The 115,343-nt window shown below is 44.4% G+C and carries 101 protein-coding genes (2 of these 101 only partly in view); 38 read left to right on the forward strand and 63 right to left on the reverse strand.

Annotation, left to right across the window (positions count from 1 at the left end):
* On the forward strand, positions 1–2,340 hold the 3' portion of the coding sequence (locus G460_RS0112460) for a DUF1549 domain-containing protein (protein WP_342667607.1). It extends 138 nt beyond the left edge of the window; 2,340 of the gene's 2,478 nt are visible here — the last part of the coding sequence; its start codon lies beyond the left edge, outside the window; the stop codon is at positions 2,338–2,340.
* Between the two features lie 3 nt (positions 2,341–2,343).
* Complete coding sequence (locus G460_RS0112465) at positions 2,344–3,774, forward strand: DUF1501 domain-containing protein (protein ID WP_026955665.1); 1,431 nt, start codon at positions 2,344–2,346, stop codon at positions 3,772–3,774.
* A gap of 29 nt (positions 3,775–3,803) precedes the next feature.
* Here G460_RS0112465 and G460_RS0112470 read toward each other — a convergent pair whose 3' ends face one another.
* Complete coding sequence (locus G460_RS0112470) at positions 3,804–6,485, reverse strand: TonB-dependent receptor (RefSeq protein ID WP_084421293.1); 2,682 nt, start codon at positions 6,483–6,485, stop codon at positions 3,804–3,806.
* 279 nt (positions 6,486–6,764) lie between these two features.
* A complete protein-coding gene (locus G460_RS0112475) occupies positions 6,765–7,601 on the reverse strand; it encodes a GLPGLI family protein (protein ID WP_026955667.1) in 837 nt (278 codons plus the stop codon).
* Between the two features lie 115 nt (positions 7,602–7,716).
* Here G460_RS0112475 and G460_RS0112480 point away from each other — a divergent pair, with 115 nt between their 5' ends.
* The 4 genes from G460_RS0112480 to G460_RS0112500 all read left to right on the forward strand — a co-directional run bounded on the left by G460_RS0112480 (position 7,717) and on the right by G460_RS0112500 (position 12,142).
* A complete protein-coding gene (locus G460_RS0112480; RefSeq protein ID WP_026955668.1) occupies positions 7,717–9,261 on the forward strand; it encodes a sensor histidine kinase in 1,545 nt (514 codons plus the stop codon).
* On the forward strand, positions 9,258–9,938 hold the full coding sequence (locus G460_RS0112485; protein WP_026955669.1) for a response regulator transcription factor: 681 nt from the start codon (positions 9,258–9,260) through the stop codon (positions 9,936–9,938). Before G460_RS0112480 ends, G460_RS0112485 begins: the two co-directional genes overlap by 4 nt.
* Before the next feature lie 686 nt (positions 9,939–10,624).
* Positions 10,625–11,710: a hypothetical protein gene (locus tag G460_RS0112495; RefSeq protein WP_026955671.1), complete on the forward strand. Its 1,086-nt coding sequence runs from the start codon at positions 10,625–10,627 to the stop codon at positions 11,708–11,710.
* A 90-nt stretch (positions 11,711–11,800) separates the two neighbouring features.
* Positions 11,801–12,142 (forward strand): hypothetical protein, encoded by a 342-nt coding sequence (locus G460_RS0112500; RefSeq protein ID WP_026955672.1) that lies wholly within the window; start codon positions 11,801–11,803, stop codon positions 12,140–12,142.
* Positions 12,143–12,472: 330 nt separating this feature from the next.
* Here the strand turns inward: G460_RS0112500 and G460_RS0112505 are convergent, their stop codons facing one another.
* Entirely contained in the window at positions 12,473–13,306 is an 834-nt protein-coding gene (locus G460_RS0112505; protein ID WP_051316034.1) for a DUF2306 domain-containing protein, read from the reverse strand.
* Between the two features lie 266 nt (positions 13,307–13,572).
* On the opposite strand from G460_RS0112505, the gene G460_RS0112510 reads away from it, so the two are divergent.
* Positions 13,573–14,457 (forward strand): ChaN family lipoprotein, encoded by an 885-nt coding sequence (locus G460_RS0112510; protein ID WP_026955674.1) that lies wholly within the window; start codon positions 13,573–13,575, stop codon positions 14,455–14,457.
* A gap of 148 nt (positions 14,458–14,605) precedes the next feature.
* Positions 14,606–15,640: a serine hydrolase domain-containing protein gene (locus tag G460_RS0112515; protein ID WP_026955675.1), complete on the forward strand. Its 1,035-nt coding sequence runs from the start codon at positions 14,606–14,608 to the stop codon at positions 15,638–15,640.
* Positions 15,641–15,721: 81 nt separating this feature from the next.
* Here the strand turns inward: G460_RS0112515 and G460_RS0112520 are convergent, their stop codons facing one another.
* The 4 genes from G460_RS0112520 to bamG form a co-directional block, all read right to left on the reverse strand.
* Complete coding sequence (locus G460_RS0112520) at positions 15,722–16,150, reverse strand: DM13 domain-containing protein (protein ID WP_026955676.1); 429 nt, start codon at positions 16,148–16,150, stop codon at positions 15,722–15,724.
* Positions 16,151–16,243: 93 nt separating this feature from the next.
* Positions 16,244–17,161, reverse strand: coding sequence for an alkaline phosphatase family protein (locus G460_RS0112525; protein WP_026955677.1), 918 nt, complete (start codon positions 17,159–17,161; stop codon positions 16,244–16,246).
* A 200-nt stretch (positions 17,162–17,361) separates the two neighbouring features.
* Positions 17,362–17,901, reverse strand: a complete 540-nt coding sequence (locus G460_RS0112530; RefSeq protein ID WP_026955678.1) for a hypothetical protein — start codon at positions 17,899–17,901, stop codon at positions 17,362–17,364.
* A 1-nt stretch (position 17,902) separates the two neighbouring features.
* Complete coding sequence (gene bamG, locus G460_RS0112535) at positions 17,903–19,126, reverse strand: BamG family beta-barrel-assembly machinery protein (protein ID WP_026955679.1); 1,224 nt, start codon at positions 19,124–19,126, stop codon at positions 17,903–17,905.
* Positions 19,127–19,364: 238 nt separating this feature from the next.
* On the opposite strand from bamG, the gene G460_RS0112545 reads away from it, so the two are divergent.
* The 4 genes from G460_RS0112545 (at position 19,365) to G460_RS0112560 (ending at position 23,581) form a co-directional block, all read left to right on the forward strand.
* Positions 19,365–20,636 (forward strand): DUF4270 family protein, encoded by a 1,272-nt coding sequence (locus tag G460_RS0112545; protein WP_026955680.1) that lies wholly within the window; start codon positions 19,365–19,367, stop codon positions 20,634–20,636.
* A 5-nt stretch (positions 20,637–20,641) separates the two neighbouring features.
* Entirely contained in the window at positions 20,642–21,631 is a 990-nt protein-coding gene (locus tag G460_RS0112550; protein WP_026955681.1) for a Kelch repeat-containing protein, read from the forward strand.
* 88 nt (positions 21,632–21,719) lie between these two features.
* On the forward strand, positions 21,720–22,847 hold the full coding sequence (locus tag G460_RS0112555) for a sensor histidine kinase (RefSeq protein WP_035464399.1): 1,128 nt from the start codon (positions 21,720–21,722) through the stop codon (positions 22,845–22,847).
* Positions 22,844–23,581 (forward strand): LytR/AlgR family response regulator transcription factor, encoded by a 738-nt coding sequence (locus G460_RS0112560; RefSeq protein ID WP_026955683.1) that lies wholly within the window; start codon positions 22,844–22,846, stop codon positions 23,579–23,581. Before G460_RS0112555 ends, G460_RS0112560 begins: the two co-directional genes overlap by 4 nt.
* A 659-nt stretch (positions 23,582–24,240) precedes the next feature.
* On the opposite strand, the gene G460_RS0112570 is transcribed toward G460_RS0112560, so the two are convergent.
* From G460_RS0112570 to G460_RS0112585, 4 genes are all read right to left on the reverse strand, one after another.
* Complete coding sequence (locus G460_RS0112570; RefSeq protein WP_026955684.1) at positions 24,241–25,239, reverse strand: SMP-30/gluconolactonase/LRE family protein; 999 nt, start codon at positions 25,237–25,239, stop codon at positions 24,241–24,243.
* A gap of 84 nt (positions 25,240–25,323) precedes the next feature.
* Positions 25,324–26,571, reverse strand: coding sequence for a sugar isomerase (locus G460_RS0112575; protein WP_026955685.1), 1,248 nt, complete (start codon positions 26,569–26,571; stop codon positions 25,324–25,326).
* A gap of 30 nt (positions 26,572–26,601) precedes the next feature.
* Positions 26,602–26,781: a hypothetical protein gene (locus G460_RS0112580; protein WP_026955686.1), complete on the reverse strand. Its 180-nt coding sequence runs from the start codon at positions 26,779–26,781 to the stop codon at positions 26,602–26,604.
* Complete coding sequence (locus G460_RS0112585; protein WP_026955687.1) at positions 26,778–28,181, reverse strand: purine-cytosine permease family protein; 1,404 nt, start codon at positions 28,179–28,181, stop codon at positions 26,778–26,780. The genes G460_RS0112580 and G460_RS0112585 overlap by 4 nt, the downstream gene beginning before the upstream one ends.
* 136 nt (positions 28,182–28,317) lie before the next feature.
* Between G460_RS0112585 and G460_RS0112590 the strand changes: the two genes are divergently transcribed.
* Genes G460_RS0112590 through G460_RS0112600 form a run of 3 tightly spaced genes read left to right on the forward strand, consistent with a single transcriptional unit; the run spans position 28,318 to position 32,855 of the window.
* Complete coding sequence (locus G460_RS0112590; protein ID WP_026955688.1) at positions 28,318–30,438, forward strand: bifunctional rhamnulose-1-phosphate aldolase/short-chain dehydrogenase; 2,121 nt, start codon at positions 28,318–28,320, stop codon at positions 30,436–30,438.
* A gap of 32 nt (positions 30,439–30,470) precedes the next feature.
* Positions 30,471–31,508 carry a GntR family transcriptional regulator gene (locus G460_RS0112595; RefSeq protein WP_084421296.1) on the forward strand — a complete coding sequence of 346 codons (1,038 nt, stop codon included), beginning with the start codon at positions 30,471–30,473 and terminating at the stop codon, positions 31,506–31,508.
* Between the two features lie 12 nt (positions 31,509–31,520).
* Entirely contained in the window at positions 31,521–32,855 is a 1,335-nt protein-coding gene (locus G460_RS0112600) for an FGGY-family carbohydrate kinase (RefSeq protein WP_026955690.1), read from the forward strand.
* A gap of 2 nt (positions 32,856–32,857) precedes the next feature.
* Here G460_RS0112600 and G460_RS0112605 read toward each other — a convergent pair whose 3' ends face one another.
* From G460_RS0112605 to G460_RS0112615, 3 genes are read right to left on the reverse strand one after another with little or no spacing between them, the layout of a single operon-like run.
* Positions 32,858–34,153: a sensor histidine kinase gene (locus tag G460_RS0112605; RefSeq protein WP_026955691.1), complete on the reverse strand. Its 1,296-nt coding sequence runs from the start codon at positions 34,151–34,153 to the stop codon at positions 32,858–32,860.
* Between the two features lie 9 nt (positions 34,154–34,162).
* Positions 34,163–34,543, reverse strand: coding sequence for a VOC family protein (locus tag G460_RS0112610; RefSeq protein ID WP_026955692.1), 381 nt, complete (start codon positions 34,541–34,543; stop codon positions 34,163–34,165).
* Positions 34,544–34,555: 12 nt separating this feature from the next.
* On the reverse strand, positions 34,556–35,545 hold the full coding sequence (locus G460_RS0112615) for an NHL repeat-containing protein (protein WP_245578729.1): 990 nt from the start codon (positions 35,543–35,545) through the stop codon (positions 34,556–34,558).
* A gap of 222 nt (positions 35,546–35,767) precedes the next feature.
* Here G460_RS0112615 and G460_RS0112620 point away from each other — a divergent pair, with 222 nt between their 5' ends.
* Positions 35,768–36,595, forward strand: coding sequence for a sugar phosphate isomerase/epimerase family protein (locus G460_RS0112620; RefSeq protein ID WP_026955694.1), 828 nt, complete (start codon positions 35,768–35,770; stop codon positions 36,593–36,595).
* A gap of 79 nt (positions 36,596–36,674) precedes the next feature.
* Here G460_RS0112620 and G460_RS0112625 read toward each other — a convergent pair whose 3' ends face one another.
* From G460_RS0112625 to G460_RS0112645, 5 genes are read right to left on the reverse strand one after another with little or no spacing between them, the layout of a single operon-like run.
* Positions 36,675–37,976: a TRAP transporter large permease gene (locus G460_RS0112625; RefSeq protein WP_026955695.1), complete on the reverse strand. Its 1,302-nt coding sequence runs from the start codon at positions 37,974–37,976 to the stop codon at positions 36,675–36,677.
* A complete protein-coding gene (locus G460_RS0112630) occupies positions 37,976–38,467 on the reverse strand; it encodes a TRAP transporter small permease (RefSeq protein WP_026955696.1) in 492 nt (163 codons plus the stop codon). The genes G460_RS0112625 and G460_RS0112630 overlap by 1 nt, the downstream gene beginning before the upstream one ends.
* Before the next feature lie 24 nt (positions 38,468–38,491).
* Positions 38,492–39,475, reverse strand: coding sequence for a TRAP transporter substrate-binding protein (locus tag G460_RS0112635; protein ID WP_026955697.1), 984 nt, complete (start codon positions 39,473–39,475; stop codon positions 38,492–38,494).
* 58 nt (positions 39,476–39,533) lie between these two features.
* Positions 39,534–40,193 carry a beta/alpha barrel domain-containing protein gene (locus G460_RS0112640; RefSeq protein ID WP_026955698.1) on the reverse strand — a complete coding sequence of 220 codons (660 nt, stop codon included), beginning with the start codon at positions 40,191–40,193 and terminating at the stop codon, positions 39,534–39,536.
* A 1-nt stretch (position 40,194) separates the two neighbouring features.
* A complete protein-coding gene (locus G460_RS0112645) occupies positions 40,195–41,190 on the reverse strand; it encodes a sugar kinase (RefSeq protein WP_026955699.1) in 996 nt (331 codons plus the stop codon).
* Between the two features lie 102 nt (positions 41,191–41,292).
* On the opposite strand from G460_RS0112645, the gene G460_RS0112650 reads away from it, so the two are divergent.
* Positions 41,293–42,939, forward strand: coding sequence for a UxaA family hydrolase (locus G460_RS0112650; RefSeq protein ID WP_026955700.1), 1,647 nt, complete (start codon positions 41,293–41,295; stop codon positions 42,937–42,939).
* Here the strand turns inward: G460_RS0112650 and G460_RS0112655 are convergent.
* The 16 genes from G460_RS0112655 to G460_RS0112730 form a co-directional block, all read right to left on the reverse strand.
* On the reverse strand, positions 42,936–43,964 hold the full coding sequence (locus G460_RS0112655) for a Gfo/Idh/MocA family protein (RefSeq protein WP_035464401.1): 1,029 nt from the start codon (positions 43,962–43,964) through the stop codon (positions 42,936–42,938). The two genes, G460_RS0112650 and G460_RS0112655, sit on opposite strands and share 4 nt — an antisense overlap.
* Before the next feature lie 5 nt (positions 43,965–43,969).
* A complete protein-coding gene (gene yiaK, locus G460_RS0112660; RefSeq protein ID WP_026955702.1) occupies positions 43,970–44,980 on the reverse strand; it encodes a 3-dehydro-L-gulonate 2-dehydrogenase in 1,011 nt (336 codons plus the stop codon).
* Between the two features lie 54 nt (positions 44,981–45,034).
* The gene (locus G460_RS0112665; RefSeq protein ID WP_026955703.1) at positions 45,035–46,366 is read right to left on the reverse strand and encodes a pectate lyase family protein; all 1,332 of its coding nucleotides are present in this window, start codon (positions 46,364–46,366) and stop codon (positions 45,035–45,037) included.
* Positions 46,367–46,369: 3 nt separating this feature from the next.
* Complete coding sequence (locus G460_RS0112670; protein ID WP_026955704.1) at positions 46,370–46,765, reverse strand: VOC family protein; 396 nt, start codon at positions 46,763–46,765, stop codon at positions 46,370–46,372.
* An 11-nt stretch (positions 46,766–46,776) separates the two neighbouring features.
* Complete coding sequence (locus G460_RS0112675) at positions 46,777–48,249, reverse strand: pectate lyase family protein (RefSeq protein WP_026955705.1); 1,473 nt, start codon at positions 48,247–48,249, stop codon at positions 46,777–46,779.
* A gap of 84 nt (positions 48,250–48,333) precedes the next feature.
* Positions 48,334–49,995 (reverse strand): DUF4957 domain-containing protein, encoded by a 1,662-nt coding sequence (locus G460_RS0112680; RefSeq protein ID WP_026955706.1) that lies wholly within the window; start codon positions 49,993–49,995, stop codon positions 48,334–48,336.
* Positions 49,996–50,022: 27 nt separating this feature from the next.
* Positions 50,023–51,837: a RagB/SusD family nutrient uptake outer membrane protein gene (locus G460_RS0112685; protein ID WP_026955707.1), complete on the reverse strand. Its 1,815-nt coding sequence runs from the start codon at positions 51,835–51,837 to the stop codon at positions 50,023–50,025.
* An 11-nt stretch (positions 51,838–51,848) separates the two neighbouring features.
* Positions 51,849–55,118, reverse strand: coding sequence for a SusC/RagA family TonB-linked outer membrane protein (locus tag G460_RS0112690; RefSeq protein ID WP_026955708.1), 3,270 nt, complete (start codon positions 55,116–55,118; stop codon positions 51,849–51,851).
* A 361-nt stretch (positions 55,119–55,479) separates the two neighbouring features.
* On the reverse strand, positions 55,480–57,363 hold the full coding sequence (locus G460_RS22675; protein ID WP_026955709.1) for a pectinesterase family protein: 1,884 nt from the start codon (positions 57,361–57,363) through the stop codon (positions 55,480–55,482).
* Between the two features lie 90 nt (positions 57,364–57,453).
* The gene (locus G460_RS0112700) at positions 57,454–58,242 is read right to left on the reverse strand and encodes a rhamnogalacturonan acetylesterase (RefSeq protein WP_026955710.1); all 789 of its coding nucleotides are present in this window, start codon (positions 58,240–58,242) and stop codon (positions 57,454–57,456) included.
* A gap of 5 nt (positions 58,243–58,247) precedes the next feature.
* Positions 58,248–58,994, reverse strand: coding sequence for a rhamnogalacturonan acetylesterase (locus tag G460_RS0112705; protein WP_026955711.1), 747 nt, complete (start codon positions 58,992–58,994; stop codon positions 58,248–58,250).
* Complete coding sequence (locus G460_RS0112710) at positions 58,991–60,667, reverse strand: glycoside hydrolase family 28 protein (protein WP_026955712.1); 1,677 nt, start codon at positions 60,665–60,667, stop codon at positions 58,991–58,993. The genes G460_RS0112705 and G460_RS0112710 overlap by 4 nt, the downstream gene beginning before the upstream one ends.
* Positions 60,668–60,978: 311 nt before the next feature.
* The gene (locus G460_RS0112715; RefSeq protein ID WP_026955713.1) at positions 60,979–62,610 is read right to left on the reverse strand and encodes a glycoside hydrolase family 43 protein; all 1,632 of its coding nucleotides are present in this window, start codon (positions 62,608–62,610) and stop codon (positions 60,979–60,981) included.
* A gap of 6 nt (positions 62,611–62,616) precedes the next feature.
* A complete protein-coding gene (locus G460_RS0112720) occupies positions 62,617–63,603 on the reverse strand; it encodes a pectinesterase family protein (RefSeq protein WP_026955714.1) in 987 nt (328 codons plus the stop codon).
* Entirely contained in the window at positions 63,600–64,820 is a 1,221-nt protein-coding gene (locus G460_RS0112725) for a glycoside hydrolase family 88/105 protein (RefSeq protein WP_026955715.1), read from the reverse strand. The genes G460_RS0112720 and G460_RS0112725 overlap by 4 nt, the downstream gene beginning before the upstream one ends.
* A gap of 15 nt (positions 64,821–64,835) precedes the next feature.
* A complete protein-coding gene (locus G460_RS0112730; protein ID WP_026955716.1) occupies positions 64,836–66,080 on the reverse strand; it encodes a DUF4861 domain-containing protein in 1,245 nt (414 codons plus the stop codon).
* A 269-nt stretch (positions 66,081–66,349) separates the two neighbouring features.
* Between G460_RS0112730 and kduI the strand changes: the two genes are divergently transcribed.
* From kduI to G460_RS0112755, 5 genes are read left to right on the forward strand one after another with little or no spacing between them, the layout of a single operon-like run.
* Positions 66,350–67,189 (forward strand): 5-dehydro-4-deoxy-D-glucuronate isomerase, encoded by an 840-nt coding sequence (gene kduI / locus G460_RS0112735; RefSeq protein ID WP_026955717.1) that lies wholly within the window; start codon positions 66,350–66,352, stop codon positions 67,187–67,189.
* 2 nt (positions 67,190–67,191) lie between these two features.
* Positions 67,192–67,980 (forward strand): gluconate 5-dehydrogenase, encoded by a 789-nt coding sequence (locus G460_RS0112740; RefSeq protein ID WP_026955718.1) that lies wholly within the window; start codon positions 67,192–67,194, stop codon positions 67,978–67,980.
* Positions 67,981–68,008: 28 nt separating this feature from the next.
* On the forward strand, positions 68,009–69,025 hold the full coding sequence (locus G460_RS0112745) for a LacI family DNA-binding transcriptional regulator (protein WP_035464403.1): 1,017 nt from the start codon (positions 68,009–68,011) through the stop codon (positions 69,023–69,025).
* A 7-nt stretch (positions 69,026–69,032) separates the two neighbouring features.
* Entirely contained in the window at positions 69,033–70,457 is a 1,425-nt protein-coding gene (uxaC, locus tag G460_RS0112750) for a glucuronate isomerase (protein WP_026955720.1), read from the forward strand.
* A 12-nt stretch (positions 70,458–70,469) separates the two neighbouring features.
* Positions 70,470–71,879 carry a tagaturonate reductase gene (locus G460_RS0112755; RefSeq protein WP_026955721.1) on the forward strand — a complete coding sequence of 470 codons (1,410 nt, stop codon included), beginning with the start codon at positions 70,470–70,472 and terminating at the stop codon, positions 71,877–71,879.
* On the opposite strand, the gene G460_RS0112760 is transcribed toward G460_RS0112755, so the two are convergent.
* The 8 genes from G460_RS0112760 to rpsT form a co-directional block, all read right to left on the reverse strand.
* Complete coding sequence (locus G460_RS0112760) at positions 71,865–72,635, reverse strand: zinc-dependent peptidase (RefSeq protein ID WP_026955722.1); 771 nt, start codon at positions 72,633–72,635, stop codon at positions 71,865–71,867. The two genes, G460_RS0112755 and G460_RS0112760, sit on opposite strands and share 15 nt — an antisense overlap.
* A 51-nt stretch (positions 72,636–72,686) precedes the next feature.
* Positions 72,687–74,252, reverse strand: a complete 1,566-nt coding sequence (rny, locus tag G460_RS0112765) for a ribonuclease Y (protein ID WP_026955723.1) — start codon at positions 74,250–74,252, stop codon at positions 72,687–72,689.
* 71 nt (positions 74,253–74,323) lie between these two features.
* Positions 74,324–74,608: a cell division protein ZapA gene (locus G460_RS0112770; protein ID WP_026955724.1), complete on the reverse strand. Its 285-nt coding sequence runs from the start codon at positions 74,606–74,608 to the stop codon at positions 74,324–74,326.
* 1 nt (position 74,609) lies between these two features.
* Positions 74,610–74,894, reverse strand: a complete 285-nt coding sequence (locus G460_RS0112775; RefSeq protein ID WP_026955725.1) for a hypothetical protein — start codon at positions 74,892–74,894, stop codon at positions 74,610–74,612.
* Between the two features lie 4 nt (positions 74,895–74,898).
* A complete protein-coding gene (gene pheT, locus G460_RS0112780) occupies positions 74,899–77,313 on the reverse strand; it encodes a phenylalanine--tRNA ligase subunit beta (RefSeq protein WP_026955726.1) in 2,415 nt (804 codons plus the stop codon).
* Between the two features lie 115 nt (positions 77,314–77,428).
* Positions 77,429–78,046, reverse strand: a complete 618-nt coding sequence (locus G460_RS0112785) for a DUF1684 domain-containing protein (RefSeq protein ID WP_026955727.1) — start codon at positions 78,044–78,046, stop codon at positions 77,429–77,431.
* A 195-nt stretch (positions 78,047–78,241) separates the two neighbouring features.
* Positions 78,242–78,937: a RadC family protein gene (gene radC, locus G460_RS0112790; protein WP_026955728.1), complete on the reverse strand. Its 696-nt coding sequence runs from the start codon at positions 78,935–78,937 to the stop codon at positions 78,242–78,244.
* Positions 78,938–79,035: 98 nt separating this feature from the next.
* On the reverse strand, positions 79,036–79,290 hold the full coding sequence (rpsT, locus tag G460_RS0112795) for a 30S ribosomal protein S20 (protein ID WP_026955729.1): 255 nt from the start codon (positions 79,288–79,290) through the stop codon (positions 79,036–79,038).
* Positions 79,291–79,501: 211 nt separating this feature from the next.
* Here rpsT and G460_RS21855 point away from each other — a divergent pair, with 211 nt between their 5' ends.
* Positions 79,502–80,422, forward strand: a complete 921-nt coding sequence (locus tag G460_RS21855) for a zinc dependent phospholipase C family protein (RefSeq protein WP_035464405.1) — start codon at positions 79,502–79,504, stop codon at positions 80,420–80,422.
* Positions 80,423–80,471: 49 nt separating this feature from the next.
* Positions 80,472–80,822 (forward strand): four helix bundle protein, encoded by a 351-nt coding sequence (locus tag G460_RS0112805; protein ID WP_035464407.1) that lies wholly within the window; start codon positions 80,472–80,474, stop codon positions 80,820–80,822.
* Positions 80,823–80,852: 30 nt separating this feature from the next.
* Here the strand turns inward: G460_RS0112805 and G460_RS0112810 are convergent, their stop codons facing one another.
* Positions 80,853–82,163 carry a pyridoxal phosphate-dependent aminotransferase gene (locus G460_RS0112810; protein ID WP_026955731.1) on the reverse strand — a complete coding sequence of 437 codons (1,311 nt, stop codon included), beginning with the start codon at positions 82,161–82,163 and terminating at the stop codon, positions 80,853–80,855.
* A gap of 215 nt (positions 82,164–82,378) precedes the next feature.
* Here G460_RS0112810 and G460_RS0112815 point away from each other — a divergent pair, with 215 nt between their 5' ends.
* Positions 82,379–83,743 (forward strand): sulfatase-like hydrolase/transferase, encoded by a 1,365-nt coding sequence (locus G460_RS0112815; protein ID WP_245578731.1) that lies wholly within the window; start codon positions 82,379–82,381, stop codon positions 83,741–83,743.
* A gap of 671 nt (positions 83,744–84,414) precedes the next feature.
* On the forward strand, positions 84,415–85,650 hold the full coding sequence (locus G460_RS0112825) for a metallophosphoesterase (protein WP_245578732.1): 1,236 nt from the start codon (positions 84,415–84,417) through the stop codon (positions 85,648–85,650).
* A gap of 533 nt (positions 85,651–86,183) precedes the next feature.
* On the opposite strand, the gene ettA is transcribed toward G460_RS0112825, so the two are convergent.
* On the reverse strand, positions 86,184–87,863 hold the full coding sequence (ettA, locus tag G460_RS0112830; RefSeq protein ID WP_026955735.1) for an energy-dependent translational throttle protein EttA: 1,680 nt from the start codon (positions 87,861–87,863) through the stop codon (positions 86,184–86,186).
* 130 nt (positions 87,864–87,993) lie between these two features.
* Here ettA and G460_RS0112835 point away from each other — a divergent pair, with 130 nt between their 5' ends.
* Positions 87,994–89,241 (forward strand): DUF349 domain-containing protein, encoded by a 1,248-nt coding sequence (locus G460_RS0112835; RefSeq protein WP_026955736.1) that lies wholly within the window; start codon positions 87,994–87,996, stop codon positions 89,239–89,241.
* Between the two features lie 77 nt (positions 89,242–89,318).
* Positions 89,319–89,540, forward strand: coding sequence for a DUF2795 domain-containing protein (locus G460_RS0112840; protein ID WP_026952747.1), 222 nt, complete (start codon positions 89,319–89,321; stop codon positions 89,538–89,540).
* Between the two features lie 108 nt (positions 89,541–89,648).
* On the opposite strand, the gene G460_RS0112845 is transcribed toward G460_RS0112840, so the two are convergent.
* The 5 genes from G460_RS0112845 to queA all read right to left on the reverse strand — a co-directional run bounded on the left by G460_RS0112845 (position 89,649) and on the right by queA (position 94,270).
* A complete protein-coding gene (locus G460_RS0112845; RefSeq protein ID WP_026955737.1) occupies positions 89,649–90,377 on the reverse strand; it encodes a LytR/AlgR family response regulator transcription factor in 729 nt (242 codons plus the stop codon).
* Complete coding sequence (locus G460_RS0112850) at positions 90,374–91,414, reverse strand: sensor histidine kinase (protein WP_035464409.1); 1,041 nt, start codon at positions 91,412–91,414, stop codon at positions 90,374–90,376. Before G460_RS0112850 ends, G460_RS0112845 begins: the two co-directional genes overlap by 4 nt.
* 29 nt (positions 91,415–91,443) lie before the next feature.
* Complete coding sequence (locus G460_RS0112855; protein WP_026955739.1) at positions 91,444–92,298, reverse strand: LiaF transmembrane domain-containing protein; 855 nt, start codon at positions 92,296–92,298, stop codon at positions 91,444–91,446.
* A gap of 117 nt (positions 92,299–92,415) precedes the next feature.
* Positions 92,416–93,111 (reverse strand): 2-C-methyl-D-erythritol 4-phosphate cytidylyltransferase, encoded by a 696-nt coding sequence (locus G460_RS0112860; RefSeq protein ID WP_026955740.1) that lies wholly within the window; start codon positions 93,109–93,111, stop codon positions 92,416–92,418.
* A 109-nt stretch (positions 93,112–93,220) separates the two neighbouring features.
* Positions 93,221–94,270: a tRNA preQ1(34) S-adenosylmethionine ribosyltransferase-isomerase QueA gene (gene queA, locus G460_RS0112865; RefSeq protein ID WP_026955741.1), complete on the reverse strand. Its 1,050-nt coding sequence runs from the start codon at positions 94,268–94,270 to the stop codon at positions 93,221–93,223.
* 123 nt (positions 94,271–94,393) lie between these two features.
* Between queA and G460_RS0112870 the strand changes: the two genes are divergently transcribed.
* Positions 94,394–95,641 (forward strand): ABC transporter permease, encoded by a 1,248-nt coding sequence (locus G460_RS0112870; protein ID WP_026955742.1) that lies wholly within the window; start codon positions 94,394–94,396, stop codon positions 95,639–95,641.
* Positions 95,642–95,726: 85 nt separating this feature from the next.
* Here the strand turns inward: G460_RS0112870 and recA are convergent, their stop codons facing one another.
* Positions 95,727–96,755 (reverse strand): recombinase RecA, encoded by a 1,029-nt coding sequence (recA, locus tag G460_RS0112875; RefSeq protein WP_026955743.1) that lies wholly within the window; start codon positions 96,753–96,755, stop codon positions 95,727–95,729.
* Positions 96,756–96,930: 175 nt separating this feature from the next.
* On the opposite strand from recA, the gene G460_RS0112880 reads away from it, so the two are divergent.
* The 9 genes from G460_RS0112880 to G460_RS0112920 all read left to right on the forward strand — a co-directional run bounded on the left by G460_RS0112880 (position 96,931) and on the right by G460_RS0112920 (position 104,063).
* Positions 96,931–97,719, forward strand: coding sequence for a DUF3108 domain-containing protein (locus G460_RS0112880; RefSeq protein ID WP_026955744.1), 789 nt, complete (start codon positions 96,931–96,933; stop codon positions 97,717–97,719).
* Positions 97,720–97,869: 150 nt separating this feature from the next.
* Positions 97,870–98,562, forward strand: coding sequence for a response regulator transcription factor (locus G460_RS0112885; RefSeq protein WP_026955745.1), 693 nt, complete (start codon positions 97,870–97,872; stop codon positions 98,560–98,562).
* Between the two features lie 3 nt (positions 98,563–98,565).
* Positions 98,566–99,651: a sensor histidine kinase gene (locus G460_RS0112890; RefSeq protein WP_026955746.1), complete on the forward strand. Its 1,086-nt coding sequence runs from the start codon at positions 98,566–98,568 to the stop codon at positions 99,649–99,651.
* Positions 99,652–99,719: 68 nt separating this feature from the next.
* A complete protein-coding gene (locus tag G460_RS0112895; RefSeq protein WP_026955747.1) occupies positions 99,720–100,430 on the forward strand; it encodes an RluA family pseudouridine synthase in 711 nt (236 codons plus the stop codon).
* A gap of 168 nt (positions 100,431–100,598) precedes the next feature.
* Positions 100,599–101,042, forward strand: coding sequence for a 50S ribosomal protein L13 (rplM, locus tag G460_RS0112900; protein ID WP_026955748.1), 444 nt, complete (start codon positions 100,599–100,601; stop codon positions 101,040–101,042).
* Between the two features lie 12 nt (positions 101,043–101,054).
* Entirely contained in the window at positions 101,055–101,441 is a 387-nt protein-coding gene (gene rpsI, locus G460_RS0112905) for a 30S ribosomal protein S9 (protein ID WP_026955749.1), read from the forward strand.
* Between the two features lie 39 nt (positions 101,442–101,480).
* Positions 101,481–102,242, forward strand: a complete 762-nt coding sequence (gene rpsB / locus G460_RS0112910) for a 30S ribosomal protein S2 (RefSeq protein ID WP_026955750.1) — start codon at positions 101,481–101,483, stop codon at positions 102,240–102,242.
* 170 nt (positions 102,243–102,412) lie between these two features.
* Entirely contained in the window at positions 102,413–103,240 is an 828-nt protein-coding gene (gene tsf / locus G460_RS0112915; protein ID WP_026955751.1) for a translation elongation factor Ts, read from the forward strand.
* A gap of 292 nt (positions 103,241–103,532) precedes the next feature.
* Positions 103,533–104,063, forward strand: coding sequence for a Riean_0653 family protein (locus tag G460_RS0112920; protein ID WP_026955752.1), 531 nt, complete (start codon positions 103,533–103,535; stop codon positions 104,061–104,063).
* A 234-nt stretch (positions 104,064–104,297) separates the two neighbouring features.
* Here the strand turns inward: G460_RS0112920 and G460_RS0112925 are convergent, their stop codons facing one another.
* From G460_RS0112925 to G460_RS0112985, 12 genes are all read right to left on the reverse strand, one after another.
* Positions 104,298–105,497, reverse strand: coding sequence for a phosphoglycerate kinase (locus tag G460_RS0112925; protein WP_026955753.1), 1,200 nt, complete (start codon positions 105,495–105,497; stop codon positions 104,298–104,300).
* Positions 105,498–105,604: 107 nt separating this feature from the next.
* Complete coding sequence (locus G460_RS0112930; protein WP_026955754.1) at positions 105,605–106,570, reverse strand: L-threonylcarbamoyladenylate synthase; 966 nt, start codon at positions 106,568–106,570, stop codon at positions 105,605–105,607.
* Complete coding sequence (locus tag G460_RS0112935) at positions 106,570–107,283, reverse strand: tetratricopeptide repeat protein (protein WP_425393935.1); 714 nt, start codon at positions 107,281–107,283, stop codon at positions 106,570–106,572. The genes G460_RS0112930 and G460_RS0112935 overlap by 1 nt, the downstream gene beginning before the upstream one ends.
* A gap of 32 nt (positions 107,284–107,315) precedes the next feature.
* Entirely contained in the window at positions 107,316–107,756 is a 441-nt protein-coding gene (locus tag G460_RS0112940) for an acyl-CoA thioesterase (protein ID WP_035464411.1), read from the reverse strand.
* Positions 107,757–107,763: 7 nt separating this feature from the next.
* Positions 107,764–108,315, reverse strand: a complete 552-nt coding sequence (locus G460_RS0112945; protein ID WP_026955757.1) for an NUDIX hydrolase — start codon at positions 108,313–108,315, stop codon at positions 107,764–107,766.
* Complete coding sequence (locus G460_RS0112950; protein ID WP_026955758.1) at positions 108,308–108,907, reverse strand: hypothetical protein; 600 nt, start codon at positions 108,905–108,907, stop codon at positions 108,308–108,310. The genes G460_RS0112945 and G460_RS0112950 overlap by 8 nt, the downstream gene beginning before the upstream one ends.
* The gene (locus G460_RS0112955) at positions 108,904–110,793 is read right to left on the reverse strand and encodes a RecQ family ATP-dependent DNA helicase (protein ID WP_342667610.1); all 1,890 of its coding nucleotides are present in this window, start codon (positions 110,791–110,793) and stop codon (positions 108,904–108,906) included. The genes G460_RS0112950 and G460_RS0112955 overlap by 4 nt, the downstream gene beginning before the upstream one ends.
* 24 nt (positions 110,794–110,817) lie before the next feature.
* The gene (locus G460_RS0112960) at positions 110,818–111,594 is read right to left on the reverse strand and encodes an enoyl-CoA hydratase/isomerase family protein (RefSeq protein ID WP_026955760.1); all 777 of its coding nucleotides are present in this window, start codon (positions 111,592–111,594) and stop codon (positions 110,818–110,820) included.
* 58 nt (positions 111,595–111,652) lie between these two features.
* Complete coding sequence (locus G460_RS0112965) at positions 111,653–113,476, reverse strand: ComEC/Rec2 family competence protein (RefSeq protein ID WP_169817514.1); 1,824 nt, start codon at positions 113,474–113,476, stop codon at positions 111,653–111,655.
* Positions 113,477–113,639: 163 nt separating this feature from the next.
* Positions 113,640–114,224, reverse strand: coding sequence for a DUF3575 domain-containing protein (locus tag G460_RS0112975; protein WP_026955762.1), 585 nt, complete (start codon positions 114,222–114,224; stop codon positions 113,640–113,642).
* 36 nt (positions 114,225–114,260) lie between these two features.
* A complete protein-coding gene (locus G460_RS0112980) occupies positions 114,261–114,695 on the reverse strand; it encodes a GNAT family N-acetyltransferase (protein ID WP_026955763.1) in 435 nt (144 codons plus the stop codon).
* Positions 114,664–115,343, reverse strand: the 3' portion of a protein-coding gene (locus tag G460_RS0112985; protein WP_026955764.1) for a PhoH family protein. It continues 310 nt past the right edge of the window; 680 of the gene's 990 nt are visible here — the last part of the coding sequence; its start codon lies off the right edge, out of view; the stop codon is at positions 114,664–114,666. The genes G460_RS0112980 and G460_RS0112985 overlap by 32 nt, the downstream gene beginning before the upstream one ends.

Raw genomic sequence — 115,343 nt, forward strand, 5'->3', positions numbered from 1 at the left:
TTTTTTGGAAGACTGCATCCGATGATTGTGCATTTTCCGATTGCCCTACTTCTTTTTGCAGCTTTTCTGGAATTACACACCTTAAACAACTACCATCAATCCATGAGAAAGGCCATCAACTTGATGGTTCATTTCGGAGCTATTGCAGTCCTAGCCTCAGTACTTTTTGGCTTGCTCTTGGCAGAAAGTGAAGGCACTTCTGGCTCTATTTTGGATCTGCACAAGTACCTTGGCATTGCAGCTGCAATCCTGAGCATTGCTCTCTTCGTCTCAGTAAGGAAAGCTGAAAAGCACCCCAATTCAATCAAAATCTACCGAGGTCTTTTATGGATCACAGCCATCGGAGTGGGATTTGCGGGACATTATGGAGCAAGTTTGACCCATGGAGAATCCTTCTTGACGGAGACTTTGCCTTTCCAAAATGCAGGAGAAGCGCCAGAATCCATCACGATCAATCTTGCATCTTTCCAAAATGAGCTTTCCTCCAATCAAGAAGTAGAGCTCGTCACCAATGTCCGGTCTATTTTTGCGCACAACTGTTACAAATGCCACTCTGGAGCCAAAATTGAAGGAGAACTAAGATTGGACGAAAAAGAATTCATTTTTGCTGGGGGTGAAAGCGGACCAATATTCCAAGCAGGAAATCCAGCCAATAGTGACTTGATTCGAAGAATTTCTCTCTCAAAAAGTCACAAAGATGTCATGCCCTCCAAGGGCAAACTTTTGTCCAAAGAGGAAATTCAAGTACTCACGATCTGGGTGGAAAAAGGCGCACCTTGGCCCGATAAGGCGGACAATTTCTCTGTTTATCGAGTGGCTGATTTGGCACCGAGAAAACCCAACCTGCCTCCTGCCAAAAATGGGCTTTCTAACCCTATAGACCGATTGGTTGATCGGTATTTTGAAGAACACGCTATCCAATGGACTGAGGACATCGATGAGCGCACTTTCTTGAGAAGGGCATATTTGGACATCATTGGTTTGGTTCCAAGCCCAGAGGAATTGGAGGAATTTGAAAACAGTCCTGAGACAAACAAAAGGGAGGTCTGGGTCGAGAAGCTCCTAAGCCAAAAAGATGATTATTCCCAACATTGGCTGACTTTCTGGAACGACGCCCTTCGCAATGACTACACAGGAACCGGGTACATCACAGGAGGAAGATTTGCCATTACAGATTGGATTTATAATTCTTTGAGAGAAAACAAACCTTACGATCTTTTTGTCAAGGAACTGCTGAACCCGACAGAAAAATCCAAAGGATTTATCGAGGGGATTCGCTGGAGAGGCACTGTCAATGCCTCTCAGCGCACCGAAATGCAAGCTGCCCAGAATGTAGGACAAGTGATTCTTGGGCTAAATTTAAAATGCGCTTCCTGCCATGACAGTTTTATATCGGACTGGAAACTCGAAGAATCCTATGCTTTTGCCAACATTTTTGCAGATTCTACTCTGGAGATCAGCCGGTGCGAAAAACCAACGGGTAAAATGGCCCAAACCAAAATTCTATGGGAAGAACTGGGCGAAATAGACAGCTTGGCCACCAAAGCCGAAAAACTTCAGCAACTAGCTGATCAGCTCGTCCAACCCAAAAACGGGCGGCTTTCCCGCACCATAGTCAATCGAATCTGGAAACAAATGATGGGAAGAGGAATCGTGGAACCAGTCGACGAAATGGATAATGAGCCCTGGAGTCAGGACTTATTAGATTGGCTGGCTTCGGACTTCACTGATAACGGCTATGACATCAAACGCTTGATCAAGCAAATCGCCACCTCGAAAATCTACCAAAGTCAATCCATTCCAGTTCCTTCATCGGATTTCCTCTTGGCTGAAGACTATCTGTTTGAAGGAATGATCAGAAGAAGGATGACAGCAGAGCAGTTCTCGGATGCAGTTTCGCTTTTGGCGGCTCCGCTATTCGATTCCACGGAAGTCAAATTCAAACCCTATGAACTCATTCCCGAGGCCTCACAAAACCGAGGCTTTGCAAGAGCATCTCTGGTAGCAAATAATGAGTTTCTTAAAGCATTAGGTCGTCCTACTCGGGAAATCGTATCCACTAGCAGGGATTCTCAGGCAAGCTTGCTGCAGGCATTAGAACTGAGTAATGGCGACAAACTGAATTCAGCGCTTCAAAAGGGAGCAGAAACTTGGATAGCTACCTATCCTGATTCTGAAAAATTAACCCGTGAGCTATTTGCCAAAGCTGTATTGCGTGAGCCAAACGCCAGGGAAATGGAAGTGGCGATGCAAACCTTTGGCGAAAAACCAGCCCCTCCGGAAGTTCAGGATTTCCTATGGGCACTATTCCTTTCACCAGAATTCCAGATGATCTATTAAGTTATGAATTACCTCAAAAGCAGACGGGATTTTCTCAAAAGAACTAGTGCAGCCGCCATGGCTACCATGGGAATGGGTGCTCCTTTGGCAGGGCTTCTGTCCTCCTGCGAAAGCAAAATGAACTCCACTGCAGACTCTGTTATTTTGCTTTTTATGGCCGGTGGGATGGCCCATACCGAAACTTTTGACCCAAAAAAACACACCCCTTTCCGCAAGGGAATGGAAGCTAAAGAAATCCTCAGCACGTTCCCTTCAATCCCGACAAAGCTGGATGGAATTCAGTTTTCGGAAGGACTGGAAAACATCGCATCCATTATGGACAAAGGCACCTTGATCAGGTCTTACCAAGCAGCTGATTTGGGGCATATTTTGCATACCAGGCATCAATATCACTTCCACACCTGTTACGAACCGCCCCAATCAGTCGTAGTGCCTCATTTGGGAAGTTGGATAGCTAAAGAAAAAGGCGCTCTGAACCCAGTCATTCCACCATTCATCAATATTGGGCAGCGCTTTTCAGTAGGAGAAGGTGAAGAATTAAAGGCCTTTCATACCGCTGGCTTTTTGGGCTCGGAATACGGCCCTTTTATGATCCCTGACCCCACTTCCGGACTGGACTCAGTGCGTCCACCTGTCGGGATGGACAGCAAGCGATTCGAATCCAGAAACCAATTATACAAAGATCTGATTGCAGCAGGGCCAATGGGAGAATTTGGCTCAGACTATCAAAAGGAATCCCTAAAGCGATCCATGGAACAAGCCTATATCCTCCTCAACTCTCCGGAAGCGAAAGCCTTTGATCTGAGTCAGGAGCCTCGGGCTAGCTACGAAAAATACAATACTGGGAAATTCGGTTTGGGATGTCTTTTGGCTAAGCGGCTAGTCGATCAAGGTGCCCGCTATATCACCGTGACCACTGAATACGAACCGTTTTTGGGTTGGGATACGCATGACAATGGACATACACGTCTCAAGGACATGAAAAAATTGATCGACGCACCTATCGCTCAACTCATTAAAGACTTGGATGAAAGCGGCAAATTGGACCGCACCATCGTGTTAGTGGCAAGTGAATTCAGTCGCGATATGTTGACCGAAGGAAGACCTGACCTGAAAGTGAAAGATCAGGTGGAAGTTCCGGATATCGTAGAGGACTTGAAAAACTTCGGAATGCACCGACATTTTACCGATGGATGCTCCATGCTGATGTTTGGCGGCGGCATCAAAAAAGGCCATGTCTTTGGAAAAACTGCTGACGAACGCCCTTGCAAAACCATTGAAGATCCGATCAAAATCGATGGAATTCACCAAACCATTTACCATGCTCTGGGAATCGCTCCGGATTTGAACTATGAGATAGAGCAAAGGCCTTTTTACACGACTCCAGATGGACATGGAAAAGTAGCTTATGGCTTACTATCATCAGAATCTTGAGCCTTCAAAGGCCAGTTTCATTCCTCAATTTAAAGGTCATATTTCACACTGAGCAAGCCATACCTCGGCTGCACCCAGTAAGAATAAGTACTGATCAGATTGTCTGAAAAACTATCTCTTCGGATAGCCTGCGTATCCAATATATTCCAAACTGATACTCTGAATTCCCACGGACTCGACTTGCCCTGATAGCTCAAAAAGGCATTCAAAAACTCAAAATCACTATGGGTATTGGCTCCTTTGTTCAGATAGGCATTGTAGGTATAGTCTGCATTCAGCTTCAATCCCTTGAAGATATCCAAGTCGATTTCCAGTTTTGGGCTGTGAGTTACAAATGTATTTTTCACATTTCTCCCCTGATACTTATTCGCATCAAAGGTGTAGCCCAAATCAATCTCCAAAATCTTGAAAACCGTGGTTGTAATCTTGAAATTATAACTCTGGGTGAAAGACTGGTTTTCGTTGGTCTCGCCGTCCAGTAAGGTATTTGTTTGATATGAATTCCATCTTCCTCCTGTTTGCAGTTTGAAGGTATTGAATCGCTTGTCGAAGGTCAGATCTCCATTCAGAGTTTCATTGATCGGATCAATATTCTGGATGGTCAAGAGTCGGTTTACACCCGCAAAATCTGTCACCGTCACCAAATCATCCTTTTTGCGCTGCCAGTTGAGATTGCCAAAAAGATTAAAAGCAGAGAAGAAATCAAAGTGATTGTAGCTTAAGGAATGATTGGAAAACAGCCCATTGTCCAGCATCCGATTTCCGGTGAAAATGGAATTGTAATCCTGAATCACCCATCCCGTGGCTAGCTTTTGGACGTCCATGAAACTCGCCGACTGATCAAATCGATAAGTCAAACTACGATTGGTTTTGATTGCCCATTTGGCATAAACTGACGGCAATAGCAGCCATTTTTCCTGCTCTCGAGACAGGTCATCCTGCATATCCTTCCAGGCATAGCGATGCAAATTCAATGTGGGACTGATGATCAAAGTTTTCCACTTGGTCTTGTAGGTCATCCCCAAATAAGTATCCTGAATCCCGAAATCTGCATCGTTTCTAAACTCATCCAATTCCGTATTTTGGTCCTCTTCTACCAAATCCACTCCGCCTAATAGCTGCTGATTCGTTGAGTTGTAGCCCAAGGTCCAGTTGAGGTGATTGGTAGGATTGAGAATATGATAATAATTGAAAGCTCCCTCGATTCGATTGCCGCGTATTTCCTGATTTTGGAGAAAGCGATAAGTCTCGGCATCTTCCACCGCCAGCATTCCCATAAATGGCCGCTGATTGGTCGTCAAATCATAAAGCGGATCTTGGTATTTGCTTTCCCAGTTGACTTCCATGGAGAATACCTGCCTTTCATTCGGGGCATGATACCATTCTCCCTTTTGCTGAAGGGAGTAAGGCCTGCGGGTCTGCCGGGTGGCGATTTGCTGATCAAATGTGCCAAAATCAGAATTCAAACCTGTTCGGGTTTCTATATCGGCGATCTTCCCAAAGAAACTGTACTTTGCGTAAGTTTCCTCTCGTGGGGTGAAGGTCAAGGAATACTTCATCAAACCCGAGGCATTTTCTACCCGATTGACGGATTCCAAAGTCTCCTGATTGTTTTCATCGCTCCGCAAATAGGTTCGCTGAGAATTGCTTCCCAATAAATTATTGGAAGAAGAGGCGATGAAAAAACCGGCATGTCTCCACTTGCGAGAGGGCGTAAAATTTACATTCAAGGCTCCCAATTTGGTTTCTAAATCCCGAGCATTGTTTCTCTGAGCCATGGGAATCCCCAAGTCATCTCCCCCGATCTCCACTCGAGATCCATTTCTGGATGCCAAACCAGAAAGTCCTCCACTGAATCGGAAATAATCCTGAAGGGTAAAAGCCAATTCACCCACATTATTCACATCTGCGATCAGATTCAGGTTTAATTTGGGAGCGTAATAAAAGGCATTGGCATGACCCAGATAGCGTTCTTTCGGTCCGCCTCCAGCAGTCAGATCTCCAAAAACCAGATTCTTCTTTCCATCCTTCAATTCGATGTTCAGGGCTAGGCTCTCATTGTTATCCAAACCTCGAATCGGAGAGACTTCATTGAAATTCTTCAGCACCTGCACCCGGTCCACTGCATTCGCAGGCAAGTTTTTAGTGGCCAGTTTGGTATCTCCATCAAAGAAATTCTTTCCATCGACCATGACTTTGTCCACCTTTTTGCCCTGCACTTTTACTTCCCCATTATCATCCACTTCGAAGCCTGGCAATTTTTCTAACACATCCTTTAGTTTCCGTTCATTTCCCGAAGTAAAAGCATCCGTCTTGTAAGTCAGCGTATCACCTTTCATGGTGATCGGCAACTCAGTCACCACTTCCACCTGATCCAAAGTAGTCTCATCCACAGCTAAAATCACCTGAATCTGTTCGTCGGAGCTCCATTCTGAAATCTCCCGCTCGAAAGGCTGAAAACCTACAAAGGAAACCCGCAACAAATAAGTAGATCCTGTAGCTAGATTGATTCGGAAGCGCCCTTCCTCATTGGAAACGGCAAATCCTCCGATCTTCTGCGTGGACTGATTGATGGCGACCACATTGGCGTAGGGAACGGGATTATCGAGTGAATCCAGCACCTGGCCGATCATGGCTTTACTTTGCCCAAAGGCAGGAAACGCCATCCACGTGAGATAGAGAATAAGAGTCGCTCGTTTTAAAAAAGACATGTTTGTGAATTGTGAAATATGAAATCTGAAAGCTGAAAAGGAAATCAGGAAGGAAGGAGTAAACTCTTCAGTTGAAATAAGCTGCGCGAAATACTATTGAAATACGTCTTCGTCTAACTATTGAAATCTGCGTTAGCTATCTTTTTGAGACATGGCTTCGCCGATATATACTTCATAAAATATCCCTTCGGCAGGTCCTTGGCACATGGTACAAGAAGCACTACTTACAGCTTACTGTTTACCAAACTTGTAATTCGAGTCATGCCCAGTTCCTAATCCCTAGTTGCCTATCCTAATCGTAAACTGATTCCCCTCACCCGGCTTGCCGGAGTAGCGCTTCATCATATCCTGCATCTGTTCGTCGGCGATGGCGCGGTATTCCTCCCGAGTCACTTCTTTGCCTTTTTTGGGAATGACTATAGCCACCGGTTCTTCTGTAGGGTTTAGGACTATTTTCTCACAGATGATCGTAGAGCCTTCATTTTGCACTTCCAAAATCAATCCCGGCAATCCCCAGTATTGATTCGGACCATGACTCACTGGGATCTGCGGCGTAAACCAAGCCACGATGCTGACCGTATCCTTGACGGTTTCCATCTCTTCCATTCCGGTAGAGAATCGCTTCGAATCCACAATCCTCGAATATTTGGCCTCCTGACAAGAATAGTTTCCGATCTGCTTGGTCTTACCTGTCAGCTCCCAATCCATCGTGTTCAGACTATCCTTGACCAAAAATTCTTTCCCCATCAAATCTTCCTCCTCTACAAATTCCTGACTAGCGACATTTTTGTATAAAAGTCTATCCTGTCCGCCTTCCATGATCCGGATTTCCATGCCTCCGCTACTCGCCGTAGCCGGACCTCCACCCAGACTGGGTGCCAGCTTCCAGTTAGACTCGGTCTGGGTAAAATCCAGAATGTATTCCTTTTCCATCTGTTTTTTGAGCTGCGCCTGAATCTCCGCCATCTGCTCCGGAGCCATTTGAGATGAGTCCATTGCTATTTTGATAGAAGAGGTAGTTTTGTAAAAGGCTCTACCTGTCAATCCCTGACCTATAGAAAAGTGGGGAAATGACAAAGAAATCAAGCCGATCAATAGAAGAAGTTTCGCTTTCATAATGCAGGTTTTGTTTGCTACAAACCAATTAAAATTTGGAATGAACTAGCGTTAAGCAGTGTTAACGAGTGTTAACCTACAATTTGAATCATCAATAAGCTCCTAATTTAGTGCTGTGCAAAAGCTACAATTCAAGCGAATAGGGATTTTGATCAGCCTTGTATTGCTGATTACCATCGGCATCCAAGCCTGGAGGATTTACACGCAGTTTCGGCTGATTCAGTCCCAGCTCAGCAGTGACATCCAGCTCAGCCTGGACAATGCCGTGGAAAACTACTTTGCGGAGCAGGCCAAATCCGACGTCATTACCCTGACAGACGATCACTTATTGAGAACAAAGAAATCCGACACGATCCAATTCACGACGCGAGTTCAGCGGATCACGGTGGACTCTCTCGAAAGCATGGAAGACATGGACAGTTTTTTTGAGCGGGTAGGAAACAGCGAACTGCTCAAGCATCTGGACGAAAGTGGCTCCGGAAAATTGGACTCTCTCATCTGGAATAGGGCTACCACAGATTCTTCGCAGTCAATTATCACGATAGATTCCTTGGGCAACTTTGGCAAAGACACCAAAAATGGCTTGAATTTCTTCTTCGGTAGATCCTTTGCTGACAGTCTCAGCAATCTGGAATCCCTTACCAACAAAATCATCATTTCCATCACTCGAGACTCTTTGGATTTTGACAAAATCAATGCGCTCCTACAGACCGAACTGCGCCGAAGAAGTATCGAAATCAACTACCGACTGATCCATCTGGACCCAAAAAACAAAGCGGCCTCTGATTCGATAGCGACTGATGACCTTCCTTTTTTGGTGACATCCAGATCTACCTTTCTCCCTCGGGGACAGACATTGGAACTCTACTTTGAAAACAGCGCCCGTACGATACTCAAGCGGGGTGCGGTAGAGCTGGTGACTTCCATACTCTTGCTTCTGGCCATCATTGGGGCTTTCTATTACCTCTATCAGACGATCAAAAACCAAAAAGAAATCGCCGAAATCAAGCAGGATCTGATCTCCAATATCACTCACGAGTTCAAAACTCCGATCGCCACTACCCTGTCGGCCATCGAAGGCATCGAGCAGTTTAATCCGGAAAATGATGCGGAGAAAACCAAGCGCTACCTGGGTATCTCCAAATCTCAGATGCTCAAACTCAATCAGATGGTCGAGAAAATGCTCGAAACGGCTACGTTAAACTCCGATCAGATGGCTTTGAAAAAGGAACCCATCGAGCCGGAACCGCTTTTGCGCCAGCTCACTGTCAAATTCCAGACTTTGGCTCCCGAGAAAAAAATAGAACTCATTCTGCCATCTCATTGCAAGCCTATCGTGGCTGATGCTTTTCACTTCGAAAATGCCCTGTCCAACCTGCTGGACAATGCCATCAAATATGGCGGAGACCAGATTCACATCTGTTTGGATCAGAATGGGCACAATAAAATACGCGTGAGGGACAATGGAGGGAATATCAGCCCAGAACAAAAAAACAGAGTTTTTGAGCAGTTTTATCGGATCCCCAAAGGAGATGTGCATGATGTGAAAGGCTTTGGGATCGGGCTGTATTATGTCAAGACAATCCTGGAAAAACACGGAGGGAAAATCGATTTGGAGCTTGGAAAAGGCTTCACCACCTTTAGCACCTATTGGCCATGAGCAAAATCAAGGTATTATTAGCGGAAGACGAACTTGCCCTCGGCATGATCATCCAAGAAAGTCTGGAAAGCCGGGATTTCCAGGTTACTCTTTGCGGAGATGGACAGCAGACCTGGGAGGCCTATCAAATCAAAAAACCAGATGTACTGGTGCTGGATGTGATGATGCCCAAAAAAGACGGCTTCGGCCTCGCCACCGAAATCCGGAAGATTGACCCCTATACGCCGATTATTTTCCTGACTTCCAAAAGCCAAACCGAGGATGTGGTCAAGGGCTTTGGATTGGGAGCCAATGACTATGTGCGCAAGCCCTTCAGCATGGAGGAACTGATCGTTCGGATCAAAGCCCAACTGGATAGACTTCGTGTCCGACAAAGCCAAAGTGACTGGATCGCATTAGGAAAGTATGAATTTCATCCGACCAAACAACTACTCAAAATCGAGCAGGAAGAAACCCCACTTACCGCACGGGAATCTCAGCTTTTACAGCTTTTGGCCGAGCATGCCAATGAGATCACAGACCGTACTTTGATCCTGACACAGATTTGGGGTTCGGATGACTTTTTCAATGCGAGAAGCATGGATGTCTTTATCACCAAGCTCCGCAAAAAACTCCATCTAGACTCCAATATTCAGATTTTGAACGTGCGAGGCTTTGGGTATAAGTTGGTCTGCTAGTGTAAGTGAATAGGGAGGATGCTGAGGTTTTGTAAGTGATAATTAGAAGAGATTGGAGAATTAGAGATTAAGAGATCTGAGATCAGAGATTTAGGAGCTTTGTCATTGCGAGCCTGCCTGTCAGCAGACAGAGAGGAACGACGAAGCAACCTCATTCGATTTTCTCAACAGAGACGCAGAGAACGCAGAGGTTGCTCAGAGATTAATTCCCTAACAGGAACAAATGGTTCAAGCCTCCAGACTTGGACCCAAAATTTGGCAGTCTGAGAAGGCTACACGCAACCAATCCCCCCTTGGAAGAGGGGTAGAGCTTGTCCCGAAGAATTACGGGAGGGATGTTTTTAACTAGAGATCAGAGATTAAGAGATTAGAGAAAAGCTTGGTTTGGAAGGAAAATCTCAAATTCCCAATTTCAAATCAAAATTGCTTTTCACCCCTTTATTTTTTCAAAAAACCCAAAAATACCCAGTACAGGGTATAAAAAATCCAAACCAAAAGCCTTTTCTTCGGCCAATGATTTTCAAATGCAGCCAGCTCGGATTTTTTGGAGAGTCAGGTCGGAATTAAATCCGAAAACCAATGTTTTGTTCTGGATATTAAAACTAGCATAAACTGTACATACACAACCGATTCTGGGGAATATGTTCAATAAAATGCATAAATAAACAAGTTGGCAATAATATAAAATGACAGAAGAACTTAAAAAATACGAATCCACAATTAAGAAGAAACACAGTTTCAACTGGACTCCAAAATTTGAAGAAGAATTTCGAACAGAATTAAATAAAAAGGTATTTGTACCAATTGTCATTAAAACCTTTGAAAAGTTAGGATGGGATCTAGTTTTTCAGGACGAAACCTCAGCAGAAGCTAAACGAAAAGGAGATTGGAAAAGCTGGACTGAGAAAATCTCTGTGGCTTACGAATATGGAAAGGTAAAAGTTAAAAGTGTTTCACTTGGAAATGAAATGTGGGACAATGGAAGAAATTCAAAAAGAGTTCGTCTATTCAAATACGCTTTTCAACAAACAGAGAAAGAACTTGACAAAGAAGCCTTAGCAGAATTAGAGAAAGAAGTTGAACGCACAAATAACTGGGATGATTATGAAATCCCAGAAAGTTTACCCAAACCGAAAGAAAGAAAGGAACCAAAAGCTTGGATTACGATTTTGGGTGGATTGGTTACAGCTCTTTTACTTGGATATGTTGTTGCTTTTCTTTCAATAAAAGGAATTTACATAATTGGACTTTTTGAAGTAGGTGTCGCGCTTGCAATTGGATTTACATTGAAATATTTGATTAAGGTAAGCAACTACACCAATTACGATATTCTAAACTATTTACTTATCGGAATGATCGTGCTCGTTTATGTTTCTAACCAATATTTTCAATACCAAATTATATTAAGCGAGAATAACTACGAGCCGATTGGATTCTTTGAATTTATAAAACTTCGACTTGAAGCTGGCTTAACAATCAAGTCTCTAAATACTGGATGGATAGGATTAGTTATAAGCTGGATTTTTCAACTCGGAATAACCTACTCAATTGGAATATTGCAATTAGTTTCAAAATTAACTTCATATCAATTGGAAAGGGTTCCAATGGAAGTGGTAGATTTTGCTTTCTACCATTTTGTCAAGGAGAAAACTGAGAATCAAGTACGTTCCGAGCTTTCTAAAATGGGCTGGACGGAAGAGCAAGATCAAAATGAAGTATTCGAATCAATTGGTGCACTGCAAGGAGCGACTGAATTGAATAGAATGGAATAAAAATACTACTGGCAACATAGTTATAGTGCATATCCAGCGGAATCCGCACCATACACAAACCATTGGCATTAATAAAAAATTGAAACAAACATGGAATTAATATTGAAAGTTATAATGTACTTGGTACAAAAGATTAGAAATGAAGAATATAATTATTTGTCGGCTCCCGATGAAGTCTTATCTTGGATAAAAGTTGACAGAATAATGAAATTAGGTCATGCATTACCGTCTGTCGTACTAGCACTTTTACTTGCAATAAAAGTGCTCCCCATGCTCTCAGTTTCATACGCAGAACAACTAGAACAAAATGGGCCAATTATTCCTATTACTGTTATTTGCTTTTTAATACCAATTTTAATATTTAACGGTATGATTATTGAATTTGTACTTGAAAAATCAAATTCTGAGTACAAAAAGTTAAAGAATAACTAATACCAATCGAATAGACGGCCGTGAGCTATTAGCCCTATTAGCTGTAGTTTTCAACTACACCCTAAAATCTAGATTTCCCCTTCTATGCGTAGTTTGTAACTACGCTTTCCTATTTTCAAGGATTTGCATTCCTTAATCTTCCCTCGTTTTGGCGATGCTCTATCTTCACGATTGACATCAAACTGGCCAAAACTTGAAATCATCCAAACCATTTTTTCCGTGCTAAAGCATGGGGCTAATTAGGAGTCTACACGGAGATGTTTTTGAATAGGAATGGGTTTGAACCCATTCCAATAAAACCAATCCTATCCTCTACGCCTTTTCGTTTTTCTACCTCCCCAAAACCACATCCAGGATCGCAGGACCCCAATATTCTTTGGTGAAGAAATAGGTAGCCACGAGTAGAAATAGATTGGCAGAAGCCAGAAAAACAATCGCTATGAATTTGGCAAAGCCGGATTTTAGCACCTTATACCTTCCTATAAAGATCTCCGCCACCAGCAAATTGGGCAGGTAAAAAAAGAAGTCCATAAAGTAATCAAAGGCTCCGGTGAAATCGGAATTGTGCCCCAATCGATCTGTCACCATAAACCAAAAGCCATAGTCCATTCGATAGAGCCAGGAGCCAATCGCCAGGGCAAAGAGCCTTATGGCCCAGGCCCGATGTTGCTCCATCTTTCCCGATCTGGCAAAATAGATGGTAGCCACTGCCGCCACAAAAGTCAGAACCCCATAGCCTGCAAACCCAATATCCATGATCAAGCCGCCGATGGTTCCCTTCGCAAAAATAAAGACCAGCCCACCCAAAGCTGCTGCGATCGAGGCAGCTACGTAGATTCGCCCTATGATTCGATGGAGCAAGGGGTATTTGACCCGAACTGATTTCACCAATTGAATACAGCCCAGAATCAGAATAATGCCCCCAGCTGCAAAGTGAAGCCCAATTCCCAGCGTGGCAGACCTGGTTTTTTCATCATAAATATCCGGAAGTACCTCATTCCATTGGCTCGTATTCCCTTGGATCAAGGCAATAAAATAAAAGGCCAAAATATAGGCACCGAATAAAACGGCACTTCCCCAGACGATGATCACCAATAAAAGGCCCGCAAAACGCATCGTCCTGTCGAGGCTATTTTGCTGTACCGGAATGGATACTTCTTTCATAAGAATATTTAAAAAGCCTTTAAGTTAAGTACAAATGGCTTAAGTCTCCAGACTTCGCTCCAAAATGAGGCTGGCCCAGACTGGACACTTACGCTACTCTAGATACTATACTGCCGCAGTCTGCTTGCTTCGACGAAGTTCTGTTCCCGTCTTATTTCGAGAAACCAATTTTTAAATCAGATCCCCTATCTAGAAAGCCATCCCAAACATTTTGCCCTATCTTGAGGCTCCAAACTAAGACTTCATCCACCCAAACAATACTCACTATGAAAAAGCTTCTATTCACTTTTTCTATCTGTCTATTCATAGCCACTATCACTTTGGCACAAAACAAACCTGCCTACCAGCTTTTTGACAATCGCGGCAAGCAGGCAGATTATGATAAAATGATTCGGGATCTCGCCAAAAGCGACATGGTCTTTTTCGGTGAGTACCACACCAATCCGATTTCCCACTGGCTCCAACTGGAGATGTGCCACAGTTTCTATGAAATCAAAGGGCAAGACCTGTATCTGGGAGCGGAAATGTTTGAAAACGGCAACCAACTCGTGATCGACGAATACTTGCAAGACCTCTATCCGGAAGACAAAATGCTCCCAGAGATCACCCAGCTTTGGTCCAATTACCAAACAGACTACAAACCGCTTTTGGATTTTGCAAAGGATAAAAACCTGAGATTTATCGCCACCAATATTCCGCGCAGGTATGCTTCCCTCATCCATAAAAAGGGCATAGAATCCCTTCAACTACTGAGCCCAGAGGCACGAGCTATGATCGGACCGGATTTGGAAAAATACTTTGATCCCACTGTCAAAGCTTATGCGGAAATGGGAAAAGCGATGGGTGATCATATCCCACCCAATATGCTCAACATCCAGACTGCCCAAGCCGCCAAGGATGCTACGATGGCGCACTTTTCCATCGAATCCTTTCAGCCCGGCAACTTGCTGTTCCATTTCCAAGGCTCCTATCACTCCAATTATTCCCAAGGAATCATCTGGTGGATCAATCAGATTCGTCCAGGCTTCACGATCAAATCCATCACCACTCTGACAGAAAAAGAATGGAAAGAACTAAGCAAGGAAGACCGAGAAAGCATCGCTGACTATATCATCGTGGTCGCAGATCGCATGACTCAGACAAAGCGCTAATGTACCGCCAAGAGTCGAGCACCAGAGTAGTCGGCAAAATTATAGTATTTTCAACTTCTTGAATTACTTACAGTTGATCGGTTCGAAAGGCTTCAGGACTAGTAGCCCCACCGGAAATGGCTGTTTCGCTTCACCTAACCCAAGATAAATGACGAAGAAAAATAAAACGCTACTCATCAGGATCACGCTGCTAGTCGGAACTGCCATTTCTCTCTATTTCGTGCCCTGGCTCTTGGTAAAAGCATGGATTCTACCTCTCCCAGACAGCGTTCAGGAGCAAGCAGATCAGGCCATTGCTCATGGATTTGATGGAGTGATAGTCTATGTAGATCAAGGTGGTCAGTCTCCTCAGTTTGTTGCTTCTGGATGGCATAATCGTGAGACGAAGATCCCTACCAGACCAGATGCCCTTTTCAAAATTGCCAGCATCAGCAAGCTATACGATGCTGTAGCAGTCACCAAATTGGTCAAGGATGGGCGACTTTCTTTGGACAAGACCCTTGCGGAATACTTACCCGAACTGAAAGGCAGAATCGAAAATGCAGATCAAATCACCTTAAGGCTGATGATTCAGCACCGAAGCGGCATTCCCAATTTCACAGACGCTCCGAATTTTTGGGCTGAACCGACACAGACTTATGAAGAGAGCCTTGCCTTGATTCTGGACCAGCCGGCCAATTTTGAACCGGGAGAAGACTATCAATATTGCAACACCAATTATCTGCTGATCAATAAAATCATGGATGATGCGCTGGGCTACGACAATTTTCAATTCATCCAAGAAGAAATCCTTAATCCATTAAACCTCAAGCACACCTATGGCTCGCTCAAAGAAGTGAATCTGGATGATGTCATGAGTGGCTATCATGTGGGACATCCGCATGATTTGAAAGCTGACGAGCATGGGATGCTCGCCACGGCGGAAGACGTAGGCACTTTTGTGAGAGCTCTAAATGATGGGTCAGTCTTCGCAGCCGGCGAACAGGAAATCTACGAATCCATCTATGAATATGAGCATGGAGGATGGGTGCCGGGATATCAGAGTTTTGCCAAATACCACAAAGACCTCGATGCCGTCACGGTGGAATTTTACAGCACTACTGATTCCAAACTATACAATTGGAACCTGTCAGAAATCATCAATACTAGAATCGTGAAAATTTTAAAAAAGAAAAGGGAATAAAGGGTAGCGATAATTCTGCTGAGAAGGCAATTGAAGGCCTTATTCCCCCTTTGTGCGCTAGACAGTTTCTATAAAGGCTTCTTACTTTTCAACTTTTGCATAGCCAAAATTGACCGAGAACTCCACGCACCAGATCAGGACATAGGAATACTTATCCAAATCAAGCTCTTCCGGTAGATCATAGTCAAAATCCCCTTTGATTCCTTGAAGCTCTCCCAGGGAAACGAATTCGGAAGCCTTGGTATCAGTCGCCATGTACACTTCCAATAGAGGACCATTGTCCGTCATGAAATCAGAAAATGTCAATAGTCCCTCTTCCAAATCCGCACTGGCCTTGCCTGAGGTAGGATGGGCATCCGAAACAAAATCTCCCATATAGAGTGTCATCCCATCGCTGGGATTGTCCATCTGATCCATTGGATCAGGAATTATCGGGTCCTCAGATTCATCCATGCAGGCAACAAACAGCAATGGAAACACCAACAACATGAGTAAAATTCTAGCTTTCATGATCACTTAAATTTTGGTCCTAGCAACATCAAGTTACTGATTTTAAACTGGAATGCGAATCCAAAAACCCACTAACTCTCTGAATTCTAGCCTCTAGTTGACCTTAAAAACCCCTTCAGGCACTTTCCCAATCCAAGATTCATAAGGGATTTCCAGTCCAAAAATGCGGGATACTACCAGGGCGGTGTTGGTATTGGAGTTGGGAGATGCAAGCTTTTTCCCCTGCTCAACCTGAGGCCCGCGTATCATCCAAGGCACTTCCATTTCAGCTACAGAGGTACCGCCATGGCCCGTTCCTACACCTCCATGATCTGTAAAAAGAAGGATATGCGCATCTTCATAGAGATCTTCTGATTTGAGTTGCGAGACAAATTCACCAAGCTCCAGATCCAGTTGCTCGATGGCAGAAATGTATTCCTGCGACAGCCATTCATAGGAATGCCCCGCATGATCCACATGCACGGTATACAAGAAAACCAAGCTTGGACTATTCCGATTGACTTTCAAAAAGTCGAATGCCGCCTGATAATTTGCTGAAAAGCCATCTTCCTCCTCAAACTTCACCTCATCCAAGTATTTCTGATTGATCGGCTTGATCAGATTTGCCCAGTTGTAATAATAAGCTGTTTTTGCATGCGGCATTTGATCCTTGAGCACTTTGAAAATAGAAGGAAAATACCCGTCTTCGTCCACTTCCTGAGGATCTAAGGGATGCTGTTCTTTTTCCCAGGCATTGTTAAAAACTCCATGCTGCTCGGGGCCAGCTCCGGTCAAATGACTGGTCCAATTGGGCATAGTCACCGACGGCATCACCGTGCGGGTAGTGAGAGAAATCACCCCATCGGCAAACAAACTATCCATATGGGGATGCTTTGCCTGCAAATATCCTTCTGTCCCAAAGCCATCAATGCCTATCATGATCACGCGCTGATTAGCTGGCGTGGAATCAATGCAACTCTGATAGATAAGGACTACCAAGAGCAAGATCAGTGGAAACAAAAATTTTTTCATGGCTTGCTAGTATAATTTTCTTGAGAAGAAATTTATTTTCCGCTAAGGTAAAATAATTTCTCAGCTAGCAAAGCACCTCTAGGTTACCTTTTCATTACACCAAAGTCATTTTTTGAAGGGTAAAAAGAAGGGGGCAGGAGCAAGAAGCTCCGATTTGGTGTTAAATAAATCAATTACCCCCATTCTCAACCATGAAATCTTCAGAACAAATCATCGGTTGCACTAGGCCCTGCCATGGGCATTGGAACTCGATTGGTTTGTTTTTTCTTTTTCCGGCTCACGAGCCGCTGCCAGATCTTATATTGCTTTTCGGAAAACAACAACTGCAACCTAGCGTCCAGCTTGCGCTCCACACCCCGAATATCCTGAGTCACGGGATCTAGAGAGATCTTCAGCAAGTCCACCTGCGCTAGTGCTGCCTCAAAATCCATCGCATCGTCGATTTTATCTATTGCCTGATCATAGGCCACGAAATTTCGCTGAATGAATTCCTGATGGCCCCGCTCCAAGTCTGAGATCTCGGTCTCATAGGCATCGATAGAAAAGTCCAAAATCTTTGCTGCAGCCTTATCTTCTCCCACTTTGAGTTTTTTGGCAATGGCAGCTGAGTCAAAGTGAATTACTTGAAGCAATTTTTCCATTCGCAGGATCGGAGACTGAGTACTCGACTGGGCAAAGCCCGCCTGGCAACACAGAAATACTCCGACTGTAGCAATCACATAAAGGGAATAGGTACGCATATCAATCAAAACTAAAGCGCTGGAACCAGCGGTCAGAAAGGGTGAAATTCAAGGTGATAGTATGAAGGCTTTCTTTGGAAAGAGCATCGCTATAGCCGGTGGTCTTGTACTGATATCCCAGAGTAACCCGACTGCTGGCATTCAGTGGCACTCCTAATCCCCCTCCGATACTGTAGATAGGAATTTTGGCACCATCCAAAGCCAGCGAGCCTGTCTGATAGCTCAATCCAAAGGAGTAATTGATTCTTTTCAAAAACTCCGAGCTGAAATAGTCGGGCATGTATTCGGCTCCAAAGCTATACACCTGATTGTCCACCGACTGTGTAACATCCGGAGAAGCCAAAGCATAGAGATAATCTCCCGCAATCACCCATGATTTGGTGTGCAGAGCCAGCCCACCGCGTATACTTGGGCCCAGTTCGTAGGTATCAGATGTCTCATCCGACTCGTAGAGCAGGTCTTGATCGATGTAGGTATAGACAATATCTGAGGTATTGCCCTTGATTTTGGAATTGATGTTCCCGGTAGCCCCGAACACCATGGCATAATCATCCTTTCGCAAAAACATATATTGGAACCCTAGATCTGCTCCTACCCCGGAAAAGGAAGTCTGACCTTTGGACACATAACCTGCTTCATTGACATTGAGATAAGTCGCCTCTTCGGTATTGTTTCCAAAGAGATAATAGGGTCTGACCCCAATCGAAAACCGGTTGCCCAACTGAGTGGAGAGGTTCATATAGGCCTTATTGAGATTTCCCCAACCTTTGAATACTCGGGTATACTGCTCCGAAAGCCCTTCGAAATACACTCTATCCGAGAAGCTGTAATCTTTGGTCGTCAAAGGAGTCAAGCCAAGAGATACCGAGAAATGCTTGGAGGGCTTAAACCAAAAACTGAAGTAATTGAGATTGGAGAAATTGTTGGCTAGCTGATCACCTGAGGTTTCCACCACCTGATAATTGTAGCTGGCATCCACATCTACCATAAAGGTATATCCTGTCTGAATACCCGTTTGGGAGGCAGGATTGACCGTATTGAGAAAATAAGGAGAGCGAACTCCTGCTCCCGTGCCTCCGAGCCTTCCTGCCATACCGAAGTTATCATAGGCAGGCAATCCCAATCCATAGGTAGAATAGAGTGATCCATGACCTCTCTGTGCCCATACTTCCCAGGAACCCAAGCAAGCAAAACAGAACAGCAAAGAAACTACTGCTTTATTCATGTCTGATTTTTTGCCTGCAAACTAGCCTGAGCAAAAGCCACTTGACGGTTTTTTGGAGCAAGAGGGGATTTTTCCAGACCAAATGGAAAAGAACCCCTAGCAATCTCAAAATGGAGTTTTTGGACCAGCCTTCAATTTCATCGATAAAATCCACCCATTGCTCTACAAAAACAACCGAAATCTCTAAAAGTCAGCATGCTCCATTTCCCGGCTCCTAGTTTTGAAATCAAAAAAAATAATGAGGCACACAGGCTGGTTCTGCTTTCTGGTTTTGATCCTGAGCTCTTGCTTCGAAAATGAATACCTGGACGATCTTCCCATCTCGGAGATAGAGGTACCATTTGACATCAAGAAAGTAGAGAAAACTGATATTACCTTTTCCACCTTTTTGGAAGACTCCATTCCTACCAGTGGCAAAGAAACCTTTCTATTGGGCAATTATTCCGATCCATACAGGGGACATGTGGTGGCGGAGCCTTACTTCGAGTTTGAGCTCAATACACTTAATACCAGCTTTGAGGAGTATCACGCATTTGATTCCTTGGTATTCTCGATCAAACTGTCCGACTATCACTATGATACTGCTGCGGTATTTCCGCTCTCAGTCTACGAAATCACAGAATCCATCGAGTACATCGATGACAAAGACTATATCTATAACTATGAAACTTTCAATCGTGGCAGAGAACCTCTTGTCACTGCTGAGAAAAGACTCTATCCCTCAGACAGCACCCTGACCATCACTCTCCCTTATGACTTTGGCAATAATCTTTGGCTCCAGTCCAAAGGAAGCAGCTCCATTATGACCACGACGGAGGACTTCAGGGACGCTCTGAAAGGGCTCTCACTCGTAGCAGAAGGCACGAGCCCTTTGATCACATTTACCAAGGACAGCTACCTGACTTTCTATTATCACAATGATGATGACATGGAGCCCGGAGCACTGGAATATCAGATTCCTATCGGAGATCTCTCGATGGGTTTTACACACATGGAGGTAAATCTGGACCAAACTCCCTTCTCAGGATTAGGCTCTTATGAAATCCTCCCTGCTTCCGAAAGTCAAAATCTCGCCATATCCGATGAACTGAGCGGGGCATCTATCCGGATAGAAATCGGAAACGTCAAAGACATCGCAGAGGTGGACTATGAATATCATATTTCGGAAGCCAATCTATTTATCCCCATCAAAAAGGGAACCTACAGCAGTGTGTTCAACCCCTTAGCTCAAAAAGTAGATGTCTACGTCCTGTCTGCCAATAAGAAAATCAAAAGCTATCTGACCACTGCCTCTCTGGCAAGTTGGGATGAGGTATTTCAGGAGGCTACTTACTACAAGATCCCCATCATTGATTTTGTCGAGGACATGATTTTGGACAGCGAGACTGGCGAAGGCTTAGTCTTGGACATCTATCCTGAATCCTCCCTGACAACCGGCTATCTGGTGGCCGGCGAAAATTCCGAACGCTATCGCACCAGACTCGAAATCACAATTATCCCATTAAACTAATGATTATGAAAAAAGTAAACCAACACTTCTCCGTTTGGCACTTATTACTCCTGCTCCTGCCTTTTTGGGCATGTACAACTGATGAAGAAGATGACTCTGAAGGCAACTGGGTCAGACGATCCTACTTCGAAGGAAGCAACCGGTCCGATGCCAGCTCTTTCACGATAGGCACACGGATGTTTGTCGTCGGCGGATACACGGGTGATGACTATGACAACGAGCTATGGGAATATGACTCTGACAGCGATTATTGGATCAAAAGAGCCGATTTCCCAGGGACCCCACGCAGCAATGCCGTCGCCTTTAGCATTGGGAACAAGGGCTACTATGGCACCGGATATGATGGCAGAAATCGCCTGAAAGACTTCTGGGAATACGATCAAAACTCAGACACTTGGACGCAGATTGCCGATTTTGGCGGCACAGCCAGACATACAGCGATCGGTTTTGCTGTAGCCGGAGCGGGCTATGTCGGTACAGGCTTTGACGGCAGCGAGCAAAAGGATTTTTACAAATACGACCCAGCTACAGACACCTGGGAGACCATCGTCAGCATGGGAGGCTCCAAAAGATCTGGTGCTTTTGTATTCGTCATCGATGATACAGCCTACATCGGCGGAGGGATCAACAACGGCATCTACCAGTTTGACTTCTGGGCGCTGGACGGAACCACTGGTACATGGACTCAAAAAACAGACTTGGACGAGGAGGATGACTACACGCTGGCTAGGACAGAGGCTACAGCATTCTCCATAGGTGCCTACGGCTATATCGCTACAGGTTCCAATGGCTCCCTCGTCTCCAATGTATGGGAATACATCCCAGCTACCGACGAATGGAATGACAAGACAGATTTTGAAGGAACCTTAAGAACTGGCGCAACAGCATTTTCTGATGGCAACAGAGCCTTTGTGCTACTGGGACGTAGTTCAAGTGTGAGATTTGACGACATCTGGGAGTTCCAGCCTTTTGTGACCTACGATGACGAGGACTAATCTCCAAACCTATAATAAACCTTAAATGTAAGACGCTGATTGTAAGCCTTTGCCTACAATTAGCGTCTTTTGTGGCAAAATCAAATCCATGAAGGATCGGGCTGTACTCAAAAAGATCATACATCTGGCGATCGTAGGAATTCTGCTTTCCTCGACCTATCCTTTCTTTGCGAGACCGGAGATGAGCAATGAGCAGATCATCAAAATGCTGCTCTACAATGTAAACCTGATCGCCATGTATTGGGTCAATACGGCTGTACTCATCCCTAAATTTGTCCATGCTGGCAAATACAACAAGTATATCCTCAGCATTTTGGGTCTGTTGATATTCTCTATGATCTTACTATCGATCATCAACCGGGTATTTCCAGACCTCCCTCCGGGCATGCGCCCCCAGTTTAACCCCGAAATGGGAAATGGCAACTTCCCAAGAATAAACCCTGAAAACGGACAGGAATTCAGACCAAGGAGATTTGATGAATCCTTTGGCTTCAAAACATTCATTCCACGCTTTTTTCTACTTCCCTTTATTTTCCAATTTCTCGTCATGCTGGGAGCAGGAACCTCCTTTGAGTTGATTTCGCTATTTGACAAAGAGCGAAAACGAAATGACGACATGGAAAAACAGAAGGCAATCGGAGAGTTGAATTTCCTCAAAAACCAGCTCAACCCGCACTTCCTCCTCAATGCTCTCAACAACATCTACAGCCTAGCCCGCAAAAAATCGGATGACACCACTCAGGCAGTACTTCTGCTCTCGGATTTGCTGCGCTATGTGCTCTACGAAACCAAAAAAACCAAAACTCCCATCCGGCAAGAGATCGAGTTTATCAAAAACTACATTCAGCTCGAAAAACTGAAATTTACCGACGAGGATGCTCCCAATATCAACTTATCCATCTCAGTCAAAAACATGGAATATCCCATCGAGCCTCTCTTGCTGATGACTCTGATCGAAAACTCCTTCAAGCATGGCGTTTCTTACCTAAATCCCTCTTTTATCTTGGTTTCGCTGGAAGAAAATGACAAAGAAATCCGTTTTTCGGTAGTCAATAGCATGGCTAAAAAGTCCGAAAACAAAACCAAAAACACCCAAAAAGGACTCGGGATCCAGACCTTGGAAAAACAACTTGAACTGATCTATCCAGGAAAACACAGCTTCCATCAGACTGTGGAAAATAATGTCTTCAAAACCTTCTTAACGATCAAAAAATGAAATATCGGTGCATAGTAATCGACGATGAAACACTCGCCATAGATGTGTTGGAGGACTTCATCAGCAAATTCCCAATTTTGGAACTAGTAGGTAAATTCAGCTCTCCACTGAAAGCCACCCCCCTACTGATGAGCCAGCAGGTAGATCTGATTTTCTTGGACATCAATATGCCCGACATCAATGGCATGGCATTCTTTGAAAACTTACCCGCCAAGCCTCAAGTGATCTTCACGACTGCTTACAGCGACTTCGCTGTCAAGGGATTTGAAATGAACGCCGTGGACTACCTTCTTAAACCGATCAGCTTTGAGCGATTCTTTATGGCCATCAATAAACTGGGACAAAAATCCGGAGCTAACGCAATCAGTACTAGCCCACTTACGACCACGATACCTCACGAGGGAAGTGATTACATTTTTGTCAAAGCGGAATACGCCAATATCAAAATCAAACTCGCAGACATCCTTTTGCTGGAAGGATACAAGGACTACGTCAAAATCCACCTGCTCAATGAGACCAAACCAATCCTCACACTGAATAGTGTCAAGCACTACGAGTCGACATTGTTTTCCAAAGGATTTGTAAGAATACACAAACGCTACATCGTGTCGATAGACAAGATCGAAAACATCAGTAGAAATCGGGTCAAACTCAAAGGAATAGAGGAATTCATTATGATCGGGGAGAGCTATCGGGACTTTTTCATGGAGCTGGTAGTCAATCATCATACCTGAGAAAAGCAGTTTTGACACGAGGAGTATTTCATTCAAACTAAAAACTTACTGTTCGTGTAAAAAAGCCAACCTCCTCTCGGGACTACCGTTCGGAGAGATAAGCTTGAAAAGCGAATTTGGTTAATTACATTTTCAAGTCAGAGGAAATGCAGGAATAGAGAATTTCTTTTCCTGCTCCTCTGCACCATCTCCCACCCTCCGATTTATCACATAAAAAGAAGGAAGAAACCTGTGGATTCCTTCCCTAGTTGGTGATTTCAAAATCAGCTTTTTCCTTTTGGCGCCAAGTGAGGATCAAAGAAGAGTGAGTAGGATTGATCCAGCTTGCTATCCCTTTTATTTAATGGAGGATAAACTATGAAAGTCGCGATCTTCCACGGTCCTCTCGTGATACCTGCTCAGATTCACATTGGGTAAAGTCGCACATCTTGGTCAGTCCAAAAATTATGTCAGATCTCTAAACTGAAAAGAGCAAATACGACTCGGAATTCAATCCTCGGCTTGGGAGCATTCTCTATCTTTGATCCTATACTCGGCTAGATAAAGTTGCCTAAATTTCACTCTAAAACCAATCTTTTCACCGCATATTTCCCAACAAGTTTTGCACAGCAATCACCTGTAAAAGAACATTTTATCAACAGTATAGAATCGAAAAAAAATCACTTAAGCTTTAGCCTCAAAAGTAAAGAATCCGCAGTCATATAAAGGTATTGTTCATCGCTATCGAAAGCGCAATTTGCCGTTGCCTGCCCTGTCAAAATCGTACCTAGATGTCTGCCTTCAGCATCGATGATCAGAATCCCTCCAGGCCCTGAAGCAAACAAGACTCCAGAAGAATGCACTTTCAAACCATCAGGCAAACCTTTTCTTGTCTCACTTTGCAAATCGGTCACGTCGAGAAGAACTTGCCCTGAAAGCACCTCTCCCGCATCATCCAGTTCAAATGCAAAATATCGGGCACGCTCAGCATCGGACTGAGCGACATAAAGCCGCCTTTGGTCTGGACTCAATGCAATTCCATTCGGGCGGCTTAAGGTATCCACCAGCAAATTCAGCCTTCCATCTACATCCAAGCGATAAACTCCCTGATAATCCAGTTCCTTTTCATCCCATGGATCAAGTCCGTAGGGTGGATCGGTAAAAAAAAGCTGGCCTTGAGAATTGAACACCAAATCATTGGGACTATTGAAGCGATTTCCTTCAAAGCCTGTAGCCAATGCTTCGAATGAGGAACTAGGTGAATCCAAAGGAGCAAGCATTCTGGCAATTTGCCGCTCTCCGTGCTGACACAAAATCAAGTTACCAGAAATATCCAAAGCCAACCCATTAGAACCAGGCTCTCTTTTGTCTGCTCTATCCCCTAAGTATCCTGAGGGATTCAAGTAAAGCGTAAGGCTATCTTGCTCAGACCATTTCCAGATCTGATTGGAAGGTACATCAGAAAAAATCAAAGCCTGCTCAGACTCTAACCATAACGGTCCTTCACTCCAGTCAAACCCGGAGGCGAGGACCTCTATTTGGGCGTCTTTCGGTATCAAGGCATTGATGGCTGAATCGAGTCGCTCGACTGCTCCGATAGTTAAGACTTCATCCTTTGTAGATTGGGGTCCCGAACATGAAGCCAACACAAATAGAAACGGAAAAATAGAATTTCTCATATCAGATAGACTAGACATACAGGAAGTTAACCCATTCGATGGAGAAGTCCGAATCCCATGCTTTCCTCTAACTCACACTAAGGATCATAAGCCACTCGCATGCGAGTCTTTTCCTCGCTGCGCAATCAATTTTTCTCGAATTTTCTCTTTTCTATAGTAAGTCAATGGATCTGACTCTCCTCCACTTTGGATGCGAGACTCCTTGACAAGCGCTCGGACATCTGTCAAAAACGCCTCCTGCAACAGTTCCTGTGCACCCACCACATCTCCCTGTAGCTGACATTGGGATAGCTTTTCCCTATCTACCAAAAGCGCCTTGGCATAAGCCTGAGCAATAGCCTCCAGTGCCTGTATCAAATCCTCTATCGGATCTTTCGTATTGTGACTCGCATCGATCATCCAAGAGATGGACTCCCAAGCCTGAGCTCCGTCTTGCGCCCCTCCGATCAATTCGCAAAAGATCAAAAACAACTGATAGGGCTTGATGCTCCCAGTACTCAGGTCATCATCGCCATATTTACTGTCATTGAAATGAAACCCGGCCAACATATCCTGATGCATCAGAGTCGCGACGATTTGCTCGATATTGGTATTGGGAAGATGATGCCCGAGATCCACTAGCACTTTGGCTCGCTCGCCAAGCTGCCTGCACAAAAAGGATGAAGTGCCCCAATCCGGAATCACCGTATGGTAAAAATTGGGTTCGTAGGGCTTGTACTCCAACAAAAGCTTCCAATCCTCAGGCATCCCAGAATATATGGCCTGCAAACTCTCCCCTGTCCACTGCAGTGCCTTGCGAATATGCGCTTGACCCGGAAAATTACTTCCATCAGCCAACCAAACTGTCAAACCCTTGCTCCCCAGCTTCTCTCCTATTTCGATGACCTGAAGATTGTGCTCCACAGCTTGATTTCTGATCGCAGAGTCAGCATTGCTCAAAGACCCCATTTTGTATGAAAGCGACTGTCCATAATCCTGAAAAGTATTGCTATTCATCGCATCAAAACTGACATCCAGATCTGCAGCTTTTTGTCGGATGGCGGCTACATCCTGAGGGATATCCCAGGGAATATGAAGAGAGACGGCATTGGTCTTTTTGGTCAGCCTGGCCAAGAGTCCGATATCATCCAGTTTTTCTTCCAGATTGCGAGGCTCCCCACCGATAGAAAAGCGTCCAAAACGGGTTCCTCCTGCGCCCAATGCCCAGCTAGGCACAGCGATCTGAAACTGAGAAACCTGTAAAATAAGTTCCGATATATTTTTGCCTTTGCTAGCTAGCTGCTCAGCAAGCAGGTCTAAGGACTTTTGATGTAAATGATCGTGATTGCTCAAACTATAATTACTTAAAATGAAAGCTACTACTTAATTTTCACTGGTTTTGGAATTGACCCAAAAGGGGGCCGTACACATCCAGGCCACCATCCCTATTCCCATCCATAGTTTCATCGACTCAAGGTCCATTTCTCCAAAAAACAGAAGCAAAGGAGGTAGAATAGACATCACCAAACCCAGTATCGAGATAAGTTTCAAAATATTTTTCATGACACAAGAGGTTTAGATACCGGATATTTCATTTTTGAAAGCGCTATGAAGATCGCCACAGCCACAAACCAACCCGGCAATCCCAGAAAGAAAATCTCTACTCCGTAAATCAGATTTAATCCGAGACAGAAAGCCAGTGTCAACACCCAGCTAAGCAATGCAGGTAGGCTAAAGTCTGAACCTGAATTCAATGCTGCTTCTGAGCGGAATCCCATTCTTTTGGAAAGGTAAAAATCCGCAAAAATCACTGCTCCCATCGGCATCAGGAGCAAGCCATATAATGCCACAAAATCCAGCAGTTTCATGACCAAAGCCGGAAAACACGCAGCTATACTTGTTATTCCTCCCACGATAGCAGTGATTTTCCAAGTAGGTACTTTTGGGAAAATTCCCTGCAAGGCAAGGCCCGCACGATAGATCGTCGGATTGGCAGTGGTCCATCCCGCCACTACGACGCATATTGCTCCTGCTATCCCCAGCGTCTGATAGGCGATAGGTCCTGGCGCAAACTCCTGAGAACCTGAGTTGGCTTGCAAAAACACCGCATAGAGAATCCCAGAAGCGATCCATGCCACAAAATGCCCCAAATAAAGCCCTGCAAATACTGCAAAGCCCGAAGTCCAAGATTTGGCATAACGTAAAATCGTCAAATCTGACATCCCGATATGCATGGCCATATTGCAAAACCAAGCAAAAAAGATCACATGCCAGATCGAAAACCGAGTCATCCCAGGCAGCGGAACGCCATTCCAGATGACCTCCTGAGCTATGGCAAATAGGCCTTCACCAGACCCTACTCCCAGCTGAGACAGACCTACTATTCCCGCTGCGAAAAAGATCAGGATCATCCAAGGCGACATCACATTGGCAAACTTGGACACCTTATCATAGCCTTGAATAGCTACCAAGGTGATCACTCCTCCCATCAAAACCACTGTCACGATCCATCCGGGCGTTCGCGGAAACCAATCCGACAAGGTGGGCATCTCGAGATCAAACGGAATCCCCACAGCTGTAGCCGATACCGCAATCATCGAACCCGCCAAAAAACAAAACATCAATGCGTTGACCAGATTGTACCATCGAACTACTTTTTTACCAGCGATCCGCTCCAGTTGATAATAAAGTGTCAGGCGCTTTTTGACAGCGATAGGAGCCGTGATCAGTCCCCAGCTCAATACTGCCAGAAGATTACCTATCAGAAGCCCCAGCAATAAATCTCCTGCTGCGACCCCATGAGCTACAAAAAGTGGCCCTATGACAAATTCAGTACCCGCTGCGTGCTCCCCTGCATACATCCCCAAAAAACCCCGACTTCCTTTCAGTTCTGAATCCGGCACGGGAGTTCGCTCATACTCCTCCTTCGCAGCTATTTTCTTGATTTTGAATATTTCCATCATGCTAGCTTACAAGATGTCTTGGATATCCTGTCAAACTATCCTGTACTGTCTCAACAAAAAGCCGTATTTTCAAGACAGCACAGGACAGCAAACGGGTAGATTAAGTACAAATTCGTAAGATCTAAAAAACCAAAATATGACGATGACAACCCAGAAATTCAAACATGTCTCCTACCTCTGGGACGAACAAGTTGCGAATCAATTAGAAGGAAATGAAGTAGATCTTTTAATCTATCGATCCAATATATTGGGTTCCGATTTGAGAATCACGAACTACGGTGGTGGCAACACCTCCTGCAAAACTTTTGAAAAAGACCCGCTAACTGGCAAAGAAGTAGAAATCATGTGGGTCAAAGGTTCCGGTGGAGATATCGGCACCCTGACCAAATCTGGCTTGGCAGGTCTATATGTAGACAAGCTCCGCGCGCTGGAGTCAGTTTATCGAGGTCTGGATTTTGAAGACGAAATGGTCGAACTTTTCAACCATTGCATTTATGACTTGAAGTCCAAAGCGCCGTCTATTGATACACCGCTCCATTCATTTCTGCCATTCAAGCACATCGACCACCTTCACCCTGATGCAGCCATTGCCATTGCCGCTTCGAAAGACGGGGAGAAAATCACCCAAGATCTTTGGAACGGGAGTATTGCTTGGATTCCATGGCAAAAACCAGGATTTGACCTAGGACTACAGCTTAGAAATGCGCTTAACGCCAACCCGGGAATTCGGGGAATTATGCTGGGAGGACATGGACTTTTCACTTGGGGAGACACTGCTTACGAATGCTATGTCAATAGTCTGGAAGTGATCGAGACCGCATCTCAATACCTGGAAGACCACTATGGCAAAACCAGGCCGGTCTTTGGAGGAGAAAAAGTACAGTCTCTAGCTCCGGAGGACAGAAAATCTCAGGCGGCAACTATCGCTCCTATCCTGAGAGGACTTGCTTCTTCAGAAAAATTGATGGTAGGTACGTTCAGCGACTCAGATACCGTTTTGCAGTTTATCAACAGTCATGATTTAGGCAAACTAGCCCCCATGGGAACCAGTTGCCCGGACCATTTCCTCAGAACGAAGATCTCTCCCTTGGTTTTGGACCTTGCAGCAGATGTAGATCTCTCCGATAGCGAATCCATCAAAAACTCTCTCAAGCAGGCTTTTGCTGACTACCGGGACATGTATGCTTCCTATTACGAAAATCACAAGCATCCCAATAGTCCAGCCATGAGAGACCCCAATCCTGTCATCATCTTGTGGCCAGGAGTGGGACTATTCAGCTATGCCAAAGACAAACAGACCAGCCGCGTAGCAAGTGAATTTTACATCAATGCCATCAATGTCATGCGGGGTGCTGAAGCAGTATCCGAGTATGTATCACTTCCACTTCAGGAAGCTTTCAATATTGAATATTGGCTATTGGAAGAAGCCAAGCTACAGAGAATGCCAAAAGAAAAGCCACTTTCACGCAAGATCGCTCTGATCACAGGTAGCGCTGGCGGCATTGGCAAAGGAATCGCAGAAAAATTTGTCAACGAAGGCGCCTGTGTCGTACTGACTGACATCGATCAAGAAAGACTGGATGGGGCTCTGGCTGACTTTCAGATGAAATACGGCAAAGACATCGTCCATGGAGTACTACTGGATGTGACCGATACCGACAGCCTTTCCAAAGCCATCAAGTCCACTTGCCTCAAATATGGCGGGATAGATATCGTGGTCAACAACGCCGGAATCAGTATCTCAAGAAAATTTGAAGAGCACACCGATCAAGATTGGGACAAACTAAACAACATCTTGGTCATGGGGCAATTCCATGTCTCCAAAGCAGGAGTAGACTTGATGAAAAAACAAGGAACCGGTGGAGACATCGTCAATGTGGTCAGTAAAAATGCACTGGTAGCCGGACCTAAAAATGTCGCCTACGGCACTACCAAAGCAGCTCAACTCCACATGTCCAGACTGATGGCCGCCGAGCTAGCGGAAGACAAGATCAAGGTGAATGTGGTCAATCCAGACGCTGTCATCGAAAGCTCCAACATCTGGGAAGGTGGCTGGGCCGAAAACAGAGCCAAAGCCTACGGAATCGAGGTCAAAGACCTTCCTCAATACTATGCCAATCGGACACTACTCAAAGAGAGTGTCAAAGTAGAAGACATTGCCAATGCGGCATTTGCCTTTGTCGGAGGCCTGCTCTCCAAATCCACCGGAAACATGCTCAATGTAGACGGAGGATTGGCGGCAGCATTTCCGAGATAATATCCAAGAGTAGCAATTAACCCAAAATAACCATGCTTTTAGATAGGTCAGAAATGATACACGTTGATTCCCGTACGCCCAAATATCTCCAAGTAGTCAATCTGATATTGGAGGAAATTGAAAAAGGGGAATTGAAGGTCGGGGACCGCATCCCGTCCATCAATGAGACGAGCTTTGATCTCCTTCTTTCTCGCGATACAGTCGAGAAAGCCTACAATGAACTGCGAGATCGGGGCATCATCACCTCTGTAAGAGGAAAAGGATTCTATGTGGCCTCAGCTATCATGGCTTCCCGATCCAAGGTGCTTTTGCTTTTCAACAAGCTCAGCTCTTACAAAAAGATCATTTACTACTCCATCGTCGAAAGCCTGGGAGAAAAAGCTACTGTGGATCTACAGATCCACCATTACAACAAAAATCTCTTTGAGGACTTCCTCGAAAGAAAACTGGGCAAGTACAACTATTACGTACTTGCCCCTCATTTCTTTGATCAAGACGGCCACCCGGAGACGGCTTACGACCTCATCAAAAAAATCCCTAAAGACAAACTGCTGATCATCGACCGCGCGGTCAAGGGCCATGAAAATGAGTTTCCCGGTATCTATCAGGATTTCAGCAAAGACATATTTGAAGCTCTGGAATCCGGTATCTCTCATCTCAAGAAATACGAACGCCTGATCCTTGTCTTTCCCAAAGGAGGAATGTATCCGGTGGAGATCATCGATGGATTTAAGAAATTTTGCTTTTTCCATGATTTCAAAAACCTGGTCATCGACGGAATGGATGATGAAGAACCCGTAGAAACAGGAGAATGCTACATCGTGCTTTCTGAATCGGATCTGGTCAGCGTGGTCAAAAAGACCAGAGAACAAGGCTTCAATCTAGGCGAACAAATCGGCTTGATTTCATACAATGACACACCTCTTAAGGAAATTTTAGCGGATGGGATCACTACCATCTCGACAGATTTCACTCACATGGGGAGATCCATTGCAGAGCAGATTTTGGGTACCGAAGACAGGATTCCTATCAAAAACCCATTTAAGCTGACCATCCGAAAATCTCTCTAAAAGCCGAATCAAATGCCCAAAACTCCAGTCACTGCTGTTTTTGACATTGGGAAAACCAACAAAAAGTTTTTTCTTTTCGACGAATCTCTTCAAGAAGTCTGGCACACGTATACCAGACTAGAGCCCATCCCGGATGAGGATGGATTTCCAGCAGAACCTGTCCTTCCGATGAGGGACTGGATGATCAGCACACTGAAAGAGGCTTTGAAGTCGGAAGAATACGAAATCAAAAAATTAAATTTTTCCGGACACGGAGCATCATTCGTTCATGTGGATGAGCAGGGAGAGCCCGTCACCCCTTTGTACGATTACCTGAAGCCATTTCCAGAAGATTTGCTTAGCAAATTTTATCAGGAAAATGGAGGCAAGATGGATTTTTGCAAGCAGACTTCCTCTCCTCCTCTGGCCATGCTCAATTCTGGTTTGCAGATTTATTTCATCAAGCATCAGAAGCCGGACTTATTCAAAAAAATCAAATACAGCCTTCATCTCCCCCAATACCTCAGTATGCTTTTTACCGGGCAGATGGTATCAGATTACACCAGCATCGGCTGTCATACAGCATTGTGGGATTTTGAAAAAATGGACTACCATGATTGGGTGAAAAATGAGTCCATAGAAGCTTTGCTTCCTCCTATTCTTCCCGGCAATTCACTTCTTCAGACCAAGGCGGAGTTTGGAAGCATCCCTTGTGGGATCGGTGTTCACGACTCATCCGGGGCACTTCTCCCCTATTTGAGTCAGGAAAAAACTCCCTTTGCCTTGCTTTCTACAGGAACTTGGGCGATCAGTATCAATCCTTGGAACAAGTCAAAACTCACCAAAAAGCAATTGAAAAGCGATTGCTTGCAGTTTCTGAGCATCCAAGGACAACCGATCAAAATTTCCCGCCTATTCATCGGGGAAGAGCACAAATACCAGATCGAGCAAATGTACGCCCACTGGGACCTTCCTCAAGGGACTTACAAAAAAATGAAGTTTGACGAGCATAGTTTTGAAAAAGCCAGAGCATGCCCTGAGAAAAAAATTGCTTTCCGCTATCTCAATCCGGAAGATTTCGGAATCGAAAAAGGTGGAGGAGCAAGTTTGGACAGTTTCACGGATTTTGAAGAAGCCTACTACTGTTTTATCCATGAATTGACGGAATTGCAGGTAGCTTCGCTAAGACTAGTTTTGGACGACACCGAAGTCCGCAAACTCTATGTGGATGGAGGCTTCAATGCCAATGATATTTTCCTGGAAATGCTTCGACGAAAGCTTCCCCAAATGGAAATCATCCCGAGTGACTTCCCCAACGGCTCTGCTTTGGGTGCGGCCATGCTGGTCAATTCCGACTTCGGCAATTGATATCAGGCTAGTTTTTTCTCCAAAAAGAAAATAATCTTTCCGGCTCCACCAGTACGGAAGCCCAACTTCATTCCGAGCTTGTCTGCGATTTTCTTGCATAGCGGCAAGCCTATACCTGTACCTTTCTCCCGATTGGTACCATACGAGGCTTTGATCTTAAACTCGAAAATACGTGCGGCAAAGTCATCTGGAATTTCGGGACCATCATTGATCACCTCCCAGCAGATCCACTCCTCACTCCTGACAAAGTCAACACTTATCTGACTTCCCTCCGGTGAAAATTTAATGGCATTATCTAGAAGATTCTTGAGAATGATTTTTACCTCATTGACTTCCAGATCGACTTTAGTCCCTCTCTCGTTGAATCGCGAAATGATTTGCTGTCCCTTTTGACCGGCCTGTACCTGCATGGTTCGAACCATTTCCTCATTGATCTCTACCGGATCGATCAGCTGAAAATCAACTTTGCCATGATCGAGCTCGTTCATGACCCAATGAAGCGTATTGTTCAGCACATTGTTTAGGTGATAGCTTTGTTGCTTCAGCTCCTGAAAGACCGTCTGCAAATCCTCTTTTTCCATCATACCCAGGCTATGGAGCTCCACCGTGGAGTTGAGTGTCGCTATGGGATTTTTCAAGTCATGCGATAGCAAAGCTATCAGCTGGTTTTTCTTTTCATTCAGAGCACTCAGTTCTTTATTGGCAGCTTCATTTTCCTCCATTACCTGAGTGAGAAAAGTGTTTTGCCTCCGATACCCAAAAATCCAGAATTGGATACCCAAAAAGATAAAAAGACAGCACCAGATCAACGTAATCACATGGTCCCAAAACAACACTTCATCACTGCTGTAGTTAGAGGGAATTTGGATCATTCCACTCGTATCCATATAGATCATCGTACACATATAGAGCAATACAAACACCAGCCAGGCGATTTTCAGCACTCCCCGAAAAAGCACAGCAATCGCCGCCACCAGCATAAATACCGTATATACTGTCGGTCCATTAAACCCATCATTGTAGTAAAAATTCAGCGTGATCAACCCCAGAGTCAGAAACACGATCAAGCTTAAAATCAATTGATAGCGCCGAGATCGTTTCATCCACCAATAGGAAAGAAAATACAATCCAGAATAGCCAAACTTGAACCCGGCGATCATCCAGCTCAAGCCCATTGCGACGTCTGACAATCCTAAGAAAATCAACAAAACGCCAGAAAGCAGTGCAAAAATCCGGGACACTCGCTCTTGTAGCAGCTCCTGGGACACCAAAGACTTCTCTTGAAAAAACTGCGCCATTAGCTTTGATTAAGATCTCGAATGGATCGCTATTCGATTACCTTCCGAATCCAGAAAAACTCCCATGTAGCCGATATCTTCCGCAATCAACCTTTTGGGAATCTGCACCTTTCCTCCAGCACCCTCTACTTTTGCCAGCTCCACAGCACAGTCTTCTGATGAGAAATAGATTAAAGCGCCTGCATGTCCGCTAGTCTCATAAAACTCTTGATGATAAACCAAACTTCCTCCAGCTCCTTTTCCATTTTCCTCCCAGGGAAACCAAGCCATTTGAAAATCCCCCATCACCTGAAGGCTTAGCTTGCAGTCAAAAACTTCTTCATAAAAATCAATCGCCCTTGACATATCCTTGACAGGAATCTCAAACCAACCTACTGTTACATTTTTCATAACCTGTGACTTTTATACTCTTGTTAATTTGATCGGATATGTTTTCCCTGCATTCCATTGACACACGTAGATATTTTCATCCTGATCGATGCAGACATCGTGACAATGCTTGAAAACGGGATCACTCTGCACCATCAGCTGTAGTTCTCCATTGCGATACTCCGGCGCCGTACCTCCAGGATTGGACACGACCTGATTGGATTGATCCAAAATCGTGACAAAACCGGAATTATCCGTCTGATTGAGGTATTTCAACCTTGACCAGCAAACACCAGAGTAGAGATTATCTCCATGAATCACCGGTCTGCAGACAAAAGCTCCCGGCAGAAAAATCGTCTCCATATACGCTCCATCCATACTGAACCTTTTGAAAGAGTTATGCCCTCTCGAAGTGCAAATCAACGTAGGAGCCGCTCCACCTCGCTGGTCCACAGCTATACCATGTGCTGTACTAAACTCTGCATCTCCATTACCACTTCCCCCAAATTTCCGAATGAAATTACCCTCTGAATCATACTGTAAGAAAAACTGAGAGCCATAACCATCAGCGATATACAGATCTCCATTGGGTGCTACAGCTGTCTCTGTCGGAGTCCATCTCATTTTTTCATCATAGATCCCATTCACCACCGGTGACTCGATCTCTGCTATGACTACTCCCGAAAGGGTAGTTTTGACTACTCGGCCACCATTGTCCACGATCCAGAGATACTCAGCATCGCCCTCATCTACGAGAGTGAGGCCATGAGCAGATTGGAGTCCTAGCGTCCATGTCTCCAATAGTTTACCGGACTGATCGTAGATGATCACATTGTTTTGCGGCTCGTCTGTCAGTAAAATCATCCGCCCCTTTCTATCCATCACCATTTCATGGCAATTGACCACAGGTACTTTAGTCGGGTCTAGGTTCCCCCATTTGGTATCTACTTGATAGGTAAAATCACCATGGCCTAGGACTTTATTTTTCAGTTCAAAAAGAGAAAAGTCATGTTTTACACTCATAGCAAGGCCAATTAAGGAGGAATTTTGGATAAATTTTCTTCTGGAATTCATGAATTCAAATGGTAATTCTGAGAATCGTTCTGTTTAAGAAATGGAAAATAGAAATAAAACTACAGCTAACCTCCCCACTCTCGCCAGAAATCTTACTTCAGCGGAAAATATTTGTATCACAAGGCCTTAGAAAAAAAATCACTAGATTCAATTTTCCCAAAAAACCTATCTATGAAAATCAAACACATCTTCATCCTCGCCCTAATGACTATTCCCATGTCCAGTTTTGGGCAGGAGATCGCTTTGCAGCTCTATTCTTTGAGAAATGAAATGCCCGAAAATCCAGAGAAATATCATCAAATGGTTTCCTCTTGGGACATTCATGCTCTTGAAGGCGGAGGTGGATACGGCTTGAGCAAATCGGAATATGCCAATCTCTTAGTTAAAAATGACCTGCGAGTAATTGGAGTCGGAGCAGACTACAACCAACTCACCAAAACTATCGCTCCGATCGTCGCTGAAGCCAAAAAATATGGGGCCAAATATGTGACTTGCTATTGGATCGCTCATCCCGACGGACCTATTTCACTTGATGAGATCAAAGTAGCCACTGCGCTGTTCAATGAAGTAGGGAAAGAATTTCAGGAACATGGATTGACATTTTTGTACCATCCTCATGGCTATGAATTCACCCCGATGAAAAAAGGGGTGGTTCTGGACTACATGCTGGAGAATGCGGAAAATTTCGGGTTCAACCTAGACGTCTACTGGATCAAAATGGGTGGTGGAGATCCATTGAAAATCATGAAAAAGCATAAAGGAAAATTTCCTTTGCTTCACCTAAAAGACCGTAGAATCGGCACCGCTGATACCCAAGACGGTCATGGTGATGTAGAAGACAATGTCGTATTGGGCACAGGCGATGTCGGGATAGCGGCTATCATCAAGGAAGCTCAAAAACAAGGGACAAAGTATCTGGTCATTGAGGATGAAAGTAGTCGGTCGGTGGAACAGATCCCTCTTTCGGTCGCTTTCATCAAACAACAATTAGAAAAGTAAGCTATCAACCATCTCAACAAAAAGGCCTCCAGAAATTCACTTTCTGGAGGCCTTTTTGTTGATTTCCCAAACCAAACAATCAATCTATGACTCCAAATAGTCTTGGCAACCAAAGTGAAATCTCTGGAAAAACCATAATCAAAATCAGACCGACGATCATCGCCAAGAAGAGGGGCAGCAATGGCTTAAGCACTTGCTGAATGGATATTTTAGCTATCCCTACCCCAATAAAGAGTACGGAGCCTACCGGAGGAGTACATAAGCCTATACACAGGTTGAGTACCATCATAATTCCAAAATGCACAGGATCTACTCCGAGTGAAGTCACCACAGGCAAGAAAATCGGAGTAAAAATCAATACAGCCGGTGTCATGTCCATGAATATCCCGACAAAAAGAAGTAGGAGATTGATCATGATCAAAATGACGAAAATATTATCGCTAAGCGAAAGGAGAAAATTGGAAATCCCCTGAGGAATCTCCTCTACCGACATCACCCAAGACATGGCCATCGAGGTAGCAATCAAAAGCATCACCACCGCGGTGGTCTCGGCAGACTTGAGTAGGACAGCAGGAAGATCTTTCCAGCTGATCTCCTTGTAAAATAGTGACAAAATCAAACTATACACTACCGCAATTGCAGAAGCTTCAGTCGCTGTAAATACACCGCCTACGATTCCCCCAATCACTACTACGAGAAGAAATAAACTTGGAATCGCATTATAGAATGTCTTAGCTAGCAAGCTCAATGAAGAAGATTCGCCCGCTGGAAGTTTTTTGATCTTCACCATGATCGCCGCTGTCACCATCAAAAGCAAGCCTATCAAGAGTCCCGGAAGATATCCTGCTACAAATAAAGCCGCTACAGACACTCCTCCAGAGGCCAGAGAATACACAATCAGCACATTGGATGGAGGAATAATCAATCCAGTCGTCGACGAAGTGATATTTACGGCAGCTCCCAATTCTTTTGGATAGCCTTCTTTTTCCATTCTTTTCCCCAGAATCCCACCCATCGAGGAGGCAGCTGCCACAGCGGAACCTGCAATAGCTCCCATCAACATAGCAGCAATGATATTCACATGAAGTAATCCTCCGGGCAGTCGACCGGTCATAGCTTTAGCAAATTCGATCAATCGATTGGCTATACCACCCCTGTTCATCAGTTCGCCTGCCAAAATAAAAAACGGAATAGCCAAAAGGGAAAAGCTATCCAGCCCTGTCCCCATTCGCTGGGCAATGGTAGTGATAGCTGGCAAAGACTGCACTGTCACCATCAAGGTCAGCATACTAGACAGTCCCAAACTCCAGGCTACAGGAACACCAATACCCAAAAAAAACAAAAACGAAATAACGAGAATCAGTACACTTACGAGTTCCATTAGGCTTGAATTTTAAGAGAGTGAGACAATTGCTTAATGGAATAAGCTTGATAATAAAGAACCAAAAGGCCACTAAACGGGATGATACCATAGACAAATGCCAAAGGAATCTGCAGCGTGGCAGATTTTTGGGAAAGTATAAATGTGATATAGACCAGATTGGATCCGCCGATCACCATCACTCCGATTGCAAAAACCAAAATGCAGCAATTGATCAGGATCATCATCTTTGTTCTGGCCTTCTCTTTCATTTTCGTCAAAAGAATATCGATGGCAATGTGCTCGTTTTTTCCCGCCACATAGGCTGCTCCCAGCATTCCCAGCCACACCAGCATGTACCTAGCCAATTCATCTGTAAAAGAACTCGGGTTTTTAAAAACGTATCGGGACACCACTTGCCAGGTCACATTGAGTACCATGAGTCCCATCAATGCTACCAAGAGATGGGCTATAAATTGGTCCAGTTTTGATTTGATTTTTAGAGAAAACATGAGGTTATTTTTGGGATTTCAGGGTCATTGGATTTCACGGATGGATTGGACGATGGCATAGATTTCAGGCTGGGCTACTTTCAGTTCCTCATAGACACCCTCCACGGCCTTCCGGAAAGGCTCCTTATCCGGACGGGTGATCGTCACTCCAGCAGCCTCTAGCTCACGCATGGACTCAGCAGTTGATTCTGCCCATAGGATAGATTCATAAGCTGCAGATTCATCAGCTGCTTCTTGCACCCACCCTTGCTCTTCTGGACTGAGACTTTCCCAGACTTTGGTACTGATGATCACCACATCCGGGATGGAAGTGTGCTCATCCAGGCTATAAAATTTGCAAACTTCGTAATGTTTGGAAGTATAGAGACTGGGAGGATTATTCTCTGCAGCATCTACAATCCCTTGCTGGAGCGCCGTGTACAATTCCCCGTAAGAAACGGGAGTAGGCGAGCTTCCCATTGACCGCACCATATTGGCAGCGGTAGGACTCTCCATCACCCGCACTTTGAGACCTGCAAGATCTGCTGGCGTCTCGACTGGTTTGTCTTTGGTATAAAAACTCCGCTTACCTGCATCATAATAACACAAGCCTCTGAGCCAAAACTTCTCTCCATCGAGTAATAGCTGCTTGCCGATAGGTCCATTTAGCACTTTCTTTTGATGCTCATCATCTCTGAAAAGATAGGGCATCCCAAAAACCTGCATCGTCGGAGCAAAGCCTTCCAGCGCTGCGGCAGAGACTTTGGTCATCCCCAGACTACCTATCTGAAGTAATTCCACCAATTCTCTTTCAGAACCTAGCTGCTGATTGGGATATACTTTGACCTTGATTTTGCCTCCCGACTTTTCCTCAATTTTCTCACCCATAAAAAGCATCGCTTCATGGACGGGATGATTGACTACTTGGGCATGACCCAGTTTGATGATTTTGACATTGAGATTATCCGAGCAGGAACTCAAGACCAAAAGGACCAAACACAAAAACAAACTACTGATTGAAAATTTCATGGGTTTATTGGCTGCAACTTGTATCAAACAATATTAACTATTCTTCTCTTGCTCTTTCTCAGAATCTACGGAATCGGTTTAAACTTTCCCTTGCCACATAGATTTTATTCTCCAATTCTTCAAACTTCCCCCCTTCGATCAGATCCGCTGCAAAAAGCTGAGATCCCATCCCGACACAGTGTACTCCTGCTTTGGCCCAAGTGGCCAGGTTGCTTTCCTCTGTGGTGACACCGCCTGTAGGCATGATTTTGAGATCCGGGATGACAGAGCGCACCGCTTTGATAAATTCCGCACCCAATACATTGGCTGGGAAAGCTTTGATCAATCCAATTCCGGATTTATAAGCCCGATACGCTTCCGATACTGTTCCTATGCCAGGAATCCAGGTGATATCATGCTGTGATGTATAAGAAGCCAAGTCCTCATCCCAAATAGGCGACACCAAAAAATCAGCTCCCATCTCGTAAAACTGCTTCGCATCAGCTGTGGTGAAAATCGTCCCTATCCCAAGATAAAAACCTTCCCAATCCCGTGCTGCTTCTCTTAGCTGAGCAAATACCTCGGCAGAATGAGTTCCTCTATTGGTAAACTCAAAAACCTGCAAACCAGCTTTTCGACAGCTTTTCATTACGTGAAGGGCCGTATCTGCATCCGAATGATTGTAAACAGGGATAATACCCGAGTCCTTCATCTGCAGAACAATCTTTTCTCTCATCATCTTATCTTAATAGTCTTCCTACATTTTTATTTTCTACCAGTGCCAAGACTTCCTCCACACTCACCTCATTGGCATCGCCTGGAATACTGTGTTTCAAGACAGACGCAGCCGTTGCAAAATCAAGCCCTTTTTCTTCCCCAAACTCCTCTAAACCATATATCAGACCTGCAATAAAGGCGTCTCCTCCTCCGATTCTATCCACGAGCTGATCCATTTGAAACACCTTCGTTTTGTAGGAGACATCCGGGGTAAGCAAAATTCCTGACAACTCATTTTGATCCGCAGAGATAGAATTGCGCTCAGTTGTAGTGATGTATTTCAATGCAGGGAATTTATGAAAGGCTTCTTCACAGGACTTTTCAAAAGTATCCTCTTGGATCCCTGCACAGTTTTCCAAGTCGGTCTGTCCTGCCACTATCAGTTGGGAATAAGAAATCAATTCTGGCATCACCTCCACTGGGCTGACGCCATATTGCCAAAGGTTGCGACGATAGTTGATATCAGCACTCACTTTGACTCCATGTTTTTTTGCTGCTTCTAGTGCTTTTCTGGTCAATTGAAGCGCGTTTTCGGAAATAGCAGGAGTAATTCCAGTCCAGTGAAACCAATCCATTCCATCCATGATTTCATCCCAATCAAAGTCCTCTGCGGAAATTTGTGAAAAGACCGAATCACTACGATCGTAGATGATCCTGGAGGCTCGCTGCATCGCTCCTACTTCCAAAAAGTACAAACCCAAGCGCCCCTCTTTCCGGGGAATGTATTGGGTTCCGACACGAGAAGCCCTCAGATATTTCAATACTGACTCACCAAAATCATGCTTGGGCAGTGCTGTGACATGCTCTACTTCACAGCCCCATTGGGACAATGAGATGGCGACATTGGCCTCTGCTCCACCGTAAACTGCCGAGAAATCTGATGCTTGCGAAAATCTATGCCTACCAGCTACTGTGAGCCTCATCATAATTTCGCCAAGTGTAACAATTTTTAAAGACATCCTTCTATTTTTGTCGATTAATAAAATTTAAAAGGACTTTTCCTTTTGTTTGATAAATTTATATTTTGCGCAATCGATTGCGCAATATAATCAATAAATCGAATGAACCATAAAACTTTAAAAATTCACCCAAACGATAATGTGCTGGTAGCGCTGTCCGACCTGAAGGCAGGCGAAACCATCACATACGGTGAACTTTCCATTACCCTGAAGACAGACGTATCGGCCAAACACAAATTTGCAATCTATGACTTTCAAACAGGCGAACTCATCTACATGTATGGGGGAATCGTCGGAAAAGCAACAGAGCCAATTAGTGCCGGTCAAGCTTTGACAACAGCCAATGTGACTCACGAAGCTGAAAATTTCGGTAAAAAATCAGGAGACTATCAGTGGACAGCCCCTGACATTTCCCGCTTTGAGGGACGTACTTTTCGAGGATATCATAGAAAAGACGGCCAGGTAGGCACCAAAAATCACTGGCTGGTCATCCCGATGGTATTCTGCGAAAACAGAAATGTCAACACCATCAAAGAAGCATTTTTGGAGGAATTGGGTTTTGCTAAGCCTAGTCCCTACAAACAGCTGGTGCAGGAAATGAAAAACCTCTACCAGTCCGGAAAAAAAGAATCTATTGAAGGACTCACTTTCAGCAGCACCTACGAAGTAGCAGACCAGCGCCTTTTTGAAAACATCGATGGGATCAAGTTTCTAACGCACCAAGGAGGTTGTGGCGGAATTCGCCAAGACTCCGAAGCGCTCTGCGCACTTTTGGCGGGATACATCAACAACCCCAACACTGCTGGAGCTACTATCCTTAGCCTTGGGTGTCAAAATGCTCAAGTGAATGACCTGCAGGAGAAATTAAAGAAAATCGCTCCCAATTACGACAGACCTTTGGTCATTTTGGAACAACAGAAAGAAGGAACCGAACAGGCTCTCTTGACTAAAGCGATTAAGGAAACTTTCTTGGGAATGGCAGAAGCCAATATGACCCAGCGGGAAGAAGCTCCATTGTCCAAGCTATCAGTAGGTCTGGAATGCGGCGGATCAGATGGTTTTTCCGGTATCTCAGCCAACCCATCCGTGGGTTATGCTGCCGACCTTTTGGTTGCCTTGGGTGGAAAAGCGATTCTTTCCGAATTTCCCGAACTTTGCGGTGTAGAGCAGGAACTGATCAACAGATGTGTCAATGACGCCACTGCTGAAAAATTTTCCCACTTGATGAGAACCTATGCATCTGCAGCGGAAGCAGTTGGGTCTGGGTTTGATATGAACCCATCTCCGGGCAATATCAAAGATGGACTCATCACAGATGCCATGAAGTCTTCTGGAGCAGCCAAAAAAGGCGGAACATCGCCAGTTTCTGATGTTTTGGACTATGGCGAATACCTAGCCAAACCAGGCCTTACGCTCTTGTGCACTCCTGGAAATGATGTAGAAAGTACTACGGCCATGGCAGGATCCGGTGCCAATGTCATCCTTTTCACCACTGGTCTAGGTACTCCTACCGGAAACCCAATCACCCCAGTGATCAAGATTTCCAGCAATCACCGTTTGGCTGAAAGAATGCCTGACATCATCGATGTCAATGCGGGACCTGTGATCTCAGGAGACAAATCAATCCAGGAAATGGGAGAAGAAATTCTTGAAAAAATCATTCGGGTAGCCAGCGGTGAGGAATCCACCAAAGCCGTCCTACTCGACCAAGATGACTTTATCCCTTGGAAAAGAGGAGTTTCCCTCTAATCTTCAAAAGGAAATCGAACCAGCTTGTTTTGCTGAGAAGATAAATAGACAGCCCGGATCAACTCGACTGATTTCCGGGCTGTTTTTCCATCTACAACAGGCATTTCTTTGGTACCAAGAGCATTTAGAAAATGTCTCCACTGTGCGAGGTGAAGCTGAAAACCAATAGCGTTAGGATCAGAAGATCCACTGCCCAAAACTACCTCCTGATGAGTTTCTGTGGATGTTTGTCCTTTGATATTCCAAGCGACTAGTTTGCCTGCTTCCAAAATAGCACTACCCTGCGTCCCATAAATCTCAATCTTCTCGGGATAACCCGGAAATAGAGACGTAGCAGAAGTGAGGTTTCCGATAGCCCCATTCTTGAATGTTACCAGGGCTGATCCGAGGTCTTCTGCTTCGATATCATGGTAGCTAGTGAGGGTTTTCGCGTAGACGGATTCTACATCACCCATCAGGTCTAGCAGCAGATCAAGCGTATGAATACCTTGATTGATAAATGCCCCTCCACCGTCTGCTTTGATATTTCCTTTGTATTTGCTGGAGGCGTAGTAAGACTCCGTTCGATACCAATTGACATAGGCATTCCCCATCAGCAATCGACCAAAAACGCCATCATCCACTGCCTTTTTCAACTTTTGATAGTCTTCAGCAAATCTGTTTTGGAAGATCACTGCTAGCTGAACTCCTCTTTTCTCTGCCTCGAGAATCAACTCATCTGATCTACCTAGCGTAATTTCCAAAGGCTTTTCTATCATGACGTGCTTGCCCTTGTGAATAGCACGAAGGCTAGGCTCCAGATGCATTCCGCTAGGTGTGCAAACACAAACGATGTCCAGGTCAGGGATTTCCAAAAACTCATCCAAATCCGAAAAAACTGGCTCAATGAATCTAGTACGTGCCGCTTCAGCACTTTCTGGATTGGGATTGAAAAGCCCTACTACTTTCGCATCTTCGAGTTCTGCGATGGCTTGCACATGTTTGATTGCGATGGCTCCTGTGCCTATGATTCCGATTCCTTTCATGATTTTCAGCGAATAGTTTGAAGTAAATTTTCCCAGGTTTTTTGGGAAACAGGCACTCCGTTTTTCAAATTATTGATTCTGGTCTCTAAAGTTTTCTGTCCCGGATAGGTGACACGCTTCCCTTCAAATACTGCCGCACCAAGATAATCTTTCAATATAGCCTCTATCCTGGCATCCATCTCCGAAGCTAACCCTAGGGCCTGAGGATCCAAGGCTATAAAGACTTGCGAAAGGCTAGTTTCTACAGGTTCCTTCCCGATCTCATGAGTACTTTTGCCTCCCGAAAGCAGCGTTCCCAGCAAATCCAGCATCAGTGAAAGCCCTGCTCCTTTCCAAAGACCTGCCGGCAATGCCAAATTATTTTCCAATACCGTTCCAGGCTCTTTGGTCATTTGTCCTCTCTGATCAAATCCAACAGGAAAATCAGCCTCCTTTCCTTGCGCTGCCAATAAACTTAATTTCCCATAAGCAAACTGGGACATGGCCATATCCAATACAATAGGTTTCGTGGGGTGAGGAATCCCAATGACTAGGGGATTATTCCCCAATTTGGGCTCCTTGCTACCCCAAGCCGGCATATTGGGTGTGGTGTTGGTAAAGCAAATCCCTATCTTCCCCTGAGCAATAGCTTGCCAAGCATAGCTTCCACCCCTCATCCAATGATTGGTATGAGCGAGCCCCACCATCCCGACTCCTACTGAAGAAGCCAGAGAAATTGCCCGATCCATACAAAAATTAGCGTTGAGATTACCAGGTCCTTGATTACCATCCCATCGCTCAAAGACTACACTTTGTGAAAGCAATGTTGGTTTGGCATCAGGCCGCACCACTCCTCGATGGATGTAGTCCAAAAATCTACCAAAGCGCTCAATTCCATGGGATCGCACACCATCCAAGTCTGTTTCTGCAAAAAGTCTGGCACATAACTCTGCTCTTTCCTCATCAAACCCATGCTGCATCAATGCATCCTGAAGCTTGTTTTTCAGGTCAATGTACGGAACTAACAAATCAGCCATTAAAATTCGAGTGATGAGCTTTCAAGTTAATTCCCAGCTTGGAATTAAGCAATCTTACAAGATTTGCTTTGACACCAGGCTATTCAAATAAACCTCCACATTGGTATAGTCCAGATCGAGGTTAAATTGATGGCTATCAGCAGCGGAATTTGGATCCAATTCATTTTTAACCTCCCAATCATCCGGCATTCCGTCTAGATCTGAATCTTGCGGTGCTGGCATTGATTTTAACTTGGGCCATCCACCTACCTGTGCCTGAGAATCTATGATTCCATTAGCTCCAAAGGTTTCTTTTCCAGTCCTCACTTCTTCCAATATCCGTAAGTCAATTTCATCCCGACTCTTGCTTGCTCCGGCTTCTTTTAAAACCAATTGTAAAGCATCATTGGCACTAAAAGTCTGGACCTGCACAACTTCCAGTGCCTGATGTAGCAGCTCAAAATCTCCATCTCCCTTCGGATGGACACCTTGGGAATTATCCTTTGTCTGTACAGCATTTCCCTCCATGACATTTCCTGCCACATAGAATTTACCAAATGGACTATAAGGCTGTACAAATCGAATGTTTTTGGCCCCGGTAGCAGGCCCAGGTTTGTAATAATTATTTACCAAATTATAATTCCCCTCCTCACCGGCATAGGCGCTATTTCCTTTCCAATTGTAAACGACATTGTTTCTAAAATCAGCCAATTCCTTTTCAGGCATTTTGTGATAGCGAGCACCATTGAACCTGGGGTTCCGACTGTTGTGATCAGAAAGGAGATTGTATAAAAAAGAAGCTCCCATTCCTCCCCAGATCCCTCCATAGCCATGTTCGCCTTTTTCGTGAACAGACTTATTGAGGCTTTCTGAAAGGATACAATATTGAAGTGTGAAATTTTCATTGTCATAAAAGGAACCACATTCGTCAGTGGCCCAGCTGAGCGAACAGTGATCAATGATGACATTTTTGGTGTGGATCGCACTCATGGCATCATCCTGCGCCTTTCGCTCATCCCCCATCCTGCTTCGGATATAGCGAACGATTACATTGTTTGCCTTGATTTTCAAAGGGAAGTTTTTCAGTGTGATTCCACCTCCTGGAGCTGACTGACCAGCGATCGTCAGGTCACCATGATTGACATCCAAAGAGGACTCCAACTCTATAGTGCCTGACACTGCAAAAGTGATGATCCTTGCCTCCTTCTTTTGAATGGCATCTCTCAAACTTCCTGGTCCATCGTCCTTAAGATTGGTCACGACAATGACCCGTCCTCCCCGGCCTCCTTTGGTATATTTCCCAAACCCTTCTGCGCCTGGAAAAGCCAATGATTGCCCTTCTTCTCCCTGTGCAAATGTCAAAGAAGCCAATAGGAACAAGCCTAAGAAAATCAATCCCTTTCTCATCGTTTATCCCTGATCTTTAAGCATAGGATTAGTCCTTTTGCATAGCTGAATACAAACTCCCCAAGGATCCCGCAGCATTACCAAATGTGATCCATCGGGCAGGACATCATCACTTATTTCTTCAGCACCAGCTTCACACAGGCGCTTTTTGTCCGATGCTGGATCTATCGAGACAAAAGCCAAATGAACCGCCAATGGATGCAGCTTGGAAAACTCCAATGTTTCTCCTTTAGGATTGGAGTAGAGCTCTAGCATTACATTACCGCTATCATCTGCCAAAAATGTCATATAAGGCGCTTGGGCCATTTTCATTTTCACCTGCATCCCCAAATGCTGCTCGTACCAGAGGGCCATGGCTTTGGGATTGGATACGTTGATTGCAAAATGTTCAATTTTCATTTTTATAAAGTTTACTTCAGTGGAAAGTCTTTGATCAAACTATTCAAATAGACTTCAAGATAGGTATAAGGAGTCCCAGGTTTGACTTCCTTTCCATCACTGGCGGATTCATGATCCAGTCCATTGGCTTTTTCCCACTCATCAGGCATTCCATCCAAGTCGGAATCCAAAATAGCTTGCCCAGCACGCAAACTCGGCCAACCTCCCACGTCGGATTGAGAATCTATGATTCCATTAGTACTTCCCAAAGACCCTTCAAAATCAAAGGTGTTGGATCGTACATTCGCAATTATTCTTTCATCCACAGAGTCTCTTGACAGATTGTTGCCAGCCTGATCTAGCACCCATTCTAGAGCTTCCTCGGCACTGTGAGTTTTTACATTCTCATATATTTCATGCGGGACATCGAGCCGCATAGCAGCTAGTTCGTCCGAACTGACAGTACCGTAGCTTCCATGAAATTGGTTGATCACCCCATGCTGCCAATTATCCGCCAGCACATTCGGGTTGCCCTCGACGACATTGCCTTCGATATAAAACTTCCCCCAAATGCCAAACACTTCGGCACCTTCCACTTTATTTTTATCAATGGAAATGATCCTGTTCCTCTTACTACCGCCCGGACTCGCTGGCCCAGGTTTGTAATAATTGTTGACCAAATTGACATTCATGGCTTCACCGCCATAGGTACTGTTACTTGCCCAATTGTAGATGACATTGTTTCGCATGTCCACTTTATCCGTCAGAGCAAATGCTTTGCCCGCTGCCTCACCCAATCGGGGGTTTCTGCTATCATGATGGGCCAACAAATTGTGATGAAAAGTCGCATTTTTACCACCCCAAATCCCTCCATAGCCATGAGATCCTTTTTCATGCACGGATGTCTTGAGGCTTTCAGACACGACACTACACTGGAGTGTAAAATCCTCATTGCCGTAGAATGTAGCGCACTCATCCGTAGACCAGCTAATCGAGCAATGATCTATGATGATATTTTTTTGAAATCTGGCCTCTAAAGCGTCTGCTTGCTGAGCAGCCTCATCCCCAAGACGGAAACGCAAGTACCGAACGATCACGTTGCTGGCGCTGATCACCACAGGAAAGTCCCGAATCGTAATCCCGTCACCCGGGGCACTTTGTCCTGCAATAGTCAAATCACCATGAATGATATTCAGTCTTGATTTGAGCTGGATCGTCCCTCCCGTAACAAAAACGATTGTTCTTTTTCCAGCTTGATTGATAGCATAGCGCAAGGTACCGACCTGCCCATCATCCTCCAGACTCGTCACATAGAAGACTTTCCCTCCCCTACCTCCGGAGGTAAACTGACCAAAACCTTCCGCTCCCGGAAATGCATATTCAGGCCCATCATAGGGAGGAATCTCCACGACAGGATCTTCCTGATCAGCATCCTCGACTTCTGTGTTCGTTTGGCAAGACCAAAAGGTGCAGAGCAATAAAACCAGCAAATAGTTTTTCATCATACGCTTTGATTCACTGTCAGAAGGGACAATAAAAAGGTGTGGAAATTCCACACCTCTTTTTAGATAAACAATAAACCCGATTCATTAAAGTTTTGCTCTCCATCGTGGATCTCCGCTGTCATATTTCCCAGCGAATCCATTGTCCTGAAAGTTGAAATTATAAGCGTCTGGATTGACCCAGAGTGTAGCCTGACCACCTGCGTAATTCCCAAGAGGGAAGCCAGGAATAGGATCTGAGTTGAATGAAAAATCAGAAGTACTGTAGACATTGACAATATCGAAAACTGTCTCTGCCAAACCTTCCATCCCTCGGATCGAAAGGTCATCAGACATGGCCTCATCCCATCCATGACCAAATATGCTGTTACGGATCTTGATTCCTTGAGCTACATTGTTGTTGCCGTCGCCCCCTCTGTATCTGAAGATTCTATTTCCAGAGGTGATGAAATTAGCAAACGTACAGGATTCGATCGTGATAGACTGAGAGTTGTTTCTGGAAGTGACGCCATTTTGAATTCGACTGAAAGTCGAGTTTTCGAAGGTGATATGATTGACATGTGCAGTCATCTCATCATCGCTTGGGTTTGTATCTGTGGTCAAAAGACCATAGCCCCCGATGCTGTCCACCTGAGTATTTCTCACCGTGTATTGGTCGATTGCTACTGTTCCGCGGATCCTGATGATACCTCTGAAGGTAGTCAAGACACAATTGTCAAACAGCAACTCACCTACATTGACTCCATCCGTATTCGGATTGAACACATAGTCTCCACTATAATCTTCCCCTCTGATTTCCAAATCCACAAATCTGATGAAATCGATCTGAGATCCTTCTGCAATATTCCAGTTGCCTGTAGTCACCAATCTGGCCTTTTGCTCTCCGAAGCCATATGCAGCCTGAATCGTGATGGACTTGTCCAGATCTTCCTCTGGAAGATCATAGGTCATCCCTCTTTTTACCAGAATAGTTGCTCCCGGATGTGCCGCTGCAACCGCATCAGCCACAGCAGATGAACTTTCATTTTCTCGAATATCGATGACATTTGGATCAGTAGGATCTATGTCTGCTACTCGGGTAGTGTAAGGCACCCAACCTCTGAGTACTTCATCACTGTAAATGGCGATTTGGTAGTCAGTCTCAGGCTCTAGCCCAGTCACGATCACTTCCCCAGCCAATGCCTGCTCTGCAGAGACCGGCTGCTCCTCCATCAATGGAGTGGTCAGCCTAAGGTCATCCCCAGCAAACACTTTGGTTCCGGTCACCTGAGCTCCTGCCAGTACCCAACTCACGCGTGCAGCTACATCTGTCACATCATAAACCGCCGGTTCATTGATAATACTTGGGAATCGCTGCGTCCGCACATTGCCCAGATCGGAGGCCTTACTATCATAGGTAGCGTCCGTTGCACGAGCCGTGGCACGCACTTGGTACAGCTGATTCCAAAACAAGTCTTCTCCTACCAGCTCACGATTGATCCGCACATAACTGGTGTCTGATTCGATCAGATAGTCTACCGTATTGAAGGTATCCCGGCTGACTTCCACAGTATAGGAAACGGCTTGCTTTAGGTTGCCCATATTAACAATGATCTCATTGGCTTCTGAAAAAAGCTCTTCATTCAACACCGGTCTAAACAAGCGGGTCTGCTCAAATACTTCTTCATCTTCCTGGCAAGCAGTGAAGGAAAAAACTCCAACAATTGCCAAAAACAAGAGAGAATTAAATTTCAATTGTATGTTTTTCATTTTGATTTCTTTTTTGGCTAAAGGGAATTAGAATCCATATCCGTCATTGGTCAGCGTGCCTTGACTATTGGCTATGGCGCTGGCCGGAATCGGGAAAATATACCTTACCACACCTGGATTTGGTCCGTCGATGTAGTTTGCCCAATCTTTGGTGATCCACTCCGAATAGGTAAGAGTCTCATCGTGCATACTCAATAGGAAAGGAACCTGATTCCACGTATCATCCGGTGGAGCGACTACTTTGGTATTTGGATTAAGGATGACAAAGTCTCCATTGTCTGCTATTTTCCAATACATGTAGTCAGGGAGTGTTCCTGTACCATAGAAAGCATCATCAGCCATCTTTTTCAATCCCTCCACGGTCTCATCCATTTTTTCGGAATAATTACCCCATCGAATCAATTCGTATTTACGGATCATCTCTCCGCCAAATTCCCATGCTCGCTCATCGACGATAGCTTGGAAAAAGTCTTCTTTACTTCCCGATACCTCACTCACGTAGCCGTCTACTTTTTCGGACCAAAGCGAAGAATTGAAGGCTCTTCTTCTGACACGCTTCAGTTGCTCCTGCGCTTCTGCCGTCGGGCCGTTCAATTCATTTTCGGCCTCAGCATACATCAGCAATACATCCGCATAGCGCATCATCGGCCAGTTGATACCAGTACCTTTCGCAGATGAAGCTCCTGGAGGATTTTCCAAGAAATGACGGCTCCATTTGCCCTGCGCGATATTCGTTCTGTTGTTGATAAATTCCTTTTCGAAGCTCGTATTGATCTTGTACAAAGCACAAGTCACATCTCTTCTTACATCCAGCGTATCGAAAGAGAAATAATAGGTCGGCGGAATAGCCATGTAATTATTTCCTGAGCCGAAACTATGTGCAGCCGTAGGCCCGCCTTCCACGGTGATCCCGATATTCCAGGCTACATCTCCATTGCCCAAAGCAAAAGGTACTTCAAACAAAACCTCTGAATTTACCGGAGAGATGAATTTGTTTTGATTCAAGAAAACCTGACGATAATCTGTCGGCAACTCACGGTCCTTCAGTGCAATCAGCTTTGCTGAGTAATCTTTGGCAATCTGATAGTACTCAAGGTAATCTGATGCTCTGCTTTGGCTCAGGTCAGGATTGACATAGTAGCCTCCGCGCTGAAGTGCTAGTCTGGCTATCATCCCTAGCGTATATTCCCGAGTCACTTGCTCAATACCGTATGGAGTTTCGTCTGCCCACATCATCCCTTCTTCCACTTCGATCATATCTTGGATCACTCCAGAGAGGATCACATTGCGATCTTCTTTTGGCAGGTTGAAATCAGCCCCGGCCACCGGAGCTTCATTGACATAGGGTACGTCTCCAAAGTAAAAAGCCAAGATGGAGTACCAGTAAGCTTTCAAGGTCACCGCTTCTCCGAGTAGATGACTCATCGTTCTGGCTTCTACCGGATCTTCGGATTCCAATTTTCCACTGGCTCTAAGTCCTTCGATGGAGATATTGGCATCTCGAATGGCTCGGTAGGCATAGGTCCAAACGATCTCCAAATCCCGGTTGCTCTCGAGTGCATTGAGATCCCAGATCTGATATCTGTCGCCGGTACTGGTCCAACCGCTTTGATGCTCGATATCGGTATTCCCTGCCATATTATTGGAAAGTCGGGACCGGAAGGCATCTTGTCCAAAATGAGAGTAGACAGCATTGACACCTTTCCGGGCATCGTCTACATTGGAATAAATATAATTGGAGTCAAAAGTGGAGATAGACTCCGGCTCCAGAAAATCACTGCAGGACATGACCAATACGGAAGCTGCAGCTAGTGCGAATTGATTGAATTTTATAGCTTTCATTTGATTTATCCTTAGAATGTCACATTAAGTCCAACAGTATATGAGCGGGATCTCGGGAAGGAGGAATAATCCACCCCCGGAGTCAACGCTGCATAAGCACTGCTTCGAGTCGTACTTACTTCAGGATCATAGCCTGAGTAATCTGTCCAAATGGCCAGGTTGTTTCCCGTACCATAGATTCTCAACTGAGACAACCCAATTTTGGAAATCAGCTCTGTCGGGAAGGAGTAGCCTAAGGTCAGGACATTCAATCGGATAAAAGATCCATCCTCGATCGCCCAGTCTGACACCACCGCTCCTGCTATCCCGAAGCTGTTGTGAGACCACATGGTTTTACCTTCGTTCATCTCACCTAATTGTCCTAGGTCAGTGACTACCTCCCCTGGAGTACCGGTATAGCTACCATCCACATCGATATAGGTGAATCGATTATCGGAATGCATCGTAGTCAGCAAGTTGCCATAGGTCACTCTTCGGAATTGATTGTATTGGATTTTGCCAGTGTTGTACACTTGGTTTCCGAATTGATAATTGAAGAAAACAGAAGCGTCAAATCCTTTCCATCTCGCATTCAGGCCAAATCCACCCTGGTTTTTAGGGAGAGCATTCCCAATCACCTGACGGTCATCTGCATTGATTTCTCCATCTCCATTCAGGTCTTTTAGCTTCATATAGCCTGGACGGATATTCGTATTACCGACAGCAGCGCCGGAGTTTGGCACACCTTCTTTAAGCTCATATGTATCAGAGATGGCATTGTAAGATTGAAAATCATCCACTGAATAAAACCCATCGGACACATAGCCAAACATATCCCCAAGTTTGCCTCCTACACGGAGGTAAAAGTCATTGATATTGTTCAAATCTGTACTAGCCCAGTTGGACTGAAAAAAGCGCTCATCTGTCCCGTCCAGCTCCTCAATTTTGGATACGTTGATGCCTGTATTGAAATTCAGTGAAAGGGAGAAGTCTTGATTATCTACCAAATAGCCAGTGATACCGAGTTCTATCCCTTTGTTGGAGGTACTACCGATATTATCCCACTGAGTAGTAAATCCTGTATTGGCAGGAATTGCTGACTGCAAAAGCAGATCTCGCGTCGTATTGTAATAAGCATCAAAGCTACCGACGATTTTGGCCCTAAACATGGTGAAGTCCAAGCCGATATTTCGGTTGATGGTAGTCTCCCATACCAGATTAGGATTGTAAAGAACTGAACTGGATGGAGTGTAGTATGCATTGTCTACGTTGCCAAAACCTGGCCCTCTATTAGTCGATCCCTGAAACAAGAATTGTGTAGCCGTAGCATCGATTCTATCATTTCCAGTCTCACCGATACTTGCTCTCAGTTTCAACTCGTCAAATACGGAAGAGGTAGACATAAAACCTTCTTCTGAAATCTTCCATCCTACTGCCAAGGCCGGGAATACACCTACTCTATTTTCTTCAGAAAATCTAGAGGAAGCATCCGATCGGATCGTAGCGGTGATCAAATAGCGATCTTTAAACTGATAATTAGCTCTACCAAAAAGAGAGAAACGATTCACATCTGTATTCTGGGAGGTTTCGAAACGATCCACTCTGCCAAAGGTCATATTGGCAAAAAGCTCCTCAGGGGTGATAGAAAGTCTAAAATCTTCCGCACGGATCATTTGATAATCTCCTCCTGTCGAATATACCTCTTGCCCCACCAAGAAATCCAAGGCATGATTTTTACCCAACCCTTCTACTTTGTAAGTCAAGCTATTGAGCCATCTATATGAATCCGAATTTCTATTGGTCTTCACTCCTAGTGGCAAGCTTCCCCCATTGTTGAATGACTCACCGGTCAATGGCCCGTAGTAGCGCAACTCTTCTCTGAATGTCTGGGAAGTATTGAAAGTAGTCTTGAAATCCAACCCTTTGATGATATTCCAAGTTAGGCCCGCATTGAAGACATAGTCATTGTCTGTTCTTTTTCTCCAATCTTGCTCTGCCAGCTCCACAGGGCTCACCAGACTTAAAAGGAAAGACTGGAAGTCATCTTCAGAATTCACCTGAGTCAGATCGATGTCCAGCTCATCCGCAATACCATTGGTAGGTCTAGTTTGCACCGCATCTTTGATATTGATCTGGGCGCTTCCGGATGTACCTGCTCCGTCTACTACTGTTTTGGTGATTCTGGCTCCCGCTTCGAAAGTCAACTTATTTCCCAATTGCTGATTGAGCTTGAAGTTGATCACATTTCTTTGATAGCCGGAATTGAGCATTAAGCCCTCATCTGTATTATTGGTCAAGCTGAGCATGACTTTGGTCTTATCCGTACCTCCGGAAAGCGACAAGTTGTGATATTGAGACAGCTTTGGCTCGCCGAATAATTCATCTTGCCAGTCCGTTCCCGGTTTTTGCTTGTAAAGCTCCAGGTCATCATAGACTCCATAGAATTTTTCGAAGTTTCTCACATCCGCATCTGATCTGAGTTTGGCATATTCATAATTTGCCATCACATACTCATAAGGATCTAAGACGTCATAGCGTCTGTTTTTGGGAAGCGTTTTGTATTGGAAAAAGTTATTATATGAGACTGAAACTTTTCCTGCAGTAGGAGTCTTGGTGGTCACCACGATCACTCCATTGGAAGCCTGAGCTCCATAGATGGCGGTAGCTGCAGCATCTTTGAGTACTGAGATACTCTCGATATCACTCGGAGGAATATCACGGATACTACTGACGATAAATCCATCCACTACATAAAGCGGCGAATTATCCTGCGTAATGGATCCTCCTCCGCGCACTCGGATGACTACTTCTGCATCTGGAGAACCATCCGTGGTCAGGACATTGACACCGGGAAGTCGACCTGTAATCGCCTGAGCGGTGCTCGCTACGGGTATTTTTGCCAAATCTTTGCCAGACATGGACGCTACTGAACCTGTGAGATCGGTTCTTTTGACTGTACCATAGCCAAAATCCACAACCTCGACCGTCTCCAGCTGCCCAATATCCAGTTTCAATTCCACATCGATATTGGTTTTACCATCCACAGGAATCTCCTGTGTGATCATACCGATCATCGAAAACACCAATGTGCCACTGCCATCGGTAAGATTGATCGTGTAGGAGCCATCGATATCTGTCACAGTACCGATGGTGGTACCTTTGAGCAAGACGTAAGCACCGGGAAGCGCTTCGCCTTCTTCACTTGTCACCACTCCCGTCACTTTCTGTGCTTGGGCGTATCCCGATTGCACCGAAAAAGACACAAAGAGCAGTAATCCCAAAATGAGTTTGGTAAGATTCATTTCAAATTAGTTGGGTTATTGTTAAGAGATAGAATTAAGATTTTGCTTATAGAAAACACTATAACAGAGGCACTCTCCCTGGTCTAGGAAGTAGAAAAAAATACCGATACAGCATAGGAATATAAAGGCATTGTAAATTTTGGGTTGTTTGTTAATCGACTGCAATCAAAAAATATTTGAGCAATCGATTGCATTATAGGAATTTTAAAATTTAATGGAAAACGATTGACTAGAAAAATTTACAATTCAAAACAAAACCTTAATTTTTGAATCTATACACAATTATATTAGGCGTAATTAACTAATTAAAAGTAAAAAGCCCGTTTGAACGCTTAGATAAGGATTCCTAAAAACCTGTATTCTATAAAGTTTTATTTAAAAACTCAGCAATCAATTGCACAGTCTCCTCAAACCATACATCATACAGCCAAAACGGATGAGGGCTATCAGGAAAAGTCTTGATTTGGGTATACTGATTAGCCTTTTTCAATTCTTCTATCAACTCATCTCTACCAGCATGAAATCTCGGATATTGACTATTGATAAATAGCATAGGTTTTAATTGGGGATCTTCCACATAGAGTGGAGATGCTTCATCCCAAATCTCAGGTATTTGCTCATAATTTCCTCCCAGCCACTCAGAGGCCACCTGCCCTTCGGCAGATTCGGGATGGTGAAAAGCCAAAACCCCATCCATGTTTACAATAGCCTTCACTTCTGAGTTTTGGGACAAGGCTGTCCGTCCTTCATAAGTTGCCGTATGAGTCAGTCCTACCAGGCTGGCCAACTGTGCTCCGGCCGAACTTCCGGATATCGCTACTTTATCAGGATCTATGCGAAATTGATCCCGCTGACTTTTGACCCATCGGATCGCCTCCTTCACATCATGCACAGCAGCTGGATATTGAGCTTCCGGCGAGAGTCTATATTCTACTGTAATAGTCACAAAACCCATTTCAGCCAAAGCCACTGCCATCGGCTCCTGCAGTACTTTATCGCCAGACTTCCAACCCCCTCCATGAATCATCATCAAAGAGGTAAAATCCTTCCCTTCTTTTGGCACAAAGACATCAAGTTTTAGCTCCCGATTCCCGACTTTTTTATAAACCAGATCCCGATGTGCAATTACATTTTCACTTGGAAATGGATAAACAGGCTGAATATCAGGAAAACTCTTTCTATCCTTTTGCCAAGCACTTTCTAAGTTGAAAGAAGAGTCTTTTTCATAGCCATACCAGCGATCTCCAAATTCATTGCTTGGGCTATTGCCACCTTCAAAGATCTCGTAAAGCGTATAGTTATTCAGTTCTTTTTCTTCCAATACTTTGGCCCAAGCCACTCTTTCATCGGTAGATCCACCCGGACCAAAGCTCCCATACTCGGCGAATAGGACCGTATGCTCTGCATTTTCTCTCCCCCAGTTATGCCAGCCTTCTGGACGGATGTGAGAACCCATTTCAGTATTGATAAAAACCGTCTTGGCAAAATCCCTCCAGGGCCTCCCCAAATAGACTTCGCTCACTTCCGGTTCGGCTGTGAGCCTGCAATTTTGGAACACATAGCCATACTCAACCCAGGCCGGAGTAGAGGCGGCGGTGATATAGGAATTGGCTTTGGAGTGAATGGTGCAGTTTTGAAAAAGAGCCGTTGCGGAGCCAAAAATAAAATCAGTAGTACCTTCTATGTAGCAGTTTTTGTATAGCTGTCGGGAGTTTTCACCCGAGGCAAAAATGGTGTCTTGATTTCCTAAAAAGCGGCAATTCTCAAAAACAAGCCGATCACCTTCGGCATGCAAGGCAACTGCCTGTCCCACAGGACCAGCAGTATTTTCGAATGTAAGATCTCTGAAAGTCAATGAATTTCCCAAAACCTTGACCGTATAGGTTTCGAAAGTCCCCATATTGTCTTTGGCAGCAAAATCATCGTAAGTGATAATGGTTTTTTTAGCTCCCTCCCCCTGAAAAGTCACTCCGGTCAAAGTGCCGTCAATCAGGATCTTTTCTTTGTAAATCCCCACCTTGATAAATACTGTTATCGATTTGGGCAAATAAACCCGGATAGCTTTTACCGCTTCCGAAATGGTTCTGAAATGTCCCGATCCATCTTGTGCAACTACGAGATCATGCTCGATCTTCCCTTTTAGCTTTTCAGCATCCAGTGGTTTGATCTCTAATGGTGACACCTGTGAAAAAGAAGCCGTAACTGCTAAAACCAAAATCATCAGATTAAAAAATAAGATTTTCATAAAGCTGAACTTCATTTCACATGCGGTTACTTTTCAAACATCCCATTTCTTGGCTCTAAACTCTTGGTTCTTGGATCTTGGTTCTAGGAACTACTTCAATTCCTTCATCCCCTCCAACACTAATTTAGCCACAGCTTTAGCTCCTTCTGGCTGAAAGTGAGTATTGTCTTTACTGCCATCCGGATAATTCGGAAAAACTCCCGCTTCGAAATTCATAAAGTAATGCGAAGTCACATATTCTTGCCCTTTGGCCGTAAAATGATCCATGGAAAGCTGAGTCAAATCAATCATCATCGCATCCAGCTCTGTGGCTACCTCCACAGCCGCTTCATAGTATTCCCCATGCACGTTGCCCAGTTTTCCATCCTTCCATGGATAGTTTCTGTTCACTGGGGTTAGGACGATGGGAACCCCGCCTTTTTCTCTGGTTTGAGTCACAAAAAGCCGAATGTATTCCTTGTAACCTTCGGTAGTCACATAGCGCTCAGTCTTTTCTTTGGCGGCATCATTGTGACCAAACTGTATCAAAACCAGATCTCCTGGCTGCATCTCCCAATAGACCGCTGACCATCTTCCTTCTTCGAAAAAAGTTCTGGTACTCCGGCCACCTCTGGCTCTATCATCCACCAAAACTGAATCAGTATGGATCAAAGACTTAAGTTCAGCCAAAGAGCTAGAATCAAACAATTCCTGAAATACCTGCCCCCAACCCATAACCGGATAGCGCTTATTCATATAATCTTCTCCTTCATAAGTGGAGTAATCGGCTACGGTGGAATCTCCGATCAGATAGATCTTGGTAACTTTCTCAGGTGAGTAAAAAGCAGAGCATAGCACCACCAGTACAATTGCAACTAAAAAAAACCAATTGTTTTTCATGTGGATCAATGTTTCAAATACGCTACTAATTCAGGAAGCTCTCGCTTCAGTTCTTCCACTGCTAGATCAGCCACTTTGAAAGCACCTGTGGGACTGAGGTGGGTATTATCCTCCACTCCTTTTGGGAATCGTTCATAGTCTCCTGGCTTGTAGTGCAGAAATAGTTCTTTGGATTTTTCTACTCCAAATTGCTCCAATAAGTCAACCGTTTTGGAATGCAAGTCAAACAAAGGCACGTCCAATTCATCAGCCACTTCTCTCACCACCTCCGAGTACCTTCCATGTGTATCAGTCAGAACTCCATTTTCATCAAAACTCCTTCTGGAAATCGGCGTGGCCAAAACAGGGTTCGCCTTTTTTGATCTGACCTCTTCAACAAACCGTATCAAATTGTCCCTGTAAGTCGAATCGGCAAAAGCATAGCGATCTTCGGAATTGATCTTTTGATCATTGTGACCAAACTCGATGATTACATAGTCACCTGCTTTCAATCTTTCCATGACCACATCCCATCGTCCTTCAGCACGGAAGCTTTTCGTACTCCGACCATTCATGGCATGATTTTCAAACCGAATTCCTTCCTTGAAATAAAGCGGAAAAACCTGTCCCCAGCCTTTCTCTGGATTGCTTCCGGCATAGGGCTTATCAGCCATGGTAGAATCTCCCACCATGTAAAAAGCCACATCCTTTTCCTGATGAATACTCATCCACAGCCATAGAAAAAGAAAAATTGAACTCCCTAGAATTTTCATTTTTGATTGACTTTCACTTCTGACTCCAAGCTCTTATTGATGGATAATTGAGACTCATCCGCGAGTCCTTTTCCACTCAAATTGACATTCTTTGATCTTCCTAGCACTTTGACTGCCGGGCTTTCTCCCTTTTCAAAATCAAAATCTGAAACGGTAATATTTTGACTGTTGTAGATCGTCAAAGCAGCATCTTCATTGCCCAACACCTTCACGTTGATCAGTTCCAGTCCATCTGCATCGATCGCCGTGATTCCTTTCTTGGCTTCCAAAACGGCATTTTCCAATCGAATATTTTCCAGCTTCATCTCCGGCAAACCCATAAATAAAGCCGAAACTCCCGAACCCGTCACAGTGATATTTTTCATCCAGATATTTCTGAAAGCAGGCGTTTCTTCTGTCACCGGCAGGAGGTTTTCCTCAGGAGCTTCATCTGCATCAGACTGATCATCTTCCAGCACCGGACTATTGCCGGTATAAAACAAATTGAAGCCGATCGCCTCTGTCGGAATGTTGACCATATCGATGTCGGAGATCCAGATATTCTCGACTACTCCTCCTCGACCTCTCGTACTTTTGAATCTCAAACCGATGTCTGTTCCGATGAAAGTACAGGCACTCACATGGATATTTCTGACACCGCTGGACATCTCACTGCCCACCGTAAAACCACCATGTCCATGATAGACGACGTTGTTTTTGATCACTACATTTTCGGTAGGGATAGCCCGATCTCGACCGTCTTTGTCCTTGCCAGACTTGATACAGATCGCATCATCCCCCACATCAAAGACATTGTTGTAAATCAAGGCATTCTTGCAAGACTCCAAGTCCAGTCCATCCCCGTTTTGAGAATACCAAGGATTGCGAACATTTAGGTTTCTAATGATCAGGTCCTCAGACATCAGTGGATGAATATTCCAGGCCGGAGAATTTTGAAAAGTGGGCCCATCCAATAGAATCCGCTTGCTTTCCCGGATACTGACCATGACAGGACGAAGAAAATCTTTCATTTTCTCCAATTCTTGACGATCTGTGATATCAGGAACATTGAAACTGGAGCTGGAATTATGTCCAAGAAGATACGATTCTGACGGAAACCAATTGCTTCCTTCCACGATACCTCCTGAATTGACCTGCTTTTTCCACTGACTATCCGTCATTTTACTTTTTTTCACCGCTCTCCAAACTTCACCGCTTCCATCGATAGTTCCCTTTCCAGTGATGGCAATATTCTCCACCTGATAGGCATTGATGGGAGAAAGACAGCGAACCGTATTCAAGCCTTCGAAACTAATCTCTACCAGCGGATAATCTTCCTTATCCTTGCTAAAAATAATCAATGCTCCATCTTCTACATGAAGGTTTACATTACTTAGAAGAGTAATAGGACCAGTGTACCATACGCCGCGAGGCACGATCACTTTCCCTCCGCCCTGTGCATTCACCGCTTCAATGGCTTGCTTGAAAGCCTCGGTATTCTTAGTCAATCCATCTCCTATAGCACCATACTCCTTGATGCTTTTGGAAAAATCCGGAAAGGAAGTCTCCTTGACTTTCGGCATGTCAAATTCCACTCCCTGATACACTTGCTCCAAGGTCAACTGGGCAAAAGCCGGAACAGTCATGACGACCATCCAAAGAGCAAAAACCAATTTCAAATTGCGTAGTCTCATATTTCGGGTATTCTTTATTGTTGCTATTTATTTTATCTGATTATCCAGAATGAAGCAATTAGGTAAAGCTTATAACTGGATAGTGCTTGAAATCGTCCTCAGTCAACGGACCACAGTCCACAGCAGGTTCTATTGAACTTCAATCCCTTTTTTCTTTCTCGAATGATAAGAAATCGGATTTCCATAATGTTTTATCACCCCACCTCAACTTCTAACTTCCTAAGATCCCACTTCCCAACTTCTCACATCGTATCTCGTATTTCCAACTTCGCTCTTCGTAATTCTCACTTCGTACTTCGTATTTCGAAATCCTACTTCTCAAATCTAAACCAATCCACATCGGCAAATCCACTGTCATTGGTTTGAGTATCTCTCACTGCGAAAAGACCAACTTTGGCACCGATCCACTTACCCGGAACCGCAGTAAATTCCTGCTCAATCTCAGTAAATTTCTTTCCGTCAGTTGAATAAGAGAAGGTACAAATACCTCCTTTTTTCACCTGTACACGCAGCTGGATTTCATTTCCTTCCAGCTTGGCGATTGGACTTTTGCTCTCTGCCTTTCCATGCTCGGCATCTAGACAATCCACATAGTTGAGAACGAGTCCACTCTCGGTACTTTCCAGAGCCAAATAGGCATAACTCATCCCCATCACGATCAGCCCCACTTGTTCATTTTTCAGTTTGGCATTGGGAGTGAATTTCAGAGAAGTGGTAGTGACAAATTCCTCAGCCGGAAACTTCTGAAGCAATAAATTAGGAGCATCCCAGAGGTTTTTGGAGTTATCTGGAAGTTTGGCAGTGAAGAGTCTTAGTTTTCCTTGAGCAGGATTGGCAAAAGCCCAAGTAGCCTCAGGATTTGCCTGCCACTGCCATTGGAGTCCGATATCATTTCCGTCAAATTCATCCGAATCCAAAGGAGTAGCGACTTCTGTTGTAGCACTCACTTTTGGCTTTCTATAGCTCAAAACTGGCTGCCCGGTCCCGTCTCCATCTGGATCTTCCCCCATAGTTGGCCAGTCATTTTCCCAAGTCATCGGCTGCAAATGGGTGATACGCCCATAAGCTTCCACATCCTGAAAATGAACAAACCAATCTTCACCTAGGTCTGTATCTATCCAGGCACCTTGATGCGGACCATTGATAGGTGTTTCGCCTTGAGCCAAAGAGATGTGCTCCTCATAGGGCCCATATGGATTTTTGGAGCGTAAAATCAACTGCCATCCAGTAGAGACTCCACCAGCCGGCGCAAAAATATAATAGTACCCATTTCGCTTATAGAACTTCGTCCCTTCCACTGTCGGATGAGCCTCATGCCCATCAAACACCATTTTACCAGAGCCAATTGTCTTAGTTCCTTCCCAGTTCATCGGCTTGACCACCAAGACACTTTTGATTCCAGCCCGGCTGCCGGCGTAGGCATGAGAGAGATAGGCATTGCCATCCTCATCCCATAGCGGACAGGGATCTATCAGGCCTTTTCCAGCCTCTACCAAGACCGGCTCTTCCCAATTCCCTAATGGATCCTTGGTTTTGACCATGTAAATCCCAAAATCCGGATCCCCCCAGTAGATGTAGTATTCCCCCTCATGAAATCGGATGGCCGGAGCCCAAACTCCATTGCCATGCTGAGGCGTAGAAAAATGATCCAAAGGCACTTGTCTAGGCAAGGCATAATTGACCAAAGTCCAATTGACCAGGTCTTTGGAATGCAAAATCGGAAGTCCAGGAGATACATTGAAGCTGGAGGCTGTCATGTAAAAATCCTCTCCCACTCTGACCACATCCGGATCTGAATAATCAGCATGTAAGATGGGATTGATGTAGGTACCATCCCCCTGATCAGCGACCCAGACCTGGGAGACAGACTTATTTTGCTGCGCAAAACTCAATCCCACACTACTTAAAAAGATAAAAACACTTAGTACTATTCGAAAACTCACTTTTTATTATTTACTATGTTTTTGGATGATTTCTAAGGGATTCCAGTTGTCTTCTCCTCCCAATACTTTTTCCATGGTGAAACTCTCCGCTTCCTGCTCCGAAAGCTGATGAGACCAAGTCACTCGTTTGTCAGGATTAGCTCCTTGACCTGAAGACTCATATTCGGCATAAAAGCTCGTTTGCTCCGCATTCGGCTTATTCCAGTTGTGCCAGCCTTCAGGACGGATATGCTCCCCCATCTCTGTATGGATGAAAACCGTCTGGGCATGATCTCGCCATGGCCGGCCTAGATAAACGGAGTTTTCCGGAGAATCACCAGTCAGCTTACAGTTCCAAAAGACAAATCCAAATTCAGTTTCGGGATTTGTGGAAGCAGCCGTCACATAGCCACTCGGAGCTTTGGAGAAAATTTCACAGTTTTCAAAAAAAGCCGTGGACCAGCCGAAAATAAAGTCAACCGTCCCTTCGATGTAGCAGTCTTTGTAATATTGCCTACTGCGATCTCCGTGCGGATACAATGTGTCCTGACTTCCCAAAAATCTACAGTTCTCAAACACGACTTTGTCTCCATCTACTCGAACAGCAACTGCCTGTCCCACTGGACCTGAGGAGTTTTCAAAAGTGATATTTTTCGCAAAAAAACCATCCCCGAAAACAAAAAAACTAGATGATCCCGTCGTCCCCATTTCCTCTCCAAACTTGTTTTTCTTTTGGGCAAAATCATCAAAAGTCACCAAGGTGGTTTTGGGATTTTCTCCTATCAAAGACACATTGGTCTTGGAGGCAGACAGGACTAATTTTTCCTTATAAACTCCCGGTTTGAGGAGAATGATCGTTTCATTTTTTCGAAAATCAGGAACAGCATCAAATGCTTTCTGAATCGTCTCATAATCTCCAGAGCCATCAGCAGCCACCACAAAATCAGCGGTCTGAGCCCGAGCAATGAAAACGGCAAATACGCCAACCCATATCGTCAAAAAGACTTTTTTCATGGCAGATCCAATTGCTCGTATTGCAGGGAAGCAAGTATAAAAGGACCTACACCTTTTGGGTCATTCACTCGAATGACTTCCCCGATATAATATTCATAGGAGCCATCTCGATAGGGATTTCCTCCCAAGCCAGCTACTCCACAGATTTGTGTCAAGCTCAGACTTCCATCCACTTCCTCCTTGACAAATTCCTGGAGCATTCCCTCATAGGCTTTGACTCCATTTTCCTTGTCTTTTTCAGACAGATAGCCCTTTTGATAGCCTTTCAAGAGAAAATAAGTAAACATCGCTGAAGCAGATGCCTCCAGATAATTCCCTTCACGGGTTCCCTGATCCACCACCTGATACCAGACTCCCTCCGGACTTTGGTATCGAGCTATTCCATCTGCCAGCTTTTGAGCGATAGCGATGATAGCGGGGCGCTGAGGATGATTTTCTGGGAGAAAATCCAACACATCGACTAATGCCATGGAGTACCAACCGATACTTCTTCCCCAATAATTGGTAGAAAGCCCGGTCTCGGGATCAGCCCATTTTTGCTCCTTGCTCTCATCATAAGCATGGTGATAAAGTCCAGTCTCTTCGCTGTACCCATATTTATCCATAGTCAGGATCTGATTGGCTACATCGTCAAATAGTGCCGGCTCATCAAAAGTGGCCGCATATTGCGCCAAGAAAGGTGAGCCCATGTATAGCCCATCTAGCCACATCTGATGAGGATACACTTTCTTGTGCCAAAAACCACCTTCTGAATTTCGGGGATGCTCACGCATTTGATCCCGCAATTCTTCTATAGCTAATCGGTAATTTTCTTTTCCTGTTTTCTCGTATAGATTGATCAGGAATTTCCCTCCATTGACTCGGTCTATGTTGTAATCCGACTTTTTGTAGGTTAAAATATTTCCGGTCGAATCCACCATGAAGTCCGCAAAGCGCTCCGTGTAGTCAAAAAACTGAGAATCTCCGTAAGCTTTGGTCACAGCTTGCATCGAACTCATAATGAGGCCGTGGGTATATTCCCATTTGGGTTTTTCATTGAAATCGATCGTCCAACCTTCTGGATTTCGGGCTATTTCTGATTCAGCCATCCAGACCGATAGCTTTTTCTCAGGTACAATTTCCTCTTGAGTCTCGATTGACTTTTCTGTTGAACAGGATACAGACAATGCCATCAATCCGATCAACACTGCTTTAAATGTGATTGTGTTAGTTTTCATGATAAAAATCTAGGATCAATAGCTAAGCTGCAGCGGATGAGACAATTTTAAGATCTCCTGATCGAGATAGGCTTTGAATTCCTCCTGACTAGTGATACCGTCAAGTTCTTGCTCCCAAGCCGCCAAAATGTAATAACTCAGTTGCTTCTTTTCTCCTGACAACACCACCACGTGAGACAAGTCATCTTCCGTAATTTGCTCCACTTGCGCAGTTGGGTAGATGACGGCTATTCCGAGTTTGTCTTCAGCCAAACTTTGCTTGCCATAAGTAGCGAGGTAGCCATAGGCCAAATCAGCCCCACTTTTGATCAATTCTGCCTTGGCATCTTTGATCAGACCGGTAGCAAAATTGGCAATGGCGGCAGAAGAGGTCAGATCGATCCTCGAGAGCCTAGTTCCAGCATGAATGGAAATCTCAGACTGAATATCCGTTTTGCCACCAGGCAGATTCCATCCGTAGTATTGCGTCAAAATAGAAGAGTAAATCGAGCCATTATTGGTGATTTCGGCATAGAGACTATCCGTCTCATCCACTCTTCGTGCTTTTCCATTTTCCCAAGTAGCGATACTACCCAGTCCTAAAGTTTCCCCAACTTTCAGAACATCCATGCCCCAGTCAGCGGGCTCATGATAGGAATCAAATCCATCTTGCCCTACCCCTTGCAAAACTGGGGTATGCACTTTTTTCCCAAAAACATCGATTCCATTTCTCCAGTCCAGGTAAAATCTATACCCTACCAGATCAGACTCCCAGCCTGGACCTTCGTATCGGATAAACCACGAATGATCCGTATGCTCAGCTGGAACTTGGAGAGATTGTACATTTTCGAAATGACCTCCTATGTATTCCCTGTTCTCGAAATATCCCCCAAACTTATGGGACAATTCCGCTTGGGTTCTTTTAGGAAATGATTGAAAAGATTGCTGATTGCTGACAACGAACTCCAGATTTTGATTTGCGTCAATTTGAGGAAGCAGAATCAAAAGACCTTGATCAGGCCCAGCTTCATTCCATTGACTTGGGAGTTCTTGACCGGCCAAAGTCACAGTGAAAGCATGAGACTCGGCCCCAAACTTCTGACTGACAATACTTTTAGGAAGCAGCAACACCTCATCAGTTCTGGAAAATTCCAGAGGATTACTTACTTTTAACGACCAAGTTATAGGCTCGCTCTGGGCAATCAGGTCAGATTTTGAAAAAAAACAGAGCAAGTTGAGCACTACCAACAGACCTGCCTTAGGATTGTTTTTTGTTTTCATGGGTTCATTGTTTTGATAAATCACACTCACCAAATCAAAAATAAGAATGAGAGATCGAGGGCAATTTGAACAACCGTTTGCACAAAAAAAAATTTTCTAGAATAAAATTACAAATCACGCCTAAAAACCTTATCAAATAGCGATAAATAGAAGTATGATAAAATATTATCTTTCATTTTTGGAATAAATAAAACAATCACACTGTCTTATTTTTGCTTATTTCCATAAAAAATATTTTATATTGCGCAACCGATTACACGAAACTTGACATGACCCTGAACTTACAGACACGGTATTCCGTCCACCCTAACGATTTCAAAAAATACGACACCTCCGAGATCCGCGATCATTTCCTGATCGAGGATTTATTTGTTTCCAACCAGATCACGGGAGTTTACACACTCGAAGATAGGCTGATCGTCGGAGGGATCCACCCCGTTTCCGAGCCACTCCAGCTGGAGACAGCGGATCAACTCAAGGCGGAGTACTTTTTGGAAAGAAGAGAACTAGGAATCATCAATGTAGGCGACACATGCACAGTAAGCGCGGATGGTGAGACATACGAATTGCAGCACAAGGAAGCTCTCTATATCGGCAGAGGTGTCAAAGAGGTGACCTTTCACCCAAGTAAATCCGGCAAAGCCTATCTTTACTTTAATTCTGCGCCGGCCCATACCAGCTATCCGACCAAGAAAGTGACACAGGAAAATGCTGAAGTGGTCACTTTAGGATCCCTAGAAAACTCCAATCACCGCACGATATACAAGCTTCTGGTCAACTCGGTAGTAGAAACTTGCCAACTACAAATGGGCATGACTCTATTAAAGACAGGATCTGTCTGGAACACGATGCCCAGTCACACCCATGACAGAAGAATGGAAGCTTATTTCTATTTTGACATCGAAGAAAGTAATCCAGTAGCCCACTTCATGGGACAACCCGATCAAACCAGGGTAGTCTGGATGAAGAAGCATCAGGCGATCATTTCGCCACCTTGGTCAATTCATAGCGGAGCCGGGACATCCAATTACACCTTTATCTGGGGGATGGCTGGAGAAAATCTGGACTACGGAGACATGGATGGTGTATCACCATCAGAAATGAGATAAGCATGAAACCAAACTTTGATCTATCAGGAAAAGTGGCCTTGGTCACCGGGGCCACACATGGTCTGGGTATGGCTATGGCCAAAGCTCTCGCCAGTCAAGGCGCTATCTTAGCCATCAATGGACACACTCCCTCCAAAATGGAGAAAGCTGTCGAAGAATACCAGAAGGCAGGGATCATCGCACATCCATACCTCTTCAATGTCACTGACAAAATCGCAGTCGATCAGGCAATCTCAAAAATCGAGACTGAACTTGGCCCGATTGCTATTTTGGTCAATAATGCCGGAATGATCCAAAGAACGCCAGCTTTGGAGATGAATCCGGATGACTTCAGAAATATCGTCGACATTGATTTGGTATCGCCGTTTATCGTCGCACAGCGGGTCGCGAAGACAATGGTCCGCCTGCAACAAGGCGGAAAAATCATCAACATTTGCTCAATGATGAGCGAGTTGGGACGAAATACTGTCAGCGCATACGCAGCAGCCAAAGGTGGACTTAAGATGCTCACCAGAAACTTGGCTACTGAATGGGCTAAGTACAATATTCAGGTCAATGGTATTGGTCCCGGATATTTCGCTACAGACCAGACAGCCCCGATACGGGTAGATGGCCATCCTTTCAATGAGTTTATCATCAACCGGACCCCGGCCGCCAGATGGGGAAATCCGGAAGACCTAGGAGGGGCCGTCGTATTTTTGGCCAGTGAAGCCAGTGATTTTGTCAACGGGCAAATCCTCTATGTGGATGGAGGAATTCTCGCAACAATAGGAAAACCGGCAGGAGAATAAACCTGCAATTAATAGACCCAATCTGTCCATGAAAAATGAAAAGTCCACCATCCATGATATTGCTGCCAAGCTCAATATCACGGCCAGTACCGTATCCCGGGCCCTCAATAACCATCCCAGGATATCGGACGAAACCAAAAGAAAAGTATTAAAGGTAGCCAAGCAAATCAACTACCAACCCAACCATATCGCTTCTGCTCTCAGAAGTGGAAAAAGCCGCCTCATCGGGGTTTTGGTTCCGACAGCCAACAGAAGCTTTTTCTCCTCGGTCATCCGGGGTATTGAAGATTTGGCAAATTCATTCAATTATCAGATCATCATTTCCCAGTCTTATGATGAATTTGAAAGAGAAGTCAACAACGTCGAAGCTTTTCTCAATGCACGGGTAGATGGCATCATTGCCTCCATCGGCAAGACCACGGAAAATTTTGACCACTTTCAAAAAGTACTGCAAAAAGGAATCCCCTTGGTGCTGTTTGATAGGATTTCGAATGAATTAGATGTGAGCCAAGTAGTCTTGGATGATCATCTAGGAGCCTACCTTTCTGTAGACCACCTGATCAAAAATGGCTGCAAAAAAATCGTGCTTTTCACGAGCTCTCAGCGAATCAATATTTACAAAGAAAGAAAGAGAGGCTACGAAGACGCACTGGCTGACCATCAGCTAGACATCGACCCAGACCTGATATTCTATAGCAATATGCAACTGGAAGACGGGAGAAGAATCGCCACTGAACTACTGGAAAAAGGTGTGGAATTTGACGGCATCTTCTCCGCCTCAGACTATGCCATCATGGGTGCGATGCAAGTCCTCAAAGAAAATGGCATCCAAATCCCCCAGCAGGTAAAATTGGCTGGGTTTGGTAATGAACCTTTCACTTCATTCACTGAGCCGGCTATCACGACTGTTGATCAGAAAAGTATTCCTATGGGAAAAATCACAGCCGAGACTTTCTTTGACCTATTGAATAAAGAGACCAGTAGCGAACTGGCCAAAAAAACCATACTCAAACCAGAACTGATCATTCGAGGATCTTCCAACTAATTCGGACATGATTTTAGACACGCTCCAGACCACTGACTTCATGACAGAGGACTTCCTAATTCGGTCGGATTTTGCCAAAACACTCTATCATGACTACGCCAAAGGTCAACCTATAATCGATTATCATTGCCATCTTTCCCCAAAAGATATTGCAGAAAATCGCCAGTTTGAAGACCTGACGGCAGCATGGCTAGAAGGCGATCACTACAAGTGGCGGGCTATGCGTACGCTTGGAATTTCTGAAAAATTCATCACGGGCAACAAGTCCTCTGATGAGAAATTTCAAAAATGGGCCGGTACAGTGCCTTATACCATGAGAAACCCTCTGTATCACTGGACTCATCTGGAGCTCAAGCGATATTTTGGCATCCATGAGCTTCTGGACGATCAGTCAGGCAAAGCCATCTACAAAAACGCAAGTGAACAATTGCAAAGCCCTGAGTTTTCGACCCAAGGTCTTTTGGGAAAAATGAATGTAGAGATCGTCTGTACCACAGATGACCCTACGGACTCACTGGAGCATCATCGGGCACTAGCCAAATCAGATGCTTCTCTCAGCATGTACCCGGCTTTCCGCCCGGACAAAGCCTATGCAGTAGAAAATCCTCAAACCTATGTAGCCTATCTTCAAAAGCTGGGTGCGACCTCGGATATTTTCATCAATTCTTACGAAAACCTTCTTGCCGCACTCAGCAATAGAATAGATTTCTTTCACAAGATGGGCGGAAGACTATCTGACCATGGCCTGGAAAAGCTCTATTTCTTTAATAATGAAAAGTATTCCATCGATGGTCTATTCCAGAGTGTTTTAGCTGGCAAGACACTTTCTCAAGAAGAAATTGAGTTTTTCAAATTCAAAACCCTTCAAGCCTTGGCAAAAATGTATCATGCCAAAGGATGGACCCAGCAATATCATTTGGGAGCATTGCGAAATACCAACTCACGTATGATGCGGATTTTGGGACCAGACACAGGATTTGATTCCATCGGTGATTTTGACCAGGCTTCTAATCTGGCCGCTTTTCTCAATTCACTCGACGAAAGCGACCAGCTGGCAAAAACTATCCTTTACAATCTCAATCCTCGGGACAACGAAGTCTTTGCGACCATGACGGGCAATTTCAACGATGGATCCGTTAAAGGAAAAATCCAATTTGGCTCCGGCTGGTGGTTTTTGGATCAAAAAGACGGAATGGAAAAGCAGATCAATGCCCTTTCTAATATGGGCATGCTCAGTTGCTTTGTAGGGATGTTGACCGACTCGAGAAGCTTCCTTTCATTTCCTCGACATGAATATTTCCGCAGGACACTCTGCAATCTCATCGGACAGGACGTCGCCAATGGAGAACTCCCTGCTGATGAAAAATGGCTCGGTAAAATCGTCTCAGACATCTGTTATTCCAACTCAAAAGAGTTTTTTCAGTTTCCTTAAATTTCTCTCGCTATGAAATCCCTAACAAAGCCCGAAATAAACGCCAGTACCCATCCAGTGAAAATCCTTCAATTTGGTGAAGGAAACTTCCTGCGTGGATTTGTAGACTACATGGTCGATGTAGCCAACGAAAAAATAGATTTCAACTCCAATGTGCAGCTCGTCCAGCCGATACCTCAGGGGCTAAAAAATCTCTTGGACAAGCAAGACAGTCTCTACCATGTATTGCTTCAGGGCTTAAAAAATGGAAAATCTTACGAGGAAACCAGACTGATCACCTGTTTGGAAGGAATCAACAATCCATACGATTCCTATGAGGACTACTTGGCATTGGGAGAAAATCCTGAGCTCCGCTTTATTATCTCCAATACCACTGAAGCAGGAATTCAATTTGATCCGGAAGACAAAAACCCCGGAATCCTGCCCAAAACATTTCCTGGAAAGCTGAGCGCACTCTTGTATCATCGCTTTGTCCATTTCGAAGGAGACCCTAGCAAAGGATTGATTCTAATCCCCTGTGAACTGATCGACAAAAACGGAGAAAATCTCAAAAAGTGCATCTTGAATTACGCTTCCCTCTGGGAGCTTCCAACTCATTTTTCAGAATGGATTGAGCAGCATTGTATATTCTGCAATACACTGGTCGACCGCATCGTACCTGGATTTCCTCGTGACACCATAGCAGAAATTCAGAAAAACTTGGGCTACGAGGACAATCTTGTCGTGATGGCTGAGCCATTTCATCTTTGGGTCATCGAAGGGCCAGCAGAAGTTGAGAAAGAATTCCCTCTGCATAAAGCTGGCTTGGATGTCAAGTTTGTGACCAACCAAACTCCTTATCGTACCCGAAAAGTACGAATTCTGAATGGCGCGCACACTTCCTTAGTTCCTTACGCATATCTTCAAGGACTGCGTACAGTTAGAGAATCTGTTGAGCATCCGGAAGTCGGCGCATGGCTTCGTGAATTGATTTTCGAAGAGATCGTCCCTACCCTAGACATGGATCAGACGGAATTGAAAGCTTTCGCAGATGCCGTTTTAGAACGATTTGCCAATCCATTCATCGTCCATGAATTGAAATCCATCGCACTCAATAGCATTTCCAAATTCAAAGTTCGCGTGCTACCAAGTTTGCTGGCATACCATGAGCAAAAGAATAAATGGCCAGAAAAATTGATTACGGCATTTGCCGCAACGATATTGTTTTACAAAGGAAAAGTAGCAGGGGAAGCAATGCCTCTGAATGATGACCAGGAGATCTTGGAGTTTTTTGCCCAGGCATGGAATGACCGCGAGAATCTCGTCACTACAGTGCTGCAAAACACCAGCCTTTGGGGACAAGACCTCAGCCAGCAAAAAGGCCTAGCGTCTGTTTTGGAACAAGCTCTCCTCCAACTCGAAGGTGTTTTAAGTCCTTCCTGAGCCAAGCGTAATCGGATCTTGACGAAGTAGCTGTACCATAATCTGGTATAGCTCCTCTTTTTTAGCTTTGAACTCCACTGGCCTTTCAAAAAAATTCTCGATTACCACTGCGAAAAACTCGTCAGCATCCACAGCTCCTCTTTCCCGAAAAAAATCATCTCTACCACTTCGAATCAGTTCTTTTTCTCGCAGGGAATGAGTCATAAAGTCACTCCATACGCTGGGATGAAAAAAATTGCTTTCTCTATTGTATTGAATTCTATTTTCCAACTTGAGAGCATGTGCAATCTCATGAATGCCGAGATTCACTCCATCTCGATGATCAGCCATCCCCTCCACAAAACATGGCCAGGACAACACTATAATCCCAAATCGGGGATTGACTTCACCCCGATGATATGATTTAGAAATCGTAGAATAATAGGTATCTGGGTAGATCAGTATTTTTTTAAAATGACTCAAAAACACCTTCCAAAACCCAAAGGTCACCTGGACAATCGTCGCTCCAATGAGCACTTTCATTTCAGTACTGACTTGCTTCAACCCGCCCCTTGAGATAAATTTCTTACGGGTAAGTACCATCTCAAGCTTTCTCCTGAATTCTCCTTGATGTCTCGGATTGAGATTGGAATAGTAGGGAAAGTGCCTTTCTAAAAGCTGCAGATCCGCAGCAGTCAAGCGATAATGAAACACCAGATCATAGACACCTCTCAAGGCATCTCCAAACAGCTGTAAATAGTGTGGACCAAAAAACATAAAAAAGGGCAAACAGAATTTTCTGCTTGCCCTAAAATAAAGTGTTAATTCTTATCTGGCATAATTCACAGCTCTCATTTCTCTGATTACTGTGATTTTAATTTGACCTGGATATTGCATTTCTTTCTCGATCTTCTGAGAGATATCAAATGAAAGCTGACTTGCGGTCTGATCATTGACATTCTCAGCATCTACCAAGACCCGAAGCTCTCTACCAGCCTGCATCGCAAAGCATTTGTTGACACCATCAAAACTCAACGCCAACTCTTCCAATTCCTTCAGACGCTTGATATAGCTATCCATGATCTCACGTCTGGCACCTGGTCTGGATCCTGAGATCGCATCAGAAGCCTGGACAATCGGCGATATCATAGAAGTCATTTCGATCTCATCGTGGTGAGCTCCGATTGCATTGCATACCTCCGGATTCTCTTTGTAGCGCTTAGCCAGCTCCATCCCCAAGATAGCGTGAGGCAATTCCTGTTCTTCTGGCCATACCTTCCCGATATCATGAAGCAAACCTGCTCGTTTCGCCAACTTCGCATTTAGACCCATTTCAGCAGCCATGGTAGCCGATAGCTTAGCCACTTCTCTGGAGTGCTGAAGGAGATTCTGTCCATAGGAGGATCGGAATCTCATTCTTCCGACCATTTTGATCAGCTCAGGATGCAATCCGTGAACTCCCAAATCGATACAAGTTCTCTCTCCTATCTCGACGATTTCCTCTTCGATATTCTTCTCCGTCTTGGCCACTACCTCTTCGATACGTGCCGGGTGTATTCTTCCATCCTGAACCAATCGATGCAGGGACAATCTGGCAATCTCTCTTCTTACAGGATCAAATCCTGAAATGATAATAGCTTCTGGAGTATCATCCACGACGATCTCTACACCTGTAGCTGCTTCCAAAGCACGGATATTCCGCCCTTCACGACCGATGATCTTCCCTTTGATATCATCACTGTCAATATTGAAAATCGACACACAGTTTTCCACTGCATGCTCAGTTGCAGTACGCTGAATCGTGTCCAATACGATCTTTTTAGCCTGCTTGGTAGCTGATAGTTTGGCTTCGTCCAGGATATCTTTGATCTGGGAAGAGGCTTTGGTCTGCGCTTCTTCTGTGAGCATGCTGATCAACTGATCTCTTGCTTCCTCTCTGGTCAGAGCGGCGATTTTTTCCAAATCGGCAATTCGCTGATTCGTAATCTTGTCTAGCTCATCCTTTTTGACCTGCACAGAATGCAGCTGCGCATTGAGGTTTTCTTTTTTGGAATCGAGCTCAGCCTCTTTTCTTTTGACCTGCTCCAATTCTTTGGCTACTTGCTGCTCACGTTGCTTGACTTTGTTCTCATTGGTGATGATGATGTTCTTTTTATGAGACATCTCTTCATCAAAGTCAGATTTGATCTTCAGGTATTTTTCTTTGGCCTCTAGGATTTTGTCTTTTTTCAGAGACTCTGCAGATATCTCTGCCTCACGCAATAGGGACTTGGCTTTTTCTCTAGCCTCATCTTCTAGTTGCTTATGTTTATTTTTGATAAAAACGCCCGCAAGCGCCGCTCCTGCCCCTAAGCCAACCAGGCCCGCCAGGACAATATATAGTATGTCTCCCATAGGTTTTTTTGGATATATAATTCACCTGCGGGAATTCTAAAAAGCTCGGAAAATCAGCGAGGATTCAATTTTTATACAACTTTGGAAAGTAGGGAGTTGATATGAGCTAAACTACTACGGAAATGCTCAGAGTCCTCAGCGGATACTTCATTGGTCTCCAGGGACTCGACCATGCAGTCAAATGCAACCATCGCCAAAAGGTCCTGATTATCATCCAAACCAAACTCTGTCTTGTACTTTCTCAACTTCTCATTGATCAACTTGCCCGCATGGCGGATTTTGGCTTCATCCTCCGTCTTGACTCGCATGGGATATTCTCTATCTCCTATTTTGACTCGTATGGCAAGTGTCTCCATATCACTCAGATAAGTAGGTGATCAATTGATCTATCTCTTGTATATAATTATTGATTAATTCACTCATTTCGGCCGAATCCTCAGAATTCACCGGTCGGTTGTCCACAATGTTACTAATTTTAATCTGTTTTTTAAAATGATCGATTTCCTGCTCTTTCTGCTCCAGAGTGCCCGTAGCGTTCGCTAATTGCTGTCTGAGCTGACTGTTTTCTTCTGATAAAAGTTGAAGCTTCTGACTGGCTTGTTGAGCCAGCCGCTCCAGTTTCTGCAGTTCCTCGTGAATCATAATCTTAAGTTCGAATGACAGCACCTACCTCATTTTGGAAGGCCTGAATCAATTTACTCATTGTTTTGTCAATTACCTTGTCCGTCAGGGTATTTTCCTGGTCCTGCAAGAAAAAGCTCAAAGCATAGGCTTTCTTCCCGGATTCAATTTTATCGCCTTGATAGACATCAAATACACCAATTCGCTGCAAGAGTTTTCCGCCGGCTTTTAGTGCCACTGTCTTCACCTGATCGTAGGATGTGCTTTTGTCTATTACCAGAGACAAATCTCTTCGGACTTCCGGAAATTTCGAAATCTCCTGATAACGCTTCAATCCTCCTGCTTTTTTGCAAATAAGATCCCAGTCCAGCTCGGCAAACCAAACATCCTGACGCACTTCGGCTAGCTTGAGCAGAGGCTCGTCCACCAGACCTATGATACCCAGGACTTTTTGCCCTAGCATCAACTGCAAGCCATAGGCAAATGGTGCCTTCTCAATCATGGAAACTTCGGAAACCTGGATCCCCAACTTCTCCAAAATCCGCTCTACAGTCGAGTATAGATCCGCAAAGCCAAATGGCTTGCTTGGCTCCAACCAGCTCTCAGCAGAACGCTGTCCACTGTGGAAAATTGCCAATCGACGACCTTCCTGATAGCCTGTTTCAGGTTTTTGATAAATGGTACCAAATTCAAACAGCTTCAAGTCAGTCTGACGCCTGTTGATATTACGAGCCAACACTTCCAAGCCAGAAAACAACAAGGTCTGGCGCATCACGCCGAGGTCTTCGCTCAGTTTGTTGTAGATTTCTACATTCAAAGCCGGATCGAGATAGCCTGACTTTTCAGAATAGGATGGCTTGGTCAAGCTATTGGTGATGATCTCACTATAACCCTGGCCTGATAGGATTTCTGAAAGCCTGTATTGAAGTTTGTTCAGGTCCTTGGCCGGATGCTCCGCCAAGTAATCGGTGTCCAGATTTTCAGAAAGCTCCACTTGATGGAATCCATGGATTCTCAAAACCTCCTCAATGATATCTGCCTCACGTGTGACATCCACGCGGTAAGGCTTCACGATTGCTTTGAAACCAGACGCTGTCTCATCCACAACTCGGATTTCCAGAGATTCCAAGATGGATTTCACTTCGCTCGGCTCAATTGTTTTTCCAATCAGGCGGTTGATATGACCATACTCTACCTCAATCTCAAAGTCGGCAATCGGCTGAGGATACAAGTCGATGATCTCTGAGCTCACTTTCCCACCTGCGATTTCCTGAAGCAATTTCACCGCCTGCTTCAAAGCATAGACAGGCATATTGGGATCAGTTCCTCTCTCAAATCGGAAAGAAGCATCTGTCTTCAATCCATGAAACTGAGCACCTTTTCGGATCACATCCGGAGAAAAATAAGCAGACTCCAAAAAGATGGAAGTCGTTTCGTCAGAAACTCCAGAACCGATTCCTCCGAAGATACCTGCAATACACATTCCGCCTTTGGAATCGCAGATCATCAGTTCCTCGCCGGAAAGCTTACGCTCTTTCTCATCCAAAGTCACAAACTTGGTATCCTTTGGAAGTTTTTTAACGATGACTTTTCCTTCGGAGATTTTATCCGCATCAAAAGCATGAAGTGGCTGCCCCAAATCATGCAAGATGAAATTGGTAATGTCTACTACATTATTGATAGGCTCCAGATCCAAGGCTTTCAAGAAATCCTGAAGCCATTGAGGGGACGGGGCAACCTTCAAGTCGCTGATTACGATTCCAGCATATCTTGGACAGTCTGCCGAATTTTCTACCTCTACAGTGATCTGAGGGCCATTTGCTTCAATCGCAATTTCTGGCTCGGCGTCGATGTTCAGATCTTTCAATAGCAAAGCTTTCAGATCTCTAGCCACTCCGATATGGGATGCGGCATCTGCTCTATTGGGAGTCAATCCGATCTCCAACACCTGATCCTGAGCCACAGGAATCAATTCAGAAGCCGGAGTACCATTCGGGAAATCCGTATCCAAAACCATAATTCCTGCATGACTGCTACCGAGCCCTAATTCGTCCTCGGCACAGATCATCCCAGCAGAAACTTGCCCACGTATTTTTGCTTTCTTGATGGTGAAAGGGTCTCCTTCAGAAGGGTAAAGTGTAGCTCCTACTGTCGCTACCAATACTTTTTGTCCTTGAGCCACATTAGGCGCACCACACACAATCTGTGATGGCTCTTCAGCTCCAATATCCACCGTAGTCAGGCTGAGCTTGTCGGCATCAGGATGTTTGACACATGTCAGTACCTCCCCGATCACAATTCCTTCCAGCCCACCAAGAATAGATATGTACTCTTCTATCCCTTCTACTTCTAGCCCGGACTGAGTCAGCAAGGCTGCGATCTGCTCGGAATCTTCTTGAAGAGGGATATATTTTTTTAATCGATTGATTGAAATTTTCATAGACTTCTTGGGTTTGGCCAAAAACCATATTGGCCAGATAAACAAAAGGGGTTCGAAAACCCCATTTTACCTCAAAATGCTTACAAATTTAACAGATTTGGCACAGCCTTACAGGCTATTTATCGTAATTTTTCTCTCCTGCGGCTATAGAAATGTTCAAAACATTCTCTCTCGGCGGCAGGGGGCATGCATAGTCGGGATTATACGCACAGTAGGGATTGTAAGCCAGATTAAAATCAATGGTAATAGACGACTTGCCATCTTGCCTCGCATTGATATAGCGACCACCTCCATAAGTCTCCCTTCCACTGGTCTCATCTGCAAAAGCCAAAAAGAAATTGCGCTTATCCACCTCATCGACAGACTGAAGCAATAGGAGCCGGTTGGTTTTCCCATTCAGCTCAAACTCCGCCCAAGAATGCTCCGTATAGCGCTCGACGCTTCCATCAGTCATCGGTACCTCCCTGATTTTCTTGGACTCATCTTCTACCAGTCTCGCCTTGACTTTGTAAGTCGGGTCGATTGGATAAAAATCAAGCTCTTTAAACTCTTTCTTTTGCGCATCCGAAAGTGGAGAATCGATATTGTATCGGATAAACTTATACTGCCTTTCCCGCTCTGCTTCTATTTTTTCCTGATATACCTCTGGACTATCTGCACTAGTCAACATATAAGCGACAGCGGCAAAAACCACCAAAGAAACCAGAATAAGTAAGATGTGATTTGTCTTCATGAATGAATTTGGATGCTCTTCCCGCCCCATGAAACAGGAGATTGATTCAAATTATTTCCAAAAATACAATCAATCCGCAAACTGCCCGATTATTTGGGAAAAACTCTACCCCTCTCCAATTCAATCTTGACTCCTGATTTTTAAATCTTGATCCTTGGTTCTTAACTCTCGGCTCTTGACTCTTGGCTCATAGTTCTACAGAATCCCTTCGTCCGCAAAACTGAAATAACCCGAATCTGCAAAAATCACATGATCCAGCACTGGCAAATCCATCGCTCTCCCCACCTCCACGAGACTTTTGGTCAGTCTTCTGTCCTGGTCAGAAGGCGTCAAAGAACCACTGGGATGGTTGTGCACGAGAATCATGGACTGTGCCAAATGCTCCAGCGCCACTTTGAAGACGATCTTTGCATCGACTACAGTGCCCGATGTACCTCCCTGAGAGATGAGATGTTTTTTCATCACCTGATTGGTCCGCGTGAGGAGTAAAATATAAAAATGCTCCACCCGCTCATCGTACAGCTCCGGCTTCATCAGCTCATAGACATCCTGAGAACTGGTGATTTTCGCCTTTTTTTGAGGCTCGACTTCTTTTCTTCTTCTCCCAAGCTCCAGAGCAGATACAATGCTGATGGCTTTGGCCTCGCCAATTCCTTTGAATTTTTTCAAGTCCTGAATACTCATCTTGGCCAAAAGTGATAAATCGTGTCCCACCGAAGCCAAGATATGCTTGCTAAGATCCACTGCACTCAGGGACGGTGTTCCTGATCCGATGAGAATAGCGATAAGCTCAGCATCCGAGAGCACCGACTTTCCTTTGAGCAGGAGCTTTTCACGGGGACGGTCTTCTTCAGCCAATTGACTGATTTTGAGAGAGGAATAATTTTCCATAGGTCTGCCATTAAAAAATACTTCCCTCAATTTATTGAGCTTTGGGCATAAAAAAAACCCCGTAGAACGGGGTTTTTACTGAAATCTTGTTTCAGGGATTAACCAAGTGCGTTGACAAACTTAGCCAATCTTGATTTTTTGTTATTAGCGTTGTTTTTGTGAATCACATTTTTCTTCGCCAATTTATCCAACATAGCAGATACTTTCTTGTACAATTCTGTCGCTTCTACTTTATCAGTAGTAGCTTTCAGTCTTTTGATGAAAGTTCTAGTAGTCTTGGCTTGATATCTGTTTCTCAAACGCTTCGCTTCGTTTGCACGAATTCTCTTAAGAGCTGATTTGTGATTTGCCATATCTTGATTTTAATAAAGTTCTTTACGTTCCCCTATTCCGAATTGGAGTGCAAAGTTATTGTAAATAATTAATACTGCCAAAGGAATTAAAAACATTCCGTTGTCAACAGGGATTTTTTGGAAAGCAAAATTTTAGATTTACTCCACCCAGAAGGCAAAGATACTGCGAATACAGGCTTTATTGGCAATTTTATTCTGATTAAATTTAAAAATGAAGATTTTTGTCCTTTCGGTTTTTTATATAGCATTTTTCATTTTTCAGCCATTTTTCTGGGGATTCTATGCTCATTCCCTGATCAATCGGCTCGCTGTCTTTGCCTTACCACCCGAATTAATTTCATTTTACAAACCTCATATACAATATATTACTGAGAAAGCAGTCAACCCCGACCGGCGGAGGTATGCAGTCATCGGAGAAGCCGAAAAACACTACATAGACCTCGATCATTACTCGGATTCACTCCCGGTTTATTGGAATGAGGCGGTCGAAAAATATGGAGAAGACAGTCTCCGAGCCAATGGAATTGGACCTTGGGCGGCCTATTTTACTTTTCTCAATCTGACGAAAGCCATGCAGGAGAAAAATCAAACTGCAATTCTCAGACTTTCGGCAGATCTTGGGCATTACCTCGCAGATCTGAATGTTCCGCTCCACACCACCAAAAATTACAACGGCCAACTGACAGGTCAGGAAGGCATCCATGGTTTCTGGGAAAGCAGAATTCCAGAAATTCAAGCCACCGACTATTCTCTTTGGATAGGAAAAGCTGAATATGTAGACAAACCACAGCAGGCGATTTGGGAAGCAGTTTACCACGCCCATCACCAGGTGGATTCGGTTTTATTGATCGAAAGAACACTTTCCGAAGAGTTTCCCCCAGATCAAAAATTCAGTTTCGAAGAGCGAAATCGACTGACTGTGCGAGTCTATTCCAGAGAATTTTCCGAAGCCTACGCCATCAAGCTGGACGGAATGATCGAGCGGCAGATGAAGCGCAGCATCAAACTAATCGCCGACTTCTGGTACACCGCTTGGATCAATGCAGGGCAACCGGACCTGAAGGGTTTAGAGGCAATGGGAATGGAGGAAGAAGCCTTGGAGGAAGGGAATTTGAAAGTGAGAGATCATTGAAAAAGCTGAAATCTTAAAATCTAAATAGTGAAACATAAATCCCAGTCTAATGGATCGAGATCTGAAATCTAGAACCAAATTATTTGCTTTGGCAATCATCAAACTTGTCTCTGACCTCCCTAAAAACACGGTAGGTTATGAACTTGGAAAACAAGTTTTAAGATCCGGAACTTCAATTGGTGCCAATTATCGCTCCTCTCAAAGAGGACGATCAAGAGCTGAATTTATTTCCAAACTCTCAATAGTACAGGAAGAAGCTGATGAAACAGTCTTTTGGCTAGAATTAATCAAAGAGAGTCAAATATCTGAAGAAGGACTGATTTCCACTCTTATCAAGGAAGCAAATGAGTTAACCGCAATTTTTACTCCCATGGTCATCAATGCCAAAAAGAACACTTAACTGATCACTCTTTTTTTCAGATTTCAAAATTTAGCTTTCAGATTTTAGGTACCGCTTAATCGCCTCTCCAAGCCTCCTAAAAGTATCCTTAAACACCTCCTCTTTTTCCTCCAACAATGTCACTCGGAAACCTCTCAAGTCTGAGCAGAAGGAGGAAATCGGAACGACGCAGATTCGCTCAGCTACCAGCAAATAATAAACAAATCGCTTGTCCAGTGGCATCGTCGGGTCAGCAGTCCATGCCTCCACCAAAGCTTGCAAGCGAGGGTCATCGACTTCCAACTTTTGCGCGGAATGTAATACCCCCTCATCAAATACAATGGTATTATAAAACGCCCCTTGGGTAGGATTGAATTTGATCCCAGGAATATCACCCAAAATCTCGGTCATCCATTCGCTTCGTTTGCCAATAGCCTCATTGGCTTCTGCGCGATAGGCATGATAGGCGGGATGAGACATAATCCTCGGAATGGCCAGCTGAGGCAAAATCGTGGAGCAAACCTCAATCATCTTCGCATTTTCCAAAGTCTGACAAAGCTTCGAAAACTCCGTGGATGACTCTCTATTATAAAACTCCATCCAGCCACAGCGTGCTCCTGGCCAAGGAAACTCCTTGGAAATCCCCTTCAAAGAAATAGCAGGCCTATCTCCCAAAACCTCCGCAAGGGCCACTGCTTTGATCCCATTATAGGTGATGTTTTGATAGATCTCATCGACAATCAAAAGCAAATTAAATTCTTCCGCAATCTTGACAAACCCTTCCAAAACCTCTCGCGGATAAACCATCCCAGTCGGATTATCAGGATTGATGATCAGGATCCCGACGATCGATGGATTATATCGCACCTTGAGATAGAGGTCTTCCATATCGGGAAGCCATTGATTGTCCGGATCGAGTTTGTAGGTAATCGGCGCGGTATTGGCATGAGCTGCCTCTGCCGAACTGTGAGTAGAATAGGCCGGAGAGGGACCGATTATACGGGCTGTGGGCACCAAAAACTGATACAATTTGGCAATTGCATCGCCCAAACCATTAAAGAAAAGAATATCCTCAGCGGTGATCTGATTTCCTCCCAAACTATTATTGAGCTCGGCCAGATACTTCCTTGTTTCCAAAACTCCTTTGGAGTCGGCATAGCCGTAGGTTTTGTCGTCTTTGAGCAAATCAGCGATGATTTCCTTCATCCAAGCAGGTACTTTATTGTTCTTTTGGATAGGGTCTCCGATATTTTCCCAAGTCATGGGATAGCCCAAAGCTTCGATTTGGCGGGCTTTTTTTACGATTCCTCGGATTTCGTAGGAAAGCTCCTCCGCTCCGGGTCTAAGCAGCAACTGTCGCATAGGTTTGGAAGGTTTGCAAAAATCAAGGTACAAAGAAAGGAAAAAGCAAATGAAAATATGCCTCTCGGGATTTTTTCAAAAAGTTTAACCGCAAAATTGCTCACTTCAACAATGCTTTCTTTTTTTGTAAGCTTTTACACCCAAATTTCTTCTCCATCCACACTCCTATGACTCAACGAAATCTCGTCCTCATTTTTGCCTTACTTACAATTTTTTTGAATCCTAAAATTAGCTTTGGTCAGAATTCACCCGAAAAACCACATTACAACTTAGTCCTCATCGTAGCCGATGATCTGGGATATGGAGATCTAGGATACACTGGAAGCACCCAGATCAAAACTCCCAATATTGACAGACTGGCAAAAACTGGAATTGAATTTACCCAGGGCTATGTATCTTCAGCTGTGTGCAGCCCATCTCGGGCAGGCCTGATCACAGGAGTCAATCAGGTGGAATTTGGGCATGATAATAACCTTGCAGAAAACCAACCCGGCTTTGATCCTGAATATCTCGGAATGCCTCTTTCGCAGAAAACTCTCCCAGACCTCCTCAAGCCTCATGGCTATGTCAGTGGACTGATCGGCAAATGGCATTTGGGAAAAGAGCCCCAGTTCCATCCTTTGAAAAGGGGTTTCGATGAATTCTGGGGCTATACCGGCGGAGGCCATGACTATTTCGAAGCGCTACCCGACGGCAAAGGATACAAGGAACCGATCGAAAGCAATTTCAAAACTCCTGCTCCACTCACCTACATCACGGACGATGTGGGAAATGAAAGTGTGGATTTTATCCGAAGACATCGCGACGACCCCTTCTTTCTTTTTGCCTCCTTCAATGCGCCACATACACCTATGCAAGCCTTGGAGGAAGACTTAGCTCTGTATCAAAATATTCCTGACAAAAAGCGTAGAACCTATGCTGCGATGATCCATCGCCTTGATATCAATGTGGAAAAAATCTTGGCGGCATTGGATGAAAATGGAGTTCGGGAAAACACGCTAGTTGTATTCATCAGTGACAATGGAGGCCCGACAGACAGCAATGCCTCGATCAATGCACCCTATCGTGGACAAAAAGGCATTTTGTTGGAAGGCGGAATCCACGTTCCATTTATCTTTAATTTTCCTGCAAAATATCCATCAGGACTCGTCTCCGAGCAAACCGTTTCTTCTCTTGATATTGTCCCGACTTTCCTAAGCCTTGCGAGCGAAGGAACCGCTTCTATGGATGAATTTTCTGGAATTGACTTGACTCCGTTCCTGACAGGAACCCAAGTAACAGCTAAGACCAGAGAGATCAAATGGAAATTCACCATCAGCAGAGCCATTCGTGAAGGGGACTGGAAACTTGTCAGTGTTCCGGATCGCTTGCCGATGCTCTACAATCTTTCGACAGATCCGTCCGAACTCAACAATGTAGCACTGGAAAATGTAGAAATCACCCAGCGTCTGATGAAAAAACTGGGAGATTGGGAAGTAAGCCTTCCCCACCCTATGTTTTTGGAAGGAGCTCAGTGGAGAAAAAGACAGCTCAGTCTCTATGACTTCACCTATCAATTGACTCAACCACGGACAAACTAATCAAGCAATGCCTCCTTATGAAATAGGAATTACTCTATTTTCTATAAGCCGAATATGACTATTTGCAACTAGACTATCATGACCCTATTTCTGTTCTAATGTAGCGAAGAATGGTCCACAGACAACAGCCAACGATCCACTGCTGGTAGACGTGAGCTTCATTCCTCTTTTACAATAGCAGATTTAAAAAAGCGGATATAATTAAGACCTTACTCATGTGGGTCCGCCTTTCCGCAGGTAAGCGAAATAGAATCAGCTCTGTCAGTCGGAATCTGATACTGTAGTCTGTGGTCTATCGACTGTTCCACCAAGCAAATCTGAAAAATACCCTCACGAATTTTCTTTCTTCTGTTCATTTCTATGAAAAACAATCCCTATTATTTGGCCTACAGCTAAAAAAAACATGGACACTATGGTTGGATTCGGATGATTTTTCCCTTCTGGCACCCAACCAACCTTCCAAAGAGAAATCCCAGCCGTGACCAAACTGACAACCAGCAAAACTCCATGCATTATGATCACTCCTTTTCTCATCTTTACAAGATAGAAAGAAGATTAGACTAATCTTCTAGGATAACCCAGATATTTAATATCCAGAAAATGAGAGCTCAAAACTTGCTATTCATCCTCTCGTTACGGTTATTTATTGCCTTCAAATTTAAATTCCGACTGTGGTCCCTATCCTTATTCGCATCCTGATATTCCTGGCTTTTGTATTTCTGATCGACTGGTATTCATTCCAGGCTTTCAAAACAATCTTCCCGGGACAGCCTTGGATCAGACTTACATATTGGCTCATTTCGATAGCCATTTATCTCTTCGTAGCCTATGCTTTCCTGACATTTGATCGAGGTGCTCTCAGCCCAAACTTCGGTCGGATGGTCTCTCTGTTGATACTTTCTCTGGTACCCAAATTGATCATTCTTGTCTTTTTATTTGGTGAAGACATGATCAGATTTCTCACGGGAGTTTTTAAGACTGTCAGCGGAAATCGTCAAGGGGATTTCCTAGCGGATCGTCGGAAATTCATCAGCCAAACAGCCTTGGTGATCGCTTCTATCCCTTTTTTGGGTATTCTCCACGGAGTCCTGATTGGTAAATACCGCTACCGGGTTGTCAAGCATACGCTGGAGTTTGATGACTTGCCAGAGGAATTTGACGGCTTTCGGATCACACAGATTTCGGACATTCACTCGGGAAGCTTTGATGACAAAAAGAAGCTGGAGTACGGCGTGGACCTGATCAACCAACAGGAATCGGACGTCATTCTTTTTACTGGTGACTTGGTCAATAATCACGCAGGTGAGATGGAGCCTTGGGTCGACACTTTCAAAAAACTTAAAGCCCCCATGGGCAAATATTCCATTCTTGGCAACCATGACTATGGTGACTATATGGACTGGCCTAGCCGGGAAGCCAAAGCAGCAAACATGACCCGTCTGTTTGAAATTCAGGAAGAATTGGGATTCCAGCTGCTTCGAAATGAAAGCACTCCCCTCACAAAAGGAAATGCTAGCATCGATCTGATCGGAGTAGAAAACTGGGGCAAAGGCTTTGCACAGCACGGTGACTTGAGAAAAGCAACCGAAAAATTAGGCAACAATGGCTTCAAAATCCTGATGAGTCATGATCCTTCTCACTTTGACGAAGAGGTGAAAAAGTTTTCACAGTTTATCCATCTGACACTGAGCGGACATACACATGGGATGCAGTTTGGGATCGAGATCCCAGGCTTTATTAAGTGGAGTCCTGCTTCCCTTCGCTATCCCAAATGGGCGGGATTGTACGAGGAACTGGGAAGATATCTTCACGTAAACCGTGGCTTTGGATTTTTGGCCTTCCCCGGAAGAGTTGGTATTTGGCCGGAGATTACTGTGCTGGAGCTGAAGAGGAAGTCAGAGGTCTAAAATTGAAAGCCTGAAAGCTGCAATCACAATTCAGGACACAGGAATCGGGAAATGTCTTCTCAACTTGAGATTTTTTTTACTCAATAAATTCTACAATAAGCCCCTAATCCCTATTTAGCAGCCCTATCAGCAACAATTATGGTTGGCACAACTTGTGAATTAGCGGAATAGAATCCGTTATAAACTTTAAACTACCACACCATGAACAATTTCTTTAAAACACTCATCGCAGGCTATGGCGCTTACAAATTGGGCGGAGGATGCCTTGGAACCGTCTTGGTATTTGTCCTGCTATTCGTTCTTTTGGGTCAGTGTAGTTAATTGACTCCTATATGTATACTAGATATTGTTGAATTCCATTTCGGAACGAGCATTTCTTTAGATTAATACCCCCAAAATTATCGGAAATAATCCAGATAGGATTTTTAATCAGTTTTTTTGAAAAGGACACAGCTCTGATCAAGCTTTGAAACTGAATTTTTCAAGATAAAACCTTTGAGGTCTTGAAGACCTCAAAGGTTAAACCTCAAAGCTTACTTCAAATTCTTATATCTGATTCGAGAAGGAGCCTGATCACCCAGACGCTTCTTCTTGTTCTCTTCGTAGTCGGAGAAGTTTCCTTCAAACCAATACACTTGAGAATCTCCTTCGAATGCTAAAATATGGGTACAGATTCTATCCAGGAACCAACGGTCGTGGGAGATAATCACCGCACAGCCGCCGAAGTTTTCCAAAGCTTCCTCCAATGCACGAAGTGTATTTACATCCAAATCGTTGGTAGGCTCATCCAATAGCAACAAGTTACCGCCCTCTTTCAGGGTCAAGGCCAAATGAACCCGATTTCTTTCCCCTCCGGAAAGCACTCCTACTTTTTTCTCCTGATCTGATCCAGCAAAATTGAATTTGGAAACATAGGCTCTGGAGTTCACTTCCTTATTGCCCAGCTTCATCAGTTCATTCCCCTCAGATATTGTCTGGTAAACCGTCTTATTTGGATCCAAGGTATCATGTTCCTGATCCACATAGGCCAGTTTTACAGTTTCACCTACTTCAAAATTACCGGAATCTGCTTTTTCCTGTCCTGTGATCAGTTTGAACAAGGTAGTTTTACCAGCACCGTTTGGACCGATGATCCCCACGATACCACCTTGTGGCAACGCAAAACTAAGGTCGTCAAACAACAACTTGTCTCCATAGGCCTTGGATACATTGTTGGCTTCGATCACTTTCGCTCCTAGCCTTGGTCCTGGCGGAATAAACAATTCCAACTTCGCTTCTTTCTCTCTTGCTTCTTCTCCGACCAGTTTGTCATAGGCATTGAGACGGGCCTTCCCTTTGGATTGACGAGCTTTTGGAGACATTCTGATCCACTCTAGTTCTCGCTCCAAGGTCTTCTGACGCTTAGATTCAGTTTTTTCTTCCTGCTTCAAGCGCTGCTGCTTTTGATCCAACCAAGAAGAATAATTTCCTTTCCAAGGAATCCCTTCTCCACGATCGAGTTCCAAGATCCAGCCGGCCACATTATCCAAGAAATATCTATCGTGAGTCACAGCGATGACAGTTCCTTTGTAATGCTGCAGGTGTTGCTCTAGCCAATGAACAGACTCAGCATCCAAGTGGTTGGTAGGCTCATCCAATAGCAATACATCCGGCTCTTGAAGCAATAGTCGGCAAAGTGCCACTCTTCTCTTTTCACCCCCCGAAAGATTCTCCACGATAGCATCACTTGGAGGAAGTCTCAGGGCGTCCATCGCCTTATCCAGCATCACGTCCAGTTCCCAAGCATTGGCAGCATCAAGTTTTTCCTGCACTTCTCCCTGACGCTCGATGAGTTTATTCATCGCATCTGGATCTTCCATCAGTGCCGGATCCATAAATTTCTCATTGATCTCTTCAAACTCCTTCAGAAGATTCACCGTATCAGCCACTGCTTCTTCTACTACTTCCTTCACAGTCTTGGCGGAATCTAGCTTCGGCTCCTGCTCGAGCATCCCAACTGTATAGCCCGGAGAAAAGACTACTTCTCCGAGAAACTCTTTGTCCATTCCTGCAATTATTCTCAGGAGAGAAGACTTACCGGAACCGTTGAGACCGAGGACGCCGATTTTGGCACCATAAAAAAATGAGAGGTAGATATCTTTGAGGACTTTTTTCTGTGGCGGATAGACTTTGGAGACTCCGGCCATGGAAAAGATGATTTTTTCTGCGCTCATGCGTTGAATTTTTCTTGAAACTTTGCGTTAAAGAGCAAAGATGCAAAAAAAGCCCTTTCTTAGGATAAGTGCTTTTGAATTAATTAATTTGCGGAAAATTGAAAACAGCCACCTAACCTACTGTAGAGCAATGGAGCATCCGTATGGATACATTAAAGACGACAAAGTTTATTTAAAAGGATTTCTGGGAAAAGCAGATAGGGAAATCGGTGAAGTGAAAGAGGACGAGGCGTCGACTATCGCATATTTTGAAGGAAGATTTGAGCAGATCAAAGAAAAAGTAGAGAAGCTAAAAAATGACATCGAGGAAAACCAAAACAAGGGTTCTTTCTTGATGAAGCTGATCCACTTGCGCGATTCACTCTACGAAACTGACGCTTTGGGTGATTTTGTACCCCTGATTGAGTCCCTCAATGAGCAAGAAAGCTTTCTCAACGAAATCATACAGGCCAACCGCAGCAAAAATCTAGAGGTCAAAAAAGCCCTCATTTTGGAAGCGGAAGAGAAAAAAGACGATACCGACTGGAGAGAGACTACTGAGTTTTATAAAGAGCTCAAGCTCCGATGGATCAAAACTGGCCCTGTGGACAAGGAACTACACGAGGAGATCGAGGAGCAGTTCAATACTCCGATCCAGCATTTCTTCGAAAACAGAAGACACTTCTACGAAGGACTGGCCCTTCAGGCTGAAGAAAACATCAAAGTTTACGAGGCCCTAGTTGTGCAGGCACGTGAAGCACATGATCTGCCAGATGCCAAAATGGCTTTTGATATCAGTAAGAAAATTCAGAAAGAATGGAAAGCCGCAGGCAAAGTCCCTGCTGAGAAAAGGCAACCACTTTGGGATGAATTCTCCAAGCTGAACAATAGAATCTTTTCCCGCTACAAGCGTACGCTCAACCCGGGACCGCAGATGCACCCGCGTGAGGTAATGAGAAAAGTGGAAACTCTTACCGAGGAGGTGAAGAAGCTTTCTTCTCAGCCGACCAGTCCTGAACTGATCCAAAGAGCCAAAGACATCCAGCAAGAATGGAGAAAACTCCCTCCACGCAAGCCCAAAGATGCCAACCTCTTGGCCCGATCCTTCCAGTTTTTCTCAGACATCATTTTCGAAAAAGCTTTCCTTGACAAATTGGTGCATGGAAAATATGCCGATTTTGACGAGAAACCAGAGCAGGAACAAATTCAGATCAAATCCGCTTTATTGAAAGACTTACTTCATAGAGATCAAACTGAGTATGAGACAGCTCAAGGAAATTCTGACAATTTCCAGACGAGAAGCAGTGATTTTGAAATCATGATGAAGAAAAAACTATTCGGGCTGAAAAGAAAAGTTGACGTAAAAAATTATATTTTGAAGCAACTTTCTTTTAAATAAATCAGTACACGATTACATATTTAAAAAAAAAGATAATTTTGCAACCTTAAAATCCGGAACACCTTAAAATAAACACTATGTACTGGACACTTGAACTAGCTTCCTACCTTGAGGACGCTCCCTGGCCAGCCACCAAGGATGAGTTGATCGATTACGCCATCCGATCTGGTGCGCCACTAGAAGTAGTGGAAAACCTCCAAGAACTGGAGGACGACGGAGAGCCCTATGAAACTATCGAAGAGATCTGGCCGGACTATCCGACAAAAGACGACTTCTTTTTCAACGAGGACGAATATTAAATACCAAACCCCGTCCCGATAGCTATCGGGACGGGGTTTTTCTTTTTTAGGGACACCATCCTTCTTTCCCGAGTGATTGAATCTTCAGATGCGAATCACCCTCATCTGTCAAAGCCCCAATACTTGCCGCAGTCGTGCATAGCCGGTCTTACTCACCGGCAGCTTTTCTCCGTTTTTCAGATACACCAAATAAGAGTCTTTTTCATAAGGCTCGATGCGTGTGATCCCATTCAGATTTAGGATATAGGAGCGGTGAATTCTCGCAAAGCGATCCGGAGCCAACGCTTGCTCGAGTGACTTCATCGTCATCTTCTTCAAGTATTTGCCCGACTCCATGTGGATAGCGATGTAATCATCTTGAGCTTCGAAATACAGCACATCTTTGACTGCAAGGATTTTGATCTCATGATTGATCCTCACAACTAGGCGATTGCTTTTCTCGGCTAGCTCCTGCAGCTCTGCATTGGACTGATGCTGCTCTTTATCAAAGCCCTCTAAAAACCGCTCTACAGCCTGTCTAAAACGCTCAGACGAAAAGGGCTTGAGCAAGTAATCCACTGCCTTGGCATCGAACGCTTTCAGCGCATAGGCATCGAAGGCAGTCGTGAAGATCACTGCTGGAGGATCATCCAATAGCTCCAGTAGCTCAAAGCCTGTGATCTTAGGCATCTGCACATCCAGAAAAATCAGGTCTGGCTGGTGCTTTTGGATGGCCTTCATTGCCTGAAATCCATCTTGGCAAATTTCTACCACTTCGATTTGAGAGAAATCTTGCAAGTACTCCTGGACGATCCCAGCGGCCAGCGGTTCATCATCTATGATTATTGTTCTGATCATTTCAATTGAGGGATTTTGACCTGCACCAAAAACACATCTCCATGAATATCTTTTTTCAGCAGGTCCATTCTTCCAAAAAGCAAATAGAGCCTTCTTTCTACAGAGCTTAAACCAAAGCCCGTCCCTTCTGCTGCGGGAGATTCGGGATCAAATGGATTTTCCACCCACAGGACCAAGTAATGCTGTTCTTTGTAGGCCTTGAGAACGATCTTCACGGCTCCAGTGACTCCATAAAGACCGTGTTTGATGGCATTCTCCAAGAGTGGCTGAATCAAAAGCTGAGGTAAAAGCATGGAGTTGACTCCTTCTTCCAATTCAAATTCTACCTGCAAGCGATGTCCAAATCTCACCTTTTCGATTTCTAGGTACATTCTGAGATAGTTCATCTCCTCTTCCAGCCTGATCCAAGCTTGGAGATCTTTCCGGATCGTTCCTCTCAGAAAATCGGATAACTGCAATACCATCTCCCTTGCTTTTTGAGGCTGTGAAACCACCAGGGCACTGATTGAATTGAGACTATTAAACAAGAAATGCGGCTGCAGCTGCTGCCGCAGTTGATAGAGCTCTGCCTCTTTGGAAAGTTCTATCATGTGGAGCTCTCTCTTTTGGCTTTCCTCCTGCTGTTCTAGCTTTGACACGACGATCGCCAACAAAGTCACCATCACAAAGACCACCGCCAGCAAAGCCCAGCGAAGTATTAAGCTTTCTCTCAGCAAAAGAACATAGGCCTCATCTTCCATCCAAAACCAATGGAGCCCGTAGCGATGAACCATCACTCCCACCCAGCTGAGAAGCACCGGAAGTAGCAGCAAAAGCCAAGTATTGGCACCTTTGGGGATGAAAGAACTGAAAATTCGATCCAATACAAACACTCCTCCCATAAAGACCATTGAGAAAAATGTAGCGTCCAGAAGACTTTTGGTCCAACCCATCCCGAAACTTCTCAAAACCCCAGCAGTAAGAAGGAGCCAGATCAACCCGGCTCCTTGAATGACCCAATAGGCTTTGGATGGAGTAGAAAATACTTTTGAAAACAAAATCTTGGGTTTAAGCGAATGGAAGTTCGTTAAAATGATTTGATTTCCAAACCACCAAAGAGGATCGTACCACGCAGGACCAAAACCTTATCCGAGTCCACTTCCGATTGACGATAGATACGCTTGTCTTCTACTCCAGCGGCAATGTTCGTAACCTCGGTGCGCACATCCCAATGAGGAGGCACGATCAATTTCATCCCGCCAAAGATCACATCTACCTGCATCACCACCATCCCAGAGAGTTCAGTCTGCGTCAGATCCAGATCTATCCCGCCCATAAAGGCCGTCAACTTACCTCCTTGGAAATTCTTGGACAGGACCCGCTTATTGACGCCGCTCAGAATTGCATCTATATTGACTGTGTCAGCATAGGAGATACCGGAGGTACCTCCTCCAAAATTCGTCTTTGGACCACCATAGAATCCAGATTTAGTTTGTGATTCACTTTCGTCTTCCACCTTGGCATCTTCCACTGTGGAAGAAGAAAAGCTAGAGCCCGACTGGAATGACTGCTTGCGCATCTTCTCCCGGACATTGTCTATCACTCTTTTCTCTTTTTGCTTTTGGGTGATCAGGTATACTCCTAGTAGTATCAAACCTACCGGAAACACAAACCGCTCGATCCCAAAGTCAAAGTTAAATTCTCTTTCGGCCAAAAAGTACAGTCCAAACCCCAGCATTATTGTTCCAAAAAAAGATTTGAACTGATGCTTGATCAGTACAATAAGACCGATAGCTACCAGCACCATCGGCCAGGACAATATCCATCCCGGGAAGAATATCCCGAGTTTTTTGAGCAAAAGAAGAAGCCCTATTCCTAGAATGATAAATCCAAAAACAATACCGCCGTCATTGCTGGATTTTTGATTGGAGTAATTTGTCATAGCCTTGTCGATTAAATGATGCTCTAAAGTAGACACAAGGCCTATTTCATAAAATCAACCAAAGACCAAGAGTGCAAAAAGTCGGTGAACCCGCACAAATAGTCGGTAAAAATCCCTTTATTTTTTCACCGACTCAGATTCTTGCAGGGATAGTAGGTAGGCTGCATAGTCCATATCCTCGGGAGTTGTGATTTTGATGTTTTCAGCATTGCCTGGAATCAGGGAAACCTGCCAGCCCTGATGCTCATAGACTGTCGCATCGTCTGTAAACTGCGGAATCTCCGTCACCTGAAATGCCTTACGGATTTTTTCCAACTGAAACGTTTGTGGCGTCTGAACCAAGCGGAAATACTGCCGCTCCTGGTAGAAGGATTTGCCATCATCAGTCAATTTGCGAATCGAATCTTTCAAAGCGACTACGGCGATCCCACTACCTGTCTCTGCTGCCTGTTCAAAACTCTTCGTAATGACTTCTTTTTTGACAAAAGGCCTGACACCATCATGGATCGCCACCAACCCGCGATCAAATGGCACTGCATTGAGACCATTTCTCACAGACTGAAACCTGGAGTTGCCTCCAGCCACGACTACATGAGGAACCTGAAAATCATACTCCTCGAGCAACTCACCCCAGGATGAAAAATCTGCTTCCGGAATCACCAAGATCAAATCCATCTCTGGATCTACTCCCCAAAAAACTTCGAGCGTCCGCATCAATATCGGCTTTCCCCCGATGGGAAGGTACTGTTTGGAAATGGGAGCTCCCATCCTTGTTCCTCTTCCTCCTGCTACTAGTACCGCAGCTTTTCTCATAGCTCTATTTTTTAGCAAAAGTACCCGCTTGGATCCATTCGCATATTATCCTTGAATTATTAAAAAATGAAAATACAAAAAAAGCTCCCATTGGGAGCTTTTCGAATGATCAAAGGATCAACATGGCATCTCCATAGGAGAAGAACCTATATTTTTCCTTGATGGCTTCTTTATAGGCCTTCATGATCAAGTCGTAACCGCCAAACGCCGCTGCAGTCATCAGCAGTGTGGACTCCGGCAAGTGGAAGTTGGTGATCAGTGAATTGGCAATCTTAAACTCATAAGGAGGAATGATAAACTTATCAGTCCAGCCATTGGAAGCCTTCAGTCTACCATTGGCAGTCACCGAAGATTCAATGGTCTTAAGAGATGTCGTGCCCACGGCTACTACTCGCTTCTTATTTTCAAGAGCCGAATTGACCAATTCTACTGTTGGCTCAGGAATATCATAGTTTTCCGAATCCATCTTGTGCTTAGTCAGGTCTTCTACATCTACCTGACGGAAAGTACCCAAACCTACATGCAAAGTAATCGGAGTCACTTCCACACCTTGAAGTTCTAGTCTTTTCAACAAATGAGGAGTAAAGTGTAGCCCGGCTGTTGGTGCAGCTACTGCCCCTACATTCTTGGCAAAAACTGTTTGATAACGGTCTCTATCTTCTGGCTCGATCTTTCTCTCGATAATTTCTTTCAGCAAAGGAGTCTCTCCCAAGCTGTCGATAGTCTTGTGGAATTCTTCCTCTGTCCCATCAAATAGGAATCGGATCGTTCTTCCTCTGGAAGTTGTATTGTCGATCACTTCTGCGACTAAGTCAGAGTCTCCGAAATACAATTTATTACCTACCCTGATCTTACGGGCCGGATCTACCAGCACATCCCAAAGTCTCAATTCCGGGTTGAGCTCACGAAGCAGGAATACCTCGATCTCAGCACCGGTCTTTTCTTTGTTGCCATACAATCTGGCAGGAAACACCTTGGTGTCATTGGACACAAAGACGTCACCTTCACCGAAATATTCGATAATATCCTTGAAAGTCCGGTGTTCGATTTCTCCGGTCTTTCGGTGAACCACCATCAGACGGGATTCGTCTCGATTTTCGGTTGGATAAAGGGCAACAAGTTTCTTTGGAACGTCAAATTTGAAATCTGATAATTTCATAGGGAAGCTTTAGATGTCTGAGCTATTTGATTGATTTAGAATTACTCTAAAAATTGCAAAGATAATAACATAATGTCCAAAATCCGCTAACTTGTTGAATTGTTTTAACCAAAATTGAAAAGCATGCTCTTTTTCCAACTGACATGGGAAAGTTTCCGCTTCGCCGCCAATGCCCTCAGTTCAAACCTGACGAGGACGATTTTATCCCTTCTGGGGGTTACAGTGGGTATTTTCGCCATTATCGCCGTCTTTACTTTGGTTGATTCTCTGGAAAACAATATCAAATCTTCATTTTCTTTTCTTGGAACCAATGTGATGCGGGTAGATCGATTTCCTTTCGCATCTGGACCACAGGACTATCCCTGGTGGAAATATTACCAGCGCCCGACTGCTACCATGGCCGAATATAAATTTATGCAGCAGCATCTTGAATCTGCTGAAGCAGTCACTATATCCGCTTCTGCTATGACCACTGTGCAAGCCGGTAGCAACGCCTATCAAGGCATGCAGCTGACTGGAGTAGCATATACTTATCAAGATGTCTACGAAGTGGCTCTGGAAGAAGGAAGGTTTTTTACGGAATTGGAAATCAATGCTGCCAGGAATCTGGCCATAGTCGGCCGAAAGATTGCCAACACTCTATATCCTAATCAACCTATCATCGGCAAAGAGATTAAAATCAAAGGTCTGAAATTCATCGTCGTCGGCGTCTTTGAAGAAGAAGGAGAAGGACTTTTTGAGATGCCTTCCAAAGATGAAGCCTGTCTAATCACCTATGGAGCATTTAACAAGCTTTTCAACACAGGACGCTACGGCATTGAGCCCACCATCGCCGCCAAAGGCAAGGAAGAAGACATCGGACTGGTAGCCCTTGAAAATGAAATGATGGGACTCATGCGAGCCAAAAGAGGTCTAAAGCCAACGGAATTGGATAATTTCTCGCTGAACAAAACTGAGTTTATCCAAAATGCCATCGGATCCATATTTGACGTGATCTCTGCTGCTGGATGGGTGATCGGAGGATTCTCCATCCTAGTAGGCGGCTTTGGCATTGCCAATATCATGTTTGTGTCAGTGCGGGAACGAACCAACATCATCGGAATCCAAAAGTCTTTGGGTGCCAAAAACTATTTTATCCTTTTCCAATTCCTCTTCGAATCAGTCTTTTTGAGTCTTATCGGAGGCGGCACAGGGATTATTTTGGTTTACCTACTCAGCTTTATCAATCTCGGCAGTCTGGACTTAGTCCTTTCATTTAAAAACATCATTTTAGGACTGGGCGTATCCTCCATCATCGGTGTGGTCTCGGGGATAGTACCTGCCACCTTGGCAGCGCGAATGGACCCGGTAGAAGCTATCCGAACAGTATAAAAACTGGAATCCCCCCAATTTCAAGCCATAAAAAAGGAATGCCGATGATCGGCATTCCTTTTTTATGGCTGAAATATCGAAGCGATCAATCTTCCGCTTCGCTACCCGGCTCAGTCGGCAGCAATCCGGAGGCCGCCTTGATTTTGGTCTCCAGCTCATCCATTAGCTCTGGATTGTCAAGCAATAGATTTTTCACAGCGTCACGACCTTGACCGAGTTTCTCTCCATTGTAAGAGAACCAAGAGCCTGCTTTTTTGATGATGTCAAACTCCACCCCCAGGTCGATCACCTCACCGACTTTGGAAATCCCTTGACCGTACATGATGTCAAACTCCACCACTTTGAAGGGAGGAGCTACTTTATTTTTCACTACTTTGACACGGGTTCTATTCCCTAGAATATTGTCAGCACTTTCTTTGATCTGACCGATACGACGGATATCCAAGCGGACGGAAGCGTAGAATTTCAGCGCATTACCACCGGTCGTAGTCTCTGGATTACCAAACATCACCCCGATTTTTTCACGAAGCTGGTTGATAAAAATACAGGCACAACCAGTCTTATTGATCGCTCCAGTCAGCTTTCGCAAAGCTTGGGACATCAATCGAGCCTGCAAGCCCATTTTGCTTTCTCCCATTTCGCCTTCCAACTCACCTTTTGGCACCAATGCCGCCACGGAGTCAATGACGATGATATCAATCGCTCCAGATCTGATCAAATGCTCGGCGATTTCCAATGCTTGCTCACCATTGTCAGGCTGAGAGATCAACAAGTTTTCTGTATCGATACCCAGTTTTTCGGCATATACCTTGTCAAAGGCATGCTCTGCATCGATGAAAGCAGCCAGGCCTCCTGACTTTTGAGCTTCCGCTATACAGTGCATGGTCAAGGTCGTTTTACCGGAAGATTCCGGGCCGTAGATCTCTATCACCCTTCCTCTCGGAATACCTCCCACACCCAATGCCATGTCCAAGCCAAGGGAACCTGTAGAAATGGCAGGCACATCCTGAACGGTATTGTCACTGAGTTTCATGACAGTGCCTTTGCCGTAGGTTTTTTCCAACTTGTCTATCGTCAGCTGGAGTGCTTTTAGTTTTTCTGCGTTATTGCTCATATATCGTCAAAAATTAAATTTTCTGAATGAAGTTAAAGATTCTAAAGTCTAGTATCAATAGATTAAGTTTGTTGCTTTCGAGCGGCAAATTCGTATTTTTAGTCACTATTCGGCACGTTTTTTCGTATATACTCTGAAAATACTTGGTTTTTGTCAGGTATTGTCAATTAATCTTATGAATAGCCCAAAACTACTCACAATCCTTCTTTTCTTTTCGATACTCAGCCCTGTTTTCTCACAAAATCCAGGGACCGAGCCATATACTTTTGGGGAGGAGTTAAACTTTGAGGTGAGCTATGGCTGGTTTAATCTCGCTGATGCCAAAATGCAGATCGGCAAAAAACCGCAAGAGCATGATGAGCGACCTCATTACAAAATCGATGTCTATGGCAAAACCAAAGGAGCAGCGACTATTTTCGGAAAAGTCAACGACAACTGGGGCACTTACCTGGACATGGAATCTAAGCTTCCCTCACAGTCCTACCGACATATCGAAGAGGGCAACTATCGCAAACATGAATTGGTCCATTTTGACCAGCGGGAAAACAAAGCTTTGATGCAGCTTTTTGACAAGGAGAACAAAAACTTGAAGGAAGAGAAAGAGTTTGACCTCCCAGGGCAGGTACAGGATATAGTCAGTGGCTTTTATTACCTCCGTACGCTGGACCTCCGCAATCTGGAAGAAGGAGAGCAGATAATTATCCGAGGCTTTTTTGACAAAGAAATATATAACATAAAGTTAATCTACGAGGGTTCCGAAAAGCTGGAAACCGAACTGGGAGAAAAAGACACCTACATCTTTTCCCCTCAGATTCCCAAAAACAAACTTTTCCGGGGGGAGTTTCCGGTCAAAGTATGGGTCACAAAGGATCAGAATAAAATCCCCGTAAAAATCAAAGCCAATCTCTTCCTGGGCTCACTCAATCTGGACATCAAATCCGCCAAAGGTTTGCGTTATAATTGAGAAATAGTGTGGTAATATTTTCTTAACATTAGCCTAGGAAATTTAATTTTTCGATACATTCTAGACCGTTTTAGGCGTGGAGCCTCTTGAATATTTGGTAGTGATCCTCAAATATTCACTAATTTTAACTCAACTATTAAGAAAAACTCCATGGGAGACAAACAGAAAATCAAGGTACTGGTTGTAGACGACGAGCCGGATATTGTCGAGATCCTCAAATACAACCTTCAGAAAGAAGGCTATGAAGTAGCCACCGCAGAAGACGGAATCAAGGCTGTCAAAACTGCCGCCAAGTTTCAGCCGGATGTGATTTTGCTGGATATCATGATGCCGCAGCAGGATGGCGTGGAGACCTGTCTTCAGATCCGCCAGATTCCCGAGCTGAAAAACACCTTTATCATATTCCTCACTGCGAGAATGGAGGAATATTCTGAAGTGGCAGCCTTTGACGTGGGCGCAGATGATTACATCACCAAGCCGATCAAGCCACGGGCCCTGATGAGCAGAATTGCCGCATTGTTTAGAAGAGAATCCAAAAAGGAACAGGAGCAATCTCAGATCAAGATCCGCGACCTGGTCATCGATAGAGGTAGCTATACCATCGAGCAGTCCGGAAAAACCATCACTCTCCCAAAGAAGGAATTTGAATTATTGTATTTCCTTGCCAAAAACCCTAATATGGTATTCAGTAGAGATGAGCTTCTTCAGAATATCTGGGGTTCGGATGTATTTGTACTCGCCAGAACAGTCGATGTGCATATCCGAAAAGTCCGGGAAAAAATCGGAGATGACTACATCACTACTGTCAAAGGTGTAGGCTATAAATTCGATTTGGGTTCCTAAAAGATGCTTTCGACCTCCAGAGGTATTTCATTGGTATTGGCTATCGCCATCTCAGGATTGGTGGCTGCCTTCTTGTCCCTGATGGATGATGCAACTCCACTGCTGATCGTCACGGCAGGTGGTTTGGCTTTGGCGGCAGCCTACTTATTGATCAATATTACCCTGGAATTCTTGGTATTCAGAGAGATTGGCAACATCTATTCACTGCTCGAAAAAATCCAGAAAAAAGACCTCTCTGAGGTTTCTAATAAATCTTCCAAATCATCGATTTCGCCTCTGCGCAAAATCAACTCAGTGATCAACTCCTACGCTATCGCCCGGCAAAAGGAGATCGACACGCTTCAGAAGAATGCGGAGTTCAGAAGAGAGTTTATCGCGGATATCTCCCACGAGCTCAAAACGCCGATTTTTGCGACACAAGGCTATATCCACACGCTTTTGGATGGGGCGATGGATGACAAGCAAGTTCGAATGAAATTCTTGAAGCGGGCCGCCAAAAGCTTGGACTCGCTGGACATCTTGGTACAGGATCTTCTGACTCTCAACCAAATGGAGAGCGGAGTGATCAAGTTTGTTTTTTCTGACTTTGACCTGAAAGAAATCATCGATGAAGTCATCGAAGAACTGGAGCACAAAGCTTCCAAGCGCAAGGTCACGATCAACTTCAAATACGATCTCGAAAAAAACTACATCACCCACGCCGACCGGCAAAAAATCTATCGGGTCTGTCAAAACCTGATTTTCAATGCTGTCAAGTACAATCATGATGAGGGAGAAGTCAAAATCACACTCAAATCCCACAAAAATCACATTCAAGTAGACATCAAGGACGACGGCCAGGGCATTCCTCCTGAAGATCTCAAGCGGATCTTTGAGCGATTCTATCGTGTGGAAAAAAGCCGAAACAAAAAAGACGGCGGCACGGGTCTGGGTCTAGCGATTGTGAAACACATCCTGGAAGGACACAAAAGTAAAATCTCTGTCAGCTCCACCGTGGGAAAAGGATCGATTTTTAGTTTTTCATTGCCTTTAGTGAAATCTACAAGTCATGAAGAAACTCCAAAACCAGAGACATCTACATTGAAATAAGTCAAGGATTTTTTTCGCTCCAAAATTTCACCTAATTTTGCAGCCTCTTTGAAGAGGCAGGAGAATCCATGAAGAAAGTAGATTTTCAGAAACTAGTACTGTTTGAAAACGAGGATTACCTGGTGATCAACAAGCCGCCCTACCTATCGAGCTTAGACGATAGACATGAGGCGCAGAACATCCTGGACCTTGCAAAGGATCATACAGCAGATGCCCAGCTGTGTCATCGCTTGGACAAGGAAACATCCGGATGTCTGGTGATCGCCAAGAATCCAGAGGCCTACCGGCACTTGGCCATCCAGTTTGAAAACAGGAAAGTCAGCAAAGTCTATCATGCCGTCGTCGAGGGGATCAAGGAATACGATCAATTGATGGTGGACCGCAATCTCATCGCATCGGCCAAAGGAGTCGCCAAAGTCAGCAAAGATGGCAAGCCCGCTCAGACGATCTTCCATACACTAAAGACCTACCGAGCACATTCTTTGATCCAGTGCCAGCCGATCACCGGCAGACTGCATCAGATCAGAGTTCACTTAGCCTACTTGCAGTCTCCTATCTGTGGAGACGAACTTTACGGTGGCAGACCTTTGTACCTTTCTTCTCTCAAGCGCCGCTTCAACCTGAAGAAGGACACGGAGGAGTTACCGATTATGCAGCGAGTTTCATTGCATGCGTTTACGATTGGATTTGAGGGATTGGACGGAAAAGCGATTACCGTCAACGCTCCCTACCCGAAAGACTTTCAGGTACTGGTACAGCAGCTGGAAAAAACCAACTGATAATCAGACCCGAAAAGCAGCAAGAAATTTGGTGTTTTGAGGCTAAACCTATGGAAATTAGGGAGTAGTCTTGAAAATATTTTGCATAGAAAATAAAATACTTCTATCTTTGTGTCCCTTTTTGGGGGTCGAATATATTTAACAAGCTAAAAATTAAACAGTTACACAGTGGATACTTTAAGCTATAAGACCGTATCGGCTAACAACTCGACTGTAGAAAAGCAATGGGTGATTGTGGATGCCCAAGCAGCAGTATTGGGTAGACTAGCCAGTGAGGTAGCGAAAATCTTAAGGGGGAAAAACAAGCCAAGCTATACCCCTCACGTAGATTGTGGTGACAACGTCATCGTAATCAACGCAGACAAAGTCAGATTGACTGGTGACAAGTGGGACTCTAAAGTATATGTGCGTCACACAGGTTATCCAGGAGGACAGCGGATCACTACTCCGAAATTGTTGAAGCAGAAGTCTTCTTCAATCTTGGTAGAGAAAGCTGTAAGAGGCATGTTGCCTAAAAACAGATTGGGAGCAAAGTTGTACGGCAACCTGTACGTATATGAAGGATCTGAGCATCCTCATGAAGCGCAGCAGCCAAAATCCATCACTCTTTAATCGACTTAATTCATGGAAATGATCAACAAAATCGGTAGAAGAAAAACCTCTGTAGCCAGAATCTACATGGCTCCAGGTAAAGGTGAAATCACCGTAAACAATCAAGCACTAGACGTATACTTCCCTTTTGATCTTCATCAGATCGTAGTGAAGCAGCCCTTGACTCTAGTAGGTCAAGATGGAAACTACGACATCCAGATCAATGTAGACGGTGGTGGCATCAAAGGACAAGCTGAGGCAGCCCGTATGGCTATCTCCAGAGCTTTGTGCGAATTTGACGAAGAGCACAGAGGTCCATTGAAGAAAGAAGGATTCTTGACTCGTGACCCTAGAATGGTCGAGCGTAAGAAGCCAGGACGTAGAAAAGCAAGAAGAAGATTCCAGTTCTCCAAGCGTTAATTGGTTATTTTCTCTCAACAATAGAAAACAAACAGATTCATGTCAAAAATCGAATACAAAGACTTACTGGATGCTGGTGTTCACTTTGGACACTTGACGAGAAAGTGGGATCCCAGAATGGCTCCATATATCTTCATGGAGAAGAACGGAATCCATATTATCGACCTTAACAAAACGCTTGCCTGCCTCGAAGAAGCATCCGCAGCAGTGAAGCAAATCGTACGCTCCGGCAAAAAAGTAATGTTTGTTGCTACCAAAAAACAGGCGAAAGACCTAGTAGCAGCAGAAGCTCAGCGTCTCAACATGCCTTACGTAACCGAAAGATGGTTGGGTGGTATGCTGACTAACTTTGCCACGATCCGCAAATCCTTGAAGAAAATGTCTGGCCTTGATAAGATGATGAAGGAAGACTCTTTCAAGAACATGGCAAAGAAAGAGCGATTGATGATCTCCCGTCAAAAAGACAAAATGGAAACTGTATTGGGCGGTATCGCTGACCTAAGCAGACTTCCTGCGGCTCTTTTCATCGTAGACATCAAAAGAGAACACATTGCAATTGCCGAAGCACAAAAGCTTGGTATCCCTGTTTTCGCATTGGTAGATACAAACTCCAACCCAAATGAGGTGGACTTCCCTGTACCAGCCAATGACGATGCATTCAAATCAGTCAACCTGTTGGTGAAAGCTTTCGGAGCAGCTATCGAAGAAGGTCTTTCTGAGCGTAAGAAAGACAAAGAAGAAGCTAAACTTTCTGAAGAGGAAGAAGCTAAAAAAGCTGTGGACGCCGAAACAAAAGAGTAATCTCCACACCTGATTTTGAAATATTAAAAAATTGAACATCCGGCTCCGGTCGATGTTCAATTTTTTGTTTTTGCCTGATCTTCCGATCGCAAAACACTCCGCCGGGCAGTTTCGTCTGGCCCATTTCTTAAGAATATAACAATCGTTTAATCTATAAACAGATCCTAACCATGGCAATTACTGCACAAGAAGTAAACAAACTGAGACAAATGACCGGTGCCGGTATGATGGACTGCAAAAAAGCCTTGACCGAAGCAGAAGGTGACTTCGACAAAGCTGTAGACATCCTCAGAAAAAAAGGTCAAAAAGTATCCGCTTCCAGAGCTGACAGAGAGACTAAAGAAGGTGTTGTGGTGACAAGCGTATCCGAAAACGGAGCAAAAGGAACTATCCTTTCTCTGACTTGCGAGACTGACTTCGTAGCTAAAAACGAAGAGTTTGGCGCTTTTGCTACTACACTTTTGAACTTGGCAGTGGAAAAAGGAGCTTCTTCTGTAGAGGAAATTCTTGCACTTCCATTCGAAAACATCACCGTAGCTGAGAAAATCGTAGAAATGACCGGTAAAATCGGTGAGAAAATCGAAATCTCTCATTACGAGGTAGTAACTGCTGAGGCTGTAGTTCCTTACATCCACTCCAATGGCAAATTGGGTGTATTGGTAGGATTGACCAATACCGGAGGAGATGTAGAAGAAGCTGGAAAAGACGTAGCTATGCAAATCGCTGCGATGAACCCAGTCGCTTTGGACAAAGACGGTGTAGACGCTTCTACTGTAGAAAGAGAAATCGAAGTAGGCAAAGAACAAGCAAGAGCTGAAGGCAAGCCTGAAGAAATGCTTGAAAAAATCGCAATGGGTAAATTGAACAAGTTCTACAAAGAGAACACCCTATTGAGCCAGCAATTCGTAAAAGACAGCAGCAAGACTATCGCTCAGTACCTTGACGGAGTAAACAAAGGTATGACTGTCTCTGCATTCAAAAGAATCTCTATCGGATAATTCTTTCCGATCCAACTAAATTTATAAAGGCTGACTTTTTAAAGAGTCAGCCTTTTATTTTTGACTTTTCAAGGTTTCATTTCGGCTAGAGGAAATGAAAACCCTAGAATATTTCGCATATAGCCATCTCCAAAAAGGCTACTATCCGTAACTAAAGAAACTTGCTTGCCAGGGATATTGAATTGATATTCGGTACACACATTAAAGTTCAAATATGCCCATTGGGGAGCGTTATTTATGATTTTGATATTTTGCTTTTTGAATCTATTTTAGGTATAATTTTTCAACAATCATGAAGCGTATTCTTTCTATTTTTCTGATTTTCACAGTATGTACTGCCTGTGACCTGAATTCGCTTTGGAAAGACATCAAGCCAAAATCTGAATTGGAGAAACTTCCACCGATTACTCAGACCGGAGAAAACACATTTGGTTGTTTGACCAATGGGAAAGCAATGGTAGCCAATAACTCGTTATATGTTACAGCAATATATCAGGGTGGGATTTTGCAAATCGGAGGTCAAATGGATAAATCGGATACTTCTCAAAGTGTAAGAATTTTGGTTTTAGACCCTATTGTGGTAGGCGAAACTTATGACTTGAAAAATGAAGTTACAGGGGGGAAAGCAAAGTTTTTAAGATACAAAGATGTGCACGAGTGCCGATATGAGGCTGAACACATATTTGAAGGAAAAATCACCTACTCAAAAATAGACAGAACCAATTTCGTGGTTTCCGGGACATTTGAGTTTTCTGCCTCCAATGAAACTTGCGACACAGTCAGAGTGGCTGATGGCCGTTTTGATATTCAGTACACACCTTAAAGTTCAAACAAGAAAAACATCATTTTCACCCAGATTACTATAAAGGCTCACTGTACAGGTCTGAATGTTAAAAAAAACCTTCTAGAGCAATCTGGAAGGGTTTTTCTTTGGCAAGGCAAAAGAAAAAGGTCACTGAAAACAGTGACCTTTATTGTTTAAAATTTCTCTAACATAAACTGAAGAGCATTTCCTTAATTTGCTCTCATGTCTATCGTCTAAAGTCTTGTGTCTTACTTACGGCTCCAATGCCGCCACACCTGGAAGCACCTTGCCCTCCATATGCTCTAGCAAAGCACCACCACCGGTAGAGACGAAGGAAACTTCCTCACCAAAGCCAAACTTATTGACTGCCGCTGCAGAATCTCCTCCACCAATCAAAGAGTAAGCCCCGCCTTTGGTAGCTTCTACCACCGCTTCAGCGATTGCCTTGGTTCCTTTGTCAAAAGAACTCATCTCAAATACTCCCATCGGACCATTCCATAGAATAGTCTTGGAGTTTAAGATCGTCTCAGCAAACAGCTCTCTTGTCTTTGGTCCGATATCCAATCCCATCCAGCCATCAGGGATTTCTCCTCTATTAGCTAGGCCCTGCTCTGCGTCGTTGGCAAAGGCAGTGGAAATCACGGTATCCAAAGGCAAAATCAAGTTTACACCTTTTGCTTTGGCCTTTTCCATCAGTTCCAATACAAAGTCTACTTTATCTGCTTCCAGCAAAGAATCTCCAATCGTACCTCCTTGAGCTTTGGCAAATGTATAAGACATCCCACCACCGATGATGAGGTTGTCTACTTTGTCAAGCAATCGCTCGATGATCAAGATTTTGTCAGAAATTTTGGCGCCACCCATGATAGCAGTATAAGGTCTAGCCGGATCTCCCAATACTTTATCTGCATTTTTCAACTCTGAAAGCATCAAATAGCCACAGACTTTATCATTAAAAAACTGTGCAATCACCGCCGTAGAAGCATGTGCTCTATGTGCAGTACCAAAGGCATCATTGACATAGATATCTCCCAATTTGGAAAGTTTTTCGGCAAATGCCTCATCCCCTTTTTCTTCTTCTTTGTAGAAACGAAGGTTTTCCAAAAGCAAAACTTCACCCGCCTTAAGACCTTCTGCCAAGCTCACTGCCTCACTTCCGATGCAGTCTGGAGCAAATTTGACAGATCTGTCAAGTGCCTTCTCCAATTCTACAATGATATGCTTAAGGGAGAATTTATCTTCAGGGCCGCTTTTTGGTCGACCCAGGTGGGACATCAAAATCACCGATCCACCATCGGACAAGATTTTGTTGATCGTAGGTAAGGCAGCCTGGATTCTCGTGTCATCAGTCACATGAAACTGATCATCCAAGGGAACGTTGAAATCCACTCGGATTAGGGCTTTTTTCCCTTCAAAACTGAGGTTATCTACATTTTTGATTCTAGGATTCATAAAATAGGATTGTATGGGTAATCAAAATTTGAACAAAATAGGCCTGAATTTATCAAAGTTTCGGGCAAAAAGCGATTTTATCGAATGATCAATTTGTAAAGATCAGCTTAGCCTTGGGCTGCAGCTCTTTTCAATCGGTCATTCATCGCCGGACCTAAGCCATGCTCTGGCATCCATTCAGCCACTATCAGCTCTACTTCTGCCTCATCTAGCCGTCTCATTGATGCAAAAAGTCCAGCAGCAGCCTCTTTCAAATCTCCAGAAAGACTTAATTGGATCTGAAGATCCTGAGAAACTTGATTAAAATTCTCTATCAGGCTGAGCACTCCTATCTTTTTACCTGCTTCCAGGAAGGAAGGCACCAACTCCTGCAGTTTTCCAACATAGAATGGTTTACGTGGTGCATAGTGGCTCTCCAACAGTCCTGGAGCACTGGGATTGCTACTGCTATGAGTTTTTACCTTCACGGCACCTACCATAGCTTCTAAGGCATGCAACTCCAAACCTCCAAGTCTGTAGACAACGATTTCATCTCCTTCCACGCCTAAGATGGTACTCTCCAATCCAACCTGACAGGAACCCCCATCCAAAATGTACGGGATTTTCTGACCCAGTTGCTTCTGCACATGATCAGCCCGGGTAGGACTGATATAGCCGAAAGGATTGGCGCTAGGTGCCGCTAGAGGGAAGTCCAATTGTTGGAGCAAAGACAATGTCAGAGAATGTGACGGAATCCTGACTGCCACCCGATCCAAGCCAGAAGTCACCAAGTCAGGAATAATCGCCTTTTTAGGCAAAAGCAAAGTCAAAGGCCCTGGCCAAAACACATCTGCAAGAGTCTTTAACTGATCAGGGATGTACTCGACCCATTGTGCCACTTTCTCCAATGAATCGGTATGGATGATCAAAGGATCAAAGGACGGTCTATTTTTAGCTTCAAAAATCGCAGCCACTGCCATGGGATCAAGTGCATTGGCAGCAAGCCCATACACCGTCTCTGTAGGAATACCTACCAGTCCTCCAGACTCTAGCAGAGCTTTAGCTTTGGCAATATCTTGACCGATTTCAGCCATTAGTCACAAAATTCCTCAATCCAGGATTTGGCTTCTGTATACCCTAATGAAAGCGCCATTTTCAAATCTGCGCAGCCAGCTTCTTTTTCCTGCTCGCCAAGTGCACTCATTCTGGTGACACCCAAGAGATAATAGGCTGCCGCATTTCTATTGTCTAGGTTGACGGCATTTGTCAGTGACTCCATAGCACCAAGTGGGTCATTGTTCCCTACTTGTGCTTTGCCCTTATTGAAGTGCACCAAAGCCTGATTAGGGTTCACTTGAAGAGCCATATCAAAATCCAAAATAGCGTCTTCATATGCCTCTATCCCTAAAAGTGCCAAACCTCTATTGTAATAGATGTCTGTTTGAGCCGGGTCCAAACCATTTGCCATGTTGTAATCTGAAACAGCTTCCTTAAAATTCCCCAATTCCAAATTTGAGTTACCTCTATTAAACCAAGGCTTGTAGCTAGATGAGTCTGCTTCTATGGCCCGAGTAAATACCGGAATCGCTGCCTCATATTGGGACTGTTGAAACAAAGCTACGCCTTTGGCATTAAGCGCAGAGGCATTGCTGGGGTTTTGCTCCAGAGCACGGTCAAAATAGACAATGGCTTCATTCCAAGCCTGAGCATCCATTTTTTCAATACCTGCAGTCATCAATTCCTCCTCACTGGGACTACACGAAAACAATACCACGGCGATTACTGCCAAACTCAATAAATTTCTCACTTGCTAGCTAATTTTGGGGCAAAGATAGGAATTCAGGCCTGCTTTTCGGACTGATTCAGCAATTTCGCTCTGTAATTTTCCGGAACAGACACGGGTTTCATCGTCTTCATATCGACAGCTACCATTGTGCTCAGGCATTTGGCAAAGACCAGATCCTTTTCAGTCTCAGAGCTTCCTACCAGGTATTGCTCCAAGACAAACGAAGACGTACCGATTTTGACACAGCGCACCAAAGCATTGACTTGATCTTGGAGATGAATGGGCCTGAAGTAATCCATTTCCACTCGGGCAACTACCGCCCCAAATTTCATAACATCCCACTGACAGGCACGATGTAAAAAATCAGCTCTGGAATGCTCAAAGTAATTGAAATAGATCCCATTATTCACATGCAGATATCCATCGATATCTGAGAAGCGAATCTGTATTGGGGTACTAAAAGGGAAGGATTCTTTAGAAATAGACTGCTCCATTTCGGCCTTAGAGTAAAATTTCAGATTTTGAAGTCTTCTCCAGCATCCGGAGAATGGACGGATTGTAACCAATCATATCCACGACGGAGTCAAAAGTAAACCAAGCCAATGAAATGCTTTCATTGCTCATCACAAGCTGATCAGAAAGCTCCGCTTCCATTAGAAATCTGACATCATAATGAAAGTGCTCCGGCACATGAGGACGCTCTGGGATGATGTGCTTATCCAAATCAAAAATACTGGACTCGACCAAGCGGATATTTGTCAACCCACTCTCCTCCTCGGCTTCCTTTAGAGCTACTTCGACTAGATTTTCCTCTCCGTCCGCATGCCCTCCTAGCTGCAGCCATCGACCCAGCTTCTTGTGCAAAGTCAAAAGCGTATGAGTCCGGTCAGGGTTTACAATCCAAGAGGATGCAGTAAAATGTCCTGCTAATCTTTCTCTTCGAAAAGCCAAAGGATCATCGGTGAGGTTGATGAAATCCTGTACAAATCCCGCCTCCTCTTCGTAAGGAGTCCGGTATTTTTCTAGCTGGTTTTTGAGTATAAGTCTATCCATCGGCTGATTTAAATAAGTGATCGATCAGTTGATCAAAAGGCAACGCATCCTGAAACAACCGATCCGAATAGACCGTTGCCAGGAATTTGATATAGCTGGGCTGATTGTCAATCGTAATTTTCTCGAGACTGATATTTCCGTACAACTGGGAAATCAACTCATTTTCGGCAGTCTTCTGAAGCGGAGGTTTAAAATAAAACTTCTCCGTTGCTTTCACTTGCTGGTTGACTTCTTCCAACTTGCGATCCAAACTGACCTGTCGATACCCCAAATCTAAAACTCGCTCTGAAAATGCCAAGAAAAGAGCAGAAAAAGATCCTTTGGTGAATGGTTCATCGTAGGAAACTGCAAATCCATTGGCATAGGGTGACTGAAAGAGGTGAACCTCAGGCCTGTTGGCTATCTGAGTCCTTTTCAAATGGAAGTTTCGGTAAATCAGCTCCAACGTTTCTCTGCCCGTATCAGAGGCTATCCAAGACTTAGACTCTGCCAGTTCCTCTTCTTTGAAAGTGAAATTTTCCTTATGATTTATGGGAGTCTGCTCAGATCCTCTAAAGACTTTTTTCAGCAAATCATCCAAAAAACTGCTCATCTTTTTTCAATATTAAATTTTCCCCCGACATCTCTTGTCAAGAGACCTTCATCGAGCATTTCCCTCAGGAGTTTAAGAAAAAAGTCAGCATCACTAACTTTCATTTTTTCCATCAACTTCTCTAAAACTAACCCAGCTTCCTGTTTCAAAGTTTCCAACACTGCTGATTTGAGTCGAGAAGATTCTTTGGTTGGATCCTTTTTCTGAGCCACACACCAGTCACACACGCCACATTGCTTATCGGTGTGCTCTCCAAAATACTCCTGAATAAACTGCGTCCTACACAATACCTTCTGCCGCGTGTACGTGACCATTTCATTGGCCTTGCTCTTGGTCAATTCTCTTCTCAGTTCAATCCTTTTAAAATTCAATGGAAGCTTCCCTGCATCATATCTCGATGTCAAAAATGTGATTTGGGGCTTGTCTTTTCGCTCCTCGTAATCCATCACTTCCAGTTTGGCGAGTAGCTGCAAGCTTTTGATCACCTTCGCTTCGCTAGTCTCCAGGTTTTTGGCCAATTTGGATTCATTGATTTTTAGATATTCGGAGAAAAGGTTTCCCCCATAGGTCCTCAATAGCAACTTCACCAATGGATCTAAGGCCGCATGAGAAATCTGAACCTCATAGAGTTGTTGTGGTGAAACCAAAATGTGAAGTTTGGAAGGGCTGAAAAAACTCTCACTGATCCCTATGAACCCTTCTTCTTCCAATACTTTCAGCGCATAAAAAGTCTCCAAAACCCCCAAATTGTAGGTTTCGGCAAACGAGCTCCACTCAAAATCAAAGCTGCTGAGCATATTACTACCCACTGCGATCCGGAAATAATTGGCCAGACACTGGTATACTTTTTTGACAAAATCCAGGGGCGGATAGACCAGATCAGCCCGCTTCAGCAGGAGCTCCATATCTTCTTCATTGCTCAGGATCACTGCAAAGGACTTTTTCCCATCTCTACCTGCCCGACCTGCTTCTTGATAGTAGTTCTCCAGATTTTCGGGCAAATCTGAATGAATCACCACCCGCACATCCGGCTTGTCTATTCCCATTCCGAAAGCATTGGTACTCACCATCACCCGGAACTGATTTTTCATCCAAGCTTCCTGCTGCTGATTTCGCAGATCCATTTTCATACCTGCATGATAGGCTCCCGCCTTGACCCCCAACTGATTGAGTGCTTTGGCTATCTGATGCGTCGCTTGCCGATTCCTCACATACCAGATCGCAGTTCCATCTACACGACTCAGAATTTCCTTTCCTTTTTCAAGCTTATTTTCGGCCAGCCTCACACTAAAGCTCAGATTTTCTCTGGCAAAACTCTGCCTGAAAACAGCCGGAGATTTCATCTCTAGCCTTTCCAAAATCTCCTGCTCGACCTGGGGCGTCGCTGTAGCAGTCAAAGCAAGCACTTTCACCTCTGGCTGAAAAACACGAATAGCCGAAATCTCCAAATAGGACGGCCGGAAATCATGTCCCCACTGCGAGATACAATGAGCCTCGTCAACGGCGATCAAATTCACATTCATCTGCTTGAATCGCTCCAGAAAGAGCTCGGACTTCAGCCGTTCTGGCGAAACATAGAGAAACTTGTAATCCCCATGGACGCAATTGTCCAAAGTGCGATCGATCTCCTTGTAACTCATCCCAGAGAAAACCGCCGCGGCCAGCACACCTTTACTTCTCAACTGATCCACCTGATCCTTCATCAGAGCGATCAGCGGACTGACCACAATACAAATCCCTTCCTTGACCAATCCTGGCACTTGATAGCAGAGGGATTTTCCCCCACCAGTTGGCATCAAGGCAAGTGTATCCTTACCCTCCACTACTGCCTGGATTACCTGCTCTTGGACTGGACGAAATTCTTCCCATCCAAATACTTGGTTCAATATAGATTTGGGACTAGGCTGCACTTACCAGGTGGGCTTTGATTTGCTTAAAAAAGAAGCAATGCCATGCTTGCAGTCTTCATGAGACCTTGCCTGAGTATTGACTTCAGCAGCTAGCCGTAATGCCTGAATTCTAGAATTTTGATGGATGCTACGAAATAATTTCTTGGTTTCCCCCATCGAAAATCCTGAGTTTTCAGAGATCAATTTGTCACAAAAATCCAAAACGGTTTTTTCCAAAAAATCAGAGTGAGCCACGGCAGTGATCAATCCCAGAGAGGCTGCTTTGGTGGAAGTGATCAGCTCACCCGAGAGCAACAGTTCTTGGGCTGGAGCAGTCCCGATTTGCTCTTGTAGATATACAGACACCAAAGCAGGAACAAAACCAATCTTCACCTCAGTAAATCCAAATAAAGCCTCAGGAACAGAAAATGCAAAGTCACACACCGTCACCAGACCACAGCCACCCGCCAAGGCATGTCCCTGCACTTCGGCTATAATTACTTTGGGGAAATTATAAATCAGTTCAAACAGCTCCATCAGGCTTTTGCTATCTGCAAGATTCTGCGCAGGGGTGAATTCCTGCAACTGCTGGATATAAGCCAGATCTGCCCCAGCACAAAAAGCCTTGCCTTCTGCTTTGATCCGAACCACCTTGACTTCATCTTCCTTTTCCATAGCCCGCAGGCTTTGCTTCAGCTCCTCCACTAGTTTCGGACTGAGGGCATTCCTTTTTTCAGGACGATTCAATCGCACAGTCCCTATTCTGTTGTCAATTTCTGTAAGTACCAGTTGGCTCATGACGTTTTTACTTCGGTGAATTAAGTTAGTCGGAGAAAAAGGGATTGCCAAATTAGGCTTAAAAAAGAATTTTTGACGTGACATCCGTGGAGATGGATCGACCAAACTCAGATTTACCCCAAGAGTCCTCCTCCCAAAGTGAGATATTGACCTTTACCCTATTCCAAAACCTCAACTGATCCCCATCTAAAACTATACCGACCTCTGGAAAAACAACCACTTGGTCAGAGCCAGAAAAACTCATCAATGCCTCCGCATTCGTTCCCCAGGCTCTACGGATCCGATGTGGCTCGACTTTGTACGACCATTCATCAGGTTGGATGCCGGCATTCCATGATTTGAGACCTGATCCATCCCAATAATCTATTGCAAACCCCTGTTGCCCTTGATAGACGATCAACTCAGGACGGACACTCTGCCTCACTCTGTAGAGATCTACAACAACAAAAATCACGAATACAATCGCTCCACTATAGATTAGTATTCTTTTTGACACATAATCCCAGGCTGCCCAAATCAATAAAAAAAACCAAACCACAATCATCAAGACGGGCTGGATACCTATCCCTGTCACCTGCCCAAAAGGCAAATTTCTTAGCAATTCCAAGCACCAGAGTTCTAGCTGAAGTAGAAGACTCACCCCCACTCCGAGTAAATCTCCTACCCAAGGAATCCATCCAAAAATCAAGAGCGGAATGCCCAAATTCATCACACAAAAAGTCAGCGGAATAGCGATCAAATTCCCAATCAAAAACCAAGTAGGAAAGCTGTGAAAATAATAGAGCGTAAGTGGAAAAGTGACCAATTGAGCAGCTAAAGATACCGCAAGCAGCTGCCAGACATATTCGGAAACTTTATTGGGAGGCAACCACCATCGTACGATCAATGGCTGAATCAAGACGATTCCTGCTACCGCCAGATAAGAAAGCTGAAAACCCACCTCAAAAATCACGTCTGGGTCCAATAAGATCATGAGCATTGCAGAAAAGGCCAAAATATTAAAAACAGGAGGTTTTCTCCCTTTCATCTGCCCCAGAGTGATCAATGAAAACATAACAGAAGCCCGTGCCACCGAAGGGCTAAAGCCCGTCAATGCTGCAAAAACCCAAATACAACCTACTATCCCGAGATGATAATAGTTTTTTGCTTTTCCTTTGAGGCGAAGCGGCTTCACCAAAAACAGCAACACCGCAACCAATATCCCCACATGCAATCCTGAAACAGCCAAGATATGCATTACACCCGCTTCGGAAAATGCAGCTTTGGTATCCCTATCCAAAAAATCCTTTTGCCCCAAAAGTAAAGCCAAAGCTACCTGCTGCGCTCTAGAGTGATGGACTTTGTTCCTGACCAGCTCAATCAAACTATGTCTCAAATCTGCAAACCAATCCTTTTGCTCAGTAGAAGTCACAACCTGAAAGCCAGACTTTGAAAACTGTTGAAAATCGATTCCTTTTTTCTCCAGATATTTTCTGTAATCAAACTCATCGGGATTTTGCGGAGCTGGAACAGGAGGAGGCTTTTGATGCACCACCAGGACATCACCTTGCCTAATGCCCTTCTCCGACTGGTGGTAGAAAAGCACCTTCCCTCCAACCTCTCTCCATTGTCCATCATGAAAAGTAGCCAAAACCTCCAAAAGATTTTGATTGGAATTTTCTTTGGCCACATCCTCCTGCAATGCCACTGCTAAAAAAGGTCCTTCCACCGAATCAGAGGGCTGGCGATGAGCGGAATGGATACTTTGACACAAGATGCCCAGTAAAACCAACTGAAAATAGGCGGCAATAGCGACAAATCCCCTTCCCATTTTGCGAATACTCAATAGCGACATCCCCGACCAACACAGAGCCAACAAAATGGAGATAAGTATTATTGACAAGTGTAGCCGACTCCCAATGGCCAGACCTAGAAGGAGAAACGGCAAGTATCTTAAAAATGGAAAATCAGCAAACCTCATCTTCAAAAAAATTGAAAGTGAATTTAAGAAATTGCTGGCAAAAAAATAGCCCCAAAACGGGGCTAAACTATTCTCTTATAAAACTTTAGAACCTATATCCTAAACTAAAACCAGCATTGACTTCTATCCTGGCAAACCTGTCTGCTACTTCATCGCTGAAGCCTCTGGTCACACTTGCATATGGACCAAATGCGAAATGATCGGAAATCTCCCATTTGTATCCTGCTCCTGCGCCAAACATGAACGCATTCATATTGGTGGTAGTCACCCCTCCATCGACAGTTTCTTCAAACTCCCCAAAACGTAACTTCGCCAATGGATAGATGTAAAATCGACCTCTTGGTAGCTGATCAGTATTATTTCCTCCAAAATAGAAGTTCATCGAAACCTGAGCTGAGTTAGTTTTATATTTCTTCCCTTTATTTTCATTGTTGAACCCAAACCTGTCATTGAGTAGAAGCTGCAAGTCCAAAGAATGGTCACTGGAAAGAAATCTTTCATAGCCAATCTCAATAGATCCCAAAGCAATCAGATTAAAGAAGTTTACTTTCACTTCATTGCTAAAATCTCCGACATACCCATTTCCGGTACTACTTGAGATGACTTCCTGGGATTGGGCGTTTGTCACGACTGCACCCATTAGCAACATGGCAAATAATAGTTTTTTCATAGTTTAAAATTCTAGTTGGTCAAAAATACTCAAAACTTAGGCCAGTTCCATTCTATAATGCTGGATATTACACTCTTCAAATTGATCCCCAACTTTTTTGAAACCGAATTTCTCATACAAAGGGACAGCAAGAATCTGAGAGTTGAGGTATTTCATTTTTCCTTTGGCATCAGGATGAACCATAATATCTCTTAAGACCGCAGTGAGTAAAGCTTGCCCTACTCCTTTCCCCCTTGCTTCGGAAAGAACTGCAAATCTTTCCAGTTTTATCCCCTCTGAAGTAAATCTCCAACGGGCTGCCCCCACAGGTTTTCCTTGTGCAGAAGCTAGAAAATGAAAAGATTCATCTTCAAACTGATCATACTCTTTGTCAGCAGGAACATTCTGCTCTTCTACAAAAACCTTTGAGCGAATACTGAAGACAATGTCTTTTGCAGACTTACCTAGTGCCTTTTCTACTAGCAGACTCATACTTCTGTTGCTCTTTTTCTTCCTGATTCTTTTCGTATGCTTCGATAATTGCTTTCACCAATTTGTGCCGGATCACGTCCTTCCCACTTAAATTGACGATACCGATCCCTTTGACATCTTTCAAAATTCTCAAGGCTTCAGAAAGCCCGGATTTTTGTCTGACAGGAAGGTCTACCTGCGTCTGATCCCCAGTGATGATCACCTTAGAATTGGGCCCCATTCGCGTCAAAAACATCTTGATCTGCTCCGAGGTAGTATTTTGAGCTTCATCCAGCAGCACGAAGGCATCATGGAGAGTCCGTCCTCTCATATAGGCTAGAGGAGCTATCTCTATGACTCTTGTTTCTTGATAATACTTCAGCTTTTCCGGCGGCACCATATCCTGAAGTGCATCATAGATCGGACGCAAATACGGATCGAGTTTTTCCTGCAAGTCGCCAGGCAAAAAACCCAAGTTTTCTCCTGCTTCTACGGCCGGTCTTGTAATGATGATTCGCTTGACTTCGCGATTTTTCAATGCACGCACCGCCAATGCTACTGCGATATAGGTCTTCCCGGTACCAGCTGGCCCAAGGGCAAAAACCAAATCATTCTTCATCGCAGCCTCTACCAGCTTACGCTGATTTGGAGACTTTGGCTTGATGACCA

Origin of the sequence: Algoriphagus vanfongensis DSM 17529 (assembly GCF_000429465.1) — a bacterium.
In the GTDB taxonomy this organism is placed as follows: Bacteria; Bacteroidota; Bacteroidia; order Cytophagales; family Cyclobacteriaceae; genus Algoriphagus; species Algoriphagus vanfongensis.

Excerpts from the sequence above, each read along its gene's own strand:
- G460_RS0112465 (WP_026955665.1), top strand. The coding sequence starts at position 2,344 with ATGAATTACCTCAAAAGCAGACGGGATTTTCTCAAAAGAACTAGTGCA.
- G460_RS0112470 (WP_084421293.1), bottom strand. The coding sequence starts at position 6,485 with ATGTCTTTTTTAAAACGAGCGACTCTTATTCTCTATCTCACGTGGATG.
- G460_RS0112475 (WP_026955667.1), bottom strand. The coding sequence starts at position 7,601 with ATGAAAGCGAAACTTCTTCTATTGATCGGCTTGATTTCTTTGTCATTT.
- G460_RS0112485 (WP_026955669.1), top strand. The coding sequence starts at position 9,258 with ATGAGCAAAATCAAGGTATTATTAGCGGAAGACGAACTTGCCCTCGGC.
- G460_RS0112495 (WP_026955671.1), top strand. The coding sequence starts at position 10,625 with ATGACAGAAGAACTTAAAAAATACGAATCCACAATTAAGAAGAAACAC.
- G460_RS0112500 (WP_026955672.1), top strand. The coding sequence starts at position 11,801 with ATGGAATTAATATTGAAAGTTATAATGTACTTGGTACAAAAGATTAGA.
- G460_RS0112505 (WP_051316034.1), bottom strand. The coding sequence starts at position 13,306 with ATGAAAGAAGTATCCATTCCGGTACAGCAAAATAGCCTCGACAGGACG.
- G460_RS0112510 (WP_026955674.1), top strand. The coding sequence starts at position 13,573 with ATGAAAAAGCTTCTATTCACTTTTTCTATCTGTCTATTCATAGCCACT.
- G460_RS0112515 (WP_026955675.1), top strand. The coding sequence starts at position 14,606 with ATGACGAAGAAAAATAAAACGCTACTCATCAGGATCACGCTGCTAGTC.
- G460_RS0112520 (WP_026955676.1), bottom strand. The coding sequence starts at position 16,150 with ATGAAAGCTAGAATTTTACTCATGTTGTTGGTGTTTCCATTGCTGTTT.
- G460_RS0112525 (WP_026955677.1), bottom strand. The coding sequence starts at position 17,161 with ATGAAAAAATTTTTGTTTCCACTGATCTTGCTCTTGGTAGTCCTTATC.
- G460_RS0112530 (WP_026955678.1), bottom strand. The coding sequence starts at position 17,901 with ATGCGTACCTATTCCCTTTATGTGATTGCTACAGTCGGAGTATTTCTG.
- bamG (WP_026955679.1), bottom strand. The coding sequence starts at position 19,126 with ATGAATAAAGCAGTAGTTTCTTTGCTGTTCTGTTTTGCTTGCTTGGGT.
- G460_RS0112545 (WP_026955680.1), top strand. The coding sequence starts at position 19,365 with ATGAGGCACACAGGCTGGTTCTGCTTTCTGGTTTTGATCCTGAGCTCT.
- G460_RS0112550 (WP_026955681.1), top strand. The coding sequence starts at position 20,642 with ATGAAAAAAGTAAACCAACACTTCTCCGTTTGGCACTTATTACTCCTG.
- G460_RS0112555 (WP_035464399.1), top strand. The coding sequence starts at position 21,720 with ATGAAGGATCGGGCTGTACTCAAAAAGATCATACATCTGGCGATCGTA.
- G460_RS0112560 (WP_026955683.1), top strand. The coding sequence starts at position 22,844 with ATGAAATATCGGTGCATAGTAATCGACGATGAAACACTCGCCATAGAT.
- G460_RS0112570 (WP_026955684.1), bottom strand. The coding sequence starts at position 25,239 with ATGAGAAATTCTATTTTTCCGTTTCTATTTGTGTTGGCTTCATGTTCG.
- G460_RS0112580 (WP_026955686.1), bottom strand. The coding sequence starts at position 26,781 with ATGAAAAATATTTTGAAACTTATCTCGATACTGGGTTTGGTGATGTCT.
- G460_RS0112585 (WP_026955687.1), bottom strand. The coding sequence starts at position 28,181 with ATGATGGAAATATTCAAAATCAAGAAAATAGCTGCGAAGGAGGAGTAT.
- G460_RS0112590 (WP_026955688.1), top strand. The coding sequence starts at position 28,318 with ATGACGATGACAACCCAGAAATTCAAACATGTCTCCTACCTCTGGGAC.
- G460_RS0112595 (WP_084421296.1), top strand. The coding sequence starts at position 30,471 with ATGCTTTTAGATAGGTCAGAAATGATACACGTTGATTCCCGTACGCCC.
- G460_RS0112600 (WP_026955690.1), top strand. The coding sequence starts at position 31,521 with ATGCCCAAAACTCCAGTCACTGCTGTTTTTGACATTGGGAAAACCAAC.
- G460_RS0112605 (WP_026955691.1), bottom strand. The coding sequence starts at position 34,153 with ATGGCGCAGTTTTTTCAAGAGAAGTCTTTGGTGTCCCAGGAGCTGCTA.
- G460_RS0112610 (WP_026955692.1), bottom strand. The coding sequence starts at position 34,543 with ATGAAAAATGTAACAGTAGGTTGGTTTGAGATTCCTGTCAAGGATATG.
- G460_RS0112615 (WP_245578729.1), bottom strand. The coding sequence starts at position 35,545 with ATGAGTGTAAAACATGACTTTTCTCTTTTTGAACTGAAAAATAAAGTC.
- G460_RS0112620 (WP_026955694.1), top strand. The coding sequence starts at position 35,768 with ATGAAAATCAAACACATCTTCATCCTCGCCCTAATGACTATTCCCATG.
- G460_RS0112625 (WP_026955695.1), bottom strand. The coding sequence starts at position 37,976 with ATGGAACTCGTAAGTGTACTGATTCTCGTTATTTCGTTTTTGTTTTTT.
- G460_RS0112630 (WP_026955696.1), bottom strand. The coding sequence starts at position 38,467 with ATGTTTTCTCTAAAAATCAAATCAAAACTGGACCAATTTATAGCCCAT.
- G460_RS0112635 (WP_026955697.1), bottom strand. The coding sequence starts at position 39,475 with ATGAAATTTTCAATCAGTAGTTTGTTTTTGTGTTTGGTCCTTTTGGTC.
- G460_RS0112640 (WP_026955698.1), bottom strand. The coding sequence starts at position 40,193 with ATGATGAGAGAAAAGATTGTTCTGCAGATGAAGGACTCGGGTATTATC.
- G460_RS0112645 (WP_026955699.1), bottom strand. The coding sequence starts at position 41,190 with ATGTCTTTAAAAATTGTTACACTTGGCGAAATTATGATGAGGCTCACA.
- G460_RS0112650 (WP_026955700.1), top strand. The coding sequence starts at position 41,293 with ATGAACCATAAAACTTTAAAAATTCACCCAAACGATAATGTGCTGGTA.
- G460_RS0112655 (WP_035464401.1), bottom strand. The coding sequence starts at position 43,964 with ATGAAAGGAATCGGAATCATAGGCACAGGAGCCATCGCAATCAAACAT.
- yiaK (WP_026955702.1), bottom strand. The coding sequence starts at position 44,980 with ATGGCTGATTTGTTAGTTCCGTACATTGACCTGAAAAACAAGCTTCAG.
- G460_RS0112665 (WP_026955703.1), bottom strand. The coding sequence starts at position 46,366 with ATGAGAAAGGGATTGATTTTCTTAGGCTTGTTCCTATTGGCTTCTTTG.
- G460_RS0112670 (WP_026955704.1), bottom strand. The coding sequence starts at position 46,765 with ATGAAAATTGAACATTTTGCAATCAACGTATCCAATCCCAAAGCCATG.
- G460_RS0112675 (WP_026955705.1), bottom strand. The coding sequence starts at position 48,249 with ATGATGAAAAACTATTTGCTGGTTTTATTGCTCTGCACCTTTTGGTCT.
- G460_RS0112680 (WP_026955706.1), bottom strand. The coding sequence starts at position 49,995 with ATGAAAAACATACAATTGAAATTTAATTCTCTCTTGTTTTTGGCAATT.
- G460_RS0112685 (WP_026955707.1), bottom strand. The coding sequence starts at position 51,837 with ATGAAAGCTATAAAATTCAATCAATTCGCACTAGCTGCAGCTTCCGTA.
- G460_RS0112690 (WP_026955708.1), bottom strand. The coding sequence starts at position 55,118 with ATGAATCTTACCAAACTCATTTTGGGATTACTGCTCTTTGTGTCTTTT.
- G460_RS22675 (WP_026955709.1), bottom strand. The coding sequence starts at position 57,363 with ATGAAAATCTTATTTTTTAATCTGATGATTTTGGTTTTAGCAGTTACG.
- G460_RS0112700 (WP_026955710.1), bottom strand. The coding sequence starts at position 58,242 with ATGAAAAACAATTGGTTTTTTTTAGTTGCAATTGTACTGGTGGTGCTA.
- G460_RS0112705 (WP_026955711.1), bottom strand. The coding sequence starts at position 58,994 with ATGAAAATTCTAGGGAGTTCAATTTTTCTTTTTCTATGGCTGTGGATG.
- G460_RS0112710 (WP_026955712.1), bottom strand. The coding sequence starts at position 60,667 with ATGAGACTACGCAATTTGAAATTGGTTTTTGCTCTTTGGATGGTCGTC.
- G460_RS0112720 (WP_026955714.1), bottom strand. The coding sequence starts at position 63,603 with ATGAAAAAAGTCTTTTTGACGATATGGGTTGGCGTATTTGCCGTTTTC.
- G460_RS0112725 (WP_026955715.1), bottom strand. The coding sequence starts at position 64,820 with ATGAAAACTAACACAATCACATTTAAAGCAGTGTTGATCGGATTGATG.
- G460_RS0112730 (WP_026955716.1), bottom strand. The coding sequence starts at position 66,080 with ATGAAAACAAAAAACAATCCTAAGGCAGGTCTGTTGGTAGTGCTCAAC.
- kduI (WP_026955717.1), top strand. The coding sequence starts at position 66,350 with ATGACCCTGAACTTACAGACACGGTATTCCGTCCACCCTAACGATTTC.
- G460_RS0112740 (WP_026955718.1), top strand. The coding sequence starts at position 67,192 with ATGAAACCAAACTTTGATCTATCAGGAAAAGTGGCCTTGGTCACCGGG.
- G460_RS0112745 (WP_035464403.1), top strand. The coding sequence starts at position 68,009 with ATGAAAAATGAAAAGTCCACCATCCATGATATTGCTGCCAAGCTCAAT.
- uxaC (WP_026955720.1), top strand. The coding sequence starts at position 69,033 with ATGATTTTAGACACGCTCCAGACCACTGACTTCATGACAGAGGACTTC.
- G460_RS0112755 (WP_026955721.1), top strand. The coding sequence starts at position 70,470 with ATGAAATCCCTAACAAAGCCCGAAATAAACGCCAGTACCCATCCAGTG.
- G460_RS0112760 (WP_026955722.1), bottom strand. The coding sequence starts at position 72,635 with ATGTTTTTTGGTCCACACTATTTACAGCTGTTTGGAGATGCCTTGAGA.
- rny (WP_026955723.1), bottom strand. The coding sequence starts at position 74,252 with ATGGGAGACATACTATATATTGTCCTGGCGGGCCTGGTTGGCTTAGGG.
- G460_RS0112770 (WP_026955724.1), bottom strand. The coding sequence starts at position 74,608 with ATGGAGACACTTGCCATACGAGTCAAAATAGGAGATAGAGAATATCCC.
- G460_RS0112775 (WP_026955725.1), bottom strand. The coding sequence starts at position 74,894 with ATGATTCACGAGGAACTGCAGAAACTGGAGCGGCTGGCTCAACAAGCC.
- pheT (WP_026955726.1), bottom strand. The coding sequence starts at position 77,313 with ATGAAAATTTCAATCAATCGATTAAAAAAATATATCCCTCTTCAAGAA.
- G460_RS0112785 (WP_026955727.1), bottom strand. The coding sequence starts at position 78,046 with ATGAAGACAAATCACATCTTACTTATTCTGGTTTCTTTGGTGGTTTTT.
- radC (WP_026955728.1), bottom strand. The coding sequence starts at position 78,937 with ATGGAAAATTATTCCTCTCTCAAAATCAGTCAATTGGCTGAAGAAGAC.
- rpsT (WP_026955729.1), bottom strand. The coding sequence starts at position 79,290 with ATGGCAAATCACAAATCAGCTCTTAAGAGAATTCGTGCAAACGAAGCG.
- G460_RS21855 (WP_035464405.1), top strand. The coding sequence starts at position 79,502 with ATGAAGATTTTTGTCCTTTCGGTTTTTTATATAGCATTTTTCATTTTT.
- G460_RS0112805 (WP_035464407.1), top strand. The coding sequence starts at position 80,472 with ATGGATCGAGATCTGAAATCTAGAACCAAATTATTTGCTTTGGCAATC.
- G460_RS0112810 (WP_026955731.1), bottom strand. The coding sequence starts at position 82,163 with ATGCGACAGTTGCTGCTTAGACCCGGAGCGGAGGAGCTTTCCTACGAA.
- ettA (WP_026955735.1), bottom strand. The coding sequence starts at position 87,863 with ATGAGCGCAGAAAAAATCATCTTTTCCATGGCCGGAGTCTCCAAAGTC.
- G460_RS0112835 (WP_026955736.1), top strand. The coding sequence starts at position 87,994 with ATGGAGCATCCGTATGGATACATTAAAGACGACAAAGTTTATTTAAAA.
- G460_RS0112840 (WP_026952747.1), top strand. The coding sequence starts at position 89,319 with ATGTACTGGACACTTGAACTAGCTTCCTACCTTGAGGACGCTCCCTGG.
- G460_RS0112845 (WP_026955737.1), bottom strand. The coding sequence starts at position 90,377 with ATGATCAGAACAATAATCATAGATGATGAACCGCTGGCCGCTGGGATC.
- G460_RS0112855 (WP_026955739.1), bottom strand. The coding sequence starts at position 92,298 with ATGACAAATTACTCCAATCAAAAATCCAGCAATGACGGCGGTATTGTT.
- G460_RS0112860 (WP_026955740.1), bottom strand. The coding sequence starts at position 93,111 with ATGAGAAAAGCTGCGGTACTAGTAGCAGGAGGAAGAGGAACAAGGATG.
- queA (WP_026955741.1), bottom strand. The coding sequence starts at position 94,270 with ATGAAATTATCAGATTTCAAATTTGACGTTCCAAAGAAACTTGTTGCC.
- G460_RS0112870 (WP_026955742.1), top strand. The coding sequence starts at position 94,394 with ATGCTCTTTTTCCAACTGACATGGGAAAGTTTCCGCTTCGCCGCCAAT.
- recA (WP_026955743.1), bottom strand. The coding sequence starts at position 96,755 with ATGAGCAATAACGCAGAAAAACTAAAAGCACTCCAGCTGACGATAGAC.
- G460_RS0112880 (WP_026955744.1), top strand. The coding sequence starts at position 96,931 with ATGAATAGCCCAAAACTACTCACAATCCTTCTTTTCTTTTCGATACTC.
- G460_RS0112885 (WP_026955745.1), top strand. The coding sequence starts at position 97,870 with ATGGGAGACAAACAGAAAATCAAGGTACTGGTTGTAGACGACGAGCCG.
- G460_RS0112890 (WP_026955746.1), top strand. The coding sequence starts at position 98,566 with ATGCTTTCGACCTCCAGAGGTATTTCATTGGTATTGGCTATCGCCATC.
- G460_RS0112895 (WP_026955747.1), top strand. The coding sequence starts at position 99,720 with ATGAAGAAAGTAGATTTTCAGAAACTAGTACTGTTTGAAAACGAGGAT.
- rpsI (WP_026955749.1), top strand. The coding sequence starts at position 101,055 with ATGGAAATGATCAACAAAATCGGTAGAAGAAAAACCTCTGTAGCCAGA.
- rpsB (WP_026955750.1), top strand. The coding sequence starts at position 101,481 with ATGTCAAAAATCGAATACAAAGACTTACTGGATGCTGGTGTTCACTTT.
- tsf (WP_026955751.1), top strand. The coding sequence starts at position 102,413 with ATGGCAATTACTGCACAAGAAGTAAACAAACTGAGACAAATGACCGGT.
- G460_RS0112920 (WP_026955752.1), top strand. The coding sequence starts at position 103,533 with ATGAAGCGTATTCTTTCTATTTTTCTGATTTTCACAGTATGTACTGCC.
- G460_RS0112925 (WP_026955753.1), bottom strand. The coding sequence starts at position 105,497 with ATGAATCCTAGAATCAAAAATGTAGATAACCTCAGTTTTGAAGGGAAA.
- G460_RS0112930 (WP_026955754.1), bottom strand. The coding sequence starts at position 106,570 with ATGGCTGAAATCGGTCAAGATATTGCCAAAGCTAAAGCTCTGCTAGAG.
- G460_RS0112940 (WP_035464411.1), bottom strand. The coding sequence starts at position 107,756 with ATGGAGCAGTCTATTTCTAAAGAATCCTTCCCTTTTAGTACCCCAATA.
- G460_RS0112945 (WP_026955757.1), bottom strand. The coding sequence starts at position 108,315 with ATGGATAGACTTATACTCAAAAACCAGCTAGAAAAATACCGGACTCCT.
- G460_RS0112950 (WP_026955758.1), bottom strand. The coding sequence starts at position 108,907 with ATGAGCAGTTTTTTGGATGATTTGCTGAAAAAAGTCTTTAGAGGATCT.
- G460_RS0112960 (WP_026955760.1), bottom strand. The coding sequence starts at position 111,594 with ATGAGCCAACTGGTACTTACAGAAATTGACAACAGAATAGGGACTGTG.
- G460_RS0112975 (WP_026955762.1), bottom strand. The coding sequence starts at position 114,224 with ATGAAAAAACTATTATTTGCCATGTTGCTAATGGGTGCAGTCGTGACA.
- G460_RS0112980 (WP_026955763.1), bottom strand. The coding sequence starts at position 114,695 with ATGAGTCTGCTAGTAGAAAAGGCACTAGGTAAGTCTGCAAAAGACATT.